The sequence below is a fragment of the Caecibacter sp. AF58-12pH5A genome (assembly GCF_027681725.1).
GTDB classification, from domain to species: Bacteria; Bacillota; Negativicutes; order Veillonellales; family Megasphaeraceae; genus Megasphaera; species Megasphaera hominis.
This window is the reverse complement of the sequence record NZ_JAQDBC010000004.1, coordinates 63,206-158,597: the sequence shown is the minus strand read 5'-3', so window position 1 is coordinate 158,597 and position 95,392 is coordinate 63,206. Positions and strand designations below refer to the sequence as shown.

88 protein-coding genes, 1 tRNA gene, 1 riboswitch and 1 other annotated feature (1 of these 91 only partly in view) are annotated in these 95,392 nt (G+C 50.0%); of the genes, 68 read left to right on the top strand and 21 right to left on the bottom strand.

The genetic code is table 11. From position 1 onward, the window contains the following. The first annotated feature begins 83 nt into the window (after positions 1–83). From PGX44_RS03725 to PGX44_RS03715, 3 genes are read left to right on the top strand one after another with little or no spacing between them, the layout of a single operon-like run. Positions 84–818, top strand: a complete 735-nt coding sequence (locus PGX44_RS03725; RefSeq protein ID WP_498854306.1) for an HAD family hydrolase — start codon at positions 84–86, stop codon at positions 816–818. Then, positions 805–2,028, top strand: coding sequence for a multidrug effflux MFS transporter (locus PGX44_RS03720; protein ID WP_498854305.1), 1,224 nt, complete (start codon positions 805–807; stop codon positions 2,026–2,028). Before PGX44_RS03725 ends, PGX44_RS03720 begins: the two co-directional genes overlap by 14 nt. Positions 2,029–2,055: 27 nt before the next feature. Then, on the top strand, positions 2,056–2,484 hold the full coding sequence (locus PGX44_RS03715) for a type III secretion system chaperone family protein (RefSeq protein WP_498854304.1): 429 nt from the start codon (positions 2,056–2,058) through the stop codon (positions 2,482–2,484). Positions 2,485–2,615: 131 nt separating this feature from the next. On the opposite strand, the gene PGX44_RS03710 is transcribed toward PGX44_RS03715, so the two are convergent. The 3 genes from PGX44_RS03710 to PGX44_RS03700 all read right to left on the bottom strand — a co-directional run bounded on the left by PGX44_RS03710 (position 2,616) and on the right by PGX44_RS03700 (position 6,725). Beyond that, entirely contained in the window at positions 2,616–3,935 is a 1,320-nt protein-coding gene (locus PGX44_RS03710) for an amidohydrolase (protein ID WP_498854303.1), read from the bottom strand. Positions 3,936–3,993: 58 nt separating this feature from the next. Then, positions 3,994–5,301: a DUF3100 domain-containing protein gene (locus tag PGX44_RS03705; RefSeq protein WP_186502884.1), complete on the bottom strand. Its 1,308-nt coding sequence runs from the start codon at positions 5,299–5,301 to the stop codon at positions 3,994–3,996. A gap of 161 nt (positions 5,302–5,462) precedes the next feature. Then, complete coding sequence (locus PGX44_RS03700; protein ID WP_498854302.1) at positions 5,463–6,725, bottom strand: M20 metallopeptidase family protein; 1,263 nt, start codon at positions 6,723–6,725, stop codon at positions 5,463–5,465. Positions 6,726–6,956: 231 nt separating this feature from the next. On the opposite strand from PGX44_RS03700, the gene PGX44_RS03695 reads away from it, so the two are divergent. The 10 genes from PGX44_RS03695 to PGX44_RS03650 all read left to right on the top strand — a co-directional run bounded on the left by PGX44_RS03695 (position 6,957) and on the right by PGX44_RS03650 (position 17,806). After that, on the top strand, positions 6,957–8,396 hold the full coding sequence (locus PGX44_RS03695) for a CCA tRNA nucleotidyltransferase (RefSeq protein ID WP_498854301.1): 1,440 nt from the start codon (positions 6,957–6,959) through the stop codon (positions 8,394–8,396). Then, positions 8,377–10,359, top strand: a complete 1,983-nt coding sequence (locus PGX44_RS03690; RefSeq protein WP_498854300.1) for a penicillin-binding transpeptidase domain-containing protein — start codon at positions 8,377–8,379, stop codon at positions 10,357–10,359. Before PGX44_RS03695 ends, PGX44_RS03690 begins: the two co-directional genes overlap by 20 nt. Positions 10,360–10,372: 13 nt before the next feature. Further along, the gene (locus PGX44_RS03685) at positions 10,373–11,212 is read left to right on the top strand and encodes a bifunctional 5,10-methylenetetrahydrofolate dehydrogenase/5,10-methenyltetrahydrofolate cyclohydrolase (RefSeq protein ID WP_498854299.1); all 840 of its coding nucleotides are present in this window, start codon (positions 10,373–10,375) and stop codon (positions 11,210–11,212) included. 29 nt (positions 11,213–11,241) lie between these two features. Further along, positions 11,242–12,408 (top strand): class I SAM-dependent methyltransferase, encoded by a 1,167-nt coding sequence (locus PGX44_RS03680; RefSeq protein WP_498854298.1) that lies wholly within the window; start codon positions 11,242–11,244, stop codon positions 12,406–12,408. Between the two features lie 173 nt (positions 12,409–12,581). Next, positions 12,582–12,956 (top strand): desulfoferrodoxin family protein, encoded by a 375-nt coding sequence (locus tag PGX44_RS03675; RefSeq protein ID WP_498854297.1) that lies wholly within the window; start codon positions 12,582–12,584, stop codon positions 12,954–12,956. 77 nt (positions 12,957–13,033) lie between these two features. Further along, positions 13,034–13,609: a histidine phosphatase family protein gene (locus tag PGX44_RS03670; RefSeq protein WP_498854296.1), complete on the top strand. Its 576-nt coding sequence runs from the start codon at positions 13,034–13,036 to the stop codon at positions 13,607–13,609. 103 nt (positions 13,610–13,712) lie between these two features. Further along, entirely contained in the window at positions 13,713–14,300 is a 588-nt protein-coding gene (rpsD, locus tag PGX44_RS03665) for a 30S ribosomal protein S4 (RefSeq protein WP_186502892.1), read from the top strand. 154 nt (positions 14,301–14,454) lie between these two features. Beyond that, positions 14,455–15,435: an asparaginase gene (locus tag PGX44_RS03660; protein WP_498854295.1), complete on the top strand. Its 981-nt coding sequence runs from the start codon at positions 14,455–14,457 to the stop codon at positions 15,433–15,435. Between the two features lie 125 nt (positions 15,436–15,560). Then, positions 15,561–16,592 (top strand): S-layer homology domain-containing protein, encoded by a 1,032-nt coding sequence (locus PGX44_RS03655; protein ID WP_498854294.1) that lies wholly within the window; start codon positions 15,561–15,563, stop codon positions 16,590–16,592. A gap of 20 nt (positions 16,593–16,612) precedes the next feature. Further along, positions 16,613–17,806: an S-layer homology domain-containing protein gene (locus PGX44_RS03650; protein WP_498854293.1), complete on the top strand. Its 1,194-nt coding sequence runs from the start codon at positions 16,613–16,615 to the stop codon at positions 17,804–17,806. 40 nt (positions 17,807–17,846) lie between these two features. On the opposite strand, the gene PGX44_RS03645 is transcribed toward PGX44_RS03650, so the two are convergent. After that, the gene (locus PGX44_RS03645) at positions 17,847–18,503 is read right to left on the bottom strand and encodes an HAD family hydrolase (RefSeq protein ID WP_498854292.1); all 657 of its coding nucleotides are present in this window, start codon (positions 18,501–18,503) and stop codon (positions 17,847–17,849) included. Positions 18,504–18,682: 179 nt separating this feature from the next. On the opposite strand from PGX44_RS03645, the gene PGX44_RS03640 reads away from it, so the two are divergent. The 3 genes from PGX44_RS03640 (at position 18,683) to PGX44_RS03630 (ending at position 22,273) form a co-directional block, all read left to right on the top strand. Further along, on the top strand, positions 18,683–20,731 hold the full coding sequence (locus PGX44_RS03640; protein WP_498854291.1) for an LPO_1073/Vpar_1526 family protein: 2,049 nt from the start codon (positions 18,683–18,685) through the stop codon (positions 20,729–20,731). 12 nt (positions 20,732–20,743) lie between these two features. Then, on the top strand, positions 20,744–21,613 hold the full coding sequence (gene galU, locus PGX44_RS03635; protein ID WP_289001239.1) for a UTP--glucose-1-phosphate uridylyltransferase GalU: 870 nt from the start codon (positions 20,744–20,746) through the stop codon (positions 21,611–21,613). A gap of 240 nt (positions 21,614–21,853) precedes the next feature. Next, positions 21,854–22,273, top strand: coding sequence for a SoxR reducing system RseC family protein (locus PGX44_RS03630; RefSeq protein ID WP_498854290.1), 420 nt, complete (start codon positions 21,854–21,856; stop codon positions 22,271–22,273). Between the two features lie 67 nt (positions 22,274–22,340). Here PGX44_RS03630 and PGX44_RS03625 read toward each other — a convergent pair whose 3' ends face one another. Beyond that, positions 22,341–23,372 (bottom strand): hypothetical protein, encoded by a 1,032-nt coding sequence (locus PGX44_RS03625; protein WP_498854289.1) that lies wholly within the window; start codon positions 23,370–23,372, stop codon positions 22,341–22,343. A 147-nt stretch (positions 23,373–23,519) separates the two neighbouring features. Between PGX44_RS03625 and PGX44_RS03620 the strand changes: the two genes are divergently transcribed. From PGX44_RS03620 to secF, 14 genes are all read left to right on the top strand, one after another. Further along, the gene (locus PGX44_RS03620; protein WP_289001241.1) at positions 23,520–25,160 is read left to right on the top strand and encodes a nucleoside kinase; all 1,641 of its coding nucleotides are present in this window, start codon (positions 23,520–23,522) and stop codon (positions 25,158–25,160) included. 77 nt (positions 25,161–25,237) lie between these two features. Further along, complete coding sequence (locus tag PGX44_RS03615; RefSeq protein WP_186502902.1) at positions 25,238–25,732, top strand: YceD family protein; 495 nt, start codon at positions 25,238–25,240, stop codon at positions 25,730–25,732. Between the two features lie 36 nt (positions 25,733–25,768). Next, the gene (gene rpmF, locus PGX44_RS03610) at positions 25,769–25,954 is read left to right on the top strand and encodes a 50S ribosomal protein L32 (protein WP_186502903.1); all 186 of its coding nucleotides are present in this window, start codon (positions 25,769–25,771) and stop codon (positions 25,952–25,954) included. Positions 25,955–26,180: 226 nt separating this feature from the next. Continuing rightward, entirely contained in the window at positions 26,181–26,810 is a 630-nt protein-coding gene (locus PGX44_RS03605; RefSeq protein ID WP_186502904.1) for a flavodoxin, read from the top strand. A gap of 172 nt (positions 26,811–26,982) precedes the next feature. Next, positions 26,983–27,483: a crossover junction endodeoxyribonuclease RuvC gene (gene ruvC / locus PGX44_RS03600; RefSeq protein ID WP_498854288.1), complete on the top strand. Its 501-nt coding sequence runs from the start codon at positions 26,983–26,985 to the stop codon at positions 27,481–27,483. Further along, complete coding sequence (ruvA, locus tag PGX44_RS03595; protein WP_498854287.1) at positions 27,480–28,079, top strand: Holliday junction branch migration protein RuvA; 600 nt, start codon at positions 27,480–27,482, stop codon at positions 28,077–28,079. Before ruvC ends, ruvA begins: the two co-directional genes overlap by 4 nt. 3 nt (positions 28,080–28,082) lie before the next feature. Continuing rightward, complete coding sequence (gene ruvB, locus PGX44_RS03590; RefSeq protein ID WP_498854286.1) at positions 28,083–29,129, top strand: Holliday junction branch migration DNA helicase RuvB; 1,047 nt, start codon at positions 28,083–28,085, stop codon at positions 29,127–29,129. Further along, positions 29,122–29,337, top strand: a complete 216-nt coding sequence (locus PGX44_RS03585; protein ID WP_186502908.1) for a DUF2905 domain-containing protein — start codon at positions 29,122–29,124, stop codon at positions 29,335–29,337. Before ruvB ends, PGX44_RS03585 begins: the two co-directional genes overlap by 8 nt. 18 nt (positions 29,338–29,355) lie before the next feature. Next, a complete protein-coding gene (locus PGX44_RS03580; protein ID WP_498854285.1) occupies positions 29,356–30,594 on the top strand; it encodes a SpoIID/LytB domain-containing protein in 1,239 nt (412 codons plus the stop codon). 46 nt (positions 30,595–30,640) lie between these two features. Then, positions 30,641–31,660, top strand: coding sequence for a tRNA preQ1(34) S-adenosylmethionine ribosyltransferase-isomerase QueA (gene queA, locus PGX44_RS03575; protein WP_186502910.1), 1,020 nt, complete (start codon positions 30,641–30,643; stop codon positions 31,658–31,660). Between the two features lie 12 nt (positions 31,661–31,672). After that, positions 31,673–32,779 carry a tRNA guanosine(34) transglycosylase Tgt gene (gene tgt, locus PGX44_RS03570; RefSeq protein WP_498854284.1) on the top strand — a complete coding sequence of 369 codons (1,107 nt, stop codon included), beginning with the start codon at positions 31,673–31,675 and terminating at the stop codon, positions 32,777–32,779. Positions 32,780–32,836: 57 nt separating this feature from the next. Next, entirely contained in the window at positions 32,837–33,169 is a 333-nt protein-coding gene (yajC, locus tag PGX44_RS03565; protein ID WP_498854283.1) for a preprotein translocase subunit YajC, read from the top strand. Between the two features lie 156 nt (positions 33,170–33,325). Beyond that, positions 33,326–34,561, top strand: coding sequence for a protein translocase subunit SecD (gene secD / locus PGX44_RS03560; RefSeq protein ID WP_222433601.1), 1,236 nt, complete (start codon positions 33,326–33,328; stop codon positions 34,559–34,561). After that, positions 34,558–35,511 (top strand): protein translocase subunit SecF, encoded by a 954-nt coding sequence (gene secF, locus PGX44_RS03555; protein ID WP_186502913.1) that lies wholly within the window; start codon positions 34,558–34,560, stop codon positions 35,509–35,511. The genes secD and secF overlap by 4 nt, the downstream gene beginning before the upstream one ends. A gap of 88 nt (positions 35,512–35,599) precedes the next feature. Here secF and PGX44_RS03550 read toward each other — a convergent pair whose 3' ends face one another. Further along, on the bottom strand, positions 35,600–36,793 hold the full coding sequence (locus tag PGX44_RS03550) for an MFS transporter (RefSeq protein ID WP_498854282.1): 1,194 nt from the start codon (positions 36,791–36,793) through the stop codon (positions 35,600–35,602). A gap of 183 nt (positions 36,794–36,976) precedes the next feature. Here PGX44_RS03550 and PGX44_RS03545 point away from each other — a divergent pair. From PGX44_RS03545 to guaA, 8 genes are all read left to right on the top strand, one after another. Beyond that, positions 36,977–37,053 (top strand) — tRNA-Ile (locus tag PGX44_RS03545). Positions 37,054–37,276: 223 nt separating this feature from the next. Further along, a complete protein-coding gene (gene deoC, locus PGX44_RS03540; RefSeq protein WP_498854281.1) occupies positions 37,277–37,933 on the top strand; it encodes a deoxyribose-phosphate aldolase in 657 nt (218 codons plus the stop codon). Then, on the top strand, positions 37,923–38,897 hold the full coding sequence (locus PGX44_RS03535) for an MBL fold metallo-hydrolase (RefSeq protein WP_498854280.1): 975 nt from the start codon (positions 37,923–37,925) through the stop codon (positions 38,895–38,897). Before deoC ends, PGX44_RS03535 begins: the two co-directional genes overlap by 11 nt. Beyond that, positions 38,894–40,006: a S1C family serine protease gene (locus PGX44_RS03530; RefSeq protein WP_288201509.1), complete on the top strand. Its 1,113-nt coding sequence runs from the start codon at positions 38,894–38,896 to the stop codon at positions 40,004–40,006. The genes PGX44_RS03535 and PGX44_RS03530 overlap by 4 nt, the downstream gene beginning before the upstream one ends. After that, positions 40,003–40,482 carry a 23S rRNA (pseudouridine(1915)-N(3))-methyltransferase RlmH gene (rlmH, locus tag PGX44_RS03525; RefSeq protein WP_498854279.1) on the top strand — a complete coding sequence of 160 codons (480 nt, stop codon included), beginning with the start codon at positions 40,003–40,005 and terminating at the stop codon, positions 40,480–40,482. The genes PGX44_RS03530 and rlmH overlap by 4 nt, the downstream gene beginning before the upstream one ends. A gap of 170 nt (positions 40,483–40,652) precedes the next feature. After that, on the top strand, positions 40,653–41,171 hold the full coding sequence (locus PGX44_RS03520; RefSeq protein WP_186501969.1) for a CBS domain-containing protein: 519 nt from the start codon (positions 40,653–40,655) through the stop codon (positions 41,169–41,171). Beyond that, a complete protein-coding gene (locus PGX44_RS03515) occupies positions 41,168–41,719 on the top strand; it encodes a CBS domain-containing protein (RefSeq protein ID WP_498854278.1) in 552 nt (183 codons plus the stop codon). Before PGX44_RS03520 ends, PGX44_RS03515 begins: the two co-directional genes overlap by 4 nt. Before the next feature lie 157 nt (positions 41,720–41,876). Next, the gene (guaA, locus tag PGX44_RS03510) at positions 41,877–43,412 is read left to right on the top strand and encodes a glutamine-hydrolyzing GMP synthase (protein WP_186501971.1); all 1,536 of its coding nucleotides are present in this window, start codon (positions 41,877–41,879) and stop codon (positions 43,410–43,412) included. Positions 43,413–43,571: 159 nt separating this feature from the next. On the opposite strand, the gene panB is transcribed toward guaA, so the two are convergent. Then, positions 43,572–44,399: a 3-methyl-2-oxobutanoate hydroxymethyltransferase gene (panB, locus tag PGX44_RS03505; protein ID WP_498854277.1), complete on the bottom strand. Its 828-nt coding sequence runs from the start codon at positions 44,397–44,399 to the stop codon at positions 43,572–43,574. Continuing rightward, on the bottom strand, positions 44,353–45,276 hold the full coding sequence (locus tag PGX44_RS03500; RefSeq protein ID WP_498854276.1) for a Rossmann-like and DUF2520 domain-containing protein: 924 nt from the start codon (positions 45,274–45,276) through the stop codon (positions 44,353–44,355). The genes panB and PGX44_RS03500 overlap by 47 nt, the downstream gene beginning before the upstream one ends. A 318-nt stretch (positions 45,277–45,594) precedes the next feature. Between PGX44_RS03500 and PGX44_RS03495 the strand changes: the two genes are divergently transcribed. Beyond that, positions 45,595–46,800: a CaiB/BaiF CoA transferase family protein gene (locus tag PGX44_RS03495; protein WP_498854275.1), complete on the top strand. Its 1,206-nt coding sequence runs from the start codon at positions 45,595–45,597 to the stop codon at positions 46,798–46,800. Between the two features lie 91 nt (positions 46,801–46,891). Here the strand turns inward: PGX44_RS03495 and PGX44_RS03490 are convergent, their stop codons facing one another. Continuing rightward, positions 46,892–47,416, bottom strand: coding sequence for a GNAT family N-acetyltransferase (locus PGX44_RS03490; protein WP_498854274.1), 525 nt, complete (start codon positions 47,414–47,416; stop codon positions 46,892–46,894). A 233-nt stretch (positions 47,417–47,649) separates the two neighbouring features. Between PGX44_RS03490 and trxA the strand changes: the two genes are divergently transcribed. From trxA to PGX44_RS03455, 7 genes are all read left to right on the top strand, one after another. Then, the gene (gene trxA / locus PGX44_RS03485; RefSeq protein WP_498854273.1) at positions 47,650–47,973 is read left to right on the top strand and encodes a thioredoxin; all 324 of its coding nucleotides are present in this window, start codon (positions 47,650–47,652) and stop codon (positions 47,971–47,973) included. Between the two features lie 505 nt (positions 47,974–48,478). Further along, the gene (locus PGX44_RS03480; protein WP_222433533.1) at positions 48,479–49,939 is read left to right on the top strand and encodes an aminotransferase class I/II-fold pyridoxal phosphate-dependent enzyme; all 1,461 of its coding nucleotides are present in this window, start codon (positions 48,479–48,481) and stop codon (positions 49,937–49,939) included. Positions 49,940–49,953: 14 nt separating this feature from the next. Then, positions 49,954–50,808 (top strand): polyamine aminopropyltransferase, encoded by an 855-nt coding sequence (gene speE, locus PGX44_RS03475; protein ID WP_498854272.1) that lies wholly within the window; start codon positions 49,954–49,956, stop codon positions 50,806–50,808. Position 50,809: 1 nt separating this feature from the next. Continuing rightward, the gene (gene speB, locus PGX44_RS03470; protein ID WP_498854271.1) at positions 50,810–51,685 is read left to right on the top strand and encodes an agmatinase; all 876 of its coding nucleotides are present in this window, start codon (positions 50,810–50,812) and stop codon (positions 51,683–51,685) included. A gap of 23 nt (positions 51,686–51,708) precedes the next feature. Then, positions 51,709–52,968: a saccharopine dehydrogenase family protein gene (locus PGX44_RS03465; protein WP_498854270.1), complete on the top strand. Its 1,260-nt coding sequence runs from the start codon at positions 51,709–51,711 to the stop codon at positions 52,966–52,968. Then, the gene (locus PGX44_RS03460) at positions 52,968–54,179 is read left to right on the top strand and encodes a carboxynorspermidine decarboxylase (RefSeq protein ID WP_498854269.1); all 1,212 of its coding nucleotides are present in this window, start codon (positions 52,968–52,970) and stop codon (positions 54,177–54,179) included. The genes PGX44_RS03465 and PGX44_RS03460 overlap by 1 nt, the downstream gene beginning before the upstream one ends. Positions 54,180–54,430: 251 nt before the next feature. Then, positions 54,431–55,243 carry an alpha/beta hydrolase gene (locus tag PGX44_RS03455; protein ID WP_498854268.1) on the top strand — a complete coding sequence of 271 codons (813 nt, stop codon included), beginning with the start codon at positions 54,431–54,433 and terminating at the stop codon, positions 55,241–55,243. 122 nt (positions 55,244–55,365) lie between these two features. Here PGX44_RS03455 and PGX44_RS03450 read toward each other — a convergent pair whose 3' ends face one another. Together PGX44_RS03450 and PGX44_RS03445 are read right to left on the bottom strand one after the other, a co-directional pair. Continuing rightward, positions 55,366–55,914 carry an NADH peroxidase gene (locus PGX44_RS03450; protein WP_186501983.1) on the bottom strand — a complete coding sequence of 183 codons (549 nt, stop codon included), beginning with the start codon at positions 55,912–55,914 and terminating at the stop codon, positions 55,366–55,368. Positions 55,915–56,174: 260 nt separating this feature from the next. After that, complete coding sequence (locus PGX44_RS03445; RefSeq protein WP_498854267.1) at positions 56,175–56,627, bottom strand: hypothetical protein; 453 nt, start codon at positions 56,625–56,627, stop codon at positions 56,175–56,177. Between the two features lie 445 nt (positions 56,628–57,072). Here PGX44_RS03445 and nifJ point away from each other — a divergent pair, with 445 nt between their 5' ends. From nifJ to PGX44_RS03395, 10 genes are all read left to right on the top strand, one after another. Next, on the top strand, positions 57,073–60,591 hold the full coding sequence (gene nifJ / locus PGX44_RS03440; protein WP_498854266.1) for a pyruvate:ferredoxin (flavodoxin) oxidoreductase: 3,519 nt from the start codon (positions 57,073–57,075) through the stop codon (positions 60,589–60,591). 149 nt (positions 60,592–60,740) lie between these two features. Continuing rightward, positions 60,741–62,156 carry an FAD-binding oxidoreductase gene (locus PGX44_RS03435; RefSeq protein WP_186501985.1) on the top strand — a complete coding sequence of 472 codons (1,416 nt, stop codon included), beginning with the start codon at positions 60,741–60,743 and terminating at the stop codon, positions 62,154–62,156. 280 nt (positions 62,157–62,436) lie between these two features. Beyond that, a complete protein-coding gene (gene ilvD / locus PGX44_RS03430) occupies positions 62,437–64,104 on the top strand; it encodes a dihydroxy-acid dehydratase (protein WP_498854265.1) in 1,668 nt (555 codons plus the stop codon). A gap of 35 nt (positions 64,105–64,139) precedes the next feature. Further along, positions 64,140–64,583, top strand: coding sequence for a MaoC family dehydratase (locus PGX44_RS03425; protein ID WP_289001396.1), 444 nt, complete (start codon positions 64,140–64,142; stop codon positions 64,581–64,583). A gap of 56 nt (positions 64,584–64,639) precedes the next feature. After that, positions 64,640–65,782 carry an acyl-CoA dehydrogenase gene (locus PGX44_RS03420; protein ID WP_186501988.1) on the top strand — a complete coding sequence of 381 codons (1,143 nt, stop codon included), beginning with the start codon at positions 64,640–64,642 and terminating at the stop codon, positions 65,780–65,782. Between the two features lie 189 nt (positions 65,783–65,971). Beyond that, on the top strand, positions 65,972–67,555 hold the full coding sequence (locus PGX44_RS03415; RefSeq protein WP_498854264.1) for a histidine kinase: 1,584 nt from the start codon (positions 65,972–65,974) through the stop codon (positions 67,553–67,555). 19 nt (positions 67,556–67,574) lie between these two features. Continuing rightward, entirely contained in the window at positions 67,575–69,152 is a 1,578-nt protein-coding gene (locus PGX44_RS03410) for a response regulator transcription factor (protein ID WP_498854263.1), read from the top strand. Between the two features lie 97 nt (positions 69,153–69,249). Beyond that, complete coding sequence (locus PGX44_RS03405; protein WP_498854262.1) at positions 69,250–70,725, top strand: HAD family hydrolase; 1,476 nt, start codon at positions 69,250–69,252, stop codon at positions 70,723–70,725. Between the two features lie 194 nt (positions 70,726–70,919). Then, a complete protein-coding gene (locus PGX44_RS03400; RefSeq protein WP_498854261.1) occupies positions 70,920–71,807 on the top strand; it encodes a vWA domain-containing protein in 888 nt (295 codons plus the stop codon). A 107-nt stretch (positions 71,808–71,914) separates the two neighbouring features. After that, complete coding sequence (locus tag PGX44_RS03395) at positions 71,915–72,265, top strand: heat-shock protein Hsp90 (protein WP_498854260.1); 351 nt, start codon at positions 71,915–71,917, stop codon at positions 72,263–72,265. 68 nt (positions 72,266–72,333) lie between these two features. On the opposite strand, the gene PGX44_RS03390 is transcribed toward PGX44_RS03395, so the two are convergent. Together PGX44_RS03390 and PGX44_RS03385 are read right to left on the bottom strand one after the other, a co-directional pair. Next, positions 72,334–73,830 carry an AsmA family protein gene (locus tag PGX44_RS03390; RefSeq protein ID WP_498854259.1) on the bottom strand — a complete coding sequence of 499 codons (1,497 nt, stop codon included), beginning with the start codon at positions 73,828–73,830 and terminating at the stop codon, positions 72,334–72,336. Between the two features lie 128 nt (positions 73,831–73,958). Further along, on the bottom strand, positions 73,959–74,246 hold the full coding sequence (locus PGX44_RS03385; RefSeq protein WP_498854258.1) for a type II toxin-antitoxin system RelB/DinJ family antitoxin: 288 nt from the start codon (positions 74,244–74,246) through the stop codon (positions 73,959–73,961). A 127-nt stretch (positions 74,247–74,373) separates the two neighbouring features. Here PGX44_RS03385 and PGX44_RS03380 point away from each other — a divergent pair, with 127 nt between their 5' ends. The 5 genes from PGX44_RS03380 (at position 74,374) to PGX44_RS03360 (ending at position 77,577) form a co-directional block, all read left to right on the top strand. After that, the gene (locus PGX44_RS03380; protein WP_498854257.1) at positions 74,374–75,042 is read left to right on the top strand and encodes an RsiV family protein; all 669 of its coding nucleotides are present in this window, start codon (positions 74,374–74,376) and stop codon (positions 75,040–75,042) included. A 93-nt stretch (positions 75,043–75,135) separates the two neighbouring features. Further along, complete coding sequence (gene msrA, locus PGX44_RS03375) at positions 75,136–75,651, top strand: peptide-methionine (S)-S-oxide reductase MsrA (protein WP_186501997.1); 516 nt, start codon at positions 75,136–75,138, stop codon at positions 75,649–75,651. Positions 75,652–75,738: 87 nt separating this feature from the next. Next, on the top strand, positions 75,739–76,038 hold the full coding sequence (locus tag PGX44_RS03370; RefSeq protein WP_186501998.1) for a hypothetical protein: 300 nt from the start codon (positions 75,739–75,741) through the stop codon (positions 76,036–76,038). Between the two features lie 20 nt (positions 76,039–76,058). Then, on the top strand, positions 76,059–76,835 hold the full coding sequence (locus PGX44_RS03365; RefSeq protein ID WP_498854256.1) for an SDR family NAD(P)-dependent oxidoreductase: 777 nt from the start codon (positions 76,059–76,061) through the stop codon (positions 76,833–76,835). Position 76,836: 1 nt separating this feature from the next. Next, complete coding sequence (locus tag PGX44_RS03360) at positions 76,837–77,577, top strand: HAD hydrolase family protein (protein WP_498854255.1); 741 nt, start codon at positions 76,837–76,839, stop codon at positions 77,575–77,577. A 44-nt stretch (positions 77,578–77,621) separates the two neighbouring features. Here the strand turns inward: PGX44_RS03360 and rbr are convergent, their stop codons facing one another. Beyond that, positions 77,622–78,161, bottom strand: a complete 540-nt coding sequence (gene rbr, locus PGX44_RS03355) for a rubrerythrin (RefSeq protein WP_288200918.1) — start codon at positions 78,159–78,161, stop codon at positions 77,622–77,624. A 430-nt stretch (positions 78,162–78,591) separates the two neighbouring features. Here rbr and PGX44_RS03350 point away from each other — a divergent pair, with 430 nt between their 5' ends. From PGX44_RS03350 to ribB, 5 genes are all read left to right on the top strand, one after another. Then, positions 78,592–79,605 carry a threonine aldolase family protein gene (locus PGX44_RS03350; RefSeq protein WP_498854254.1) on the top strand — a complete coding sequence of 338 codons (1,014 nt, stop codon included), beginning with the start codon at positions 78,592–78,594 and terminating at the stop codon, positions 79,603–79,605. Between the two features lie 48 nt (positions 79,606–79,653). Beyond that, positions 79,654–80,238: a lecithin retinol acyltransferase family protein gene (locus PGX44_RS03345; RefSeq protein WP_498854253.1), complete on the top strand. Its 585-nt coding sequence runs from the start codon at positions 79,654–79,656 to the stop codon at positions 80,236–80,238. 23 nt (positions 80,239–80,261) lie between these two features. After that, entirely contained in the window at positions 80,262–81,770 is a 1,509-nt protein-coding gene (locus PGX44_RS03340; RefSeq protein WP_498854308.1) for a phosphohexomutase domain-containing protein, read from the top strand. Positions 81,771–81,773: 3 nt separating this feature from the next. Continuing rightward, positions 81,774–82,199, top strand: a complete 426-nt coding sequence (locus tag PGX44_RS03335; RefSeq protein ID WP_498854252.1) for a transcriptional regulator GutM — start codon at positions 81,774–81,776, stop codon at positions 82,197–82,199. An 83-nt stretch (positions 82,200–82,282) separates the two neighbouring features. Continuing rightward, a riboswitch (FMN riboswitch) is annotated at positions 82,283–82,395 on the top strand. Positions 82,396–82,557: 162 nt separating this feature from the next. Then, entirely contained in the window at positions 82,558–83,223 is a 666-nt protein-coding gene (ribB, locus tag PGX44_RS03330) for a 3,4-dihydroxy-2-butanone-4-phosphate synthase (RefSeq protein WP_498854251.1), read from the top strand. Between the two features lie 81 nt (positions 83,224–83,304). Here ribB and PGX44_RS03325 read toward each other — a convergent pair whose 3' ends face one another. The 7 genes from PGX44_RS03325 to PGX44_RS03295 all read right to left on the bottom strand — a co-directional run bounded on the left by PGX44_RS03325 (position 83,305) and on the right by PGX44_RS03295 (position 92,412). Continuing rightward, entirely contained in the window at positions 83,305–83,733 is a 429-nt protein-coding gene (locus PGX44_RS03325) for a hypothetical protein (RefSeq protein WP_186502007.1), read from the bottom strand. 27 nt (positions 83,734–83,760) lie between these two features. Next, on the bottom strand, positions 83,761–85,344 hold the full coding sequence (gene pckA, locus PGX44_RS03320) for a phosphoenolpyruvate carboxykinase (ATP) (protein WP_498854250.1): 1,584 nt from the start codon (positions 85,342–85,344) through the stop codon (positions 83,761–83,763). A gap of 386 nt (positions 85,345–85,730) precedes the next feature. Then, a complete protein-coding gene (gene ilvD, locus PGX44_RS03315) occupies positions 85,731–87,383 on the bottom strand; it encodes a dihydroxy-acid dehydratase (protein ID WP_498854249.1) in 1,653 nt (550 codons plus the stop codon). 20 nt (positions 87,384–87,403) lie between these two features. After that, the gene (ilvN, locus tag PGX44_RS03310; protein ID WP_498854248.1) at positions 87,404–87,907 is read right to left on the bottom strand and encodes an acetolactate synthase small subunit; all 504 of its coding nucleotides are present in this window, start codon (positions 87,905–87,907) and stop codon (positions 87,404–87,406) included. Then, positions 87,907–89,601 carry a biosynthetic-type acetolactate synthase large subunit gene (ilvB, locus tag PGX44_RS03305; protein WP_498854247.1) on the bottom strand — a complete coding sequence of 565 codons (1,695 nt, stop codon included), beginning with the start codon at positions 89,599–89,601 and terminating at the stop codon, positions 87,907–87,909. The genes ilvN and ilvB overlap by 1 nt, the downstream gene beginning before the upstream one ends. Before the next feature lie 96 nt (positions 89,602–89,697). Continuing rightward, positions 89,698–90,708, bottom strand: a complete 1,011-nt coding sequence (ilvC, locus tag PGX44_RS03300; protein ID WP_498854246.1) for a ketol-acid reductoisomerase — start codon at positions 90,706–90,708, stop codon at positions 89,698–89,700. Between the two features lie 88 nt (positions 90,709–90,796). Continuing rightward, positions 90,797–91,038, bottom strand: a binding site (T-box leader). A gap of 132 nt (positions 91,039–91,170) precedes the next feature. Further along, positions 91,171–92,412, bottom strand: coding sequence for an ATP-binding protein (locus PGX44_RS03295; protein ID WP_498854245.1), 1,242 nt, complete (start codon positions 92,410–92,412; stop codon positions 91,171–91,173). A gap of 358 nt (positions 92,413–92,770) precedes the next feature. Here PGX44_RS03295 and htpG point away from each other — a divergent pair, with 358 nt between their 5' ends. After that, on the top strand, positions 92,771–94,726 hold the full coding sequence (gene htpG / locus PGX44_RS03290; RefSeq protein WP_498854244.1) for a molecular chaperone HtpG: 1,956 nt from the start codon (positions 92,771–92,773) through the stop codon (positions 94,724–94,726). A 165-nt stretch (positions 94,727–94,891) separates the two neighbouring features. Next, positions 94,892–95,392 carry the 5' portion of a tRNA threonylcarbamoyladenosine dehydratase gene (locus tag PGX44_RS03285; protein ID WP_498854243.1) on the top strand. Its footprint extends 282 nt past the window's final position, so only the first 501 of its 783 coding nucleotides appear in the window; the start codon lies at positions 94,892–94,894; the stop codon falls past the right edge of the window.

Sequence of the window (95,392 nt, the reverse complement as noted above, 5' to 3'; positions counted from 1 at the left end):
GATGCAAATAAAAAGAGGATGTGGACAAAATGATTTCTCATTTTGTCACATCCCCTTTTATATTGGAAAGGAGAGACTCTCTTTTGGAAATAAGGGAAGTACCTGCGCAACAGCTGCAACTGCTGTACAAACCGGATTTATTTATTTTTGATATGGACGGTCTTATGTTTGACACAGAACGGATTTCCGTACCTTGCTGGCGGGCCGCAGGAAAAAAATATGGTATTACCCTGAGCGATTCCTTTTTTGATCGTATTTTTGGCATGAACGACCGGCAAATCAAAGAAGTCTTTCTCCAAACCTTTGGCAGGGACTTTCCGTATAAGGCCATGCACACAGAAAAGGCGGCAGCCCAGCTGGCTATATATGAACAGTCCGGCGCACCGCTGGAGCCGGGCCTGAGGGAATGTCTGGACTACGCCCAAACGGCGGGCATTGCCTGTGCTGTTGCTTCGTCTTCCTCTGAAAAGACGGTGCGCATGCTGCTTGAAAAGGCCGGCCTTACGTCTTATTTTTGTCTTATTCAGAGCGGTGCCGAACTGGCGCATAGCAAGCCTGCGCCGGATATCTTTCAACGCGTTTGTGAGCAGCTCCACGTTGTGCCAGCAGCGGCACTGGTTTTTGAAGACTCGGCCAATGGCCTGCTGGCTGCCCGGGCGGCAGGTATCCCGGCCATTTGGGTGCCGGATCTTGTCCGCGTGCCCGACGTAGTGGTGGCATCGGCCTGGCATACGTGTCAGACCTTGGGGGACGTGCCGGCGCTAATCGACCGGCTGCAGGAAAAGAGAGGAGAACGTTATAGTAATGGTAAGATCTAAACAAGAAAAAATGATGCTATGGATGACTGTATTTATGGGCATGCTGGCAGCGATTGCGCCGCTATCGACAGATATGTATTTGCCGGGCTTGCCAGCCATGATGGCCGATTTTGCTGTCTCGCCGTCCATGATCCAGCTGACCCTGACGGCCTCTATGGCAGGCATGGCCGCCGGCCAGATTATTTCCGGTCCCGTTAGCGATAAAAAAGGGCGCCGCCGGCCTCTTTTTTTGGGGATGGCCATTTTTTCCCTGTCGTCCCTGGCCTGCATTTTATCCCACACGATCTATTGGTTATTGTTGTTCCGCTTTATTCAGGGCTTTTCCGGTGGTGCCGGTATCGTCATTGCCCGGGCCATTGCCCGTGATCTTTGCCGCGGTACTGCCCTGACAAAGCTCTTTTCCATGCTCATGCTGGTCAATGGTTTGGCACCTATTTTAGCGCCGGTGATTGGCGGCCAGATTTTGCGCTTTTCCTCATGGCGCGGTATTTTCTGGCTTCTTGTCAGCATTGGCATCGTGTTGGCCGTTTGTGCCTGGCTCATGCCGGAAACGCTGCCGCAAAAACGGCGTCTGGTCAGCAACGCTGCCGGTGGCCTGAAGCAGTTTGGTTCACTCTTTGGTGACCGTTATTTTATGGGCCATTGCCTGATGCAGTGCTTTGCCTTTGCCGCTTTCTTTGCTTATATTTCCGGCTCGTCCTTTGTCTTTCAGAATGTGTATCACGTGAGTCCCCAGGCGTTTAGCCTCATTTTCGGTCTCAATGGCATTGGCCTCATGATCAGTGGCGCTGTTACGGGACGCCTGACCGGCCGCATTGCCGACTGGCGTATGCTGCGCGTTGTCCTTTGGGTGGCCCTCATTGGCAGCGGACTGCTGCTCCTGGGCTTTTTAGCCGGCCTGCCTGTATATGCGATTATTACCATTCTCTTCTTTACGGTGGCAACGCTGGCGTCTATGTCGACGACGAGCTTTTCCCTGGCCATGCAGGCCCAGGGGAAACAGGCCGGCAGTGCTTCGGCATTGATCGGTTTCTTTTCTATGATTTCCGGCGCTGTCATGGCTCCTGTCGTCGGTATTGCCGGAAGTTATACAGCGATTCCTATGGGCCTGGTCATGGTTTTTGGTGAAGCCGGCGCACTGCTATCATTTTATTTTCTTATTTATCCGGCTCATACGCATAGCCAGAATAGGCAGGATATGATACAATGATGTTATAAAATCTAATGAGGTGATATTATGAACGCTAAAGCAGAAAAATTTAAGGCTTATTATGACGAACACGATCCTAAGGCATTTACGGCTGAAGAAGTAAAAGACGATCAGATGCATACGGTTGTTTTCCGTTCTTCCATCGAAGTAAAGGGCCAGCGTCTGCCCTTGGTTGTACTGGCAGATGACAGCATCTATTTCATTACCCGTGTCATTATCGCCGGCCAGGTAGTCAACGATGACAACCGGGCAAAGATCGTAGATTTCCTGAACCTTTGCAACCAGCAGTATAAGATTTTTAAATTCTACGTAGCACAGGGTGGCGAAATCGTTCTCGATTGCTGCATTGCAGCTACAGAAGAACAGTTTGATCCGGCAATGATCAACGTACTCATTCAGCAGGTCATCTTCCCGTACCTGAATGAGCATTTCACAGAAATTATGGAAAAAATCTAAACAGCAAACGTTTAAAGGCTATGGCTGCCCTCCCAGGCTGGTTCATAGCCTTTTTTCGTTTGTCTGACTGCAAAAAAGCCGTTGTCTCAGACGGGTTACAGTCTGTGACAACGGCTTTTAGTACGGTGTGCTTATTTTGTACTGCGTAAGGATTCCATGAATTTTAAATATTCAGCCTTCGTCATGAGCGGCGTATATCCCTTTAAAATACTTTCTAAGGAAGCTGCATCGGCGTAGAGCAGATCGATGAGCGTCATGGCCAGAACTTTGGTCGTCTTGGCATAGGCTGTTTCCTTTTGGAAGAGATCGAATTCAGCACTGTGCAAGGCCCCGTGGACACTGCCGACATAGGGATGGATGCAGGGCATAATATAAGAAATGTCGCCCATATCGGTGCTGCCGGAATCGAAAGGCGGCTGGGCATCGACGTGCTCTTTGCCGAAGATTTCGTTGGAATTGGCTTCCAGCAGGTCACACATGGCCTGATTTTGGAACATGGGCAGGTAGCCCGGCATATTTTTTATTTCACATGTAGCGCCTACGGCGTCAGCGCCGGCTTTTAAGGCTCTGTCTACAGCTTCATTATAATGCTTCATGGCATCGGCTGACGCAGCGCGGACGTAGCTTTCCATGCGGACGAAATCCGGTACGACGTTGACCAGGTCCCCGCCGCTGGTAATGATGGGATGGAAGCGGACGTGGTCTTTTTCCTGGAAGGTTTCACGCAGGGCATTGACACCCATGACACCGAGCATGCAGGCATTGAGGGCGTTGACTCCTTCGTGGGGAGCAGCTGCCGCATGCGCTGCGTGGCCATGGTAGTCAATCAATTTCGTGATAAAGCCATTGCAACGGGCATTAATGCGGATGTCACCTTCCGGATCGTCCGTCGGGTTGACGTGCATCTGCATGGCCGCATCAATATCGTCGAAGCCGCCTTGGCGGATGATTTCCTGCTTGCCGCCAAAGAAATGAATTTTCCCTTTTTCCATCAGTTGTTCCCGGTATTCAATTTCAATGCATTCTTCACTGGGGACGGCAAAGAAGACGACGTCGCCACCGAGATACTGCATGGCATTCGTATCTTTTAAGGCCATGGCTACACCGAGCATGTCCGAAACCTGGACGTTATGGCCGCAGCAGTGGGCTGCGCCCGTAACGGGATCGGCTGATGGATGACGGCGGCAGACGACAGAATCGAGTTCGCCCATAACGGCGATGGTCCGTTTGGAAGCGGCCCCGGTCAGGCGTCCTTTGACGCCGGTCAGGCCCCAGCCCGTCGTATAGGGAATACCGAGCTTATCAAATTCCTTTTGGATTTTAGCCGAAGTCTTTGTTTCTTTATAGCCGAGTTCCGATTCTGCGAAGACGGATTCCCCAAAGGCAACCATTTCTTCATAGCGTTTGTCAATTGCTTCGCAGACTTGTTTTTTCAGTTCTTCTTTGGTCATACTGTAAAACCTCCTTGTATGCAAATAATCCGGCCTGGGCCGGATTATTTGGTTCGTATTAGATAACGCCTTCTAAGTGGAGCATGACTTCTGCCATGAGGGTAGCGCAGATGAAAGTACCCGAGGCTACCATGAGGGCAACCGGTACAATACGCCAGGAAAGACGTTTAAAAGCAGGAATATCTTTGCCCAGGGAGAGACCGCCGTAGGCGAGAATCGGCGTGCAGGCAGCCAGGAAGTTGACCGGATTCGTAGCGGCTGTAATCGTCGTAGCGCCCGGTACGGACGGAATGGATACGATAACAGCGATGATGGAAACCCAGAAAACGACAGGCAGCTTCTTCAGGCCCGGGATACGGGCGATGAGAATACCGGCAAAGCAGATAGCAATAATCATGAGACAACCGATAAAATCATCAGCCGGATTGACTTTGAAGCCGACGAAATTGCCAATCAGTGTCAGAACACCGGTGAGGCAGAGAATGAACAGGTCGTCGCCAAGGGAGGATTTTTCCCGTACTTCTTTGGCTTCTTCTTCTTCCTTAGCAATCGTATCGGCTACGGCGTTTTCCTGTACTTCACCAGCAGCGACTTCTTCATGTCTCTTACGGCCTGTTACCCATTCATATACTTTAATCGTAACCGGCAGGGAAATGAAGAGGGAGAAATAGATGCCGATGACCGAGGTCATGAGGTTGGCAGCGCCGGCAAAGGCTGTAATCTTTTCTGTTTCTTCCGGAAAAACGGCGACGATCGAGCCGACGGAAGCAGCCATCATACTGGCCGAACCAATGCCACCGCCCATAGCCAGGGCATAAGGATGGAAGAGGCCTGTACGGGCGATGATGCCGGCGAGGATGGAAATCCAAAGCGCGCCGAACAGGGTGCCGCAAATGTACATGCCCATTACGCCGCGGCCTTCAGGCGAGAAGATACCGAACTTTTCAGCGATAATGGCGACGTTGGCTTCACGGTCGATGGAGTAGCAGGCGCCGATGGCTTCGCGGCCCATTTTTAAGAGAATGGCCGTCGGCAGACCGAAGATCAGCGTACCGAAGAAATGACCAAATTCCTGCATGATCAGGGCAATGCCGGAGTTCAGTAAGAGGTGCAGGTTCGGGCCGATGCCTAAGCCAATCTTGGCGATGAGGAACAACATGGTAATACTCATCAGGTTGCCGGCCCGGGTCATCTGTTTTTCATTTAAAATATGGAATGAAGGATAACTGATAATACCGCCGAGAACCAGGGCGTAGAGCATGGGCAGGAAAATGACCAGGCCGTGCTTTTGGATACCAATGGTTTCGGCTACGATGACGAGGATCAGCGCAAAGAGATGGATGCGCCAGTTTTTTACTAAGTCCACTAATAGTAGCCTCCTTTAAAAATAAATCAAGCAAATACACGGCCGATTGGCACGTGTGACATAAAATGAGCAGGCACCTTATATAGGTGTATGCTCATTTTACAATATTTACTCTATAAATACAAATGTCTTTTCCGAGCTTGCATTATAGGAAAATATAATTATACATTACGCGCTGCCAGCTCGTTCAGCGGTTCGTCTGTCCGTTCAAAGGGCAGCTCCGGCTGGGTCTTGAAGAATTCCAGTGCATAAGCCAAACCCGTCGTAGCACCTACGGCCAGGGCGTCTTCATCCAAATCGAATTGCGGCGTATGGTGGTTGGCACCGCTGCCCTTTTCCGGATTGGCAATCCCTGTGAAGGTCATGAGGCCCGGATAGAGACGGGTCAGGATGGCAAAGGTTTCCGATGCCATCCACGGTTCGCACTGGGTCAGGCTGCCGGCGCCGAGTGTTTCTGTGACTGCCTTTTTGGCCAGGTCTACACAGACCGGATTATTCTGTACTTCGTAAAGAGGCTTGGGCATGTCGAGAATATCATAGGTACAATGATAGGTATCGCAGTCATTGCTCAGGAGACGGAAAAATTCATCAAAGAAGCGGCGGCCGGCATGATCATAGCTGAAAAAGCGGCACGTACCGGCAAATTCGAGGCTGTCAGGAACTACGTTTTGCAGCTCGCCACTATGGACACTGCCGACGGAAACGGTCAGGCATTCCTGCGGGGCAATGGCCCGCAGACGCAGCTCCTGCAAATGTGTATGGAAGGATGTGAAGCAATCAATCGGGCTGTAGGCGAGATCCGGACGTGAACCGTGTCCGCCCTTGCCGGCAATGCGGACGCGGAAGCGGAAACCGCCGGCCATGGGGGCATTATCACAAATCGCTACTTTGCCGACGGGAACATCCCAGCGCAGGTGTGTCGCGTAGCAGCTGTCTATGGAAAGACCGCTTTTTTCTTCTAAATAGGGGACGATATAGCGCATAGCCGGTGAATCTTCTTCCCCTTGTTCAAAAAGAATGGCCGCCGTACCGTTCCACTGGTCTTTCGTTTCCTGTAGCAGTTTAGCAACGACCAGCTGCATGGCAATATGACCGTCGTGACCACAGGCATGCATGACGCCAGGCGTTTCCGAACGGACGACACGAGGGCAGGAAAGATTGCTTTCGCTTTCAGTGATCGGCAGGGCATCGATATCAGCACGCAGGAGCAGCGTTTTACCAGGTGCCTGGCCGTCAATGCGGGCCAGGATGCCGCCTTTATCGATATGCTGCCAGGCAATACCAAATTTTGTCAGTTCCTCTTCAATATAGGCCATGGTCTGTGTTTCCTGCCACGAGAGTTCCGGGTGGCGGTGGCAAAAACGACGGATTTCGATGAGTAAAGGAATATTTTTTTCAACCAGTTGTTTACAGTTAATAGCCATAGTAGGTTCCTCCTTGGAGAATAATCTTTCTAAATTATAGCATAAATAATCAATAAAAACAGTGTTTTTTTAATATTTTACAAATATATTATTCTTGCCCGTGCAGGCCAGGCATATGGTCGGGGGTCAAACTTGTATTTCACAGGTATACTATAGTATAATTGGTATACTAAAAGGGGAGAGCTCCCGTTTAGTATATTCTCTTTCGTAATAGAAAGTGAGGAATTCCTGTTGAACCGGATTGTACGCAGCGTACTGCACGCCTTAGAAGAAGCCGGGTATGAGGCTTATCTGGTCGGCGGTGCTGTACGTGATATATTGATGCAGCGCGAACCCCATGATTATGATGTGACTACATCTGCGCGGCCGGAAGAGATCCGCGCTGTCGGTGCGGCGCAAGGCTGGCATACAGTAGAAATAAATAGCGAACGCTTTGGCATTGTCGTCCTTGTTGTCGACGGGATGACCATTGAAACGGCGACCTTTCGTGGGGAAGCCTATGGTGCAGACAGTCATCGGCCGGCTTCGGTCTGGTATGCAGATACCTTGCGGGAAGATGTGTTACGCCGTGATTTTACGGTGAATGCTCTGGCAATGGATCAATATGGGACCGTATATGATTACGTAGGCGGACAGAAGGATCTGCACAAAAAGCGCCTGGTCACCGTCGGAGATGCTACGCGCCGCTTTACGGAAGATGCCCTGCGTTTGTTCCGTGCCTGCCGTTTTACAGGCCAGCTCGGCTTTATACCGGATAAAACAATGCTGCGGGCTATGCCGGCAGCTTTTTATCGCGTACAGGGTCTCTCCTTGGAGCGGGTCGTACAGGAAATTGACCGCCTCATGCTGACGCCGGAGGTCAGCAAGGGCCTCGATGTGCTCGTACGGAGTGGGCTGGGGGCTTGCAGCTGCCGGCAAAAGGAAAACGGTGTCTACCGGGAAGTCCCTATTTTACCGGAACTCAGCCACTTGCCGGAAACGCCCCAGTCACGGCCGTTTCATGTGTTTGATGCCTGGTTTCATACGCTGGCAGCGGTAGCGCATACGCCGGCCGATTTGACAATCCGCTATGCCATGCTGTTTCATGATGTGGCTAAAGGCCTGCCTGGCATTCGTGGAATTCATAAGGGCCGTTTTACCGACTATGGACATGACAACAAAGGGGCAGAAATGGCTGCGGCTATTTTGACACGCTGGGGGAAACGGCCGGCATTTGTGCAACGCGTAGCCTGGCTCGTGCAGACACATATGAAGTTTCACTATTATGCCAATACGGGCGAAGGGGATTTGGAAAAATGGCTGCGCCATGAAGCGCTGCAGGGGCCTTTTCGCCGCACAGAAGAATTGACCGATGCGGTAGAACAGGCGACAGCTGTAGCTGTCGGTGACATTTGGGGCTGCGGCCGTACGGAAGCCAATACCCGGGGGACAGAAGAATTTGGCCGCTTCATGGCTGACCTGGCCCGGGCTATGCCCGTTTCTACTAAAGACCTCCACTACGACCGGCGCCTTACTAGGCGGTGCGGCAAAGAAACAGGAGCCTGTCTGCACAACCTGTTACAGCGTGTGCAAAACGGACAGCTGGATAATGATCCGGATGTATTGTATAAGGCAGCCGAAAAATGGCTGAAACGACAGGGTGAAAAAAATCATGAAGACCAAACAAGATAAAAAAAGAGACAACCAGATGCGCCGGCGCATGTCCAGTTGTATTATCTGCATGTTTATCCTTGTCGTACTGATATTTGGCGAGTTATTCTGGCTGCAAGTCGTACGGCGGGCGGATATGAATGCCATGGCCGATGCCCAGTCTGAAGAAAGCCGGGAAATTACGTCGCCCCGTGGTACCATTCTTGACCGCGATGGCCGCGTTCTGGCCATTAGCGAAATGGCAAAGTCACTTTATGCCGATCCGACGATGATTAACCGCTCACCAGCAGAAATGGCCCATCTCCTGGCACCCTATCTGAGTATTAGCGAAAGCCAGATTCAGGAACGGCTGCAACGGGATACAGCCTTTGTCTGGCTCGATAGGAAAATGGATCACGATAAATACGAAGCCGTAGCGGAACTGATCAAGGATCAGAAACTGCAGGGCCTGCGCTTTAATAATGAAAGCCACCGCTTTTATCCGAACGGTACGATGGCAGCTCAGCTGATCGGCTTTGTCGGTGAAAACGACCGTGGCTTAGACGGTATAGAAATGGTCCTCGATAAGGAAATCAAGGGAGACGTAGAACGCTATCAGCTGTTGACAGACAGTCACAATATCCCTATTTTGGATTCGGCTTTGGAAAAAATACTGCCTAATAAAGAACGGTCCGTACAGCTGACTATCGACAGTACGATCCAGTATGTGGCCGAACAGGGCCTCGATGGCATTATGAAACGCAATCATCCCTCTGGTGCTGCGGTGATCGTTATGAATCCTAAAACGGGGGAAATCCTGGCCATGGCCAGCCGTCCGAATTTCGATCCCAATGACTACGGTAAAGGGAATCAGGAAGCCTACAAGAACCGGGCCGTCGTCAATTTGTATGAACCGGGCTCGACGTTTAAACCGATTATGGCAGCCGCCGCTTTGGCATCGGGAAAATGGGATGTCAACCGCGTGTATCACGATGTGGGCTATATCGACATTGACGATCGTACGATCCATAACTGGGATGATGCGGGTATGGGCAATGTGACGCTGAAGGAAATCATTAAGTTTTCCATTAATACGGCCATGGCCTATATTGGCATGCAAATGGGCGGTAAAATAGAAACGGAATATGCGCACCGCTTTGGCTTTGGCCAGCCCACAGGGATAGAGCTGCCAGGTGAAGGCTCGGGGATTCTTTTTGACGCTGATTCGATGAGCAAGATCGATGAAGCGATTATGGCCATTGGCCAAGGGAACGCCGTAACGCCCTTACAGATGGTCCAGGCGTTTGGTGCCATTGCCAATGGCGGCTATATGATGAAGCCTTTTGTCATCAAGGAAATTGACAATCCCGATGGGTCCATTTATAAAAAAGCGGAACCCGTCGAAGTGGGACAGCCTATTTCGCCGGAAATCAGCCAGACAATCAGCAAAATTATGGCCGAAGAGATTGCGTCTGGCGGCGGGCAAAATGCCAAGGTTGACGGCTATGCTTTTTGCGGCAAGACCGGTACAGCCCAGCGCTTGAATGCAGAAGGTACAGGCTATGCAGAAAATCAATACATCGGTTCTTTCGTTGGCTTTGGGCCTTTGGAAGATCCGCAGTATGTTGTACTGATCGTCGTAGATAATCCGAGTGGTGTATACTATGGTGCCCAAGTAGCGGCGCCTGTATTTAAAGAAATGATGACCCAGATTGTCCGCATCAAAGGCCTGCGTCCTACGGAAGCGACGTCCTTAGCGGGGTTGCCGCAAAAGGCGGACGGACAGCCTAAACCGGCCCGGGTGATTCCGGATGTAAAACGGTCTGATGCAGGTATCCTGGTGCCGTCGTTCCTGGGCTGGGATAACCGGGAAGTCAACGACTGGCTTGACCGGGCAGGGCTGGGCTTTGTGCCGAACGGTGCCGGTCATGCTGTGTATCAGAATCCGCCGGCAGGCACGTATGTACCTGATGGCTCCGATGTACAAGTTACGTTCTTACATTAAAGGGGAGATTTTTATGGTTTTATTGGATGGCAAAGCCGTGGCTGCGTTTCACCGAGAGAAGGTGGAACGGCGGTTATATGATTTTCAGGAACGCCATATACAGCCAGGACTGGCGATTATCTTAGCCGGCAGTGATAAACCCTCTGATTTGTATGCCCGGTCGTTGCAAAAGGTGGCTCAAGGCGTAGGGTTATCAGCAGAAATTTACAGGCTGGCAGAGACGGTATGTGAACATGATCTGATCTCTATGATCACGCATTTTAATGAGGGTAAAAATATTTTTGGTATTCTCATGATGATGCCTTTGCCGCGCCATATTGATGCGGCAAAAGTGATTAACTGTATCAGCCCTGAAAAGGACGTCGATGGCCTGACGGACAGCAATGTAGCCCGTCTCTTTTCAGGCCGTCCCGGATTTGTTCCCTGTACGCCCCGGGCTGTCATGGCAATTCTGGATTATTATCATATTTCTTTGACGGGGAAAGAGGTGGTGATTATCGGGAGAAGCAATGTAGTTGGCAAACCTTTGGCGCAGCTTTGCCTGAACCGCAATGCTACGGTGACACATTGTCACACGCGCACGCGCGATTTAGTGGCTGCTGCCCGGCGGGCCGATATTTTGATCAGCGCTGCCGGCTCACCGGGACTGGTGACGGCAGATATGGTAAAACCGGGTGCTATCGTCATCGACGTAGGCATTAACCGGGTAGAAGGGAAGACCGTAGGTGATGTAGAGTTTGAGGCGGTTTCACAAATCGCCGGTGCAGTGACACCCGTGCCAGGTGGCGTAGGCGCTGTAACGACCATGATGGTATTGGAAAATGCTGTGTGCGGCATAGAAAACAGAGCATAAATTAAATTTATCTGAATGAAGGTGTTAGCATGCATTTAATGGATAATTTTCTTATTTATTATTTGCAACGATTCGACAAATACTGCTTTGATGTAGTATTGCATGGGAAACATTATACGATTGGTACGGGCGAACCCTTATTTCGCGTTATCTTTCATAAAGACATCCCAAAGAAAGAATTGCTGACTTCGACTTCTTTATCCTTAGGGGAAGCTTTTATGCGGGGAGATTTGGAAATTGAAGGGGATTTATTCACGGTATTGGAATGCCTGCTCGAACAGGTAGATCAGTTCTCTTTAGACAGAAGTGCCGTCAATTCGCTTCTGTATCCGTCGGAAGACAAGACGACACAGCGTGAAGAAGTATGCTCCCATTACGACTTGGGCAATGATTTCTATAAGCTCTGGCTTGATCCGACACTGAGTTATTCCTGTGCGTATTTCAAGCATGATGACGATACGCTGGAAGAAGCCCAGAAAAATAAGGTTCATTATATTTTATCCAAGCTGCACCTGGAAAAAGGACAAAGCCTTCTCGATATTGGCTGCGGCTGGGGGTATTTGCTCATTGAAGCCGCGCAAAAGTACGGTGTCAAGGGCTATGGCTGCACCCTGAGCCACGAACAGTGGGCGATGGGACAGGAACGGATCAAGGCGTTAGGCCTGGAAGATCAGGTGCATATCGATCTTCTCGACTATCGTGATCTGCCCAAAAAAGACATCAAATTCGATCGCGTCGTCAGTGTAGGCATGCTTGAACACGTAGGCCGGTCCCAGTTTGAACGGTATATGAATGTCGTTGATAAGGTCATGAAGGACGGAGGCCTGTTCCTCCTCCATTACATCGATGGCCGGGACGAACAGAACAGCAATCCGTGGATGCGCAAGTATATCTTCCCGGGCGGTACGTTGCCGACAATCTATGAAATCGTAGAATTGGCGTACAAGGGACCGTTCCAGCTCCTCGATGCTGAAAGCCTGCGCCGGCACTACTACAAGACACTGAGCTGCTGGTATCATAATTTCCAGAAGGTCCGCGACCAGGTAGCTGCCGATAAGGGTGAAGAATTTGTCCGCATGTGGGATCTCTATCTGTGCGGCTGCGCGGTCGCCTTCTATATCGGTTATATCGATGTGCACCAGCTCCTCTTTACGAAGGGCACGAATAATGACCTGCCTATGACACGGTGGTACTAAAAAGTAAACGTTCCGAATCAATAAAAAGTGCTACCATTTCAGAAAAAATGATTCTTAGGTAATATACAATTCGCTTTGTTTATGCTATACTATTCATATAAGATATGATATGGTACGTAGTGCCCATTCATATTTACTACAGTTTCGTTTTATCTCTGAAGGGGGTAAGGAACATGGCAGTAGAATTTTACAAATGCGAATTGTGCGGCAATATTATTGCAGTTATCAAATCCGGTGGCGGCACAAATCTTACGTGCTGTGGACAGCCTATGGTACATCTCGTACCGGGTGCAGTTGATGCAGCAACGGAAAAACATACGCCGGCTGTAGAAAAGGGCGATAAGATGATGCATGTAACGGTTGGCTCCGTAGAACATCCTATGCTTGACAACCATTTCATCGAATGGATTGCCTTAGCCAGTGAAGGCAAATTGCTCTTCAAATATCTGAAACCGGGTGAAAAACCGGAAACAGAATTCCATCTCGTCGGTTCCGGTACAGTATATGCGTACTGTAATCTGCACGGCCTGTGGAAAACAGAAATCTAAGTATCAGGCAGTATGTGGCGGGCCCGCTTTCACGGGCCCGCTTTTTTTGCAGGAAACATAAAAAGGAGAATACAATTTTGAAAAAGATATGGCTGATCCGCCACGGTGAAAGTACAGCAAATGCCGGAGCTGCCACGGAAGACCATCGTACGATTCCCTTGTCTCCGCTGGGAGAAGAACAGGCTAAGGCTGTCAGCCTGTTCGTGCCCCGTCCTGATCTCATCATCACCTCACCGTACGTACGGGCCCGGCAGACGGCAGCTCCCCTGTGCCGCTTATATCCGGACGTGCCTGTAGAAGTTTGGCCGGCAGTGCATGAATTTGTGTACCTTTCGCCCCGTACCTGCGTAGGTACGACGTCGGCCCAGCGACGGCCCAGGGTGATTGCGTATTGGCGCAACCTGGATCCGGATTATGTGGATGCCGGTGATGCAGAGAGCTATAGAGAACTCGTGTCACGCATTACAGAAACCCTGGCTGCACTGGAAAAGCGGCACGAGCATTTCATCGTCGTTTTTACGCACGCCCAGTTCATTCGCAACCTGCTCCTCGTCCGGCACGAGCCCGGGTTGGCAGCAGCTGCCTATATGCGCCGCTTTCTGCATAGTCCGGCTGTCAAAAATGGCCAAATCGTTGAAATCACGCTGCCATAATCTATGGGCGGTAACGTTGACAGGAATTCGTAATTGTGATAGAATAACAACACTGCATTGTGTGCAGAAAATATCTAATTATTTACTATGAGGTGATGTAGAAATGGCAACGAGGAGAGACCCGCGTTTTAAGGAATGTCGCCGGTTCGGACTGAATGTGTACGGACATCCTAAGGCATTAAAACGCGTTAAGAAAGATCAGCGTCAGAAGAAAATGTCTGAATATGGCACACAGTTATTGGAAAAACAGAAGCTCCGTGCATACTACAACTTGCTGGAACGTCAGTTTGTCCGTTATTATGATAAAGCTAAGAAGATGGAAGGCGTTACAGGCCAGAACATGCTGAAACTGCTGGAATGCCGCCTCGATAACCTGGTTTATCGTATTGGCTTCGCTAATTCCATCCGTCAGGCTCGTCAGATGGTAAACCACGGCCACATCCTTGTCGATGGCAAACGGTGCGATATTCCGTCGGCTAACGTCAAAGTTGGTTCCGTTATTTCCCTGAAAGAAAGCTCTCGTTCGAATGAAATGTTCAAAAAATCTTTCACAGAACTGAAATCTTTCGATGTCGCTTATATCGACAAAGACTTCGATAACTTTGCTGGTACCCTTACCCGCATTCCGGAACGTGACGAACTCCCTATCGAAATCAACGAAACGCTTATCGTCGAATTGTACAGCAAATAATAATCATATTTGGCGATACACAAACCTATGCAGAAAACAGGAAACCTTCGGGTTTCCTGTTTTTTTTATAACGCCGTGCAGGCTCCGTTTGTGATACATTGCTTTCCGTGATACAATCGAAGTATCATTTTGTTACCTACGAGGAGGAGTTTGTATGAAATCCCGCATTTATATTATTGGCTGTGGCGGCACCATTGCCGGCCGGGCCGGTGCTGCTGATGAATTGCTTGGTTATCAGGCCGGTGAGGTTTCTGTTGCCGAATTGATTGCGTCCGTACCGGCATTGACCGAATACGCGTCTATTGCAGGCGAGCAATACTGCAATATCGATAGTTCGTCTATGACGGAAGAGCTGTTAACCGGCCTCTCAGGACGGATTCAGGCCGTAGCAGACCGGAACGATGTTGACGGTATCGTCGTGACACACGGTACGGATTCTATGGACGAAACAGCCTATTTTCTCAATCTGACTGTGCATACACACAAGCCTATTGTGATCGTCGGCGCCATGCGTCCGGCTACGGCTATCAGTGCCGATGGCCCGTTAAACCTGCTGGAAGCTGTACGGCTTGCGGCCTGCCCGGAAGCCGGTGACTATGGCGTTTTGCAGCTCATGAATAGCTCTATCTGCGCGGCCCGGTACGTAGAAAAAACAGATACGACACATGTACACGCTTTTTCTGATGGCCAGTTAGGCTATGTGGGTTTTATGCAGGACGGTGTCCCCGTTTTTTATCAAAAGCCTTTGCGTAAGCATACGTATGCATCCGAATGGACGTGCCGGGCTGGAAAACGCCTGCCGGCAGTATGGATCATCTATTGCCATATCGGCATGAGTGAAGACCTCATCGAAGCTGCATTGACAGCGCATGCAGAGGGACTGGTATTTTGTGGCTTTGGCCATGGCAACCTGCCTCTTTATCTTAAGGCAGGAATCGAAAAGGCCCTGAGCCAGGGTGTCGTCGTTGTCCGTGCGACGCGGGCTTCCGGCGGTATCGTCAGTCCTGTGCCGCAATGGCCCGGCGTCGTCGCCGCAGATAATCTGTCACCGCAAAAGGCGCGACTCCTGTTACAGCTCATACTGGAAAAAACACACGATCCGGAAGCAGTACAACAGTACTTCCAGCTGTACTGACAGGCGTCAGCCTTGTGACACGGCGTGCTATATGATAAAATATGATAAATAGAGTCAATCATCGGGCTGGCAGTGTTTGGCCTGATATAACGAGTACTATAGACCTTGGATAGGAGTGGAATACCATGAAAAAATATACGAAGTTTCTGGCAGTAGCAGCCCTTGCCGCAGCCATGAGCAGCGGCGTCATGGCTGCAGGTACTGTCAGTGGTTTACAGGATATTGACAGCTATTGGGGTAAGAGTGCAATAGAATATTTCTATGATAATCATTATATTAGCGGCAGCAACGGGTATTTCTATCCGAATGATCCGATTACGCGGGAAAGCATTGCCTCTATTTTGGATAACATGCTGGGTGAAAACGATGCTGTCCTGCGCTCTGATTTTAAAGACGTTCGCGGCCGCTGGTCTGAACGGGCCATTGCTTCGCTCGTAGATAAGCAGATTATGAGCGGCTACAAGGACAATACGTTCCGCCCGACACAGGATATTACGCGTCAGGAATTTGCCGTAATTGCCTACAATTATATGAACTATAAAGGCATTATCGTACAGGATACGGCAACGCCGTATGCCGACGAAGCGTCTATTGCACCGTGGGCGAAAAAAGCCGTCAATACGTTGTCTGCTGCCGGCTATATGCAGGGCGCCAACAACTATTTCCATCCAAACCAAAAGGTAACCCGCGGGGAAGCCGTCAACGTATTGTACCGCATTATCAACAACAGCCAGGGCAGTTCGGAAAAGCAGAATAGCCTGCAGACACAGGTCTTTAAAGATGTGACTGACGTATACGGTTCGGTCAAAAACTTTGCCAAGGATGGCATTATGTACTGGATGGATAATAAACTTCACGTAGGCGTGAAGACCAAGGCTAACCAGGATAAGCTGGAACAGGTCATTGCTACGGATTCGGAAATCCCTGCAGGCAGTGTCATTGTCCAGCGTTCGACATACAGCTATAACGACTATAAAAATATCAAGGCTCAGGCAGAAAAGATCTATCGCGCGTCTGAACCGACGGGCACGGCTGTAGAAACGAAAGAAGACTATTTGAATGAACGCGTAGACTTGATCGTCCCGTCGATCAGCAAAGAAACACAAGCTGCGTTAAATAAACAGCTGGGCAGTGTACTGCGCATTGTCATCCAGTAAATCAGGCAGGAGGAATAATCATGGTTAAGCGAAAGAAAGTTTTGGCTGTCTTGACAGCCCTCGTTGCCTGCACGTCTTTTTCTGTGTTCGCAGCTGCGCCCTATACCGATCTGGGCGGCTTGAAGAGCCGCGTGGCGATCGATTACCTTTACGATAATAACTGCCTGACCTTTGCGCCGGGCACAACCTTTTCACCACAGCAGGTGCTGACCCGTGGCGATTTGGCACAACTTATTTATGGCACGGCTTTGAATTTGCCGACGGCACCGCTGAATTTTACAGACGCGCCGTCACCGAAGGCCAACGATGCGATGGCCGCCGTTGCCTCTCATGGCATTCTGCAGGGCTATGCGGATGGCTCGTTTAAACCCGACCAGCCGGTGACGCGGGAAGAATTTGCTGCCGTTTTATATCAGTATTTAAAGTACTGCGGCCTTACGGATGTCTCGCGTACAGTGGCACCCTATGCGGACCAGGCCTCTATCGATGCGGCAGACCTGGAAGCGGTACAGTACTTGCATAATAAAAATCTCATGCTCTCAGCGGACAACCTGTTTCGTCCCAAAGACGGTATAACCCGGGCGGAAGCAGCAGAAACCATGTACCACGTGAGCCATTCTGACGGCGATTACGTATCCCATGTCGATGTAGAACGGCAGGTCATCCGGGCGCTCAACGCGGAATATGGCAGTATGCCTGCCTATTTCCAGCAGGGGACGCTGTATTGGGATGGCAACAAACTCGTCTTAGGCATGAAAACAGGACCGCATATGTTCCTCAATCAACGCCTGAAACGGGATGTCAGCCGCTATGATGTACTGGAAATCCGTCCGGCCCGCTTTGCCCGGAGTGATTATGACCAGCTCATGATGCGGGCTATTAATTGCATTGTTTCGGAAGAAGGCGTACAGAATTATATCGGTGCCATGCCTGATTACAAAGCAGAACAAATCGATGTGATCGTGCGCCGGCCTTTAGCCGTTTCGACCTTGCAAAAATTGGAAGAACGTGTAGGCAAAGGCATTGTCAGAATCCGGGATCTTCAGACCATCGCGGCGGCTAAGCCGGCAGTCCAGGCAGGCGACGCAACGGATGAAGATATGGCAGATACCCAGACGAATACAGATCGTGATGGTGCTAATGTATACTCACCGCTGTATGATACGGCTACGAACAAAGCTGTCGATTCCGTTATTCAAGATACGATTAAGTGAAAAAACAACCTGTTCCTCTTGAAGGAACAGGTTGTTTTTATTAGTCTCCGGAAAGGAGGAGCGTCTGTAATTCTTGCGGCGTATGTACGAGGTAGTCCGGCTGTAACGCTTTCAAAAAAGCCGGATCCCGGAAACCCCAGGTGACGAGGATAGAATCCAGGCCGGCATTATCTGCTGTGCGCTTATCTACCTCCGAATCGCCTATGTACACGGCGTCTTCCTGGGCACAGCCCAGGCGCTTTAAGGCCTCCCAGACCATATCCGGCGCCGGTTTCTTTTGATAAAGCGGTGACTCACCCAGAGAGAACGTAACCAGGCCGGAGAAGAACTCTTCGTGCAGCGTTGTCACGGCAGCCTGCCCCTTGTTGGAAACGATTGCAGTCTGCCGTCCGGCGTCTTTTAAAGCTTGTAATAATTCGCTAATGCCGGCATACAAACATGTATGGCCGGCGCAATGAGCACCGTACCAGTCCTTGAATTCCCGGGCTAATTGTTCTTGTTCCGCCACCGGCAGCTCAGGGACGGCCCGTTGAATCAGGCCGATATAGCCATAGCCCAGGCAGGCGCGGACTTCCTGACTGGTTTTTTCCGGGAGCCCGTGCTGCCGGAAAATGTGGGCTAAGGAGTGGGTTAATTCATCTAACGTATCGAGGACAGTACCGTCCATATCGAAAATAATCGCTTTATATGGTTTCATAATGCATGCCGGAATCGGCATAAGGCCTCCTTTGTTTAACATGCTTTTTATTATACCACGGAATGGGGCGGCGACGAAAACTTACGTCGTAACTGCCTCTTTCTAAACTGGAAGTTGTGTACCATCTATGGTAAAATAGGGCTTAAGATTATGTTATAGGTTATAGAGGAGAGGATGAAATGTCTAGTTATTTGCCGTATATCATACTGGCAGGCGTAGTACTTGTTTTTTTCGTTATTTGCCTGATTTTCTTTTCCGGCAGCAAGGCAGAAAAAAGCCATAAAAAGCAGGAACGGGAAGAAGCCCAGCAGTTAGCGCAAAAGAAAGCAGAAGAAAAGGCCGCCTGGGCACAAATCGAAGCCTTGCACAATGAACGGCAGGCTGAACGGTCTACAGCACGGTCGCATACAGCGCCGGTACCCAAAATATCGACGGTAACTGTACGGGAACGCCGGGAAAATCCGGAAGAAACCGCTTTTGTCACGACTAAAGGGGAAGCCGTTCGCCAGGATGGCCATATTGTCTATAAGGCTGCAGATACGCAGCATAGCCATAAAACGGCAAAGGATAACCTCGACGCTACACGGGTCTTGTCACGTGATGAAATCATCGAGGCTATGGATAAGGTAGATAAAGAAGAAGCGGCTGCTTTCAAGGCGGAAGCAGAAGAAGCCAAAAAACGCCGCGAAGAAGCAGCAGCCCGGGCAGCCGAAAAAGAAGCGGCAGAACGCCAGGCTGCTGAAGCAGAGCGACGCAGAAAACAGGCAGAAGCTCTGCGCCAGCGGCAGGAACAGGCTGCGGCACATAAGAAGGAAGAAACCAAGGATGCCGGCGATCCTTCATTAGCCCATATGGCTGCCGTCGTTTCGGCAGACCTGGCGGCTAAAAATGCACCTGCCGGCGAAGCGGCAGCCACAGCCGCTACGACAGTTATTCCTGCCGTTAAGGTAGCAGCTGCTGTGGCTGATAGTGTCGGCGACCAGACACAGATCATGCCGCCCGTGAAGGCAAGAACACATACCCTCTCATCAAATGCACCAGGTGATGAAACACGCCGTATGGAACCCGTACAGGTAGATACAGCCAGCAAAGATACCGATGCGAACCGGCCTGTACAGGCTGCGGGCAAGACTGCAGACAGACGGACTCAGAGCCGGGCTGCGGCAGAGGCTAGAAAAAGCCCGTGGGGCAATGAATTGCCAGCGTCGGGGACGGAAACACGCCCTGTATCCCACGATTCGATCTGGGCCTCGGATACGGTCGAAAATTCTTCCATTATCCGTGAGTGTGCCCATCACTTCATGGGGCAATATGGTATTGCCACAGAAGCGTTTCAGCAGAATGTCAACAATATTACAGCAGCGGCCTTTAATCGTGTAGGCTGCAAGACCGATGCCGAACGGGAAAAGATGGTAGCACCGCTCATCGTGCAGGAAGCACTGCAGAATTTGCAGAAGGCCTATGTGTCGGATCCACAGGATTATGTTGCTACGATGGGACTGCGTGCTTTTTATGATATCGTCTGCTGCCCTGCCGTGTCTACGCGGCACCTGGTAGCCATCGATGCCCTGAAAGTAATGCCTTACCTGAACCGTTCCCATTATCAGATTTTGGCTCTCTTGCTGCTCTTCCTCTACTCGCGTAATTCCCACAACGTAGATAAGGCGACATTCGGCCAATACATTGAAAAATACGTCATGCCCTTCCTCGACCATTTCCCGACGGAACGGCCTTATTATCAGCAGCTCGACTATTTGCACTGTACGGCGTTAGAAACGAAGGAAACACGCTTTGCCGAAATTCTGGCAGACTCGTATCCGCTCTTGTTCCGTTACCGCGGCTTTACAGAAGAAGAACTGCGCAAGGCCTTGAAGGGACAGCGTATTCCGCGGGAATATATTGTTCGTTCCTTTAATTCGCCGCTTATCAAGTTAGCTCTCGTCGATGATACGATGGCTATCCGCTACTTCCGGACAACCGGTATTACAGAACGGGAAATGCAGGACCGTCTCTTGCGCCTGGCTAAAAAACGGCCGTGTAATTTTACCGGTGAGGAAGCACTGGATGTCATGGAAGATATTTCGCCCGTTCTGGCCGACTTAGGGGATATTTGGGATAGCACGCTCTTACGGATTTCCACCTTGTCTCTCTTGGGCCTCTATTTGGCACAAGGCTATGTGAAAGAAACCATTGGTGAAGAGTTTGACCTGTCACGCTGGTTCGAATAAGGAGGCGACGGTATGAAGAAAATTCGTAAAGCCGTTATTCCTGCAGCTGGGTTTGGCACGCGGTTTTTGCCGGCTACGAAAGCAACACCGAAAGAAATGCTGCCCATTGTAGATAAACCGACTATTCAGTATATTGTAGAAGAAGCATTACAGAGTGGTATCGAAGAAATCCTGATTATCAGCGGTCATGCGAAACGGGCCATTGAAGATCATTTTGATACGAATATTGCTTTGGAGCTGAATTTACAGGAACATCACAAGACGGAACTGTTACGAATGGTCCGCAGTATTTCGGAAATCAATATCCATTATATCCGGCAAAAGCACATGCGCGGCTTAGGCGATGCCATCCTCTGTGCCCAATCGTTTATTGACGATGAACCCTTTGCTGTGCTGCTCGGTGACGATGTCGTCTATAATGAAACTGTGCCGGCCTTGCGGCAAATGATCGACATGTATAATAAGGTTGGTGCCACCGTCCTGGGCTGTCAGGAAGTACCACAGGATAAGGTATCCGCCTATGGCATCGTCAAGGGCGTGCCTACGCCTGATGCAAACCTGATGCGGGTGACGAATATGATCGAAAAGCCCAGCATCGAAGAAGCACCGAGCCGCATTGCTGTTCTGGGCCGTTACATCATTACGCCGGATATTTTTGAAATCCTGCGCCGCACGGAACCGGGCAAGGGCGGTGAAGTACAGCTGACCGACGCGCTGCAAACCATGGCGTCCAGGGAAGCAGTTTATGCCTATTGCTTTACAGGCAAACGCTATGACGTAGGAGACAAACTGGGCTTCTTAAAAGCCACTGTAGAATACGCCTTGCGCCGTCCTGATTTGGGCCAGGAATTCCGGGATTATTTAAAAAGCCTTTCTTTATAATACAGGGCAGGGAATGCTGACGTTCGTCTCCATTCCCTGCCTTTTTGCATTTTCTCTGTCAGTATACGGGTAGCAATAACATTATGATTAGAAGAAAAAATGATAAGGTCAAAAAGGCAACGATGCTATACCTAAAGAACACCACAGAGGTATTGATTATTGCGAATTTGCATGCTATACTAGATTTGAAAAGCAAAAGATAATTATTCTTCATAACATAGGATGAAAGAAGGGGTCTTTATGAAGATCGAAGAAGGTACGATCGTAGGGATCAACGATAATGGATTGGCAGATGTGAAGGTTGGCCGTCATTCCGATTGCATGGCTTGCGGTGCTTGCGATGGCGCACAAAATATAGTTGTTCAGGCGTTAAATCCTGTAGGCGCTGAAGTAGGACAGCATGTCAAGTTTGAAATGCGGGAAACGAACATCGTCATTGGCGCGTTTGTCTGTTTTGTCATGCCCCTCCTGGTTGCAGCAGCAGGCGTGTTTATCGGCCATTGGATCGCCATTTCCCAGGGCCTGAATGAAATTAACCTGGAAATTGCCGGCGGTATTATCGGTTTTCTCCTTGGCGCTGTAGGCGTCAAGCTCTTTGACCGTTCGTTAAGCAATGATGCCAATGCAAAACCGAAGATTGTCGAAGTATTAGTCAGATAAGTAACAAAAAGCCCCTTCCGGAAAGAGTGCTCTGGAAGGGGTTTTTTCGTTATACTGGTACGCTTTGTCAGTGAGGAATTTTATCTGCCAGCTGTAGTGTCGAACCATCTGCACGGGTAATACCTGTAATGCGCAGATTGCTGTGCGTGCCGTCTAAATTGGTGCGCGTTATGAGCGCATACTGGCTGGGAATCATGGGATTTAACAGGAACTGGCTCGTATGGGCCTGGTTGGATACAACCGGTGACAAGTGGATCGTACCGGAATAGAGGATGGCTTTGTCAGCGTCCCGTTGTAATTCATAGAGGCCGTGGATTTCCTGAATCCCTGTGTTTCCGGTAATGACAGGCGTATACGTAAGGCGCAGAAAGGCTTGCTGGCCATCGCCGTGAATAAGCGTTGCTGACGTGTTTTTTAAGGTGACCAGCGCATCTATTTGCTGTTGCAGGGACGCATTATACGTTGCTAGCGCCTGAGAGCGGGCACTGTCGATGTGATCGATGAACGATTTAGGATCGGCCAGGCCGCTGACCTGCCAGACATGGGGCGAAACGCGGGTGAATTGAATCCGGCAAGGGATGTACGCTTGTAATTCATCATTGTAAAGGGTAATATCCATTTCGGCGTGGGTACTGTCCGTCTTGTGGGCGAACTCGTGGCCTGCATAATGCCAGCCCGTCAGGGGGATAGGAGCATTTAGGGCCTGCAGACAAGCCTTGAGCGCATCCTCCATGCCCTTGCGTTCCAGCCCGTTTGCCTGAGGCTGTAAGGACAGTGTGACCAGGCGGCTGCTGTCGTCAATAAAATCACTGCGCAAGGGAGCCCAGGCTGTACGCAGGATAGGAAAAGAGTCAATACCGCTGACATTGGCTGAAAGCGTATCAAAAATCTGGGCAGCTATGTTTTTAGTGTCCGTTAAGGCATTGGTTTTTTCGCTGTCCTCCTGCTGAACAGCCTGGATGAGCTGCTTGAATGAATAGTCCGGCGTAGCCTTATAGACTTCTTCATAGGCGCCAATGGCAGCCTCTATACAAAGTAAAATGATAAATAAGGCTGCCAGAATGGAGACGTCCGGTGTAGGAATTTTATGTTTTTTCAAGAATAAAACCTTCTTCATATATAACAAATAGAGAGAACGGATTAAAATCATTATACCATTTTTGTAAAAATAAACGTATAATATTTCTAGATGTATTTGCCAGAAATAAACCGGCTGGAATAAAATGAAGAAAGAGGAGACGCATAGATGATTACTTTACACGATAAAACAAATAAAAAAGTCTATGAAGTTCCGGAGGGAACGACGCTATTGGCCATTAGCCAAAAGGAATATCCTCAGGCCAAACCACGCATTGCCGCTGCTTTATACAACAATGAAATGGCAGGCCTGCAGACGAAGGTCCATGCCGATGGAGACATCGAATGGTTTTCCCTGGCAACGACAGAGGGCAATCAGTGTATTGTGCGTACGGCTATTTTTCTTTTGGTCCGGGCCGTATCGGATCTCTATCCTCAGGGCAAGGTGCTCGTCAAGCATGCCCTGCGCAAGTCCCTCTATTGTGAACTGGAGCTGGGACATACGGTTACCTTGCACGATGTAGAAGAAATAAAAAAACGGATGGAGGAAATCGTCGAACAGGATGAAACAATTACCCAGGTCGTAGCCAGCGCCGACACGGCCATGGCTATGTGCCGCAACCGTGGCATGACGCGGGAAGCAGAACTGTTGCAGCACGTAGACGTGACGCATATTATGGCCTACCAGTGCGGCCAATGCTTTGACTATTACATGGGCCCGCTCTTGCCAAGCATGGGCTATTTGACGTGTTTCAACCTGCGCCTTTATGCGCCAGGGATTATTTTGGAATACCCTAAGGTAGAAAATCCGGAAGAATTGCCGGAATATAAAGAGATTCCCAAGATGGCCCGCCTGTTCCTGGATGCGGAAGAATGGGGCCGTATCGTACGCTGTGAATACGTATCGGATTTGAATCATTATATTGAAAATGGTACGATACAGGAGATTATTGATATGGCAGAAGCTTTGCAGGAAAAGAAGCTGGGCCAGATTGCCGATTATATCGTCAATCAAAAACCCGGTATCAAAGTCGTATTGATCGCCGGTCCCTCATCAGCCGGCAAGACGACCTTTTGCAAGCGCTTGACGACGCAACTGCGTGTCGTGGGTCTCCGGCCGGTACGCATTTCCCTGGACGATTATTTTTATAATCGCGAAGATACGCCACGCAATCCTGACGGCAGTTATGACTTTGAATCTTTACGGGCTATTGACGTACCCTTGTTCAATCAGCAAATCGATGATCTGAGTCAGGGCAAGGAAGTCCACTTGTCGCGCTTTGATTTTGTAACGGGCCAGCGTCATTTTGATGAAAAGCCGACTAGTCTGGAAACAAATCAGCCCATTGTCGTCGAAGGCCTGCACGCATTAAACGATTCCTTGACCTACATGCTGCCGCGCTATGAAAAGGTGAAGATTTCCTTGGGCGTGCTGACGCAGATTCGTATTAACGACCACAACCGTATTTCTACTTCGGATACGCGGATCATCCGCCGTCTCGTCCGGGACCATCAGTTCCGCGCCCGTGGTCCGCAAGCGACATTAGAAATCTGGAGTGACGTTCGCCGTGGAGAAGAAACGAATATTTACCCCTATCAGGAAGATGCCGATACCATTTTTAATACGGCCTTGCCCTATGAACTGTCTGTACTCAAACCCTTTGCAGAACCCCTCTTAGCTTCTGTGGAACCGGATAATCCCTATTATGCAGAAGCCCAGCGGCTGCTCCTCTTTTTAAAACCCTTCCGCTCTGTCGACGCGTCCGTCGTGCCGAATAATTCCTTATTGCGCGAATTTATCGGCAAATAGGGCGGCTGGGCGTCAGATAATTAATCATTGACAAAGCATAGACTGATGGATATAATAGTATAGTCGAGGTAGAAATAATGAAACTACAAGTCGAAGAAGCACTCAAGGCTGAAGGAAAGCAATTTCCTTTTTCCTTTCAAAAACCGGCTGCCGAACTGGGTGATGTAGACGCTTTTCCCTGGAAAAGCCATGATGTGGCTGTGGAAGGCACGTTTTGGTTCGATGGCAACCATCTGGTTGTACAAGGAACTGTACATACAACGGGTATGTATTCCTGCAGTCGCTGCCTGACACCGGTATCGGTGGATCGGAATGCAACACTGTCTGAAGTCTATGGTACGGAAGCAGAGCTTCCCGAAGATATACTGCCTTATAACGGTGAGTATATTGATCTGACGGAGACAATTAGAGAAATCTTGATCCTCAGCGAGCCTATGAAGGTATTGTGCCGGCCTGATTGCAAAGGGCTTTGTCCGCAATGCGGTGCAGACCTAAACCAAGGACCCTGTAGTTGTCCTACCGACAGTATTGACCCAAGAATGGCTGTCTTGGGGAAGTTACTTAAAAATTAGAACAATCACGTACCATGATTTAAGGAGGTGCAGAACATGGCAGTACCAAAGAACAGATTATCCCAGACTCGTCAGAAAATGCGTCGTGCCAACTGGAAGTTGACAGCACCGGGCTTCGTTGAATGCCCGCAGTGCCACGAAGCAGTAATGCCTCATCATGTATGCCCGACTTGCGGCTACTACAAAGGCAAACAGGTTGTTAACAACACTACAGCTGAATAAGAGTTTGACATAAAAAAGAGTATCCTTGCGAGGGTGCTCTTTTTTGTCGCTCCTGATACAGAAATACCTAAAAAGCATGAAATACTCATACGAGATAAGTATGCTCTATGGCTGGATATAGCGTTCACAGGACTGTTCCTCTGATGTATAATAGAACGTAGTAATAAATGATTTCCCGGGCGCCTTCAAGCGGCCCGGCAAGGGGATTACACAAGGGGGTATTCCAATGAAAATGAAAAAGATACTAGTTCTGGCCTTAGGACTGCTCATGGTATTTGGCCTGTCGGCCTGTGGCAACAAGGCCGATTCGGCTTCAGGGGCATCTGCAAAGGAAACGAAGACGGAAGCTTCAGCGCAGGCTATTAAGCATGACGGCAAGGTCCTGGTCGTGTATTACTCGGCTTCGGGACACACGAAAAATGTAGCCTCGTACATCGCTACGGCAACCAAAGGCGACGTTCTGGAACTGCAGCCGGCTCAGCCGTATAGCGAAGCTGATTTGGACTATAATAATGATACGAGCCGCGTATCCAAGGAACACAAGGATGAAAGTCTGCGTAACGTGCCGCTCGTAAAGGATAAAGTGGATAACTGGTCGTCGTATGATACGGTTTTCATTGGCTATCCTATTTGGTGGGGAATTGCAGCCTGGCCGGTTGATACGTTTGTAAAAGCCAATGACTTTACCGGTAAGACGGTCATTCCGTTTGCTACATCCTATAGCTCTGGCCTTGGTGAAAGCGGTAAGCTCCTGCAGAAAATGGCAGGTACGGGCAACTGGCTGGAAGGCAAACGGTTCCCATCGGGCGCATCGCAGCAGGATGTACAGGATTGGATAAAAACCTTAGGCTTCTAATCGCTTGGATAACAGCGGGACAGCATGCATACAGTGCATGCTTGCCCCGCTCTTTTTGTTTCGTAAAAATGACGTAAAACAAGTGCATATCTGTACCATCCGGGCTGTTTCATGATATAATACAATTTAGTCTATCAATTAGTTAGTCTTTGCGTGTGGAGGCAGGTAACCTATGCGGGCTATGGGAATCGATCCGGGCACGGCCATCTGCGGCTTTGGCGTCGTCGACGCGAGCGGCAGCCGGCTGCATCCCGTTACATACGGAACGGTACAAACGACGCCGGAGTATAGCGATGCCGAACGATTGGTCATGCTGTACGACGGACTCAACGAATTATATAAGAAATATAAGCCAGACGTCGTCGGTGTAGAACAGCTTTTTTTTAATCGCAATGTGACGACGGCTATTACAGTCGGTCAGGCCCGGGGCATTATTTTGCTGACGGCCCAGCAGGCAGGAATTCCTATTCTGGAATTTTCCCCGTTGCAGGTCAAGCAGGGCGTAACAGGCTACGGCCGGGCAACAAAGGAACAGGTTATCGATATGACTATGCGCCTTTTGGGCATTCGCGAGAAAATTAAGCCTGACGATGCGGCTGATGCACTGGCTATGGCCATTTATACGATTTATTCCAGTCATTCGCTCAGCTTGAAAAGGACGGTGCAGCTATGATTGGCTATTTAAAAGGAAAAATTACGCATGTATTTGCCAACTCCTGCTTCATTGAAGTAGGCGGTGTCGGCTACCGGACCATCGTTTCCGGAACGACCCTGGGCGAACTCAGCGTCGGTAAAGAGACGATGCTCTATACGTACATGAGTGTTACGGAAAACGATATTACCCTCTATGGCTTTCTGACACAGGATGAGTATGAACTGTTTTTGCTGCTCATTACAGTAAACGGTATTGGGCCCAAGCTGGCGGTCAACGCTTTAGGGGCGGTTACGCCGGATACGTTGCGCCTGGCCATTAGCCAGAACAATATGAGCGTCTTGACGAAGCTGCCCGGCATCGGCAAGAAAACGGCGAACCGGCTGGTACTCGAATTGAAGGATAAGGTCGGTACGGTTGATGCCGGCGACGTAGCGATAGAGGACGTCGTCAGTACGCCTGCCGGTGGTGCCGCAGCAGAGACGCTGGCAGCGCTTCAATCTCTGGGCTATGCCGAACAGGAGGTTCTGCCGGCTATTCAAAAATATGCAGGCCAGTACGACAATGTAGAGGACCTGCTGAAGATTGTCCTGCGTACACTGGGCAGCGGGAGGTAAGCGATGGAGGAAAACCGGATTATTGAGACAGCAGATCTGCCAGGTGATTCGTGGCAGTACAGTCTGCGTCCTCATTATTTAAATGAATATATTGGCCAGACGAAGGCCAAGGAAAACCTGCGTGTCTTTATTGAGGCGGCTAAGCTGCGCAAGGAAGCTTTGGATCATGTTTTGCTCTACGGCCCGCCCGGTTTGGGCAAGACGACTATGGCCGGCATTATTGCCAATGAATTAGGCGTCAATCTGCGCATTACGTCAGGGCCGGCTATTGAACGGCCTGGTGATTTGGCCGCCTTGCTGACGAATTTGCAGGAACGGGACCTGCTCTTTATCGACGAAATCCACCGCCTGTCCCACAGCGTAGAAGAAGTCCTCTATGCAGCGATGGAAGATTACGCCTTGGATATCGTCATCGGCAAGGGCCCTAGTGCCCGGTCGGTGCGCATCGATTTGCCTCCCTTTACATTGGTCGGCGCGACGACCCAGGTAGGCCGTCTGGCACCGCCTTTACGGGACCGCTTTGGCGTCATAAGCCGCCTGGAATTCTATAAACCTGAGGAGCTGGTGCTGATCATCAAGCGGACAGCAGAAATCCTGGACATAGAAATTGAAGAACAGGGCGCCCTGGAAATTGCCCGGCGTTCCCGCGGGACGCCGCGTATTGCCAACCGCCTGTTAAAGCGTGTCCGCGATTTTGCCCAAGTGGCGGGATCGCCTGCCATTACCGACCAAATTGCTGCTTCGGCCCTGGATCGTCTGGAAGTCGACCGCTGTGGCCTGGACCGCACAGACCGGCGGGTATTGCAGGTCATTATCGAGAAATTTGCCGGCGGACCTGTCGGCCTCGATACGATTGCTGCGGCAATCAGTGAATCCGTTGACGCTGTAGAAGACGTGTACGAGCCTTTCCTGATGCAGCAGGGATTCCTGAATCGTACGCCCAGGGGCCGCGTCGTTACGGCAGCAGCCTATCAGCATTTGGGCATTCCGGAACCACAACAGACGGGTGCGTCCAGTCCGTCACTCTTTGGGGAGGAAAACAATGGGTAAGATACTAATGGCTATTGGCGGTCTCATTTTTCTGGCCGGTGCTGCCTGGACCGTGTTAGACCGCTTGGGCCTGGGCCGTTTTTTTGGCCGTCTGCCCGGCGATATTCATGTAGTCCATGGTAATACGACCTTTGATTTCCCCATAGTGACCTGTATTGTCCTGAGCATTGTTTTGTCTATCTTACTCAATGTCTTTTTCCGTCATTGAAAGGGAGGCTGCAGTGGAATGAAGCACTTTTTTTGGCGCATAGCAGCTGTTGTGCTGGCCCTGGGAGTCTATGTCAGCAGTGCTGCCTGGGCTTCCGGCTTAGGCCAGGATGTACGCATCGGTATTCGTGAAGGACGCAGTTCTGTGACGCTGACCAGTCCGGCTGGCCTGGAAATCTGGTCGCAGGGAAAGCTTTGGAAAAAATTTCCCGCCCAGACACCGGTTCAATTTTCTATTGCTGGCAATGCCGTTCAGGTAGCCGGAAAAAAAGTAGGTGACGTAGAAGTACGCCCCCTGTCTTCTTCCGGATTTGTCCGTATTACCGATGGCTATGCGTATCGCGGATCCTTAGAAATTATGAAATCTCCCCAGCGCTGGGGCCTTACGGTCGTCAACGTCGTGCCAATGGAAGAATATCTCTATGGTGTTGTCGGTAAGGAAATGTCCCCGTCGTGGCATCCGGAAGCGCTGAAAGCGCAGGCCGTAGCGGCCCGGACCTATGCCATTACGCATAAAAATTATTTTTCCCGCCGTGGTTTTGATATGACCGATGATACGGCGAGCCAGACCTACGCAGGAATTAACGGAGAAGCGCCGGCGGTCATTCATGCCGTTGATGCTACGCGCGGTGAAATCGTTACCTATCGGGGTAAGCCGATCGATGCCTTTTTCATGTCGAATGCTGGCGGCTGGACGGAAAACAGTGAAAACGTCTGGGGAAATAAGATTCCATACCTGCGCGGTGTAGCCGATGACAGCAGCAACATGCCGTCGTACAGCTGGGCCGTGACGACGACGCCGGAAAAACTCAGCGCCAATCTGGCTGCTGCCGGTAAAGGCGTGGGCAAGGTCTATTCTATTACGCTGTCACCGCTAGCCCGGCGGCCCATGGCCGTACCGGACCGGGGTGTGTCCGGCCGGGTTATGGATATGATCGTGCGTGGTTCTAAGGGTACCGTAAAGGTATCCGGCCAGGCTTTTCAGTCTATTTTTGGCTTGAAGAGTACCCTCTTCGACTTTTATCAGGGCAAGGGGAGTGCACCGGATCCTGATTCGGGAAAGACGGCCCATGGGGCAACACTACAGCTGAAGGCCGGCGAACCGTTGACCATTTTTGGCTATGGCTGGGGACACGGCCTGGGCATGAGCCAGTATGGCGCCTACCAGATGGCACGGGAACATGGCAGTGAACGGAATTATTATCGTAAAATACTGACCCATTACTATACGGGGACAGATATTGAAAAATTATATTAAGGCAACTGCCAGAGCAGCTGCTCAGTAAGAGATGGGAAGGATACTTTTGAAACTGACAGATTTTTCGTATGAATTGCCAAAAGAATTAATTGCCCAGCATCCGGCAGAACCGCGTGATCATGCGCGGCTCATGCTCTATGATAAGGAAACAGGGGCTGTAGAACACAAATATTTTTATGATCTTCTCGATGAACTCCACGCCGGAGATGTCCTGGTCTTTAACGACTCCAAAGTTATTCCGGCCCGCTTATACGGCCATCGTCAGCAGACAGGTGGTAAGGTGGAAGTCCTGCTGCTCACACCGGTCGGTGAGGATCGCTGGGAAGTTCTGGTAAAACCGGGCAAGAAGGCGTTGCCGGGAACGATCATCGAATTCCCTGAAGGACTGACGGCAGAAGTACTCGACCGGACTGATTTCGGCGGCCGCGTAGTTCAATTCCATTATGAAGGCGTCTTTGACGATATTATCGATACGATCGGTGAAATGCCTTTGCCGCCGTACATTCATGAAAAAATGGAAGACCCCAATGAATATCAGACCGTCTATGCCCGTGAAAAAGGTTCGGCAGCAGCGCCGACGGCAGGCCTGCATTTTACGGAAGAACTGCTGGAAAAGATCAAGGCCAAAGGCGTAGAGCTGGTCTTTGTCACCCTGCACGTGGGCCTTGGCACGTTCCGCCCTGTAGAAGAAGAAAATATTGAAGATCACGCTATGCATAGTGAATTCTACAGCATCACAGAAGAGGCGGCAGCTACCGTCAACAAGGCCAAAGCAGAAGGCCGGCGGGTCATTGCTGTCGGCACGACGAGTATCCGGACACTGGAAAGCGCCGGCACGACAGGCGTCCTTCAAAGTGGCTCCGGCTGGACAAATATCTTCATTTATCCGGGCTTTACGTTCCACATCGTCGACGCCTTGGTTACAAATTTCCATTTGCCTGAATCGACGCTGCTCATGCTGATCAGCGCCATGTCGACGCGGGAAAAGATCCTTCATGCTTACGAAATTGCGGTGCAGGAAAAATATCGTTTCTTTAGCTTCGGCGATGCTATGTTTATTCATTAAGAGGAGGAAGTTATGGTCATTACCTACGAATTGCAGGCCGAATGTGACGGCGCCCGGGCAGGCCTCTTGCGCACGCCTCATGGCACCTTTAAGACACCCATGTTCATGCCTGTCGGTACGCAGGCGACAGTGAAGACGCTGACGCCGGAAGAATTGTATGATATGGGGGCTCAGGTTATTCTCAGCAATACATATCATCTCTTTCTCCGTCCTGGCGAAGATTTGGTCAAGGAGGCCGGCGGGCTGCATCGCTTCATGAATTGGAAACGGGCTATCTTAACGGATAGCGGCGGCTTTCAGGTGTTCAGTCTGGGGCAGATGCGCAAAATTAAGGAAGAAGGCGTTACCTTCCGCAGTCACCTGGATGGCTCAAAAAAATTCCTCTCTCCGGAAGTGTCTATGGATATCCAGATGGCCCTTAACTCGGATATTGCTATGGCCTTTGACGAATGCATTCCCTATCCGTCAGATTATGAGTATACGCTCCTTTCGACGGAACGGACAAGCCGCTGGGCCCGGCGCTGCCTGGATCACCATCACACGGATACGCAGGGGCTCTTTGGTATTGTTCAGGGCGGCATGTATAAGGATTTGCGTAAAAAGAGTTGTGAAGACCTGGTCGATATGGATTTTGACGGCTATGGTATCGGCGGCTTGAGTGTTGGCGAAAGTAAAGATATAATGTATGATATATTGGATAATACGACGCAGTACCTGCCGGAAAACAAAGCCCGGTATCTCATGGGTGTCGGCACACCGGACTGTCTCGTCGAAGGTGTAGCCCGCGGCGTCGACATGTTTGACTGCGTATTCCCCACGCGGGTGGCCCGGAACGGCATGGCTATGACGCATACAGGACGCCTGACTGTAAAAAATGCCACCTATGCCCGGGATTTCCGGCCCATTGAAGAAGGCTGCCAATGCTATACGTGCCGCAATTATACGCGTGCGTATATCCGCCACCTCTTTAAGGCGGAAGAACTGCTGGCTTACCGGCTGGTCAGTATTCATAATCTCTATTTCCTGTTAAGCTTTATGCGCGATATGCGGCAATCCATTCTCAATGGCACGTTCCGCGAATTTCGTCAGGATTTTTGGAAACGGTATCAAGATGCATAAGCCATGCGCAGCATCATGAACATATCTTATATTTTCTTTTTGTAGGAGGTAAAAACTGTGGATTCTATTGCAAATTTCTTTAATGGTTTGACAAGCTATGACAACCTTGGCATTTTTGGTGATTTAGGACAGATGTGGCCATTGCTCTTTATGGTCCTGCTCTTTTATTTCATCCTTTATCGCCCGCAGAAACGTCAGCAGAAAAGACGCCAGGAAATGTTTGCCAGCCTGAAGAAAAATACCAAAGTTGTTACTGTGGGTGGTGTTTATGGTACAATTACGGAAATTAAAGACGACTACGTCCGTATCCGTATTGCTGACAAAGTAGAAATTAAAATGACGAAAGAATCCATTAGCGCAATTGCCGGTGAAGAAGAAGAAATGAAATAAACCGGTCTGACGCTGTCCCGGCTATGTCTCATAGGGGAACAGTCCTGTTTTGTACAGGCCTGTTCCCTGCTTGCCGTTTAGCCGGACCGGCTACGGATTTTATATTTGCTATTATCTGTTTCCCAAGAGGGGGGAGAGCTTTTGCGGACCCGAAATATGATTAAGTTTTTTGGTGCCGTCATCATCATTCTCGCGGCTTTCGTCACCTTTATTTATCCGCTGGCCAACTCGATCAAGCAGGGCCTGGATTTACAAGGTGGTACACACATCGTTCTCGAAGCCGTCGATACGCCGGACGCTCCGGTTACGGAGGATTCCCTGAACCGTGCCGTGACCATCGTCGAACGCCGTATCAATGAAATGGGTTTGACGGAACCATTAGTACAGAAAGAAGGAGCACGCCGGATCATCGTCGAACTGCCTGGAGAAAAGAACCCGGAAAAGGCTATCGAAACGATTGGTAAAACGGCTGTCATGGAATTTAAAGATGAATCGGGGACAACGCGCCTGACCGGTTCGGATCTGAAGAATGCAAAGGAACAGATCGATCAGGGCCATAAAAACGTGGTTGCTATTGAATTTACCGATGAAGGGGCAAAGAAATTTGCTGACCTGACGGCTTCTAATGTCGGTCATAAAATTGCCATCACCCTGGATGGCCAGGTCCTGACGGATCCGGTCGTCAACGAACCGATTACGGGCGGTAAAGCCGTTATTACGGGCAGCCGTACCTTAGAGGATGCGAAGAACCTGGCCATTCTCCTGCGTTCCGGCGCCCTGCCTGTCAAATTGCAGGTTATGGAAGTCCGGACAATCGGGCCGAGCCTGGGGCAGGACTCCAAGATAAAATCGGAAAAAGCCTTTGCCGTCGGCATCGTGCTGATCATGGTCTTCTTGATCATTATTTACCGTATTTCCGGCTTGGTTGCCAACATTGCCTTGCTCGTGTATATCCTGATTCTCTTATCCATTCTGAAGTATCTCGATGCAACGCTGACCCTGCCGGGCATTGCCGGTGTCATTCTCTCTATGGGCTTTGCCGTCGATGCGAATATCCTCATCTTTGAACGCTTTAAGGAAGAGGTGCTCATTGGCAAGAGCTTGCGAACGTCTATGGAAGCGGGCTTCAAACGGGCCTTTAATACGATCCTCGATGCGAACGTATCCGTCATGATTGCAGCTATCGTCCTCATTGTCATGGGCAGTGGCACTGTCAAAGGGTTTGCTGTCAACCTGGCCTTGGGGATTATCGTCAGCATGTTCACGGCCATCGTCGTCAGCCGTTCGCTTTTAACGTGGTTCATCAATACGGGCTTGGTTACCAATCCCTGGTTCTATGGACTGAACCGCAAGGTGCCGGAACACATGAAGAATAAGGGGGGACTGAAATGAGATTTGACATTGTAGCTCATAAAAAATGGTGGTTCACCCTCTCGTCTGTACTGGTTATCTTCAGTATCGTTTCCATGTTTGTCAATGGCTTTAACTTCGGCATTGACTATACGGGCGGTACGATTTTGGATCTGCAGTTCAAACAGCCTGTCACGGTTGAACAGGTGCGTAACGTCGTCGACTCATCTAAACTGAACCTGAGCAACAGCGTTATCCAGCTCTCCGGTGTTACCGATCAGGATGCGTCCCAGGACGTCATGATCCGCATGCGTAACCTGACGTCAGAAGAAAGCAAGGAAATTTCTGACGATCTGAGCAATCAGCTCGGCGGTGCCGAAGTAAAACGGACGGAATCGGTCGGTGCCGTTATCGGCTCGGAAGTTACGAAGAATGCCATTATCAATCTGGCCGTAGCTTTCATCGCCTTAGCAGCGTATATTACATTCCGGTTCGAATACAAAATTGCCATTTCGGCCATCGTTTCTATTTTGCACGATTTGATCATGGTACTCGGCGTCTTCTCATTTTTCCATCTGGAAATTGATGCTACCTTCCTGGCGGCCATCCTGACCGTTGTCGGCTACTCCATGAACGAAGCTGTCGTTATCTTCGACCGTGTCCGCGAAAATACGCGTACCCACCGGCGGACCGATACGTATGAAAAACTGGCTCACGACAGTATTGCCCAGAGTATTCACCGCAGTATTTATACGCTGACGACGGTACTCTTTGCCTGTGGCGCCCTTCATTTCTTCGGTGGTGACTCGACGAAGAACTTCTCCCTGGTCATGCTCATCGGCTTCATTAGTGGTGCCTACAGCTCCATTTGTGTCGATACGTCCCTCTGGGTTGTATGGAAGAACCACAGCAAGAACAGCCGCCGTGGTCCTAAAGCTGAAAAAGAAATAGAAGAAGACACGGATGCAGAAACGGCGACGGAACAAGCGTGATTTTCCGCTACTGCCAGCTGCCTTCTTATAACAAAAACACCCCTGTTTCCATTGGAATACAGGGGTGTTTTTAGTATTCGTGTATTGTTCAGCGGGCAGCACGGTCCGTTTCCTGGGCTAGCCAGCTCTTTGGCGTCGGTACGAGAAACGCGAAGATGCAACCGATGATGGCGCAAATCCAAAGAATCTGCAGGGCCGTCTGGACACCGTAGAGATCAGCGCCCCAGCCGACGATAGGCGAAAGAAGACCACCTACGGTCGTACTCAGGCCGAGTGTAATACCCGATGCAAAGCCTACATTTTTACCGAGGAAGGTCTGCCCTAATACGACGATAGGACTGTATGGGGCAAAGAGCGAGAACGCGACAGGAATCAGAAGCAGCGTAGCGAGCCAGAGCTGGGAACTGTTGACGAGAAAAAACATGGCAGGAATCATGAGCAGGAATGAACCGCGCATGACGCGGATAAAGCCGAACCGGTCGGCCATAACGCCGCCGAGGAAGGTGATGACGACGCCCATGGAGAAGAGAATGGATAAGGCCAGACTGCCTGTTGTGGCCGAGGCGCCCAGAACGGTAATCCAAAAAATAGGAATGAACGTGTTACACAAGGTAAAGCCAATAGAACGGGCAAAGATGACCACGGTCAGTTTGCTAAAGGATTTCCAGTCGTTTTCGTGAACGGCGTTGGGGTGTGCCTTGGCTTCAGCCTGATCGGCAGCTGCCGCCATAGACAGAACCGTTGGCATTTGCCGGTACATAATGGTGGCAATGATCAGATTGACAATACCGTAAATGACGAGGCCATGAATGTCAAAGGTATAGGCACTGAACCCGGCAACCATAGGACCAACGGCAAAGCCGGCGTTGCCGCCGACAGAAAAGCTGCCCAAGGCCTGGCCTTTTAATTTGCCGGCAATGCGGTTTACCATGCGGGCCGCTTCCGGGTGGAAGAGACTGCCGCCGAGACCACTGATCATGGACAAGAACAGGATGAACCAATAATTGGTCGTAAACGCCAGCAGTGTCAGGGACAGGCCACAGAGAATGGAGCCTAAGGGTACGAGCCAGGGCTTGGAGATTTTATCGGAGTAATAGCCAATCAGCGGTTGTGTGACAGAGGAAAGGAGGATATTGGCAAAAATAATACCGGCTGCTTCCTGATAGTTCAGGTTGCACGACGATATGAAATACGGCAGTAAGGCTGGGATACCCCCTTGGGCCCAGTCAACAGAAAAATGCCCCATGGTAAACAGGTACACATGAGGATCGAGTTTCTTCATACGGAACACCCTCTTTTTATGGTTAAATTTATTCCCATTGTACCATAGCAGCAGGGGAAATGGTAGGTAAAAGCATTGCCTTATAGTTGCTGTAATAAGAGGGAACAGGACAGAAACATGAAAAGAAAAAATAGCTGTTGACAAGCATAGATAATGTGGTATACTAAACGAGTCGCAAGGCATGGGCCTATAGCTCAGCTGGTTAGAGCGCACGCCTGATAAGCGTGAGGTCGGTGGTTCAAGTCCACCTAGGCCCACCATAGTATTGTGTCATGAGTCCGGTAGCGTACCGGGCTCATTTTTTTATGTGCCGCTGGCGGTACGATAGGGCACCTCTCCTTGGCGCAGAAAAGGTGTTTTTTTTGCCCTGGGAAATGTGCTATAATTATAATTCATAGAGAAGTATTTTTACCTATGAAGGCCCGCCTGGTCAGGCTGGGCCTGCTGTATTTTGCTTATAAAACTGTGAAGGAGTTACATACTATGTCCATTGCAGCGTATATTGAACATACAAATTTAAAGCCTGAAGCAACACCGGCGGCTATCCGCCGTCTTTGCGAAGAAGCCCGGACCTATGGCTTTGCCGCCGTGTGCGTCAATTCGTCGTACGTCAGCCTGGCTAAGGAAGCCCTTGCGGGTACAGCTGTCCTCGTTTCCTCTGTCGTCGGCTTCCCCTTAGGTGCCATGGCGTCAGCGGCAAAAGCACAGGAAACAGCTCTTGCTATTGCCGATGGGGCTGATGAAATCGATATGGTCCTGCCTATCGGCCGGGCTAAGGCTGGTGACTGGGACTACGTAGAAGCGGACATCCGCCAGGTCGTAGACAGGGCCTCAGGCCATCCTGTTAAGGTCATTTTGGAAACGGGACTCTTGACGGATGAAGAAAAAGTAAAAGCCTGCCAGGCTGCCGTTGCCAGCGGAGCGGCGTATGTAAAAACCTCGACCGGTTTTGGCCATGGCGGTGCCACTATGGCTGATGTAGCACTGATGAGAGAAACCGTTTGCGGCCAGGCGAAAATCAAGGCGTCCGGAGGTATTCGCGACTATGAAACGGCAAAAGCGCTCATCGCTGCCGGTGCCGATCGCATTGGCGCCAGTGCAGGTATAGCGATTGTGGCGGGAGAAAATAATGACCGATAGTGAATTCCGATTAGTACAAATGGCCCGGGCTATTGGCCGTTACCGTGGCCAGTCAGAAACCGGTACAGCTATACCGGAAATAACGGCCGGCCCTGCAGCCCTGGCTGAACCGGGTGAAATCTACGGCGGCGAGATTGAGATGGGGAACGATACGGTCAGTCACCATGGTGACTGCCTGGTTAGTCTCTTAGCCAGCAGCAGCCGTGGCAACGCGGCGTATATCCGCTGCGGCCATACACATTTACTGATTGACGCAGGTATCAGCTGCCGGCGGATCGAAAAAGGCTTGCGCCGCTTTGGGGCGGAGCTGAGTGACCTCGATGCCGTATTCATTACGCACGAGCATACGGATCACGTCAGTGGCTTGCCGGTCTTATTGAAGCGTACGCACGTGCCTGTCTATACGACAGCAGAAACCTGGCGGGCTATGGGACCCAAGGTAGCCGCGTACCAGAACTGCTTTGTACAGCTCCCACGTCGTCTTTCTATCGGCGAAGTGCAGGTCGGGCCCTTCGCTACGAGCCATGATGCGGCTCGTTCCGTTGGCTATTCTGTCTATCATGAAGGCTGTAAAATAACCTTGGCTACGGATTTGGGCATCATTACACCGTCTGTTATGGCCGCCGCGGCCTGGTCGGACATCCTTATTTTGGAAGCCAACCACGATGAAGAATTGTTGCGTCATGGTCCGTATCCCTATGCGCTGCAACAGCGTATTCTCGGCCCGCAGGGGCATCTTTCTAACACGACGGCAGCCCAATTTTTGGCACAACTGCCCCGGCGCAGTCTGACTAAGGTCTTACTGGCCCATCGCAGTGAACATAATAATACACCAGCCATAACCGTACACACCATGCGCCGCGTATTGGCGGACTGCGGTGTCGTCATTGGCCAGGACGTTCTTTTGCGTCTGGCTTCGGCAAGTGGCTCCGTGCATTTTCAGAGCGGAGGTAATGTACTATGATGCAACACAAAAAACTGGTGACCGCCGTCGTGGCGGTGGTTCTCATCGGCGCCGGTATCGTCGGTGGCTACAAGCTCCACGATATGTACTTCAGCCAGACCTATCAAGGGCCGGTCAACCAGCTTCAGGAACCGGCGAAGGGTGGGGAAATCTCCAATGCCCGTGATACGGCCATTGTCAAGGCGGCCAAAAAGGTCAGCCCGGCTGTCGTAGGGATTACGACGAAGGTCTATAACCGGGACATTTTTAATCGCAAGGTGCTCGTCGGTGAAGGCGTGGGTTCAGGCATTATCTTCGATAAGCAAGGCTATATCGTTACGAATAATCACGTCGTAGGCAATTCAAAAACGGTCATCGTGTCCCTGGCTGATGGCCAGAGCACGGAAGGTACCGTTGTCGGCCGCGATGCCCAGACCGACCTGGCTGTCGTAAAAATCAATGTGGATAACCTGCCGGTGGCTGAATTTGGCGACAGTGATACCCTCATGGTCGGCGAACCGGCCATTGCTATCGGCAATCCGCTGGGCCTTGAATTCCAGGGGACCGTTACGGCCGGCGTCATTAGCTCGCTCAACCGTACTGTCGGTGCGGAAGGACAAGGCATGAAACTTATCCAGACCGATGCAGCTATTAACCCCGGCAACTCCGGTGGTGCTTTAGTGGACGCCGATGGCAAGGTCATGGGCATCAACAGTGCCAAGATTTCCCAGGAAGGCGTCGAAGGCCTGGGCTTTGCTATTCCCATCAACACGGCCCGGCCGATTTTGGAAGATCTCATTAAATATGGCAAGGTATCCCGTCCATACATGGGCTTCTACGGCCTGGATAAACAGATGGCTGCCCGCTTTGGCCTGCAAATGAATAGCGATGGTGTATATGTATATCGCGTCATTGCCGGGGCACCGCTCGATCAGGCAGGACTCCAGCGTGGTGATATCATCACGAAGATCGGCGATACGGATATTAAGAGCTTCAGTGATATCCAGACGGCCTTAAGCAAACAAAAACCGGGTGACACTGTGAGCGTCACGTATACCCGCAACGGCTCATCCCAGACGGCGGACGTCACCTTGCAGGAAGCACCAGCCAATACGGGGGATAACGGATGAAATACCACATTATCGGCATAGGTAAGCTGAAAGAAGCATACCTTACAGCTGGCCTGGATGAATTTCTGAAACGGCTGCGGCCGTACGGTAAAGTGGAATTGACCATCCTGCCGGAAGAAAAAATGCCGGACCATCCGTCAGAGGCGCAGAAAACGGCTGTCCTTGAAAAAGAAGGCGAAAAAATGCTGACCCGCGTGCGGCCTGACTCGTATCTCTTCGTTCTCGACGTAGGCGGCAAGCTCATTTCATCAGAAGAACTGGCTGCTGCTTTCTCCGATCTGGCGCTGCACGGTACGAGTGAATTGACGTTTATCATTGGCGGCCCCTTTGGCCTTTCTGATGCGGTGCGCCGCCAGGCCGGCAGTCGTATTTCCTTTGGCCGTATTACCCTGACCCATCAGATGATCCGTCTGTTGCTTTTGGAACAGATTTACAGGGCCATTAAAATAGAACGGCACGAACCATACCATTTATAAAACCAAGAGCCATTCCGTCACAGGACTGGCTCTCGTTTTTTTACAGGAGAAAAGCAGGAAATCGACAATTTTTGTCTAATTCTTTATATATAGATGTTATAATGGAACTAGAACGGAGCGGCACCCTGTACGACGGTGCCCTGTTCTCGTATAAAAAAGGAGTGGATATTATGGCCAAACGTACAGCAGCGGATATTATGGAAAAAGCGTTTGTAACGGCCCATCCGGAAACGTCGGTTTTTGCTCTGGTAGACATGTTTGTCAAACATAAAATAACGGCAATTCCTATTGTCAACGAAAATAAAGAACTCGTAGGCATCGTTACCGACGCGGATCTTTTGTACAAAAAGGTAAAACCCCATGTACCCCATTATGTAAACCTCTTGGGCGCCAGCATCTACTATAGCGGTATTAGCGCCTATAACCGGGGCTTTAAAAAACTCATGGCCTGCACGGCGAAAGAAATGATGACGAAAGACGTCATTATTGCTGCTCCCGATGCGGCAATTGAACAGATTGCCGGCGTCATGGTGGCAGAACACTTGAAGGTCATTCCTATTGTAGAAGATAAGCACGTTGTCGGCGTCGTCACCCGTGGCAATATCCTTGACGAATTGTATAATGAATACGGGGAAGATGGTCTGGAAGACGGCGTAGAAGCAGAAGAGAAAGGAGACCTGAACGAATGAGTGAAGACCAGGATAAGCGAAGCGGCGCCGTACTTAACGGTACGATAGACCCAAAGAACCGGCCTGTCGTGCAAGTGCGTGACGTCATGTATAAATTATTCCTGACGGTTACACCCGATACGCCTGTACGCAAGGTCTTTCGTATGTTTATCAAATACCGGCTCATGGCAATTCCCGTCGTCGACGGAGAAGACCATCTGATCGGTCTCATTACCAGTGCGGATCTCATGTATAAACAGACGAAACCACACGTACCACGGTCGCTGTCAATCATCGGTTCTAAGATCTTCACGAACCGCATGAATGGCTACGCGAAGGACTTCAAAAAACTGATGGACGAACCATGTGAAAAAATCATGACGAAAGACGTGATTATTGCCACGCCGGAAGCGGATACGGAACAGATTGCCGGTGTCATGGTTATTGAACATTTAAAGGTACTGCCTGTCGTAGAAAACCACCGGGTTGTCGGTATCATTACGCGTACCAATATCCTTCAGGATTTATACAAGGAATTCTGCACGACGAAAGTAGAACCACAGCAGTAACAGCAAAGAGATACACAAAGAAAGCGCCCAGAAGGACGCTTTTTTTGTTTGTGCACCCGTATTGCCCTAGTCACTCTATAGGCCTTGTGCTATAATATATAAATTACTAAAAGTGAAGACAGGATTACCTGTCTGTACCAATTCAGAGGAGGCACTAATGGATAACAAAGAACTCATCATTGTTGTCGATTTTGGCGGTCAGTATAATCAGCTTATCGCGCGACGCGTGCGTGAGAACCACGTATATTGTGAAGTCTATCCGTACCAGAAGGCAATGGCCAAGATTAAGGAATTACAGCCCCAGGGTATTATTTTTACGGGCGGTCCGGCCAGTGTATATGAAGACAACGCACCGAAAATCGAGGCAGACGTATTTGCCGCAGGTATTCCGGTTTTAGGCCTTTGCTATGGCATGCAGTTTATGGCCCAGACACTGGGCGGGGAAGTAAAACATGCAGACCGGCGCGAATTCGGCAAGACCGAAACGACGGTAGATACGACATCGCCCCTGTTTAAGGGCCTGGCAGAACGGGAAGTTGTCTGGATGAGTCATCAGGACTACGTTGCCAGCCTGCCGGCAGGCTTTTCCATTATTGCTCACTCGGCAAACTGCCCTGTTGCGGCGATGCAGAATCCGGAACGGAAGCTCTATGCTATGCAGTATCATCCGGAAGTACTCCATACGGAACACGGCAAGGAAATGCTGCACAATTTCCTCTTTGAAGTCTGTGGCTGCAGCGGCTCCTGGACAATGGCTAACTACGCCAAGACAGCAGTGGCCCAGATTAAGGAAACCGTTGGTACAGGCAAGGTCGTTCTGGCTCTTTCCGGCGGCGTAGACAGCTCCGTCGCAGCGGCTCTTATCTCTAAGGCCGTCGGCAATCAGCTGACCTGTATCTTCGTTGACCACGGCCTCCTGCGTAAAAACGAAGGGGATGAAGTAGAAGGCGCTTTTAAAGACAGCGGCATGAATTTTATCCGCGTCGACGCCTCTAAGCGTTTCCTCGATAAATTGGCCGGTGTCACCGATCCGGAACGGAAGCGAAAGATTATTGGCGAAGAATTTATCCGTGTCTTTGAAGACGAAGGCCGCAAGATCGGCGCTGTCGATTTTCTCGCCCAGGGTACGATTTATCCGGACGTCATCGAATCCGGTGCCGGCGATGCTGCCGTCATTAAGAGCCATCATAACGTAGGCGGGCTGCCGGCAGTTGTCGATTTCAAAGGCCTCATCGAACCGCTGCGCAACCTCTTTAAAGATGAAGTCCGCGAACTGGGTGCCGAATTAGGCCTGCCGGACTATCTTGTTTGGCGTCAGCCCTTCCCGGGCCCGGGCCTGGCTATCCGCATTATGGGCGAAATTACAACGGACAAGCTGGCTATCCTCCGTGATGCCGACGCTATTTTCCGCGAAGAAATTGCCAATGCAGGCTTGCAGCGCTCTATCAACCAGTACTTTGCCGTTCTCACCAATAACCGGTCTGTCGGCGTTATGGGTGACTTCCGTACATACGATTACACCTTAGCGCTCCGCGGCGTTACGACGACGGACTTCATGACAGCTGACTGGGCCCGTATTCCTTACGATGTCCTCGACAAGATTTCCAGCCGCATCGTCAACGAAGTAGACCACATCAACCGTATCGTTTACGATATTACGAGCAAACCGCCTTCCACCATTGAATGGGAATAAGGCCTGCATAATGCTGGTTCTTTGATATAAAACAAGCTCCTTTATGAGCGTACCATTTGTGTGCCTCATAGGGGAGCTTGTTTTTCTTTATATAAAAGTTGGGGGCTCATGGAAGAGATTGGCTACGAGTCACCTGACTTTTTTTATAAAGTCTGTTTTTTAGTACAGCCGTTCCATGACGTCGTCATCGATCTTGAAGGAATGGGCATCATCCGGGAAGGTACCGGCCTGTACCTCTTTGACATAGGCCGTAAAGGCCGCTTCCATGGCGGCGCCAACTTCACCGAAGTGTTTGACGAATTTTGGCGTGTAGTCGCTGAAGAGGCCGAGCATATCCTGGTAGACGAGAATCTGGCCATCGCAGCCGGCACCACCGCCGATGCCAATGGTCGGAATCGTCAGTTTTTTCGTAATCAGGGCGGCTAATTTGGCCGGTACACATTCTAAAACGACAGAGAAGGCGCCGGCTTTCTCAATGGCCAGGGCGTCGTCGATGAGCTGTTTGGCTGCTTCTTCATTTTTGCCCTGGACGCGGTTGCCACCGAGGGAATTGACCGATTGTGGCGTCATGCCTAAATGAGCCATGACCGGAATACCGGCGTCGGTAATAGCCCGGATTTGCGGGCATACAGCAGCGCCGCCTTCGAGCTTGACCGCGTTGCCACGGCCTTCTTTCATGAGGCGGCCGGCGTTCGTTACAGCCTGTTCGATAGAAACCTGATAAGACATGAAAGGCATGTCGATAACGACCATCGTGTCGTGGCAGCCACGGGCTACGGCATGACCAAAGGTGATCATGTCTTCCATCGTAACGGACAACGTATCCGGCAGACCGAGCATAACGTTGCCCAGGGAGTCGCCGACGAGAATAGCATTGATGCCGGCCTTTTCCTGCAGCTTAGCTGTGGAGTAATCGTAGCACGTCAGCATGGAAATCTTTTCACCGCGTTCTTTCATTTCTGCAAAGGTTCGTACCGTATTTTTCATAGGAATCATCCTTTCCGGGAAACCGCATCGTTTCCTGTTGTATATATGATTTGATGGCCGTGTAATCCCGCGTGGGATGCTTTTGCTCGGCTAAGGCGACCAGCCTTTGTGAGAGCAGTACATACGACTCCCGGTCTGGGAACGGCAGGATGCGCATGTGTTTTTGCAGCGTATCTGCATCGCCTCGTTCTACAGGTCCCGTCAGGGCTGCTACCGGTCCCGCCTGAGCAACGTGACGGGCATTGCCCAGAAAGAGGGGCGAGAGGGCCTGGCGCGCTGTTTCCGGCGTAAAGCCGCACTCTTCGAGGAGTGACTGGCTTTCGGCGAAAAGGGCGACGACCAAATTACTGGCAATGGCAGCTGCACAGTGATAGGCTGCTTTTTTGTGGCCGTCTATGGTCTGCACGTGCAGGCCCAGCCCTTCCAGCCACGCTTGAAAGAAGGCGTGCTTTTTCTCAGACCCTTCGAGCGTAAAAAAAACATCCGCCAGTTCGTGGTAAGCTTCATAGGGATCGCTTACAGCAACTAACGGATGAACGGAGAAGCCAAAGGCTCCACGCTGCTCTATATCGGGGAAGGCTGCGTCTGCAGTCATGGCCCCGCTGCAATGACAAAAGATTTTTCCTTGAATCGTTTCATTACGTACCGCTTCGTAGGCAGAAGCAATACAACCATCGGGAACTGTGAAAAATAATACATCACTCTCAGCAATCAGATCGTTTCTTTCCGAGTAAACGTCTGATGCCGTAAATGCTGCCGCTCTTTGAGCCGATTGAATGTTGCGGCTATAATAACCTGTAACTTCAACGCCGTGCTGGCAAAAATATTTTCCCAGTGTAAAACCTACTTTTCCCGCTCCGATAAAACCAACCTTCATGTAATCACCCCTTTCGGTGATGCATGACACAGTTACGGTGGAGAACTGATTCAGATATATGCAGTACAGCTTCCGTAAGGAATACCGTCCATCGCTTCAAAGTCTAGCATAGAACGGAGACCATTGTCAATGTGTTATTAACATAGGCCTTTGCCCGGAGTGAATGCACTGTACAGCAGACAAGAATGTAAAAAAATGCTTGCCAGCAGACCTTATAATATGATATTCTTTAAATAGGTAATAATTAAAATTTGTTAATAATAAAAATGCTTTATTGGTAAAGATATCCCGTTTGTAGCAACGAAAGGGGAACCGGATATGGAACAAAACAAACTGCCTGACGTATTAAAAGGCTTAAAAGTATTGGATATGACGCGGGTTATTGCCGGTCCGTATTGCGGTATGATGCTGGCTGATATGGGCGCCGAAGTGGTAAAACTGGAAGTACCGGGAGTAGGCGATGATGCCCGGGCGTATCCGCCCTTCCAAAATGGCGAATCCATGATGTTCCAGCTTTTTAACCGTAATAAGAACTCGATTACGCTGAACCTGAAGACGGAAAGAGGCAAAGAAATCTTTAAGGAGTTGCTGCCTCATTTTGATATTCTTTTGGAAAATTTCCGTCCCGGTGTTATGGACAAAATGGGCCTAGGCTATACGGATCTGGAAAAAATTCATCCCGGCCTGATTTATGGTGCTGTTTCCGGCTTTGGCCAGACCGGCCCGTATTCGCAAAAACCAGGGTATGATATTGTCGGTCAGGCCGTAGGTGGTCTCATGAGCACGACCGGCTGGCCCGGTGGTGAACCGACGCGAACGGGTCCGGCAATGGCGGACCTGCTGAGCGGCCTGAATCTGACGGTCGGTGTTCTCAGTGCGTATATCCGCCGCCAGCAGACCGGCCATGGTGATAAAGTCGATATTTCTTTAGTCGATTCCGTTGTTGCCGGCCTCGATTTCCTGCCCCAGTGGTATTTTACTACGGGCAAGGTACCGGAACGAAACGGCAACATGTATAATGCAGCCTATCCCTATGATACATTTAAAGCGCAAGATGAAACCTTTGTCATTGCCTGTGGCAATGATAAATTGTTCCACATTTTGCTGGAGGTAATGGGACGCACTGATGCAGCCGGCGATCCGCGCTTCCAAACCAATGACCTGCGCTTGCAGAACCATGTAATCCTGAAACAGATGATCGAAGAATGGGCGGCTGATAAAAAAGCCGATGCAGTTGTAAAGGCTCTCAATGATAGTGGCTGCCCGGCCTGTGTCGTCTTCGATATTGCCCGTATTACAAAAGATCCCCATATTGCCGGAGACAGAAAGATGTTTGTCGACATAGAAGGACCCAAAACGGGTATGATGCATTTGACCGGCACTGTTTTCAAATTTGCCAACGGCCATGCAGATATTTATAAACGGGCGCCGGAACTGGGAGAAGAAACGGAAGAATACCTCACGTCTATGCTTTACTACACGCCCGAAGAAGTAGCTGCCCTGCGCAAGGATAAAATTATTTGACCGCTGCCTAAAAAAGGCCTGGATAAATACCCCGGACCGTTTTTGCCTGAGGCATGACGGTCCGGGGTATTTGTCTAAGAGACTGCCTGGTTCACCAGGTGATGGCGCGGTCAAAAAATATTTGCTCTTCAGGGATTAGTCCTTGCAGCAGAACGTGAGCCCCGCCGGCAGGGAGAAAGCCCATTTTCTGATACAATGTGGCTGCCGGTTTATTTCCTGCCCACGTGTCGAGCCGGATGACCGGCAGCTTTCGTTCCTGTGCCACCGTAATGGCATACTGTACCAGCCTGCGGCCGTAGCCCTTGCCAGCCTGACTGGGGGGAATACAGAGAGTATGAATGACGAGTACCTGCTCAGGTGTTGCTTCATAATGCCAGGTACCGGCAGTATACTCTTCCGGTTGCAGCTGGTTCAGAATGACACTGCCACAGACAGTACCTTCCTCTTCCAAGACGTAAAGGTAGTTCTTTTGAAACGCTGTTTCTGCTGTTTCTTCCGTTGGGTACACGTCGAGAACCCAATTGGAATGGGTGCCGTGCTCCTGCTCGTACGTTAATAGCTCGCAGTACGTTGCGGCAACGTGTGGAATATCAGCCTTGGTAGCTATGCGAATCATGTTGATCGCCCCCTCTTTCTTAGTATAGGTTAAGTATACGCGCGGGCAGGCAGGTTAGGCAAGATACAAAAAAAGATTTTAATAAATTAAATTTGACAAAATAGAACAGCGTGATACAATAAAAACAGAAATAAGATATTCCCATTCGTTTCATTAGCCTCTCTGCTGCTATTTAAGGCCATGACGACAGGAATATTTAATGCTATAATTAAAAAGATAAAGGAGCATGTCCTATGAGCAACGTAAAAGAATTAACAACATCTGATTTTACTGCCAGTGTCATATCCCATAAAGGTGTGGCTGTCGTCGATTTTTGGGCTACCTGGTGCGGCTATTGCACCCAGATGGCTCCTGTGTATGCAGCGCTTTCGTCCCAGTTAGGAGATCAGGTTTTTTTTGGTAAGGTGGACAGTGATGCGGAACCGGAATTGGCGCAGCAGTATGAAGTCGAAGTCTTGCCGACGTTTCTGATTTTTAAAGACGGCCGTGTCGTCGACCGCAAGATCGGAGCGATGCCATTAGAAACACTGAAGCAGGCTGTGCTGGCACACGTATAAGGTATACTGTTGCCGGAGGGGAGCACTGTTGCCTGTTCATCAGCACTATAAAGCACTCCCTCGGTAAGGTGAAAATTGACAATACCTTTAAGTCATGATAAAATGATGTCTGATTTTGAAAAGATAACGGCAAGGGTCTTTTCAAAGCAATTGTACGGGACCACTTTCCATGGGAAAAGTCAAGGCCATACGGACAGCCGGGTCCACTGCCGATTGGCAGCCTTTTAGGTGCTGCCTTATTGATTGAGTGACATGCGCTCAGCTTTCAAAAGTTGGTTACTTCATAACCGAAATGCGCCTGTGCGCTAACTTGTGAAACGGTCAATACGAGTAGTAAAAGTAGAATTGCTATATAGACTCTGATCATCCGTCCCGTTGTGGTCTGTTTTTGTGCGTGCCTTTAGGCCGTATGACGAAAGACAGTTCATTGCCCGAATAGGAGCGCAAGTTGTGCCAGGCACAGCTTGCGCTTTTTTTATAGGCAATCTGGGGGTGTATGGAAATTTTGGAAACACGTAAACATCATTTGGATCAGAGTCGGGCGCCGATTTATGAGGCGCTCCAGAAATTTAGGGAAATGCGCGTCGTTCCCTTTGACGTACCAGGACATAAGCGGGGCCGGGGCAATCCGGAACTGACGGCCTTTTTGGGCGAAAAGTGTGTCGGCGTCGACGTCAACAGTATGAAACCGCTGGATAACCTGTGTCATCCTGTATCGGTCATCAAGGAAGCCGAAGATTTGGCTGCAGAAGCCTTTCATGCAGCCCACGCGTTTCTCATGGTTGGCGGTACGACAAGCTCTGTACAGAGCATGATCCTCACCGTCTGTAAGCGGGGCGATGAAATCATTTTGCCACGCAATGTACATAAAAGTGTCATCAATGCACTCGTCCTGTGCGGTGCCATTCCGGTATATGTTAATCCGGCTATCGACGCCCGCTTAGGTATTTCCCTGGGCATGCAGCGCGAAGAAGTGGCTAAGGCCATTGCCAAGCATCCCAAGGCCGTAGCCGTTCTGGTAAATAATCCGACATATTATGGTATTTGTAGTGACCTGCGGGCTATTGTCAACATGGCGCATGCTGCCGGCATGCGCTGCCTCGTCGATGAAGCCCACGGTACCCATTTTTATTTTGGCAACGGTCTGCCTGTATCGGCTATGGCTGCCGGTGCCGATATGGCCTCTGTATCGATGCATAAAAGCGGCGGCAGTCTGACCCAGTCGAGCTTCCTTCTCATCGGTCCTAATATTCATGCCGGTTATGTACGGCAGATTATTAACCTTATGCAGACTACTTCCGGGAGTTACCTGCTCATGTCCAGCCTCGATATCAGCCGTCGCCACCTGGCTTTGCACGGCCCGGAAATTTTCCATAAAGTCGTCGATATGGCGGCTTATGCGCGGCAGGAAATCAATGCGATCGGCGGCTATTACGCCTTTGGCCGGGAACTCATGAATGGCGATTCGGTCTTTGATTTCGATATTACAAAGCTCAGTATTCATACGCTGGATATCGGCCTGGCCGGTATTGAAGTCTATGACATTTTGCGGGATGAATACGATATTCAAATCGAATTCGGCGATATCGGCAATATCCTGGCCTACCTTTCCATGGGCGACCGCATGCAGGAATTGGAACGCCTGGTCAGTGCCCTGGCAGAAATTCGCCGGCACTATCAGAAGAGCCCTGCCGGCATGCTGACCCAGGAATACGTAGAACCGGTCGTCGTCATGAGCCCGCAGGAAGCGTTTTATGCCGATAAAATCAGTTTGCCCCTGGAAGAAAGCGAAGGCCGTGTCTGCAGCGAATTTGTTATGTGTTACCCGCCGGGTATTCCTATTTTGGCACCGGGAGAAAAAATTACGAAAGACATACTGGAACATATTCAGTATGCCAAAGAAAAAGGCTGCAGCATGACCGGCTCAGAAGACCCGGATTTGCAGCGCATTAATGTATTGGCCTGAAAGAGGGGGATTTGATGGAATTTTGGTTTAGTGAATTTCATACACCAGATGTTAAGCATAGCATCCGTGTAAACCGTCATTTGTATTCTAAGCAGAGCGAATACCAGCGTATCGACATTTTCGAAACACCGGAATTCGGCCGCGTTCTGACGCTGGACGGTAACGTCATGCTGACGGAACGGGACGAATTCATTTATGATGAAATGATAACCCATGTGCCCATGGCTGTCCATCAGGACTGCAAGGTCATCCTGGTTATTGGTGCCGGCGATGGCGGCGTCGTACGGGAACTGACGCGTTACGACCGGGTCGAACGGATCGACCTCGTCGAAATGGATCCGGAAGTTGTCCAGGCCTGCCGTAATTACCTGCCCGGCAATGCGTGCCGTCTCGATGACAGCCGCGTACACATCCATTTTGAAAATGCCTTGAAATTTATTCGCAGCTGTGAAGCGGAATATGACTTGATTATCGTCGATTCCATGGATCCCTTTGGCCCGTCAGAAGGCCTTTTTACACGGGAGTTTTATGGCAGCTGTTTTCACGCTCTCAAGGATGATGGCATTATGGTCAATCAGCAGGGCAGCCCTTTCTATTCGGAAGATGCCCAGGCTATGCAGCGAAGCCACCAGCGCATTGCCCAGACTTTCCCAATCAGCAAGGTCTATCAGGCGCATATTCCGACGTATGCCGCCGGGTATTGGCTCTTTGGCTTTGCCAGCAAAAAATATCACCCTGTAAATGATCTCGATGCCGAAGCCTGGTCTGCCCTGCACCTGCATACGCGCTATTACACGACGCGTCTGCACGTAGGCTCTTTCTGGCTGCCGGCATTCCTGGAAGAAATGCTGCAGGAGGTGGAAAAGTAGGATGCTGTCACCCAATGTAGAAACCTTTATTGCCTGCGACGTACCCTACGAAAAAGCCCGCATCGTGCTTTACGGGGCCCCCTTTGATTCGACAACCAGCTTCCGCCCCGGCGCCCGCTTTGGCCCGCCGGCTATCCGCCATGAAAGCTTTGGCCTGGAAACGTTCAGCTTGTACCAGCATGCAGATCTGACGGATTGTGCCGTCTTTGACAGTGGTGACCTGGAGCTTTGTTTCGGCAGCTCTGAGGCAGCCCTGGCCGATATTCAGGCGCGGGCAGCCATCATTTTAGGCGACGGCAAGCTGCCCTTTCTCTTGGGCGGCGAGCACCTGGTAACCCTCGGCGCTGTCCGGGCGGCCTTGGAAATATACCCGGATCTGCACATCATCCAGTTTGATGCTCATGCAGACCTGCGGGACGATTACCTCGGGGCTAAGCTCAGTCACGCCTGCGTCATGCGGCGCTGCCATGATCTCGTCGGCGATGGCCGTATTCATCAATTTGCCATCCGCAGCGGTGAACGGGAGGAATTTCTCTTTGCCAAGGAGCATACGGATATGCATCCCTTTAGCTTTGCCTGCGTAGAGTCACTGGTCAAAGACCTGCGGCAGAGCCAGGTACCGGTATACTTTACAATCGATCTCGATTGTCTGGACCCGTCTGCATTTCCCGGCACCGGTACGCCCGAAGCAGGGGGAGTCACGTTTATGGAATTACTGCGCGCGTTGCGCGCTGTCTGCACAACCCGTGTCATTGGCGCCGATGTCAATGAGCTGGCGCCCATGCTGGATGCCAGTGGTGTATCGACGGCAACGGCCTGCAAGGTCGTACGGGAAATGCTGTTAGCTTTAGAAAAGAAATGCTGCCCCTCTGCATAAGAAGGGGGAAAGGAGACGAAATTATGAGCAAAGTACTTGTTATTGGCTGTGGCGGTGTTGCTTCCGTAGCCATTCAGAAATGTTGTCAGGTGAGCGAGGTCTTTACGGAATTGTGCATCGCCAGCCGGACGAAATCCAAATGCGACGACCTGGCAGCCAAGCTTACAGGTAAGACACAGACTAAAATTACGACGGCCCAGGTTGATGCTGACGATGTACAGCAGCTGATTGACCTCATCAAATCGTACCAGCCCGACCTGGTAATGAACGTCGCCTTGCCGTATCAGGATCTGACCATCATGGATGCCTGCCTGGCTTGTGGCGTCAACTATATGGATACGGCCAACTACGAACCGGAAAACACGGACGACCCGAAATGGCGTGCTATCTATGAAAAACGCTGCAAAGAAGAAGGTTTCTCGGCCTATTTCGATTACAGCTGGCAGTGGGCCTATCGTGAAAAATTCGAAAAGGCCGGCCTCATGGCCCTCTTAGGCTGCGGCTTTGACCCGGGTGTTACCCAGGCCTATTGTGCCTATGCCAAAAAGCATGAATTCGATACGATTGATACGATTGATATCCTCGACTGCAACGGCGGCGACCACGGCTATGCCTTTGCGACGAATTTCAATCCTGAAGTCAACCTGCGCGAAGTATCTGCACCGGGCAGCTATTGGGAAGACGGCCATTGGGTAGAAATCCCGGCTATGAGCATCAAACGGGAATACAATTTCGACCAGGTCGGCGACAAGGATATGTATCTCTTGCATCACGAAGAAATTGAAAGCCTGGCTCAGACCATTCCGGAAGCAAAACGGATCCGTTTCTTCATGACCTTTGGCCAGAGCTATCTCGATCATATGCGTTGCCTCGAAGATGTCGGCATGCTTTCGACGAGCCCTATCGAATTTGAAGGCCATCAGATTGTGCCCATCAAGTTCCTCAAGGCGCTCTTGCCGGACCCGGCCAGCCTCGGTCCCCGGACAAAAGGCAAGACGAATATTGGCTGCATCTTTACGGGCAAGCAGGATGGACAGGAAAAGACCTATTATATCTATAACATTTGTGATCACGAAGAATGCTATCGTGAAGTGGGCAGCCAGGGTGTCAGCTATACGACAGGCGTACCGGCTATGTGCGGGGCCCTCATGATGCTGACCGGTAAATGGAATAAACCCGGTGTCTATACCGTAGACGAACTGGATCCCGATCCGTTCCTGGATGCGCTCGATCAGCACGGCCTGCCCCGTTCGGAAACGCATCATCCCGTTTTGGTGCCGTAATGACGGCGTCTTTATATACCGTGCCGCCTGCTTTTGCAGGCTTGCACGGGAAAACACCAAAAGAACTCTTTGGCCAGCTGCCGACGCCGTGCTACATTCTTGATGAAGCCATGCTGCGTCACAATGGAGAAATGATGGCAGCCATTGCCAAGCGGACGGGCTGTCATTTCCTCTTGGCCCAGAAAGCCTTTTCCAACTACGATTTATATCCTCTTTTGGCAGACTACGTAAGTGGTACGGAGGCCAGCGGTCTTTATGAAGCTCGTCTGGGTGCCGAAAAGATGCCGGGGAAAGAAGTCCACGTCTATTGTGGGGCCTATAAGGAAGATCAATTTCCTGACGTTATCCGCTATGCTGATCATATCGTCTTTAATTCGCCTTCCCAGCTGGCTAAATTCGGCCCGGTGGCTAAAGCCGCCGGCCGCAGCCTGGGCCTGCGGATCAACCCCGAATGCTCAACACAAGAGGGGACGTCCCTCTATGACCCGTGCGCGCCAGGCAGCCGGCTCGGTACGACGCGGGCCCAATGGGATGCGCATATGACAGCAGACCTGATTGCTCTCTTGGATGGCCTTCATTTCCATACCCTCTGTGAACAGGATTCGTCTGCCCTGGCGACGACACTGAAGGCTGTAGAAGAAAAGTTTGGCTTCATCCTGCCGCAGCTGAAGTGGCTCAATATGGGTGGTGGTCATCACGTGACGCGCCCCGGGTACGATGTGGCCGAACTGGAAACCTGCATCACGATGGCTCAGAAAAAGTGGCATGTCGAGGTCTATCTGGAACCGGGCGAAGCATGGGCTCTCAATGCCGGCTATTTGGCAACAGAAGTGCTCGATGTACTGGTTAACGGCACGACGCACGTGGCTATGGTTGATACGAGCGCTGCCTGCCATATGCCGGATGTCATTGAAATGCCGTACCGGCCACCCCTGTATGGTTCTGGTGAAGCAGGGGAGCATTCCTACACCTATCGCTTAGGCGGACCGACCTGTCTGGCTGGTGATGTTATTGGCGATTATAGCTTTGCCCAGCCTCTTCAGCCGGGGGATTTTCTCCTCTTTGGCGATATGGCAATCTATACAACCTGCAAGAATAATACCTTCAATGGTATGCCCTTGCCGGCTATTTACGTACTGCACGAAACGGGACAGCTGGAATGTCTCCATACGTTTGGTTACGAAGATTTTCTTTATCGCTTAGGAAAATAAAGAATAAAAGCATGAGGCTTCACGCAGACTGAGGCTGAAAGGTTAGGAAAAAGGCTCCTGTAAAAGGGAGCCTTTTTCCTGTTCATATATTGACGGGCAACAGTTTGCAATTATAATGGAAGTATGTAGTGTATACTTTTATATATGCATCATTTGTACGTATGCGATCACGGCCCTTTCGGGATATCGTCTGTTCTACCGTTGTAAGGGATTCCCGTGTGGCTGCCTTTGCAGCGAAAGGAGCGATTCCTATGCCATCTCTTCACGTTGAATTTTATTCCGATGCTTTAAAAATTGATACGGGCGTAGAAGTGATTTATCCTCAGAATTGTGCGCGCACGCCTGAGCCACTGCGCAGTGTCATCAAACCACCTTTCCAGGTCTTGTACTTGCTGCACGGGATCATGCGGGATCAGACGAGCTGGATTCGTTTTACCAATATTGAGCAGTATGTCATGGATATGGGCCTGGTCGTCGTTATGCCTACGACAGGACGGGGGCATTATATTAATCAGCCGCATGGCTATCGTTATTTTGATTATATTACAAAAGAACTTCCGGAAATCATGAACAACATGTTCCGTATTTCTCAGAAGCGGGAGGACACGTTCATTGCCGGCCTTTCCATGGGAGGCTATGGAGCCTTGCACGCTGCGGCCCTTTGTCCGGAACAGTATGCAGCAGCAGCCAGCCTGTCCGGCGTCGTCGACGTAGGCATTTTTTATGATTCAGCCGATTTCTATTCTGATGCAGAAAAGTGGATAACCTTTGATAATAGAGATCCCCGTGGCGGTAAAGAGGATCTCCTCGTAGAAATAAAAGCGGCAAAGGAAAAGGGCCTTGAGCTGCCGAAAATGCTTTGTGCCGTTGGCCGCCAGGATTTCTTATATTCCTGTAACGTTGCCTTTTACGAAAAAGCCCGGCAACTGACAGACATAGAATTCTGGGAAGAAGATGGCGATCACGTATGGGAGTTTTGGGATCGTAATATTAAGAAAGTCCTGGATTGGCTGCCATTGAAGCAGCGGATCAAGGGGTATAAACAGCAATTAGTCATTAAATGAGAAAAAAACAAAATAAAACCGCGAGTCCATACTGAAACAGATTTTCAGTATGGACTCGCGGTTTTTGAAAACAGAAAAGAAAAATCTCCCGCTTCACGGGAAGCGGGAGAAAGAGGAGGAGATTATTTAGCGAAATAACGTGCCAGGAGACCATCAAAGATGCGGCCATGACGTGCTTCGTCTTTGCACATTTCATGAACTGTATCATGGATAGCATCGAGGTTCAGCTGTTTAGCAAGGGTTGCGATTTCTTTCTTGCCTGCGCAAGCGCCCTGTTCAGCAGCAGCACGCATTTCGAGGTTCTTCTTCGTGTCGTCAGTTACGACTTCACCGAGCAGTTCAGCAAATTTAGCAGCATGTTCGGATTCTTCGTAAGCGATGCGTTTGTAAGCTTCGGCAACTTCCGGATAGCCCTGGCGGTCAGCAACACGGCTCATGGCGAGGTACATACCAACTTCGGAGCATTCGCCTGTGAAGTTCTGACGGAGACCTTCGAGGATTCTTTCATCAACGCCTTTAGCGATGCCTACGCGATGTTCATCAGCATATACTTTTTCGCCTTCAACGAGTTCCGAGAATTTTTCTTTCGGAGCGCCACACTGCGGACATTTTTCCGGAGCTTCATTGCCTTCAAATACAAAACCGCAAACGCCACATACAAATTTTTTCATAGTAATTACCTCCCACAGTAATTAAAGACATTTTGAAATTAACTATTGATTGTTACTAACAAATAACTCTTATTTGTTACAACTATATTATAGCAGGGTCTATTACTTATTGCAAGGCTTTTTTTGTAAATATTGTTATATGTTAAAAAAAAATATATTATGATGCCATGGGTTACCCTCAATAATAGGGGCGTAAGAGACAAATAACGCGGAAAAAGAGACAAAAAAAGACTGGAACCTGTGCGTTCCAGTCTTTGGCATTACTTAAAAGCTGCTTCGTCTTTAAAATCTTTGTTGCTCGTGCTCCAGCTCTTCCATTCGTCGAGCCAGTCCTTTAATTTAGCCTGCGGGAAGACGTTATCGCAGAGCGTGGATTTCAAGGCTGCACGCAATTCCTGTTCCTTATCGCCTAAGGGATAAATATCTTTGTATTCATCATAGACTTCCCAGAAATCTCTCATATGGAGATTGGCATAGGTTAAGCCGTAAATCCGGAAACAGGCATCGCATAACGTAATGAATACGGCTTCTTCATTGTGCTGGTTTGCATCGTCAAGACCACAGCAGCGCGTGTACAGATGAATGTTATTACCAAACAGGTGACGCAGGTAATCATACACGTCAGAAACCATACCAGGCTGCAATTGCAGCAGCTGACAGCCAGGAGCAAAATAAATAGGGTACTGGGCAATATTATCGAATTCGTCCATCATTAACACCTCTTTGTACAGATTATTTGTCAAATACTTATCTTCATTATAGCATAGGCTATTTCGCATTGCAATTCTACGGCATCAGCGTATTTGTTGAGAATCATTTATATAATTTAAAAAGTTACTGTGAAAAAGTCATTTTACTTATAAGGTTATTGAATATATCCTAATTACATAAATGTAATCGACGGAAGTGAGGGAACAGAGCAAGACGCTATAGAAACATGTTTTTGCTTTTTTTGTATGCCTTGTATGACCTATGATTTATTTGAATGTCAAAAATGGGTAAAAATACTAAGACAGAGGTAAAAAAATTTCAAATCAAGGAGAGCCATTTTGTAGTATCCTTAAAGCGTAATAGTTACAAGATGGTAGATTCATATATGACAAGTGTCTTTTTTCACTTGATACGTAGTCGTTAAGTTTAGGAGAGGTGTTCAAAACAATGGAAAGAAAGTTTAAAACGATGGATGGGAACACGGCAGCAGCATATATTGCCTATGCGTTTACGGAAGTAGCTTCTGTATTCCCTATTACGCCTTCATCGCCGATGGCCGAACACGTAGATGAATGGGCTGCCCAGGGTAAGAAGAATTTATTTGGTCATACTGTAAAACTTCAGGAAATGCAGTCTGAAGGCGGTGCTGTAGCCGCTATGCATGGTGCACTGCAGTGTGGTGCTTTAGCTAATACCTTTACATCCTCCCAGGGCCTCATGCTCATGATTCCGAGCATGTTCAAAATTGCCGGCGAATTATTGCCAGGTGTATTCCATGTAGCTTCTCGTACGGTTGCTTCCCATGCCCTGACCATTTTTGCTGAACACAATGATGTCATGACGACCCGTAGCACCGGTGTGGCTATGCTTGCCGAATCGAGTGTACAGGAAGTCATGGACTTGTCTGCCATTGCTCACGCTGCCGCCATTTCCAGCCGTGTGCCGTTCATGAACTTCTTCGATGGGTTCCGTACGTCCCATGAAATTCAAAAAATCGAAGTCATCGATTATAAGGATTTGGAACAGTTTATCGATCAGGACGCATTGCTTGAATTCCGTCAGCGCGCCTTGAACCCGGATCATCCTGTATGGCGTGGTGCTTGTGAAACAGGCGATATTTACATGCAGCATTTAGAATCGCGTAATAAATTCTATGATGCTATTCCTGATATGGTCGAAGACTACATGAAGAAAGTTCAGGAAATTACAGGTCGTGAATATCATCTCTTCAATTATACAGGTGCACCGGATGCAGAAAACGTTATCGTCATCATGGGTAGTGGTGCCGAAGTCACAGAAGAAACTGTCCGCCGTCTCGTTGCCCAGGGCCGTAAAGTAGGCTGTCTCAATATTCACCTCTTCCGTCCGTGGTCGGAAAGACACTTCCTGGCAGCTTTGCCTAAGACGGTAAAACGCATTGCCGTTCTGGACCGCTCGAAAGAACCGGGCGCTAATGGCGATCCGGTTTACCTGAGTGTAGCCGCTACGTATGCTACGGCACAGGATGCACCGCAGATTTATGCCGGCCGCTTTGGCTTGGGCGGTAAAGAATATTTGCCGGCTGATGTCGTTGCCTGCTTCGATAACCTCGAACAGAGCGAACCGAAAAATCATTTCGTCCTCGGCATTGTCGACGACGTAACCAACCTTTCTTTGCCGAGAACCAGCGATATCAACCTGGGCCAGGAAGAACTCCATGCTTGCAAGTTCTGGGGCTTTGGCTCTGACGGTACTGTCGGTGCCAATAAATCGGCTATCAAAATTATCGGTGACAATACGGACCTTTATGCACAGGGATATTTTGCCTATGACTCCAAGAAATCCGGCGGTGTAACCGTATCGCATCTGCGTTTTGGTAAAGAACCGATCCGCATGCCTTATCTGATTCATCAGGCCGACTTTATTGCCTGCCATCGTCAGTCTTATGTACATAATTTCGATTTGCTCCAGGGCATCAAAGAAGGCGGCACATTCCTCTTGAACTGCACGTGGTCTCCGGCTGAACTGGAAGAAAAACTGCCGGCTTCCCTGAAACGCAGCATTGCCAAGAATCATGTCAAATTCTACATTGTCGATGCTGTTGCCATTGCGCAGAAGATCGGTCTCGGCGGCCGTATCAACATGGTCATGCAGTCGGCCTTCTTCAAGCTGGCTAACGTCATCCCCTTGGATCTGGCAATCAGCAAATTAAAGGATTCTGTCGTCACGTCGTATGGCAATAAAGGCCAGCGTGTTATCGATATGAACTGGGCCGCTATCGACGCCGGTGTACAGTCCATTGTTCCTGTTTCGTATCCGGAAAGCTGGGCTACAGCAGAAGATCAGACAACGGACACGATGAAACATACGGAATTCTTCAAGAAATTCGCTGCCCCCATGGAAGCCCTCCAGGGCGATACATTCCCTGTATCCATCTATGATGGCTGGGAAGATGGCACATACCCCTTGGATACAGCAAAAGAAGAAAAACGCGGTGCTTCCGTATTCGTACCGACTTGGGATGTAGATAAATGCGTACAGTGCAATAAATGCTCCTTCGTTTGCCCCCATGCTGCAATCCGTCCGTTCCTGACAACCGATGAAGAAGCTGCACAGGCTCCGGCAGGTTTGTCTAAGAAGAAAGCCATTGGCACTGACAAATACAACTTTACTATTGCTATTTCCGTAAATGACTGTCTGGGCTGCACCTCGTGCATCAAGGTCTGCCCGGCTCAGGCACTGGAAATGACCGATTATGATAAAGAACAGGATAAAGCTGCTCTTTGGGATTACCTCGTTGATTTGCCGCAGAAACCAAACTTCCTCGACAAAACGACGGTGAAAGGCTCGCAGTTTGAAATGCCGTACCTTGAATTTACAGGTGCTTGCGCAGGCTGTGCAGAAACACCGTATGCCAAGGTTATTACGCAGCTCTTCGGAGACCGCATGATTATTGCCAATGCTCACGGCTGCTCTAACGTTTGGGGCGGCAGTGCGCCGACAAACGGCTACAGGATGAACCAGCAGGGACATGGCCCGGCTTGGGGTAACTCCCTCTTCGAAGATAATGCCGAATATGGCTTAGGCTTCTTCATTGGCGACCGCAGCAACCGGGAACTCCTGAAAGGCTACGTCGATGATGCCAAAGCCGTTGCTTCGCCGGAACTGGCAGCACTCCTGCAGGACTGGGAAGACAACATGGAAGTAGCCGACGGCACACGGGAACGTTCGGATGCTGTCATTGCTGCACTGGAAAAAGAAAAAGCCGGCAAATACGAATTAGAACGCGTATATAGCATGAAACAGTATTTGATCAAACGCAGCACGTGGATCTTTGGTGGTGACGGCTGGGCTTATGATATCGGCTTCGGCGGCCTGGATCACGTATTGGCACAGGATGAAAATGTCAACGTCTTCATCTTCGATACAGAAGTATATTCCAATACAGGCGGTCAGCCTTCCAAAGCTACGCCGACGGCTGCTGTTGGTAAATTCGCTACTATGGGTAAACGGACGAAGAAGAAGGATTTGGGCATGATGTGCATGAGCTATGGCTACATTTATGTAGCTCAGGTAGCTATGGGTGCCGACCCGAATCAGTTCATGAAGGCTATTGCCGAAGCAGAAGCCTATGATGGCCCGTCCATCATCATCGGCTATGCACCGTGCATTAACCACGGTCTTAAAGCCGGTCAGGGCAGCAGCCAGCTGGAACAGAAACGTGCCGTCGATGCCGGTTACTGGCAGCTGTACCGCTACAACCCGGATCTGAAGGATCAGGGCAAGAATCCGTTCAGCCTGGATTCGAAAGAACCGAAGGCTAACTTCCGTGACTTCCTCATGGGCGAAGTACGTTTTGCTTCTCTCCAGAAGGTAGATCCTGATCAGGCTGAAGCACTGTATCAGAAAACGGAAAAGGATGCGCGTGACCGTTATGAAAGCTATGTAAGAACGCAAAAAGCCTTTGACTTATCTTTAGATAAATAAAACTCGTTTCTATGTTAACCATAGAATAGACAGATAGTTGTTCCTGCCGGGGCCAGGTTCCGGCAGGAACAAGATCTGTTTTTTTAGGCGTGTATAATGACTTTTTCGTATAACTTAAATTAGCATATAAAAAGAAGGTGTCATGATAAATGCGACCGTATCAATCTGTAACACCTGAAATTATGGAAGAATTGAAGCAAATTGTAGGTTCTCACTACGCTTCAAACGATCCGGATAAACTGGCAGGCTATAAAACGGATCAGGAAGAAAATACGTTGTATCATCATATGCCGGAAGCCGTTGTCTATCCTGAAACGACGGAACAAGTAGCAGCCATTATGAAACTGGCAACCCGTTTGCGCATTCCTGTTACACCCCGCAGTGGCGGTACAGGACTGGCTGGTGGCGCCATTCCGGTGTGCGGCGGTATTGTCCTCGTATTTGACCGCATGAATAAAATCCTGGAATTGGATCCGGTCAATATGTTTGTCCGCGTACAAGCCGGGACGCCGACGATTGAAATCCAGAATGCAGCGAAAGAACATGGCTTGCTCTATGCCGGGGATCCGTGCAGTGTCGACGCAGGCTGTGAAATTGGCGGCAATATTTCGACCAATGCCGGTGGCAACAAGGCTGTCCGCTTTGGTACAACACGCAATCAGGTGTATTCCCTGCGCTGCGTTACGGCGCGTGGCGAAATCCTCGATGTCGGTGCCCGCCTTAAAAAGCAGAGTACAGGCTATGCCCTGGAACAGCTGATTATCGGTTCAGAGGGGACCTTGGTCGTTGTCACCGAAGCGACGCTGAAATTGCAGCCTTTGCCTAAGAATACGGCAGACCTGCTGGCTGTGTTCCACGACATCGATGACGCACTGCAGCTGCCTAACCTGATTTTAAAGGAAGGGATTAATCCTATTTCCTTGGAATTGATGGATACAAATTGTATCCGCTTGTGCAAAAAGAACCTTAAAATCGACCTGCCTCATGCAGAGGAAGAAAATGTCACCTATGTCATCATTACCATCGATGGCCTGACGGAAGAAGAAACAGACCAGAAGATGGAAAAAATTGTCAGCTTATGTGAAAGTATACACGCAGTCGATCTGCTGATGGCCGACCAAGACCGGATTTGGCGGGCCCGACGCGACATCGCTGAAGCGACGCGTATTGAAAGCCTCGTCTTTTATGCAGAAGATATCGTCGTGCCCATTGATAAAATCAGCACGCTCATCAAAAAGCTGCCTGAGCTTGAAGGCAAGTACGGTATCCGGACGATTACGGCGGCCCATATAGGCGATGGCAACATTCACGTACATGCCATGCAATGTGATACACCGGATGACGTGTGGAACGAAAAACTCGATGCCTTCCATCAGGACCTCTATGGCCTCGTCTATCAGCTAGGCGGCCGGTTATCAGGGGAACACGGCATTGGCTGCAAGAAGATTAAAGAAATGGAAACCTTTACCAATCCTGTGCAGCTGGAATACATGCGGGAAATTAAGAAGGTCTTCGACCCGGAAGATATTTTGAATCCCGGTAAAATTTTTACCCTGCCGGAATAAGACCGGCAGGGACCTGGGGATGACAAAAATATTAAATGAAAGGTCAAAATTTTAAGATAAAAAATTTGGCCAATATGGTATTCTATAGATGTAACTATTCGGAAATGTAAGGCCATTTGTGAGAGATACTCATAGTTCTGACTAAAGTTGCCATGCATGAATACGTATAGAGAATGTCTCGTTAAGTGAAAGGACGTACGTATATGTAAAATATCGTGCGCTCCCGTTCGTGCTAAGGCAATGCGATTATACAATTTATTTAAAAAGGAGCATACGTTTTATGAGAAGCGAAATTACTACTAAGGGCATTGAAAGAGCAACACACCGCGCGTTATATTATTCCATGGGCTTTTTGCCGGAAGATCTGGAAAAACCGATCGTTGCCGTCGTAAATACACAGAACGAAGCCATGCCTGGCCACGTTCATTTGGACAGCATTGCCAAAGCCGTAAAAGAAGGCATTATTGCTAACGGTGGTACACCTGTAGAATTCCCGACTATTGCCATCTGCGATGGTATTGCCCAAGGCCATTATGGTATGCACTATCCGCTGGCCAGCCGCGAATTGATTGCCGATTCTATCGAATGTATGGTTAATGCCCATCAGTATGATGCCATGGTATTGATTACGAACTGTGACAAGATTACACCGGGGATGCTCCTGGCAGCTGTACGCCTGAATATTCCGGCTATCCTCATCAGCGGCGGTACCATGGCTACAGGCTGCATCGATGGCCGCAAGATCAACTATACGGACCTCATGGCTGATCAGGGCGACGTAGTCCGCGGTATTATTACACGCGATGAATTGTCCCGCCGTGAACAAGTGGCCCTGCCTGGCTGCGGTGCTTGTAACCTGCTCGGCACAGGCAACACGATGAACTATATGACCGAAGCCCTGGGCCTTTGCCTGCCCGGTTCGGATATGCTGGCTGCTACCGGCCAGAGACTGGCTTTGGCTAAGAGAACCGGCATGAAGATCATGGACCTCGTACGGGATAACATCCTGCCCCGTCAGATTATTACAAAAGAAGCTATTGAAAACGCTATTGCCGTCGACATGGCTATTGGCGGTTCGACCAATACGGTATTGCACTTAACGGCTCTGGCTCATGCAGCAGATATCGATTTTGACGTCAATGTCTTCACGGATATTGCCAAAAAGGTACCGCACCTCGTTAAGATTAAACCGGCTACGAATGGCTGCTATCCGGCTGACTTCCATTATGCCGGCGGCGTCAAAGCGGTCATGAAGGAACTGTTTGATTTGGGCCTCATCCATGGCGACTGCCTGACTGTTACGGGAGAAAAAGTAGAAGCAAATGTAGCCGATGGCAAAGTCATCAACGACGAAATCATCAAAACACCGGAAAACGCCTACTCCCAGACAGGCGGCTTGGAAATTCTCTATGGTACGCTGGCTCCGGGCGGTGCTGTATGTAAAAAAGCTGCCGTTGCACCGGAAATGCTCCATCATCAGGGCCCGGCCCGTGTATTTGACCAGGAAGAAGCTGCTGTAAAAGCCATTTATGGTGGCGAAATCAACCCTGGCGATATCGTTGTCGTCCGTTATGAAGGACCGAAAGGCGGCCCGGGCATGCGCGAAATGCTCACGGCTACAGCTGCTATTGTCGGCATGGGCCTTTCTAAAGAAGTTGGCCTCGTAACAGACGGCCGTTTCTCCGGCGCTACATCCGGCGCCTGCGTCGGCCACGTTTCTCCGGAAGCTGCTGAAGGCGGTCCTATCGCCCTGGTACAGGAAGGCGACCAGATTGAAATCGACCTGAACGAACAGCGTGTAGAATTGCTGGTTCCGCAAGAAGAACTGGCCCGCCGTAAAGCTGCCTGGAAACGTCCGGAACAGAATTACATTCAGAAGGGAAGCTACTTGTCGCGGTATTCGAAACTCGTTTCTTCCGCCATGGAAGGCGCTGTTTTTGAAGACTAAGACATACTATTACAGTAAAGGAGTGTGTTAACCCGATGGTTCAACACAGAGATTTTGTTGCAGAAAGAGCCTATGACGATATCGAATTAGGGGAAACTGCCAGCATTACCAAAATGATCAGCGAAGCTGATGTCGTAAATTTTGCCGGGATCATCGGGGACTTCAATCCACTGCATGTCAATCCGGAATACGCTAAAAACAGTATGTTTGGCGAACGCATTTGCCACGGCATGCTGACAGCTTCCTTTATTTCTACGCTCGTAGGCTGTGGCATTCCGGGCAGAAATGGGTTATACTTATCTCAGAACGTAAAATTCGTAAAACCCGTTAAAATCGGTGATACGATTACTGCTACGGCAGAAGTTATCGAAAAGATCGATGCCAAACAGCGTATTGTCCTGAGCACTGTCATTAAGAACCAACGTGGCGAAGTCGTCATCGACGGCCAAGCTACTGTTATGGTAATGAAGAAAAAATAAGCACCTTTTTCTTCTCTGTTAATTTCTTAACTTACACATGTGGAGGTACTAGCAATATGTCATTTTTGAATGAAGAACAAGCAAGCTTAATCAAAGTTGTCGCTGATTTTGCCAAACAGGAAATTGCTCCTAACGCTGCCCATTACGATGAAACGGAAGAATTCCCTTGGGATAATATCCATAAGATGGCAGAATTAGGTCTCATGGGTATGCCTGTACCCGAATCCCTGGGTGGCGCAGAAACAGATACGGTAACCTATGTAGCAGCTATTGAAGAAATTGCTAAAGCCGATGCCGCAACAGGTGCCATCATGGCTATTCACACGTCGACAGGTATTATGCCAATCCTGATGAATGGTTCGGAAGAACAGAAGAAGAAATATGTTCCTGATCTTGCTACAGGTAAAAAAGTAGGCGCCTTCGCCCTGACGGAACCGAATGCCGGCTCCGATGCTGCCGGTGTACAGACGACAGCTGTCCTCGATGGTGATGAATACGTATTAAACGGCAGCAAATGCTTTATCAGTAACGGTGGCGAAGCAGACGTATACACCGTATTGGCCAGCACGGATAAGAGCAAAGGCACGCGTGGCATTTCTGCCTTCATCGTAGAAAAAGGCACACCGGGCTTTACGTTCGGCAAAAAAGAACACAAATTGGGTATCCGCGCTTCGGCTACACGGGAACTCGTGTTCCAGGACTGCCGTATTCCGAAAGAAAACCTCTTAGGCGTAGAAGGCAAAGGCTTCTCCAGCGCTATGGCCGTTCTCGACGGCGCCCGCATTGGTATCGGTTCCCAGGCTGTAGGTATTGCCCAGGCTGCCTACGAAGCTGCTTTGGAATATTCCAAAGTCCGCATTCAGTTCGGCAAACCGATTGCTAAACAGCAGGTTATCAGCTTCATGCTCGCCGACATGGCTATCCAGATCGAAGCATCCCGCCAGCTCGTACGTCATGCCGCTGAATTAAAAGATGCCGGCCTGCCTTTTGCAAAAGAAGCAGCTATGGCAAAGACACTGGCTTCCGATACGGCTGTTAAGGTAGCCCTCGATGCCGTACAGGTTCTCGGTGGCTATGGCTATACGCGCGAATATCCGGTAGAACGGTACTTGCGTGATGCCAAGATTACACAGATTTACGAAGGTACGAACCAGATTCAGCGCCTCGTTATTTCCCGCGCTATTTTGGGCAAATTCTAATACAGCACAGGGAATACCTTGCGATGTATAAACTAAAACTATATTACTGAGTTTCTTTGATTGACGTACATAAGAGTCAGGCTGCCTGGTTTCAGGTGGCCTGACTCTCTGTGCATTTTTATAAGCCGTTAACTTACAGAGAGAAAACAGGGCCGGCCGGCAAGGCTGGTGCGCATAAGGTGAAAAAATATGGGAAAACAGACAGCCTCTATGAAGGAACGTATTAAAAATTACTATGGTGTAGATATCATTCGCGACGTAGTCAGGGAATGGGGCGAACAGTACTGGCTGCAATTGGATCCGGATGAAAAGGAAAACCAGCCGATCGTTTCCCTGGTTATTTTGTACCCTAACAAGGTACAGGTAACGCATAATCATTTTGGCTTTCACGAAATTCTAATCGGCATTTCCGGCACGTGTTACCATTGGTGCGGCGAACGGAAGATTGTCCTGACGAAAGGGAAAATCGGTCACGTCGACAACGATTGTACCCACCGGATCATCAACCCGGAAGCTACACCGGCTCACTTTATCAGCGTCATTTATCCCGATGTCAATAAGACTCTCGTCGAAAGCGATTATCTCGATCAGATGAAGTTTTCCTCTATGGCCAAGAAATTTAATCTCGACAAGGTCATCGTAAATTTTGCCGACTTGGTGCACATGAAATGCTTCCTGCTGGATCAGGATGGCAGCCTTTACGGAAATCAGGAGGATTTGCCGGCTTTATGCAAGCGCTGCCGCAAGAAAAAACTGGGCAATTGCCTTCTGTTTGACTACGAGCAGCAAAAGCTGGCTGTTGAAGAGGGAACCTTTCAGTGCTGTTTCGGCGTCACTGTCAACCAGCTGCCTGTAACGGTCAATCATGCTACCCTGGGCTATTTGTTGTGTGGCTTTGGCCGCATCTCTGACTTGCCTGATGAAGCGGTTCTGCAGCATATGGATAAAAACAGTGAAGCCGATTACGATGCCCTGCCTCTGATTTCGCCCAATCACCTCATTGCGATTGCCAAAAATCTTTCCTTATTGACCAATACCTTCGTCGATTTGATTACGACAAACCAGAAGGACGAAGAACTCAATACGTATAAACGGGATCTGACGCGGGAACGGGAAACACAGGTACAGCTGGAAGAACTGCTGAATCAGACACAACTGAAATTTTTGGAATCCCAGATTAACGTGCACTTTCTGTTCAACACGCTCAATACCATTGCCCAGCAGGCATATATTGAAGGAGCGACCAACGTTGCGTCTCTGACCTATGCCTTATCCAATTTATTGCGTCTCAGCCTGGGGAAAGAAAAAGCGGAAATTACCATTCAGGAAGAACTGAATTATATTCGTGACTACTTATATATTCAAAAAGTGCGCTTTCCTGACAAATTTAAGGCGACCTTTGACATCCAGCCGGAAATCTTGCCCGTACAGATTCCTTTGATGAGCATTCTGGTTCTCATTGAAAATGCCATCCTCCATGGCTTTCAGAATATTAATTATCTTGGTATACTGGAGATTAAAGGGTATGTAGAGGCTGACCACATTATCATTCAGGTACGGGATAATGGCTGTGGCGTATCGGACGACGTCGTCGATATGGTTCACAATTTGCCCAAGACCGATGACATTAAGATTCATCTCAGTGGGATTGGCCTTAAAAATATTTATTTACGGCTCAAATTGTTCTTCGACGGCAATTTTAGCCTGCGCCTGGAAAAATTACCCGATACGGGCACGCTGGCTACGTTGAAAATACCCTATACGCAGTCGTAATGCGCAGGAGGTGAGACGCATGTATAAGCTTGTCATTGCAGACGATGAGGTCATTGTCTTTCAGTTTGTAAAAATGGTCATTGAAAAGAACCGGCTGCCCTTAGAGATTTGTGGCACAGCAGAAAATGGCACAGAAGCCATACGGCTCATCGACCAATATAAGCCGGAATTCGTTATGCTGGATATCAATATGCCGGGCTACAACGGTTTGGAAGTAGCCGAACAGATGCGGGCTAAATATCCGGATATGTTCATTTACATCGTAACGGCGTATAAGGAATTCGATTATGTCTATAAGGCCATGCATGTAGCCGTGACGGATTATTTAGTAAAACCGATTAAACCGGATGATCTTGTAGAAGCCTTAAAGAAAGGTATCTCCTTAGCAGCTAAACGAAACCAGGACCGGGATCAGGCTGAAGCCGTAAAAAAACAGCTGGCAGCCCAATACCCTATTGTCATGAAAGAACGGATTACGGAATTATTGCGCATGAACGAAAGTGATGCAACGCTGCTGCCCTTACTGCGGCAATTTTCAGGACGCCAACGCTTTACGCCCATTGCCGTATGTGCCCTGGCCGGATGGCTGCCGCCAACCAAAGCAGGCGACCTGGAAAAGTTGTCCGTCCGGGAAGAAGATTTTTCCCTCTTCCATGACTATGGTGTGCTCCTCAGCAAAGAGGATACACTGGTGCTCATTCTGGATCATTGGAATGCGTCTGTCCGCGCACAGCTGCAACAGACCGTTGCCACCTGCGAACAACAGCGGGGCGGTGTGTTTTCTACGGTCATCTATATGAAACAAGACAAGCCCTTGGCGGAAATATATAAAAAGGCCATAGAAACATGTCACATGAATCTTTTTTGGCAAGTCCGGGGAACGATCATTTTGGGGACCAGTGCCAAAGAAGAAACGGAGCGGGAAGAAAAGATTGACTTTACCCACACGTACGATGTATTCGAACAATTTCTCATCAATCACGAAACGGCTGCCGGAAAAGAATATATGGCCCGTATTTTTGCGGAAATGCAGGCCCAGGAATATCCCCGCAGTCTGGTCAATGTGAGCCTCATCAAATTCGGCTGTGACCTGCTCGATCAATACGGGAAGGCTCTTTTCCCGGCAGAAAAGGTACGGCATATGGAAGAAGCGTATATTGCCGCCATCAACGGAGCCTCTCACGCCGGGGCCGTACAACGCTATGTATATCAGCTCATCGATGACCTGACGCAGAATAGCGCAGCCAGTCAAAATAGTGCAGAAAAAATCGTCAAGTGGGCTCAAAATTATATGGAAGATAATTACTACCAGGATATTACATTAGAACAGGTGGCCAAGGTCTTTTATGTAAGCGAAGGCTATATGTGCCGTATCTTCAAAAAGTATACAGGAAAACGGTATATTGCGTATTTAACGGACATACGGATGAAAAAGGCCAAAGAATTACTCGTAAGCGGTACGTTTACGATTGCTGAGGTAGCACGGAAAACAGGCTTTAAGGATGCCAGCTATTTCAGTACGGTCTTTAAGAAATATTATGCCTATCCGCCCAGTAAATTATTGGGACAACCAGGCGATGAGCGCTCAGGGAAATAGCTGTACTGTATTTTACGGGTATTTTACGCAATGTATATGCATATCTGACCTTTTTCGTATATAGTTACTGTAAAAAAACGGAAAAGGAGATATGACTATGAAACAGAATGGATGGTGGCAGGAAAGCTGGAAACGTTGTGCAGGCGCTTTGTGCATTCTGTCTGCGTTGACCTTTGCACCGGCCATGCCGGCGCTTACAATGCCCGTGCAGGCAGCTATGGTACAGACTCAGACAGGTACGCAGGTACAGAGTATGGCCTGGGATCCGGCTGTTAAGACGGGCCTGAATGACCTGGTACGGCTCTATGGTTCGTCAGCACCGTCGTATCGTCAGGATGCACGGCCCTATGCTATTTTTGATTTTGACAATACGACGTCTATTATGGACGTAGAAGAACAGCTGGAAATCTGGCAGCTCGATCATTTGGCCTTTGCCATTGCGCCGTCTCAGATGAGCACGATCCTGAAAACAGGCATTCCTGCAGATAAGCTCGATGCTACCTATGGTGCTGACGATGGCTCCGGGCGGCAAGTGTCTATCCGCGATGCCATTTTCGATGCATCCCGGGCTTATGCATCCCTCTATAAAGCCGGCCTGGTTACGCCTAACGGCAGGACTCTCACGGCAGCCGAACAAGCACGTCCGGATTATCAGGAATTCAAAGCAAAAATGCGCTGGCTCTACGACGCCATTGGCGAAACGATGGACGCGTCCGTTTCTTATCCCTGGGTCACGTACTGGTTTACTGGCATGACGCCGCAGCAGGTCTATAATCTGGCCCTCACGTGTGACGCATACTATGGCAACCCGGAAAAAGGCCAGACCTGGGATAAAGGACATTACATGAGCCCGGCTGACAGCCTGTCTTTGGCCGGCCCGGTACGTGTTTCCTTTAAACGCGGCATTACAGTTACACCGGAAATGAAGGAAGTATATCGTACGCTGAGCCAGAATGGCATTGACTGCTGGATCGATTCAGCATCGCCAGTCGACGTTGTCCGGGCTGCCGTTGATTATTTCCAGATTCCCGGCGTCAAAGGCATCGTGGCCATGACCAATAAAACTGATGCCCAGGGCCGCTATATCAACGCCTACGATTATGATCTCCACGCCCAGACACAAGGTGAAGGCAAAGCACAGACAATTGATAAGGTCATTGCCCCGCAATACGATGGCCGTGGTCCGATTTTCGTGGCCATGGATTCCCAAGGGGACTTCAATTTCTGCACGGAATACAAAGATACGAAGGAGGTTCTCATCATCAACCGTAAGCGGAGCGATGATGCGGGCTTGTGCGCAGCCATTGCCGTATGGCAAAAGGGCAAGGGCATGACACTGGCAGAAGTAAACCGCCAGGGCGACGCTCTCTTCCTCCTGCAGGGCCGCGATGAAAATAGCGGTGTTTTCTGGAGCACCGATGAAACACGGCTTTTAGGCAAGTTCCAACCAGCATACCTTTCCGATAAGGCCTTGGCTGCTGTAAACCAATTGAACCAAGGAAAAAGTGTGGGCCAGGTACTGGCTGACAATACAAAACTGAAAACGTCTTATGCCGGTTACAAGAGCCGCTAAGCGCATAACTATACGTAGAGAAAGACCGTTTCTGCCGCCCATGGCAGAAACGGTCTTTTTGTCGTGTCAGGAGAAAGTATTTGCGTTTTCTGACGGCAGAAATGAGAAAAATGCAGAGTTTATATTCATTTGTAACAATCCTTTGTTATAATAGTACTATACATTCTATTTCCATTAAAAAGGGAGTGATACGCATGCGTTACTATAAAAAAATCGGGGCGGCCTTCTGTTGCGCCCTCAGCCTGAGCCTGCCTGTATTGGCGGCTAATCCGTGGCAGGATGCCTTAAACCAGATCCTGGAGCAGGTACCGGCCGTAGGTACAGCGTTAAAGAATACGTCCGGAGCCGGTGTAGTCCCTATTACGGGCAGTACCGGTACGGCACCTGCGCAGACAGGAGAGACGACAGGTACTACGACGGGCACTGCGCCGGCGGAACCGGTTAAACCGGCAGCTCCTGTGGCAGCGAAGGAACTCGATGTCGTTTTGGTCCTCGATAAGAGCGGCTCTATGAAAGGCCTGGAGAAGAATACGATCGACGGTTATAACACGATGCTCGCGAAGGAACGGAAACTCCCTGTGCCGACAGAGGTGACGACAGTTCTCTTTAGCAGTAATTACGAAATCCTTACAGATCGCCAGCCCATTGCGCAAGTCAGCGACATGAGTGAAGACACCTATACGGTTCGCGGTGCTACCGCTCTCTACGATGCCGTCGGCATGGCCATTGATAAAATGGATGCGGTCAAAGGGATTCACGATCCTGGTCATCAGGTGCTCTTCGTCATCATTACAGACGGACTGGAAAATTACAGCCAGAAATATGATCAGGAACAGATCAAGAAGAAAATCGATGCAGCCCAGGAACAGGGCTGGGAATTCGTCTTTATTGGTGCCAATATGGATGCAGAAAAGGTAGCTTCCGACCTGGGCATTAAAGAGGAAAATGCAGCCACCTATGAAAATAGCGAAAAAGGCGTACAGGCAAATTATAAGGCCGTTTCCCAAATGGTAGAAAGTCTGGCCAGGACATCGAGTCTCGTTGGCTCCCAGTGGAAGAATTCTATTGTCAGGGGCAACTGAGAAGGGCTTACGGCAGAGGCTGGTGTTTCGTTGTTGACGCTCTTATACGGGCGTGCTATAATCTAGATGTAAATTATTTTTTTACAACAGAAAAGAGGATGATACGTATGGAAAAAGGAACACATCGTGATCAGGTATTGAAGGAAGTACAGGCTTTAATTGCCTCTCCCAGTATCTATTCCGGCTTGAAAGAATTGGCCCAGGCCTGGCTCCAGGCTGAAGGCACGGCAGACGAAGCGGCAGCTACAGAAAAATTAGTGGCCGAACTGAAAGCGGATGTTCAATCCATTGATACCGTACTGGCTTTCTTCGATTCCCCTGCAGGCACGAAGGTCTTCGGTGCTGAACAGGCAGCGGCCCTGACGGCACAGGCTAAGAAGGTAAAGGCTGAAGGCGGCCAATACTGCTTCTGCCCGGCTTGCACCGCTGGCAAAGCATTGCTGGATCTGTTGGCATAATTCGTGTTCCAAACATAAAATAAGTACTACTTATACTACTTTAGCGTGTAAGCCGTACTTATTTTTTATCATTTTCCCTGCAGCGATTGGAGACTGTCCCGCATATCTCCCAGGCTGTGGCGCATAGCTTGCATACTCTTTTTGAGATTTTTGACGTTTTCCCGGAATTGTTTGCGAGTTTCCGCCTGTTGCTGTACGCGGGCCGGATCGTGCAGCACCAGGGAATCGCCGTTTCCAGGATCGACCATGCGGATGGTACTGAGCTTGACATCGCCATTGACAATATGCAGGGCATCTGTGCGTATATCACCTAAGGAAGTACTGATGACGACGTCGTAGAAGTCAAGCTTGCGGTTCTGGTTATTGAAGCGGCCCGCTATTTTTGTAAAATGAATTGGGAAATAATAGCCTTTATCGGAGTAAAAGCTGCCATAGGCCATGACCTGATGGGGCTGCCCGTCAGAGCGCAGGGCCATGTTCAGATGAACGCGTGTACGGAACTTCATATCCTGTAAGGCAATACTGCTTTCGAGATCTGAGCCTTCTCCATAAATATCGTAGGCCCGTGTGGCCAGGTTATAATCACCATAGGCCTTTAGCGTGCCGCCATAGACGGAGGCCGTGACATCCGTAAAGGTGAAGAGGGAATTTTCATAGTGCACGTTGCCCTTCACGTCGGTAAAAAATAGGGCCGGCAAGTCGAGCTGTGCCATTTTCAGGTGCCCGTCAGCAACGGGATAATCGAGAGGACCCTGGACATGGAACGAAAGAGTCAGCTGATCGTGTACATCGTCACCCAGACCCAGAGACGAGGGATCGATGTTGACCATATCCATTTTCATATCCATGACAGGCATTGCCGGTTTCAGGTCGATAATACCACTAATGGCGATGCCGTCGCCAATGGCGTTTCCGGAAAAGCGGCCTGTGGAAAATTTCATGTCAATACGCCGGCCTGTAAAAATACCGATGTGGGCGTTGACGCTGTCCATAATATAGTGACGCCGCTTATGAAACGATTCAAAACGGCAGTTATTGAGGTCAATAGAGCAGTGCAGCTTTTGCCCATTCCAGTTGAAATTGCGGATCCTGTCGCGCCACGAGCGCCCTTCACGACGCGCCTTTTCCAGCTCCTGCTGCCGTTCAGCCGGGTCCTGTAAGACCAGATCCATGCGCATATTGTGGTCGAAATAGGCGGCAATCGTGGCGTCGTTCAGGGTCAGGTTGAGGAGACTCGTCGACGTAATATTCTTTGTAATGACGTCCCAGGGACGGACTGTAAAACTGCCGCTGGGGACCTCGAGAATGACATGACCGTCGGGATCCTTCCAGAGGAGATCGGTAAACTCGACTTGTCCTGTAAAATCAGCGGATAACGTAGCGACGGTAATGGTGCCACGCAGCATGTGCTGCTCGGCCATGGCATGATTAAAAAGCTGGGCGGCACCGTGCATGGCCGTAAAAAAGATGACGCCGCACAGGCAAAGCGTACCTATGAGAGCCGTTAAAAAACGGCGTACAGCCGTGCTGTGTTGTTTGAGCTTGTTTTTTATGATGGCAAACATGTCGGCGTCATCTCCCCTGGGGCGTTAGCGGTAGTTCTTCTCTTATTGTACTCGCGGGTACTGGAAATAGCAAACGAGTACCAATTAAAAACTCCTCTCTGATTCAGTCTGTCAGAGAGGAGAAGCCCTTATTCCGGCCAGTCGGCTAAGGGAATATGCATACTCTTTTTCATCATTTCCAGGTTTTCCCGGATTTCTTTTTCAATGTCCTGCCGCGTAGGCACAGACGGCGTTTCTTCCGGTATATCCGCTGTTTCCGGCAGCTGCACGGCAAAGGGCAGTCCTTTATGACAAATAATCTGGCGCAAAAACAGATTAAAGGCCGTATCGAGCGGCAGGCCCAATTGTTCTAAAATTGCTTCTGCCTGAACCAGAGCAGCCGGATCGAGACGGGATAAAAGTTCTTCTTCTTTCATGATAATCACCTCGGTTTAAGCATAGCACAGAAGGTTTTATCTGACAATGCATCGGTTCCGGCTATCCCAGTTACAGTCTGTTTCGAAAACGTCTAAAGAACATCGCGTTTGAAAGGAGTGAGCCACCATGGTTCGTCGGCAAGTTATAAATACGTTTTTTACTCTCTTTTTGCTCCTGGGCTGCCTCGCCGGGATAGTTGCCGCCAGTGCGTCGGAACCGTTGCAGCAGGCACCGGCTTATGTCGTACAAAAGGACGGGTTTACTGCTAAAATACCACAGGTACTGGCAGGGGATACACGGTATGCAAAAGGTGCAGACCGCATCAACAGTGCCTTGCGTGTCCTGGCGGACGAGGCTTGTCAGGCCTATGAAAGCAATCCTATTCGTGCCGGATTCAGCCGCACCATAACAGGAGAAATTACCTATTCCAGCCCCAAAATACTATCCTTGCTCATCTATGATAGTGTGTATTATAAAGACGCAGCCCACCCGTTAACCGGTGTTGCCGGCTATACGTTTCGTTTGCCTGCAGGTAAACGCGTAGACTGGCAGCAGCTCGTGCGCGAAGAGGACAGACAGTTTATGACATTGCCGGCACTGAACCGTCAAATGCGCCTCCAAATTATGACCGGGCGTTTTCAGACGTATGCTGATTTTCAAGGACTCACAGAACTGCCAGCTGTGTTTTACGTCGATGAGCAAGGAAAAATCGTCTTCCTTTTTCAGCAATATGCCGTCGGACCCTATGCAGCGGGATTTTGCCCCTTCCATACAGGGCGGCAAATCCGGTATTAGGAAAATTTACGGAAAAGGATAGGTATAATGCACACCTCTTTTGTACACAAAAGGGCGTTTATATGATATGATACGGTAAAGGAGTGAATTCACATGACGCATACAATCTATTTAGCAGGCGGCTGCTTCTGGGGCATGCAAAAGTTCCTGGATCAGTTTGCCGGTATCCTTTCTACAGAAACGGGATACGCCAACGGCCATACAGAAAAGCCGACGTACGAAGAAGTGTGTACGCAGACGACAGGCCATACGGAAACCGTAAAGGTTACGTACGACGATGCCATTATGCCGACTGCCCAGCTTCTGGATTATTATTTTATGGTTATCGATCCCTTGTCGGTCAATCGCCAGGGCGGCGATGCCGGCACCAATTACCGGACCGGGATTTATTATGAAGACGAACGGCTGCTGACGGATATCCGCAAAGTGGTCAATAGCGTAGCGGACCGGCTGGGCAAACCCCTGGCAGTCGAAGTATTGCCGTTACAGAATTTTTATCCTGCCGAAGAATATCATCAGAAGTATCTCGATAAGAACCCTGGCGGTTACTGCCACATTCGTCCGGCTATGATGCACCTGCGTCAGCGCCTGGAAGAAAAAAAGGACTGACGGGCAGGCGTCTGGCATATGTGCTGGCACGTAGCAAGGTGTTTGAACGTTGCACGATAAATCTTATAGCATAAGGAGTTTAACAGTATGAGAAAAGTGTATATATTAGTAATAATAGGTATCGTCTGGGCCTTCTTTACGGGTGGCTGTATTCGCGATGAGTCCTATATTTTTGCCGCCATTTCAGGGGCCCTGAGTTTGGTATCCTTCTTTGTGGCATATACACTTAAAAAGAATGAAGATAGAAAACTGAAGCACGAACAGGAATTATTAGCTAAATTCCGCAAGAAAAAAGCCCGTGAAAAACGGCTCAATGAACGGCGCCTGGAAAAGAAGAAAGCTCTGGAGGAACGCCGTCAGAGAAATAAACAAAAAAGAGAACAATAACGAATAGAGCAGGAGGGGTAATGATGGATTTAGGCTTAAAGAATAAAGTGGTTGTCATTACCGGCGGCACAGCCGGTATCGGTGAAGCCTGTGCCTTGGCTTTTAGCCGTGAAGGTGCTCATGTAGCCGTATGTGGCCGCACACAGAAACGCATAGATGCGTTTAAAGAACGCTGCGCTAAGGCAGGTGCCAATGTATTTGTCAAACAGGCTGATGCCGGTCAGGCAGAGGAATTGCAGGCCTTTGCCGATGCGGTTGTCAGCCGCTTTGGCACGATTGACGTATGGATCAATAATGCCGGCATCAATGTCGGCAAACGGCTTATGGAAATTACGCCGGAAGACTGGCAGCAGACCGTTGCCGTAAACTTGTCGGGCGTACTCTTTGGAACGCAAATTGCAGCCCGGGCTATGGGCGAAAAGGGCGGCGTTATTCTCAACGCGTCTTCCTTTGCTTCCCTCATTCCGTCTGTAGGCGGCACCATGTATGGCGCTACAAAAGCAGCTGTGTCGAATATGACCAAGACGATGGCAGCTGAACTGGCACCGCAGCATATCCGCGTCAATGCGTATATCCCTGGCATCATTGATACACCGATGAATGCAGAACGCATTGCTGACGATGCCAATCATGCGCTGATCAATGCCATTGCCCTGCACCGCGTAGGCACAGCCGACGAAATGGCCCAGGCATTGGTTTTCCTGGCCTCTGACCAAGCCAGCTACATTACGGGTACAGCAATCGAAGTAAGTGGCGGTAAATATGCTGTGCAGAACGCTGAAATATTATGGGGTTAAGATGATGAAGAAAGCCTTGGCAAGTGATTTTGATAATACCTTATTCTTCATGTTTCAAGAAGAAACATATCGCCCCGGTGACAGGGAGGCTATCCGTGCTTTTCAGGCACAAGGCGGCCTCTTTGGTATCAGCACAGGCCGTTCATTGACGGGCGTACGCCAGGCTACAGGCGATAATGTAGCCTACGATTTCTATATTCTCGCTAACGGTTCTCTGGTTTTGGACAAACAGCTGCGGACTCTGCAGAAGAAGGTCGTCCCTATAAGCCTCGTCCAGTCTCTGTACGACCGCTATGGCAAGTTAGAAAATGCTGTTATTCAGGCAGGAGATACGGTATACACCTTTGGTACGGCTGATAACCCCATGCAGACCCATATCGATGATTTTGAGGAGCTTGATGGCAAGGATATTTACGGTATTTCCTTTTATACAGGCAGCGAGGACCGGGCTAAGGAAATGGCAGGCGATGCGCAGCAGCACTATGGCAGAACCATAGAAGCTTATGCCAATACGGTAGTTCTCGATATTGTCGGCGCAGGCTGCTCCAAAGGCCAAGCACTGGAAACGGTGCGCCAGGCCTTGGCACTTGAACGTGTAGGCGCCATTGGTGATTCATATAACGATATATCTATGCTGGAAAGTGCTGATATTTCCTTCACTTTTTCCTACGCACCACAGCCTGTGCAGGCTTCTGCCGGGCATATCGTGGGCAGCGTACAGGAAGCATTGACTCTGTTATAAGGCAAAAAAAACGACTGCAGGAATGTTCCTACAGTCGTTTTTTTTTAATAATTTACGTTACGCAGTTCAAAGAAGGACTGGGGATGACCACAGACAGGGCATTTCTGCGGAGCTTCTTCGCTTTCCAGGATAAAACCACAGTTACGGCAAATCCAGGTCTTCTTTTCAGCTTTTTTGAAGACGGTTTTCTTTTCCACGTTGTTGAGCAGGGCTAAGTAGCGTTCTTCATGATGCTTTTCGATTTCAGCTACCTTTTCAAAGAGGAAGGCAATCGTATCGAAGCCTTCTTCACGAGCTTCTTTGGCAAAAGTCGGGTACATTTCTGTCCATTCATAATGTTCGCCTGCAGCGGCATCTTTTAATGCAGCAATATCGTCGGGCAGTTCCCCGTTATGGAGCTGTTTGAACCAAATCTTGGCGTGTTCTTTTTCGTTATTGGCCGTTTCTTCGAAAAATGCGGCAATCTGTTCATAGCCTGCTTTTTTTGCTACGCTGGCATAATAGGTATATTTGTTGCGGGCCTGGGATTCACCGGAAAATGCGGCCTGTAAATTTTGTTCTGTTTTTGATCCTTTTAATTCCATGATTTGTTTCCTCCTTGTAATATACTCTCTTTAGCAAATAACTAATATTTGTTATCCGTTGCTCATACTATAGCACTATAATCCCTGACTGTCAAATAATAATTGTTATTCTTTAGTAAAATATTTTGCTGACAGGTAATTCATCAATTTTATTTCGTTTCAATTTAATAATTAAAATAAAATGATATAAAATGATAGAATAGAATAAGAAAACAGTCTCTAAAAAGAGTTATATCATTGGAGAAATGAACATACTCCATAGTTTGAGTATATTTGTGTCAGCATAGAGAACCTAGAATCCAGAACCTGGATCAGGGCATAAATTAGAAGATACAGTCTCTGTTTCTTGTTTTTCGTACCTTGTATATATATAATAAAATAGTAATAGCATACAATTCCTGGGATACGTATGAGAAAAGAGGATATGGCGATGATATTTTTAAAAAATGACTACGGTGCAGGGGCACATCCCCACGTTTTTCAAGCCTTGGCCGAGCATAATCTGATGCCGGCAGATAGCTACAGCCATGATCAATATTCCGTTGCCGTTACGGAAATGATACGGGCTCTCACGGGACAGGCACAGGCACACGTCCATTTTATTGCCGGCGGGACACTGACCAACCTGGTCTGCCTGGCAGCCTTCCTGCGGCCGTATGAAGCTGTAATCGCTGCTGATTCAGCCCATATTTGTGTCCATGAAACGGGCGCTATTGAAGCGACGGGGCATAAAATTTTGTCTGTGCCGGCAGTAGATGGAAAAATCTCGCCGGAAGAGATTGATAAGGTCGTAGCGTTTCATGAAACGGACCAGATGGTCTTGCCCAAATTAGTTTATATCTCCGATACGACAGAAATGGGAGCCGTATATACGAAAGCAGAACTTCAGGCATTACGTGCCTGCTGTGATGCTCATGGACTCTATTTATATATTGACGGGGCCCGCCTGGCTATGGCCCTGGGGTCGGAGTACAATGACCTTAGCCTGCAGGATATAGCGTCCCTGGCGGATGCGTTTTATTTGGGTGGCACGAAGTGCGGCGCCCTTTTTGGCGAAATGGTAGTGATCCTCAATGAGGCACTAAAGCCCCATTTCCGCTTTATCATGCGGCAGCATGGGGCTCTCTTTGCCAAGGGCATGCTTTTAGGCCTTCAGTTTAAGGCCTTGCTCCAGGATGATTTGTATACGCGCTTAGGGAGTATGGCCGATGCGTGGGGGAAGAAACTAGCTGCCGGGCTGAAGGAAAAGGGGTATTCCTTTGCCTATACGCCGGTATCGAATATGATTTTTCCCATCGTAACAACTGCACAGGCAGACGCTCTGGCAGAGTACGTCCTGTTTGAAAAGTGGCTCGATAATCCCGATGGCACACAAACCATACGCCTCGTGACCAGCTGGATGACGAAGCAGGAAGATATTGATGGCTTGTTGCAGCATATGTGACGGTCTATCCAGGCAATACCGGTTTAAGAATGTAAGGAGTCAGGTTTCATGGCAATTGATGTGCATTCCCTTTTATCTGTATTAAAGGACGAAAAAATAGCCGCCCATTGGCTGGCCACACGGCCCCGGCGTGGTGATCACATTCGCGTACGCCGCTTAGGCGGCCTGTATTACCATCACGGTATTTATATAAGTGATACGGAGGTCATTACCTTTGCCGGTGACGATGACCACAATCCGTTTGATTGGTGGGATACGAAGGTACGGGCCACTTCCTTGGAGTTGTTCCTCCAAGGCGGCCAGACAGAGGTCTGCCTGTACACGATTCGTGAGCGGCAGCAGCTCTGCAGCATTGAAGAAACGGTAGCTTTTGCCAGAGCCTGTCTGGGGAATGAAAAATACAGCCTGCTTTTTCATAATTGTGAACATTTTTCAAATGCCTGCAAGCAGGGCATTTATCGCAGCCAGCAAGTAGAGCGTATTTTGCGTGGTCAAAGCTTGCACGACGCGTTGGCTTGTCTTGACGATCCGGAACAGCGTTCCCGCTGGTGGGATGAAGCCGTATCAGATCTGAAGAAACAAGTACTGAGTAAGATTAAGCGTGATCTGGAAGCGAAAATGCGACAAGAGTAAACTAATTTAGGAGGATATACATGATGATGACTGAAATGGAAATGATGAAACTGCAAAATGGCAGTGATGTTCGCGGCGTTGCTGTCGCCGGGGTACCTGGTGAAGACGTGACGCTGACGCCGGAAGCCGTAAACCGGATTGCTGCTGCGTTCGTTTCCTTTCTTGCCAAAAAACTAGGAAAAGAACCGGCTGCCTTGCGGATTGCCGTAGGTCATGATTCCCGTATTTCGGCATCGCTCTTGCAGGATGCTGTCTTTTCTGGTCTTACGGCTTGTGCAGCCGATGTGTTTAAGTGTGACCTGGCGTCCACACCGGCTATGTTTATGTCTATTGTTTTTTCTCAGACTCAGATGGACGGGGCAATCATGCTGACGGCCAGCCACTTGCCGTATAACCGCAATGGCATGAAATTCTTTACCGTTGAAGGGGGCCTGGAAAAAACGGATATCCGTGCCCTTTTGGCTCAGGCGGCTGCCCTTCCGGAACAGCACGGGGATCTGGCCCAGGTCCATGCGTTAAATCTGATGGAATTGTATGCTGAACACTTATGCCAGACTATCAGCATGCGGCTGGGCGTGCCTGTAGAAGAGAAGCCCTTGCAGGGGATGCATATCGTCGTCGATGCCGGCAATGGCAGTGGCGGCTTCTTCGTTACAGATGTCCTGGATGTCCTTGGTGCTGACACGACGGGCAGCCAATTCCTGGAACCGGACGGCATGTTCCCCAATCACATTCCAAACCCGGAAAACGCTGCGGCTATGGCGGCTATCCGCGCGGCCGTATTAAAGAATCATGCTGATTTAGGTCTCATTTTTGATACCGATGTCGACCGCATGAGTGCCGTTTTGTCCAACGGGGAAGAAGTGAACCGCAATGCTCTGATTGCCATGATTGCTGCTATCCTGGCACCGGACTATCCGGGCAGTACTATTGTTACTGATTCTGTCACGAGTGATGAGCTGACAGAGTTCCTGACGCAGACCCTCCATCTGGTCCATCACCGGTATATGCGCGGTTACAAGAACGTTATTGACGAATGTATCCGCCTCAATGAAGAAGGCACCCTTTCGCCGCTGGCTATTGAAACATCGGGTCACGGCGCGTTACGGGAAAATTATTATCTCGACGACGGCGCTTTCCTGGCTGTGCGCCTGATCATCGCTGCAGCCCAGGCTAAACAGCAGGGGAAAGAGCTGGGTGATCTGATTGCAGCACTGAAGCAGCCGGCAGAAAGCGTAGAATACCGATTGAAAATTACGGCAGATCAGGCCGGGGAATATGGTAAAAACGTACTCCAGGCGTTCTCTGAACGGGCACAGGCGGCAGGTATACAAATAGCCACGCCGTCGTATGAAGGCGTGCGCCTTGTGTTCCCGCAAGGCTGGGCACTCCTGCGGATGTCTCTCCATGATCCCAATATGCCGCTCAATATTGAAAGCAAAGAAGCCGGTGGCTGCCAAGAAATTACAGCCAGCCTGCGCCAGCTGCTTACGGGCTTTGATCAGCTGGATATTTCTGTGCTGGATGTGTAAGCTATGCAGAAAGAATGGCTCTTTGCCCTCTTCTTTATGCTCATGGTCATGCAGGCTGTAGGCGTGCGCTTACAGGTACGGGCCTATCGTCAGGCTGTAAGCCGTCTGCGGCGGCGTGGCTATGTGGGCATTGGCGGTGGCCGCCGTCGTTTGGGACCGGGGACCATCGTCCTCCTGGCCTGCAGTGGTGATGGCACCATTGTAGGCGCTGAAACGATGCAGGGGATGACGATTTTTAGCCGCTTCCGGGAAAGGCCGGACCTTTACGGCCGGACCATATACGATTTCAAGAACGAGCTCAGTACGTATCCGGCTAAGAAGCGCAAGAAGTATAAGAGCTATGAGCAGGCTGCTGATGCGCTGATCGGACGGTTGCAAAAGGAAGCCGCTGCCCGGCAAGAAGAAAACAGCCAGCTGGAAAAAGTATAGTTTTACGCTGAACGATGCTATTTTGACATAGATAGTTACAAATCAGAAGGCATGTGCTATACTATAGAAAATTTCATATGATTTATTGTCTTTGGGGCGGGGTGTAATTCCCTACCGGCGGTAGAGTCCGCGAGCGCAAGCATGAACCGGTGCAATTCCGGTACCGACAGTATAGTCTGGATGAGAAAAGACAGCAGAAAACGTAGTTTTGCCGTGCGCCCTTTTTGTGTGCACGGCTTTTTTACCGCACAAAAAGGGAAAGGTTACGCGTTTTCGGTATGAAACCTTACAGGTACAACATAGTCCCCACCCAATAGATCTTCCATGAAAGAAACTATTTCATTAGGAGGAACAAAACATGAACAACGAATTTACGTTTGGCACGATTGAAGAGGCAATCCGCGACATCAAGGCGGGCAAGATGGTATTGGTCACAGATGATGCGGACCGGGAAAATGAAGGCGATCTCATCATGAGTGCCGAACTGGCTACGCAGGCAACGGTCAATTTCATGGCAACTTATGCCAAGGGTCTTATTTGTATGCCCTGCGATGGTGCTATTTTGGATCGCCTGCACATGGGACCTATGGTAGAAAAAAATACGGATAACCATGAGACGGCCTTTACCGTTTCTATCGATCATGTCGATACGACCACAGGAATTTCTGCCGGTGAACGGGCCCACACCATGCGTATGTGTGCCGACGGCCGGGCCAAACCGGAGGATTTCCGCCGCCCTGGTCATGTCTTTCCTTTGCGCAGCAAGACCGGTGGTGTTCTCTGCCGTACGGGCCATACGGAAACGACGACCGACCTGTGCCGTCTGGCCGGCCTTGCACCTGTCGGCATTTGCTGCGAAATCATGAGTGCTGACGGATCCATGGCCCGTACACCGGAACTCATGCAATTTGCCAAGGCCTATGGCTTGACCTTTATTACCGTAGCGGATCTCGCTGCGTACCGCCGCCGTACAGAAGTGCAAGGCGACGTGCCGGCAGATGTACCGGCACCGGCTCAGGTCTAAGCGGCATAGACGCCTGCACGTGAAAAGGGAGCTCCTTCCTGCCTGTAGCAGGAGAGAAGCTCCCTTTTCACTATGTCCTGTTTAGAATTTCAAATCGATCGTAGCAGAAACGCCGACGCCTTGGACACGGCTCATGTTTGTCACGTCTAAGGATTCGACAGGAATAAGGGCGTTAGCCCGGGCAATGCCATTGAAGCTGGCTTCAATTTGGGCGACAGCCTTTACCTTATCGACCTGTGCCGTCGGTCCGACGACCTGGACAGCACCGATATATTTGCCTGTACCGCCGCTGATAATGGGAACGACCTTTGTGGCATAATCCGTGCCGACACCGTTTTTCATGAGTAATTTGTTCAGGAAGGTGTTGATCTGGTCTCCGTATTTGGAAACGAGAACGGAAACACCGCCAACCTTTAAAATGGATCCCAGGTCAAAGGCCTGTACAGCTGTACCGCCGCAAAAGCCCAAGAGGGATGCGGCTGTCATGGCTACAACGAGTTGCTTTTTCATGGAATGCCTCCTTCAGTGAGTGATAAATCATGGCCGTGGTCCGGCGTTCAGGATATCTTCACGAATACGGGGATATTTCGTATGGAAGTTATCGTAGAACAGCTTCGCTACCTTAACGGCCATGGCATCATAGGCTGCCGGGTCTGCCCAGGTTGCGCGGGGGTTCAGGAGTTTTTCCGGCACGTTCGGGCAGGTCTGGGGAATATCTACGTTGAAGCGGTCGTTATGCACATAGACAGATTCTTTTAGGCTGCCATTCAGGGCAGCAGTAATCATAGCCCGTGTATATTTCAGAGCGATACGGCTGCCTGTTCCATAGGGGCCGCCGGTCCAGCCCGTGTTGACCAGATAGACCGTCGTATTATGGGCTACAATCCGTTCGCCCAGCATATGGGCGTAAATCTGGGGATGCAAAGGCATGAAAGGCTCGCCAAAGAGGGTGGAGAAGGTCGGTACCGGTTCCGTAATGTTCTGTTCCGTACCGGCTACCTTCGAAGTAAAGCCTGTAACAAAATGATACATGGCCGCTTCTTTGCTTAACCGGGAGATAGGCGGCAACACGCCGAAGCTGTCAGCTGTAAGAAAAATAACGACAGAAGGAGTACCGCCCAGGCCGGACATTTCCGCATTGGCAATATATGTAATAGGATAGCCTGCCCGTGTGTTTTCTGTCAAGGTTTTATCGGCATAATCCGGTTTGCGCGTCTGCGCGTCGAGAATAACATTCTCTACAAGCGTACCGGCTTTAATGGCATCATACACTTCCGGCTCCCGTTCAGGATCGAGGTTGATGCACTTAGCGTAGCAACCGCCTTCGAAATTAAAGACCCCTTCAGGGGACCAGCCGTGTTCATCGTCGCCAATAAGGAGGCGCTCCGGGTCAGCCGACAAGGTTGTCTTGCCCGTACCGGAAAGGCCGAAGAAAATAGCCGTTTCCTTTGTTACAGGATCCATGTTGGCTGAGCAGTGCATGGGCAGGACCCCTTCCTTGGGCATGAGATAATTCATGACCGAGAAGACGCTCTTTTTGATTTCACCGGCATAGCGTGTGCCTACGATGAGGATCTCGTGGGCTTCATAGTCAATGAGGATGGCCGCTTCCGAATGGACGCCGTCAATTTCAGGATCACATTTGAAGCCCGGTGCGGCGATGATGGTGAAATCCGGTTTGCCATACTGATCCAGCTCTGCTTCGGTAGGCCGGATCAGCAAATTATGAATGAAGAGGTTTTCACTGGCCAGCTCATTGATGATACGGAATTTTTTCCGATGTACCGGGTCGGCGCCGGCAAAGCCGTCGAAGACGAAGAGCTCCCGGTTCTGTAAATAGGAGACGGCTTTGCTGCGCAGGGCTTTAAAGGCTGCCCGCGTAATGGGCCGGTTGACGCTGCCCCAGGCGATTTCGTCGTGAACCCCTGGTGTATCGACGATGAACTTGTCCTTTGGCGACCGGCCTGTGAATGTACCGGTCCGTACGACTAAGGCCCCTGTATCACTGAGGATGCCTTCACCGCGTGCTAATGCTGCTTCTGTGAGACAGGCGGAGCTTAAATTCCGATAAATTGCTTTGGCGTTGATAATGCCGCTTTGTTCCAAGGAAAATGTTTCCATAGTCTATCTCTCCCCTTATTCATATGCTGCTTAGTATCTCATTTGATTATCATAGCATGCGAAAACTACTTGTATTATAATCGGATTCGCTAGCCTATTCAATGAAATATGTTGTTTTAATGATGTACAATATAATAAATAGCATATAATAATAGATGTATAAGACTATTATACTCTACTCATATGGTAAATAGAAGAGATATATGATGGTTTATTTATAGCGAATGTGAATGTAAAAGAGTATGTATTATAACTAAATGAGAATGGTTTCCTCTTGTGCTATTGTAATAATGCACTTCATAATTAAATGTTTTATATGGGAAGAATTAAAACGCCTCCTGCCCTGCACGATAAGCAGGGGCGGAGGCGTTTTGGTCAGGTCTGTGTTATTTCATAACAGCACCCGTATTGGCTGAAGTAACCAGGCGGGCATAGCGTGATAAGTAGCCTGTCTTTACTTTTGGTTCAGGCTGCTGCCACGCAGCCTTGCGTCTGGCCAGCTCGTCGTCGCTAACGAGAAGCTCGAGCTTACGCTGGGGAATATCGATGGCAATCGTATCGCCATCGTGGACCAGGGCCAGAGGACCGCCTTCCATGGCTTCCGGCGAGATATGGCCGATGCAGGCGCCGCGGCTGGCACCACTGAAACGGCCGTCTGTAAGCAGGGCTACCTTGAGGCCCATGCCGGTAATGACGGCTGTGGGATTGAGCATTTCCCGCATGCCCGGACCGCCCTTGGGGCCTTCGTAGCGGATGACGACAACGTGGCCTTCTTTGATTTCACCACTCATGATCGCTTCAATTGCTGCTTCTTCCGAATCGTAGCACTTGGCCGTACCTGTATAGACCAGGAGATCTGCCTCGACGGCGCTTTCTTTAATGACCGAGCCCAAGGGAGCCAGGTTACCCTTGAGGACGGCAATGCCGCCTTTATGCATGTATGCATGATCGATGTCGTGGATGACGTCGTGATTTTGGATGACCGCGTCTTTGATGCGCTCGCCAATCGTACCGGTAATGGTCCGGGCCTCTGCATGGATAAGACCGAGCTTGCTGATTTCTTTCATGACGGCACAAATGCCGCCGGCTTCGTCGAGATCCTGCATATGATACGTGCCGCCCGGACTCATCTTGCAGATATAGGCAGCCTTGCGGCTGATTTCGTTGAAGGCGTCGAGGGATAAATCGACACCAGCTTCGTGGGCAATGGCTGGCAGGTGCAGGGCCGTATTGGTAGAGCCGCCAATGGCCATATCGACGGCGATGGCGTTTTCAAAGGCCGCACGTGTCATGATGTCGCGCGGGCGGACGTCACGCTGTACCAGGCCGACAACGACCTGGCCGGCTTTTTTGGCAAGCATACGGCGCAGACCTGTGTACGCAGCAGGAATGGTGCCGTTACCGGGCAGGCCCATGCCAAGAACTTCGGTCATACAGTTCATTGTGTTGGCCGTAAAGAGGCCGGCGCAAGAGCCGCAGCCCGGGCAGGCCTGGAATTCCATGGCGTGCATTTCGTCTTCGCTCATCTGGCCGGCTTCGACTTTGCCGGCAGCTTCAAACATGGTACTGACGCTGATGTCTTTGCCCTGATGACGGCCGGCCAGCATGGGGCCGCCGCTGACGACGACTGTCGGAATATTGAGACGGCCTGCGGCCATGAGCATGGCCGGCACGATTTTATCACAGTTCGGGATGAGGACGAGACCGTCAAAGGCATGGGCTGTGGCGACGGCTTCGATGGAGTCGCAGATGAGTTCACGGCTCGACAGGGAAAAGCTCATACCGCGGTGGCCCATGGCGATACCGTCGCAGACGCCGATAGCAGGAAACTCGATAGGTGTACCACCGGCGGCAGCGACGCCGAGCTTGACGGCTTCGGCAATGTCCCGCAAATGGATGTGGCCGGGGATGATTTCATTAAAGGCATTACAGACGCCGATCAAGGGCTTTTGCAAATCTTCGTCACTATAGCCCATGGTGTGGAAAAGGGTGCGGTGGGCCGTACGGGTCAGGCCCTGTTTTACGATATCACTATGCATGTCATTATTCCTTTCTTTGCTTACATTTCCTTTACCGGCACGACGCCCCGGGAGAGAGCAATCTGGCCTGTGCGGGCAATTTCGATAATTTTATAATCCCCGAGCATTTCCAAGAGTGCTTCGATATGGTCTTCCCGGCCCGTGAGACGTAATACCAGGGACTGGGGCTGTACATCGACGATCTTGGCATTGAAGAGTTGGGCAATATTGGTGAGCTCGCCCCGCAGCTGTGGCGTCGGGCAGTGGACCTTGATCATAGCCAGCTCGTAGCTCACGAAAGGGGCATCGTCCAGGTTGACGACCTTGATCACGTCGATGAGTTTGGCCAGCTGGTTGACTGCCTGGTCCAGGTCCCAGCGGTTTTCTACGGAAACGACGATGTTGATGCGCGTTACGTCTGCTTCCTCCGTATAGCCGGCGTTGATGCATTCGATATTGATGGCCCTGCGGCTGATAAGGCCGGCTACGTGGGTAAGGACGCCAGGCTTGTTGTCGCAGAGAATGGCTATATGCTGTTTCATCATTAGGCGTCACCTCCTAAGACCATTTGGTCCAGCCGTTTGCCGCCGGGGACCATGGGATAGACATTTTCATCTTCTGGAATATAGACATCGAGCAGGGCCGGTCCCTGGGTGGCAAAGAGGTCTTCTATGGCCTGGGACAGGTCTTTAGGCTCGTGTAAGGTCTTACCGGGTACGCCCATGGAGGTAGCAATGGCTGCCAGATCCGGGTTGTTGCGGATGACCGATTCGGCACAGTGGCCGTCGTAGAAGAGGCGCTGCCACTGGTTGACCATACCGAGGACGTTATTGTGCAGGACGACGACCTTGACGTCGATGCCGTATTTATAGAGTGTCGTAAATTCCTGGCAGTTCATGAGGATACTGCCGTCACCTGTGACCAGGACGACGGTGGCTTCCGGCTTGCCGACCTTGGCACCCATGGCCGCAGGCAGACCGTAGCCCATGGTGCCCAAGCCGCCGGACGTGAGGAAATGCCGGGCCTTGTTCAGCGAGAGGAACTGGGCTGCCCACATCTGGTGCTGGCCTACGTCGGTAACATAAATCGTGTCGCCAGGTGTTTGTTTTTCGATTTCCTCCAAGAGGCGCTGTGGGGAAACGGCTGACGGGAGATCCCGTGTCCGGAAGGGGTGGGCCTGGTTTAGGCTGTTCACGTGCTGCCGCCAGGCACGGTAGCGGTCGGCCAAATGTGTTTCGTGGGCAGCCAGCTTTTCGTCGAGACGGGGCAGGGACCAGCGCAGGTCGCCGTTGACACTGATGTCGGCGTGGACGATCTTGTTGATTTCCACTTTATCGATGTCGAAGTGGACAATTTTTGCATTGGGGGCAAAGTTTTCTACGTCCCCTGTCAGGCGATCATCAAAGCGCGTGCCAATGGCTACGAGAAGGTCGCATTCCGTAATGGCCATGTTAGCGGCATATGAGCCGTGCATGCCGGCCATACCCAGGTGACTGTCGTACGTATCCGGTACGGCACCCTTACCCATGAGGGTCGTCACGACCGGGACGTGCATGTTGGTTACAATGTGCTGCAGCGTAGGCGCCATATCGGCCAGGATGATGCCGCCGCCCGTGAGGATGACCGGCTTTTCTGCCGCTTCAATGGCGGCGACGGCCCGGTCGAGATCGGCTTCCTTGCCAGTAATGTTACCGTGGTAGCCCCGCAGATGTACCGTATCAGGATAGGCAAAGTCGAAGGTCGTGTCGAAAACGTTCTTGGCAATATCCACGAGGACCGGGCCCGGCCGGCCTGTCGTAGCGATGTAGAAAGCTTCTTTTAAGACCCGCGGCAGCTCCCTGGCGTCTTTGACCAGGTAGTTGTGCTTGGTAATAGGCGTGGTGATACCGGAAATATCCGCTTCCTGGAAGGAGTCCCTGCCAATGAGCGGTGTTGCGACCTGGCCGCTGATGACGACCAGGGGAATGGAGTCCATATTGGCCGTAGCAATGCCCGTGACCATGTTGCAGACGCCCGGACCGGATGTGGCAAAGCAGACACCGGGCTTGCCCGTTGCCCGGGCATAGCCGTCAGCAGCGTGGACGGCGCCTTGTTCGTGGCCCGTCAGAATATGGGGAAATTTTTCTTTATATACTTCGTCGTAGAGAGAGAGAACCGCTCCGCCGGGATAGCCGAAGACGACGTCTACGCCTTCGTGCTTCAGGCAGGCGAGTACTGCTTGTGCACCCGTTAGTTTCAATCGTATCACCTCGTGCATGTGCGAATAGGGAAAAGGGGCGTCGCTGTGTTTGGCAGGGCACCCCTTCCCGTAGGAAACAGGATTTGACCTGATAGGTTAATCCTTTTGATCGGCGTCGTGCAGCCAGGGCATCATGTCACGCAATTTAGCGCCTACCTTTTCCAAGGGGTGTTCTGCGTGCTGCCGGCGCATAGCCAGGAAATGAGCACGACCGCCGGCACGGTTTTCCAAGAGCCAGTCCTTGGCAAAGGCCCCGGATTGGATGTCGGCCAGAACTTCCTTCATGGCTTTCTTTGATTCGGCCGTAACGACGCGGGAGCCCGATGTGTAGTCGCCGTATTCAGCCGTATCACTGATGGATTTGCGCATCTTGGCCATGCCGCCTTCATACATGAGGTCGACGATGAGTTTCATTTCATGGAACGTTTCAAAATAAGCGATTTCCGGCTGGTAGCCAGCTTCGCACAGTGTTTCAAAGCCGTTCGTGATGAGCTGGCAGATACCGCCGCAGAGCACGGCCTGTTCACCGAAGAGGTCTGTTTCCGTTTCTTCCTGGAAAGAAGTCTGGATGACGCCGGCCCGGGTACCGCCGATGCCACGGGCATAGGCCAGAGCCAGATCAAAGCACGTGCCTGTCGCGTCCTGTTCGACAGCAAAGACATCGGGCACGCCACCGCCTTCGACGAAGGTGCGGCGTACGAGGTGGCCCGGTCCCTTGGGAGCGACCATGAAGACGTCTACATTAGCAGGCGGTACGATCTGCTTGAAATGGATATTGAAGCCGTGAGCAAAGGCCAGGGCGCTGCCGGGCTTGAGGTTCGGTTCGATTTCACTCTTGTATACGTCGGCCTGTTTTTCGTCCGGGATGAGTACCATAGTCACGTCGGCAGCAGCGACTGCATCAGCAACGGTTTTAACAGTAAGACCGGCAGCCTGTGCCTTTTCGACGGAATGGCTGCCTGCGTAGAGGCCGACGACGACGTCAATGCCGTTATCCTTCAAATTCAGCGCATGAGCATGGCCCTGACTGCCGTAACCGACGACAGCCACTGTCTTACCCTTTAATACATCCCAGTTTACATCTTGATCGTAAAATACTTTTGCCATAATCCATCTCTCCTTGAGTATAAAATAATTTATCTCGTTGGAATTTAGAGCTGTCAAAAGAGGCCAACAAAAAAACTCCGTCCCCAAAAATAGGGACGGAGTTATATTCCGCGATACCACCCTGATTCCTGCTGTATTACTACTGGCAGGCTCTCTACAACGTACCAACATACGCGTTTCCTATAACGTGGAAAAGTCGTCAGTGCTTAGTTTTACTTCAGCACTCCTCTTCAGGGATGATTTTCGTCGGCCATCCGCAACTGGCTCACACCAACCGCCAGCTCTCTGCATGCATCAAGGCAAAGTACTCTTTCCCGTCATCAGATTTTACTATGTCGCCTTCCTATACACATTTGTTTCTCCTGTTTGGAAAGCTTGAGTGCATTTTACAGAATGATTTGCCTCTTGTCAACACCTTTTTGGGAAATTTTTAGAAAAAAAGCGGTTAAACGATTATCCGATTTACTTATGGAGTGGGCTCTTTTGCGCCACATAGGCCGTGACGAATTGGTGGGCAATGCGGCCGTTTCTGCCGGAATGTTCCATTTCCCAGCGTACGCCTTCCCGGCGCAATGTTTCTCCGTCGAGGCAGATGCCGGCTTTTTGCAGCTCATGTTTGATAATGGCCAGGTATTCGTCCTGTGTGGGTGCTGCATAGTGGAGAATGAGACCAAAGCGGTCGGAAAGGGAAATGGACTCATTGACGCTATCAGCGCGATGGACCTCGCTCATTTCATCATGCCTGTCGTCCCACGTTTCCTTTAAGAGGTGACGGCGGTTGGACGTGGCGTAAATGAGCACGTTGTCAGGCTGCGGTGTGACGCCGCCGTCGATGGCAGACTTTACATATTTATACTCCTTTTCATTTTCGTCGAAGGACAGATCATCCAGAAAGAGAATGAAGCGCTTGCTGCGGATGGAGGCGAGCTTTTCCAGGAGGTCTGGCAGATATTGCAGCTGTTGCAGCCCGAGCTGGATGAGGCGCAGGCCCTGCTGCTGGTAGCGTGAGAGCAGAGCCTTTACGGCTGTCGATTTGCCTGTGCCCCTGGCACCGGTGAGGAGTGCGTTATTGGCGCGCCTGCCCTGTACGAAGGCCTGTGTATTTTCCAGCAGCCGTTCTTTTTGCGTTGCGTAGCCGATGAGGTCATCCCAGGAAAGGTCCGGGAAGTCCCGGATGCCTTGCAGTGCACCGGCCTCATCGAGACGGAAGGCCTGAAAGCGGGCCAGCTGCCCGCGCCCGTAGGTGACGTAATGCGCCGCTAAGGCCTGGGCTGCTGCTGTGGCACCAGGACAGTTCTTGAGCGTAGCTGTAAGCGCTTCTACGTGGTCGTAGGTCCGGGGCAGGGAAGGCTCATATACATCGAGCAGGGCTAGGTCCAGGAAGGCCGATGCGGGCTGCGTCAGGTAGGGCCAGAGAATGGCCATGTCGATCGCCATACCTGCTATGAGACCGGCACCGGCCCGGCCAGCCCGTTCAATCGCGGCGGCGCCTTCCATTTGGCCGTCGGCTAGGAGATAGAGGATATAACTGCTGAGCAGATTTCCTTTCAGACCCAGCTTTTCGGCCCGTTCAATCAGTGTGGCGGCAATGTGCTGTTTGGCACCTGGTGCTGGAGGACCGGCTTCCAGGGCGGCTATGGACCCTAGAACCGGATCCTCCAAAAAATGACGACAGACGATAAGTCCCTGCAGACTTCCGTTCATAAAATCAGCTCCTTTTGGCAAACGGACAAGGCTGTCCGGATTTGGGGCTTAGTATACTACGGACTGCGAAAGGTCGTCAATGATAAATAAAAACACATATAAAGCGCATAAAAATTTTGATGGTTTTGTCTGAAGCAGTCTCTCTTTCTGTCCTTTAAAGGTGGACGATACAATTCGCGTGTATGGAGAAAATAGCCACTATGGAGCGGTCAGAGCGGAAATATCCGGCCTCCTCTCTTGACACTTTGACTTTTTGCTGTATGATAAAGAAAGAGCGTTAGCACTCTAAATAGTAGAGTGCTAACAGGACTAATACAAAAGCCGCACTGATGGGCTTTAAAAAAGGAGCTTATAGATCATGGCGAAAGAAACTTTTGAATTCCAAGCGGAAACGAAACAGCTGTTGGACCTGATGGTCCATTCCATTTATACGAATCATGAAATTTTCCTGCGGGAACTGATTTCCAATGCCTCCGATGCGATTGATAAATTACACTATGAATCGCTGACGAACCGCGATTTGCTCGAAGGTGATACGGGCTTTGAAATCCATATCACGCCGGATGCAGACGCACATACCCTGACTATTTCCGATAATGGCCTGGGCATGAACCGTGACGACCTGATCCAGAATCTCGGTACGATTGCCAAATCCGGTACCAAGGCCTTCTTGGAAAAGTTGAAAGAAGCCCAGGAAGCGAATAGCGAAGTCACTGATAAGGATATGATTGGCCAATTTGGTGTTGGTTTTTATTCAGCCTTCATGGTCGCCGACTCCGTGACGGTCGTTACCCGTAAGGCTGGTGAAAGCCAGGCCTACAAGTGGGAATCTACAGGCGATGGCCAGTACACGCTGGACGAATGTGAAAAACCGAAACATGGTACGTCCATCATCCTGCATCTGGGCAGTGACTTCTATGGCAGCGACAAGGAAGAAAATTACACGGACCGCGATAAGATTTCCGGCCTGGTCAAACAGTATTCCGACTACATCCGTTATCCGATCACCATGGATTACACGGTAAAAGAAAAACCAAAGGATGCTGATGGCAAGGTCATTGAAGATGCGCCGGAAGAAGAACACGTAGAAACGCGGACACTCAACTCCATGCAGCCCCTGTGGACACGCAATAAGTCGGACATCAAACCGGAAGAATACAAGGAATTTTTCCAGCACCAGTTCTTCGAATGGGAAGACCCGATGGAAATCTTCCATACGAAAGCCGAAGGGGCCGTCGAATATACGGCACTCCTCTTCATTCCTGGCCGGGCTCCATTTAATCTGTATTATACGGACTATGAAGCAGGCCTGCAGCTCTACAGCCGCCATGTCTTCATCATGGATAAATGCAAGGATCTTCTGCCGGATTACCTGCGCTTCGTCAAAGGCCTCGTCGATTCGCCGGATTTGTCCCTTAACATTTCCCGTGAACTCTTGCAACAGAGCCGCGAACTGAAGCTCATTGGCCGCAACCTGGAAAAGAATATCTTAAAGACCCTGGCACGGGACCTCGATAAAGACCGTGAAAAATACGAAAAATTCTGGGCTGAATATGGCAAGTCCCTGAAAATTGGCATTTACAGCGGCATGATGACCGGTGAAAATAATGTGGATAAGCTGAAAGACTTGCTTCTCTTCATGAGCTCTAAGGACGGCAAGCTGTGCACGCTGAAGGAATATGTCGGCCGCATGAAGGAAGGACAGCAGAAGATTTACTTCGCTACCGGCAAAGACCGCGCCGCTATTGACGCTATGCCGCAGATGGAACTCCTGCGCGATCGTGACCTGGAAGTCCTCTACATGCTCGATCCGGTTGATGAATTTGCCGTACAGGCCATTGGCGAATATGAAGGCAAAAAATTCCATTCCGTCAGCCAGGGTGACCTCGACCTGGACGATGATGAATATAAGGAAGAAAAGAAGAAAGCCGAAGATTTGGCAAAAGACAACGAAGGCCTCTTAAAAGATATCAAGGATTACCTTGGCGACAAAGTAGCCGATGTACGCCTTTCGAACCGTCTCAAATCCGGTGCAGTCTGCCTCGTCGCAGATGCTGCCGGCCCGTCTATCGCTATGGAACAGGCCTTTGCAGCAGCGGATAATCCGCTTCTCAAGGCTCGCCGGATCCTGGAAATCAACCCGCATCACGATCTCTTTAACCGCTTGCAGACCTTGCACGAAGGCGGTAAGGACTCCCAGGGCTTCCAGGATTACTGCCAGCTCCTCTACGATCAGGCACTCCTCTTGGAAGGCATTTTGCCGGATGATCCGGCGGCCTTTGCCCAGAAAGTAGCCCAGATGATGGCCCGTTAATATTGTATAATTATGAAAGACAGGTGCGATTAATACATAGCACCTGTCTTTTTTACCTATAATATGCGCTAAAGTCATATGTATCTGCCTGCAGTAGAACTAGATACTAGAAAAAGAGTGTGCTATAATACCATTCAGAATTTAAAAAGAGAGGAATATAAAATTATGTTGGGAAGATTTTCCAGAACGGAGCTGCTCTTAGGCCAGGCAGCCATGCAGACCTTGGCAAATAGCACGGTCATTATTTTTGGCGTTGGCGGTGTCGGCTCGTATGCAGCCGAAGGTCTGGCCCGGTCCGGTGTAGGCCATTTAGTTCTTGTCGATAATGACCTTGTATGCCTGACGAATATTAACCGTCAAATCCATGCCACGAGCAAGACCGTAGGCAAGAAAAAAACAGAAATGATGAAGCAGCGGATCCTGGATATCAATCCGCAGGCAACGGTTGATTGTATAGAGGATTTTTATATGCCCGATGTGGCAGACCATTTCTTTACCGGTCATTATGATTATATTGTAGACGCCATCGATACGGTGAGCGGCAAACTGAGCCTGGCTGAAGAAGCACAGAAACGGCAGATTCCCATTATCAGCTGTATGGGGGCCGGCAACAAGCTGGACCCGACGCGCTTTGAAGTAACAGATATCTATAAAACCAGTGTCGAT

Excerpts from the sequence above, each read along its gene's own strand:
- PGX44_RS03390 (WP_498854259.1), bottom strand. The coding sequence starts at position 73,830 with ATGTTTGCCATCATAAAAAACAAGCTCAAACAACACAGCACGGCTGTA.
- tgt (WP_498854284.1), top strand. The coding sequence starts at position 31,673 with ATGGTCATTACCTACGAATTGCAGGCCGAATGTGACGGCGCCCGGGCA.
- PGX44_RS03295 (WP_498854245.1), bottom strand. The coding sequence starts at position 92,412 with ATGAACGGAAGTCTGCAGGGACTTATCGTCTGTCGTCATTTTTTGGAG.
- PGX44_RS03345 (WP_498854253.1), top strand. The coding sequence starts at position 79,654 with ATGGCAATTGATGTGCATTCCCTTTTATCTGTATTAAAGGACGAAAAA.
- PGX44_RS03535 (WP_498854280.1), top strand. The coding sequence starts at position 37,923 with ATGACCGATAGTGAATTCCGATTAGTACAAATGGCCCGGGCTATTGGC.
- ribB (WP_498854251.1), top strand. The coding sequence starts at position 82,558 with ATGAACAACGAATTTACGTTTGGCACGATTGAAGAGGCAATCCGCGAC.
- PGX44_RS03465 (WP_498854270.1), top strand. The coding sequence starts at position 51,709 with ATGAGCAAAGTACTTGTTATTGGCTGTGGCGGTGTTGCTTCCGTAGCC.
- speE (WP_498854272.1), top strand. The coding sequence starts at position 49,954 with ATGGAATTTTGGTTTAGTGAATTTCATACACCAGATGTTAAGCATAGC.
- PGX44_RS03385 (WP_498854258.1), bottom strand. The coding sequence starts at position 74,246 with ATGAAAGAAGAAGAACTTTTATCCCGTCTCGATCCGGCTGCTCTGGTT.
- PGX44_RS03715 (WP_498854304.1), top strand. The coding sequence starts at position 2,056 with ATGAACGCTAAAGCAGAAAAATTTAAGGCTTATTATGACGAACACGAT.
- PGX44_RS03660 (WP_498854295.1), top strand. The coding sequence starts at position 14,455 with ATGAAATCCCGCATTTATATTATTGGCTGTGGCGGCACCATTGCCGGC.
- PGX44_RS03405 (WP_498854262.1), top strand. The coding sequence starts at position 69,250 with ATGAAACAGAATGGATGGTGGCAGGAAAGCTGGAAACGTTGTGCAGGC.
- PGX44_RS03335 (WP_498854252.1), top strand. The coding sequence starts at position 81,774 with ATGCAGAAAGAATGGCTCTTTGCCCTCTTCTTTATGCTCATGGTCATG.
- ilvN (WP_498854248.1), bottom strand. The coding sequence starts at position 87,907 with ATGATGAAACAGCATATAGCCATTCTCTGCGACAACAAGCCTGGCGTC.
- pckA (WP_498854250.1), bottom strand. The coding sequence starts at position 85,344 with ATGGAAACATTTTCCTTGGAACAAAGCGGCATTATCAACGCCAAAGCA.
- PGX44_RS03675 (WP_498854297.1), top strand. The coding sequence starts at position 12,582 with ATGGCAGTAGAATTTTACAAATGCGAATTGTGCGGCAATATTATTGCA.
- panB (WP_498854277.1), bottom strand. The coding sequence starts at position 44,399 with ATGAAAAATACGGTACGAACCTTTGCAGAAATGAAAGAACGCGGTGAA.
- PGX44_RS03325 (WP_186502007.1), bottom strand. The coding sequence starts at position 83,733 with ATGAAAAAGCAACTCGTTGTAGCCATGACAGCCGCATCCCTCTTGGGC.
- PGX44_RS03700 (WP_498854302.1), bottom strand. The coding sequence starts at position 6,725 with ATGGCTATTAACTGTAAACAACTGGTTGAAAAAAATATTCCTTTACTC.
- PGX44_RS03680 (WP_498854298.1), top strand. The coding sequence starts at position 11,242 with ATGCATTTAATGGATAATTTTCTTATTTATTATTTGCAACGATTCGAC.
- htpG (WP_498854244.1), top strand. The coding sequence starts at position 92,771 with ATGGCGAAAGAAACTTTTGAATTCCAAGCGGAAACGAAACAGCTGTTG.
- PGX44_RS03710 (WP_498854303.1), bottom strand. The coding sequence starts at position 3,935 with ATGACCAAAGAAGAACTGAAAAAACAAGTCTGCGAAGCAATTGACAAA.
- PGX44_RS03445 (WP_498854267.1), bottom strand. The coding sequence starts at position 56,627 with ATGATGGACGAATTCGATAATATTGCCCAGTACCCTATTTATTTTGCT.
- PGX44_RS03605 (WP_186502904.1), top strand. The coding sequence starts at position 26,181 with ATGAAAATGAAAAAGATACTAGTTCTGGCCTTAGGACTGCTCATGGTA.
- PGX44_RS03360 (WP_498854255.1), top strand. The coding sequence starts at position 76,837 with ATGATGAAGAAAGCCTTGGCAAGTGATTTTGATAATACCTTATTCTTC.
- PGX44_RS03615 (WP_186502902.1), top strand. The coding sequence starts at position 25,238 with ATGAAACTACAAGTCGAAGAAGCACTCAAGGCTGAAGGAAAGCAATTT.
- secF (WP_186502913.1), top strand. The coding sequence starts at position 34,558 with ATGAGATTTGACATTGTAGCTCATAAAAAATGGTGGTTCACCCTCTCG.
- PGX44_RS03500 (WP_498854276.1), bottom strand. The coding sequence starts at position 45,276 with ATGAAGGTTGGTTTTATCGGAGCGGGAAAAGTAGGTTTTACACTGGGA.
- PGX44_RS03420 (WP_186501988.1), top strand. The coding sequence starts at position 64,640 with ATGTCATTTTTGAATGAAGAACAAGCAAGCTTAATCAAAGTTGTCGCT.
- PGX44_RS03425 (WP_289001396.1), top strand. The coding sequence starts at position 64,140 with ATGGTTCAACACAGAGATTTTGTTGCAGAAAGAGCCTATGACGATATC.
- trxA (WP_498854273.1), top strand. The coding sequence starts at position 47,650 with ATGAGCAACGTAAAAGAATTAACAACATCTGATTTTACTGCCAGTGTC.
- PGX44_RS03685 (WP_498854299.1), top strand. The coding sequence starts at position 10,373 with ATGGTTTTATTGGATGGCAAAGCCGTGGCTGCGTTTCACCGAGAGAAG.
- PGX44_RS03365 (WP_498854256.1), top strand. The coding sequence starts at position 76,059 with ATGATGGATTTAGGCTTAAAGAATAAAGTGGTTGTCATTACCGGCGGC.
- PGX44_RS03620 (WP_289001241.1), top strand. The coding sequence starts at position 23,520 with ATGATTACTTTACACGATAAAACAAATAAAAAAGTCTATGAAGTTCCG.
- galU (WP_289001239.1), top strand. The coding sequence starts at position 20,744 with ATGAAGAAAATTCGTAAAGCCGTTATTCCTGCAGCTGGGTTTGGCACG.
- ilvD (WP_498854249.1), bottom strand. The coding sequence starts at position 87,383 with ATGCATAGTGATATCGTAAAACAGGGCCTGACCCGTACGGCCCACCGC.
- PGX44_RS03585 (WP_186502908.1), top strand. The coding sequence starts at position 29,122 with ATGGGTAAGATACTAATGGCTATTGGCGGTCTCATTTTTCTGGCCGGT.
- PGX44_RS03410 (WP_498854263.1), top strand. The coding sequence starts at position 67,575 with ATGTATAAGCTTGTCATTGCAGACGATGAGGTCATTGTCTTTCAGTTT.
- ruvA (WP_498854287.1), top strand. The coding sequence starts at position 27,480 with ATGATTGGCTATTTAAAAGGAAAAATTACGCATGTATTTGCCAACTCC.
- PGX44_RS03395 (WP_498854260.1), top strand. The coding sequence starts at position 71,915 with ATGGAAAAAGGAACACATCGTGATCAGGTATTGAAGGAAGTACAGGCT.
- PGX44_RS03580 (WP_498854285.1), top strand. The coding sequence starts at position 29,356 with ATGAAGCACTTTTTTTGGCGCATAGCAGCTGTTGTGCTGGCCCTGGGA.
- PGX44_RS03495 (WP_498854275.1), top strand. The coding sequence starts at position 45,595 with ATGGAACAAAACAAACTGCCTGACGTATTAAAAGGCTTAAAAGTATTG.
- nifJ (WP_498854266.1), top strand. The coding sequence starts at position 57,073 with ATGGAAAGAAAGTTTAAAACGATGGATGGGAACACGGCAGCAGCATAT.
- PGX44_RS03530 (WP_288201509.1), top strand. The coding sequence starts at position 38,894 with ATGATGCAACACAAAAAACTGGTGACCGCCGTCGTGGCGGTGGTTCTC.
- guaA (WP_186501971.1), top strand. The coding sequence starts at position 41,877 with ATGGATAACAAAGAACTCATCATTGTTGTCGATTTTGGCGGTCAGTAT.
- rlmH (WP_498854279.1), top strand. The coding sequence starts at position 40,003 with ATGAAATACCACATTATCGGCATAGGTAAGCTGAAAGAAGCATACCTT.
- msrA (WP_186501997.1), top strand. The coding sequence starts at position 75,136 with ATGACGCATACAATCTATTTAGCAGGCGGCTGCTTCTGGGGCATGCAA.
- PGX44_RS03645 (WP_498854292.1), bottom strand. The coding sequence starts at position 18,503 with ATGAAACCATATAAAGCGATTATTTTCGATATGGACGGTACTGTCCTC.
- PGX44_RS03460 (WP_498854269.1), top strand. The coding sequence starts at position 52,968 with ATGACGGCGTCTTTATATACCGTGCCGCCTGCTTTTGCAGGCTTGCAC.
- PGX44_RS03450 (WP_186501983.1), bottom strand. The coding sequence starts at position 55,914 with ATGAAAAAATTTGTATGTGGCGTTTGCGGTTTTGTATTTGAAGGCAAT.
- PGX44_RS03630 (WP_498854290.1), top strand. The coding sequence starts at position 21,854 with ATGAAGATCGAAGAAGGTACGATCGTAGGGATCAACGATAATGGATTG.
- PGX44_RS03400 (WP_498854261.1), top strand. The coding sequence starts at position 70,920 with ATGCGTTACTATAAAAAAATCGGGGCGGCCTTCTGTTGCGCCCTCAGC.
- ilvD (WP_498854265.1), top strand. The coding sequence starts at position 62,437 with ATGAGAAGCGAAATTACTACTAAGGGCATTGAAAGAGCAACACACCGC.
- rbr (WP_288200918.1), bottom strand. The coding sequence starts at position 78,161 with ATGGAATTAAAAGGATCAAAAACAGAACAAAATTTACAGGCCGCATTT.
- PGX44_RS03380 (WP_498854257.1), top strand. The coding sequence starts at position 74,374 with ATGGTTCGTCGGCAAGTTATAAATACGTTTTTTACTCTCTTTTTGCTC.
- PGX44_RS03435 (WP_186501985.1), top strand. The coding sequence starts at position 60,741 with ATGCGACCGTATCAATCTGTAACACCTGAAATTATGGAAGAATTGAAG.
- ruvB (WP_498854286.1), top strand. The coding sequence starts at position 28,083 with ATGGAGGAAAACCGGATTATTGAGACAGCAGATCTGCCAGGTGATTCG.
- secD (WP_222433601.1), top strand. The coding sequence starts at position 33,326 with ATGATTAAGTTTTTTGGTGCCGTCATCATCATTCTCGCGGCTTTCGTC.
- rpmF (WP_186502903.1), top strand. The coding sequence starts at position 25,769 with ATGGCAGTACCAAAGAACAGATTATCCCAGACTCGTCAGAAAATGCGT.
- PGX44_RS03415 (WP_498854264.1), top strand. The coding sequence starts at position 65,972 with ATGGGAAAACAGACAGCCTCTATGAAGGAACGTATTAAAAATTACTAT.
- deoC (WP_498854281.1), top strand. The coding sequence starts at position 37,277 with ATGTCCATTGCAGCGTATATTGAACATACAAATTTAAAGCCTGAAGCA.
- PGX44_RS03550 (WP_498854282.1), bottom strand. The coding sequence starts at position 36,793 with ATGAAGAAACTCGATCCTCATGTGTACCTGTTTACCATGGGGCATTTT.
- PGX44_RS03650 (WP_498854293.1), top strand. The coding sequence starts at position 16,613 with ATGGTTAAGCGAAAGAAAGTTTTGGCTGTCTTGACAGCCCTCGTTGCC.
- ilvC (WP_498854246.1), bottom strand. The coding sequence starts at position 90,708 with ATGGCAAAAGTATTTTACGATCAAGATGTAAACTGGGATGTATTAAAG.
- PGX44_RS03455 (WP_498854268.1), top strand. The coding sequence starts at position 54,431 with ATGCCATCTCTTCACGTTGAATTTTATTCCGATGCTTTAAAAATTGAT.
- PGX44_RS03720 (WP_498854305.1), top strand. The coding sequence starts at position 805 with ATGGTAAGATCTAAACAAGAAAAAATGATGCTATGGATGACTGTATTT.
- speB (WP_498854271.1), top strand. The coding sequence starts at position 50,810 with ATGCTGTCACCCAATGTAGAAACCTTTATTGCCTGCGACGTACCCTAC.
- PGX44_RS03515 (WP_498854278.1), top strand. The coding sequence starts at position 41,168 with ATGAGTGAAGACCAGGATAAGCGAAGCGGCGCCGTACTTAACGGTACG.
- PGX44_RS03520 (WP_186501969.1), top strand. The coding sequence starts at position 40,653 with ATGGCCAAACGTACAGCAGCGGATATTATGGAAAAAGCGTTTGTAACG.
- PGX44_RS03370 (WP_186501998.1), top strand. The coding sequence starts at position 75,739 with ATGAGAAAAGTGTATATATTAGTAATAATAGGTATCGTCTGGGCCTTC.
- PGX44_RS03340 (WP_498854308.1), top strand. The coding sequence starts at position 80,262 with ATGATGACTGAAATGGAAATGATGAAACTGCAAAATGGCAGTGATGTT.
- PGX44_RS03690 (WP_498854300.1), top strand. The coding sequence starts at position 8,377 with ATGAAGACCAAACAAGATAAAAAAAGAGACAACCAGATGCGCCGGCGC.
- ruvC (WP_498854288.1), top strand. The coding sequence starts at position 26,983 with ATGCGGGCTATGGGAATCGATCCGGGCACGGCCATCTGCGGCTTTGGC.
- rpsD (WP_186502892.1), top strand. The coding sequence starts at position 13,713 with ATGGCAACGAGGAGAGACCCGCGTTTTAAGGAATGTCGCCGGTTCGGA.
- PGX44_RS03655 (WP_498854294.1), top strand. The coding sequence starts at position 15,561 with ATGAAAAAATATACGAAGTTTCTGGCAGTAGCAGCCCTTGCCGCAGCC.
- PGX44_RS03350 (WP_498854254.1), top strand. The coding sequence starts at position 78,592 with ATGATATTTTTAAAAAATGACTACGGTGCAGGGGCACATCCCCACGTT.
- PGX44_RS03490 (WP_498854274.1), bottom strand. The coding sequence starts at position 47,416 with ATGATTCGCATAGCTACCAAGGCTGATATTCCACACGTTGCCGCAACG.
- PGX44_RS03640 (WP_498854291.1), top strand. The coding sequence starts at position 18,683 with ATGTCTAGTTATTTGCCGTATATCATACTGGCAGGCGTAGTACTTGTT.